At 69.5% G+C, this 111,616-nt stretch carries 102 protein-coding genes and 15 pseudogenes (2 of these 117 only partly in view); 50 read left to right on the top strand and 67 right to left on the bottom strand.

What is annotated here, in order from left to right:
• Positions 1-675, bottom strand: partial view of a PLP-dependent aminotransferase family protein gene (locus ACLLJJ_RS41745; protein ID WP_434600051.1) — the 5' end (the start) only. Its footprint begins 699 nt before the window's first position; the window shows 675 of its 1,374 coding nt (coding positions 1-675); it begins with the start codon at positions 673-675; the stop codon falls past the left edge of the window.
• A gap of 54 nt (positions 676-729) precedes the next feature.
• Here ACLLJJ_RS41745 and ACLLJJ_RS41740 point away from each other — a divergent pair, with 54 nt between their 5' ends.
• Both ACLLJJ_RS41740 and ACLLJJ_RS41735 read left to right on the top strand, forming a co-directional pair.
• The gene (locus ACLLJJ_RS41740) at positions 730-2,229 is read left to right on the top strand and encodes a DUF885 family protein (protein ID WP_434600050.1); all 1,500 of its coding nucleotides are present in this window, start codon (positions 730-732) and stop codon (positions 2,227-2,229) included.
• 1 nt (position 2,230) lies between these two features.
• Complete coding sequence (locus tag ACLLJJ_RS41735) at positions 2,231-2,791, top strand: LysE family translocator (RefSeq protein WP_434600049.1); 561 nt, start codon at positions 2,231-2,233, stop codon at positions 2,789-2,791.
• 371 nt (positions 2,792-3,162) lie between these two features.
• On the opposite strand, the gene ACLLJJ_RS41730 is transcribed toward ACLLJJ_RS41735, so the two are convergent.
• Both ACLLJJ_RS41730 and ACLLJJ_RS41725 read right to left on the bottom strand, forming a co-directional pair.
• On the bottom strand, positions 3,163-3,495 hold the full coding sequence (locus tag ACLLJJ_RS41730; RefSeq protein ID WP_434600048.1) for a hypothetical protein: 333 nt from the start codon (positions 3,493-3,495) through the stop codon (positions 3,163-3,165).
• The gene (locus tag ACLLJJ_RS41725) at positions 3,458-4,051 is read right to left on the bottom strand and encodes a TetR/AcrR family transcriptional regulator (protein WP_434600047.1); all 594 of its coding nucleotides are present in this window, start codon (positions 4,049-4,051) and stop codon (positions 3,458-3,460) included. Before ACLLJJ_RS41725 ends, ACLLJJ_RS41730 begins: the two co-directional genes overlap by 38 nt.
• Before the next feature lie 111 nt (positions 4,052-4,162).
• On the opposite strand from ACLLJJ_RS41725, the gene ACLLJJ_RS41720 reads away from it, so the two are divergent.
• Positions 4,163-5,173 carry an NADP-dependent oxidoreductase gene (locus ACLLJJ_RS41720; protein WP_434600046.1) on the top strand — a complete coding sequence of 337 codons (1,011 nt, stop codon included), beginning with the start codon at positions 4,163-4,165 and terminating at the stop codon, positions 5,171-5,173.
• Between the two features lie 454 nt (positions 5,174-5,627).
• Here the strand turns inward: ACLLJJ_RS41720 and ACLLJJ_RS41715 are convergent, their stop codons facing one another.
• A complete protein-coding gene (locus tag ACLLJJ_RS41715; protein ID WP_434600045.1) occupies positions 5,628-6,668 on the bottom strand; it encodes an NAD(P)-dependent alcohol dehydrogenase in 1,041 nt (346 codons plus the stop codon).
• Positions 6,669-6,761: 93 nt separating this feature from the next.
• Between ACLLJJ_RS41715 and ACLLJJ_RS41710 the strand changes: the two genes are divergently transcribed.
• Entirely contained in the window at positions 6,762-7,370 is a 609-nt protein-coding gene (locus ACLLJJ_RS41710) for a TetR family transcriptional regulator (protein ID WP_434600044.1), read from the top strand.
• Between the two features lie 195 nt (positions 7,371-7,565).
• On the opposite strand, the gene ACLLJJ_RS41705 is transcribed toward ACLLJJ_RS41710, so the two are convergent.
• Positions 7,566-8,315 (bottom strand): SDR family oxidoreductase, encoded by a 750-nt coding sequence (locus ACLLJJ_RS41705; protein ID WP_434600043.1) that lies wholly within the window; start codon positions 8,313-8,315, stop codon positions 7,566-7,568.
• Positions 8,316-8,409: 94 nt separating this feature from the next.
• Here ACLLJJ_RS41705 and ACLLJJ_RS41700 point away from each other — a divergent pair, with 94 nt between their 5' ends.
• The 3 genes and pseudogenes from ACLLJJ_RS41700 to ACLLJJ_RS41690 all read left to right on the top strand — a co-directional run bounded on the left by ACLLJJ_RS41700 (position 8,410) and on the right by ACLLJJ_RS41690 (position 9,862).
• Entirely contained in the window at positions 8,410-9,018 is a 609-nt protein-coding gene (locus tag ACLLJJ_RS41700; protein WP_434600042.1) for a TetR/AcrR family transcriptional regulator, read from the top strand.
• Positions 9,019-9,198: 180 nt separating this feature from the next.
• A pseudogene (locus ACLLJJ_RS41695) lies at positions 9,199-9,306 on the top strand (zinc finger domain-containing protein); the annotation flags it as partial.
• Positions 9,257-9,862, top strand: coding sequence for a recombinase family protein (locus tag ACLLJJ_RS41690; protein ID WP_434600041.1), 606 nt, complete (start codon positions 9,257-9,259; stop codon positions 9,860-9,862). The pseudogene ACLLJJ_RS41695 and the gene ACLLJJ_RS41690, both read left to right, overlap by 50 nt.
• Here the strand turns inward: ACLLJJ_RS41690 and ACLLJJ_RS41685 are convergent.
• From ACLLJJ_RS41685 to ACLLJJ_RS41675, 3 genes are all read right to left on the bottom strand, one after another.
• On the bottom strand, positions 9,801-10,079 hold the full coding sequence (locus ACLLJJ_RS41685; RefSeq protein ID WP_434600040.1) for a hypothetical protein: 279 nt from the start codon (positions 10,077-10,079) through the stop codon (positions 9,801-9,803). The two genes, ACLLJJ_RS41690 and ACLLJJ_RS41685, sit on opposite strands and share 62 nt — an antisense overlap.
• Positions 10,080-10,254: 175 nt before the next feature.
• Positions 10,255-11,187, bottom strand: a complete 933-nt coding sequence (locus tag ACLLJJ_RS41680; protein ID WP_434600038.1) for a M56 family metallopeptidase — start codon at positions 11,185-11,187, stop codon at positions 10,255-10,257.
• Positions 11,184-11,555, bottom strand: a complete 372-nt coding sequence (locus ACLLJJ_RS41675) for a BlaI/MecI/CopY family transcriptional regulator (RefSeq protein ID WP_434600037.1) — start codon at positions 11,553-11,555, stop codon at positions 11,184-11,186. The genes ACLLJJ_RS41680 and ACLLJJ_RS41675 overlap by 4 nt, the downstream gene beginning before the upstream one ends.
• 118 nt (positions 11,556-11,673) lie before the next feature.
• Here ACLLJJ_RS41675 and ACLLJJ_RS41670 point away from each other — a divergent pair, with 118 nt between their 5' ends.
• The 5 genes from ACLLJJ_RS41670 to ACLLJJ_RS41650 are packed head-to-tail and all read left to right on the top strand — an operon-like array spanning position 11,674 to position 15,655.
• On the top strand, positions 11,674-12,342 hold the full coding sequence (locus ACLLJJ_RS41670) for a DedA family protein (RefSeq protein ID WP_434600035.1): 669 nt from the start codon (positions 11,674-11,676) through the stop codon (positions 12,340-12,342).
• Positions 12,339-12,944 (top strand): phosphatase PAP2 family protein, encoded by a 606-nt coding sequence (locus tag ACLLJJ_RS41665; RefSeq protein WP_434600034.1) that lies wholly within the window; start codon positions 12,339-12,341, stop codon positions 12,942-12,944. The genes ACLLJJ_RS41670 and ACLLJJ_RS41665 overlap by 4 nt, the downstream gene beginning before the upstream one ends.
• On the top strand, positions 12,941-13,651 hold the full coding sequence (locus tag ACLLJJ_RS41660; protein WP_434600032.1) for a phosphatase PAP2 family protein: 711 nt from the start codon (positions 12,941-12,943) through the stop codon (positions 13,649-13,651). Before ACLLJJ_RS41665 ends, ACLLJJ_RS41660 begins: the two co-directional genes overlap by 4 nt.
• Positions 13,626-14,288, top strand: coding sequence for a response regulator transcription factor (locus ACLLJJ_RS41655; protein ID WP_434600030.1), 663 nt, complete (start codon positions 13,626-13,628; stop codon positions 14,286-14,288). Before ACLLJJ_RS41660 ends, ACLLJJ_RS41655 begins: the two co-directional genes overlap by 26 nt.
• Positions 14,285-15,655 carry a sensor histidine kinase gene (locus ACLLJJ_RS41650; protein WP_434600029.1) on the top strand — a complete coding sequence of 457 codons (1,371 nt, stop codon included), beginning with the start codon at positions 14,285-14,287 and terminating at the stop codon, positions 15,653-15,655. The genes ACLLJJ_RS41655 and ACLLJJ_RS41650 overlap by 4 nt, the downstream gene beginning before the upstream one ends.
• Here the strand turns inward: ACLLJJ_RS41650 and ACLLJJ_RS41645 are convergent.
• Complete coding sequence (locus ACLLJJ_RS41645) at positions 15,636-16,469, bottom strand: COG4705 family protein (protein WP_434600027.1); 834 nt, start codon at positions 16,467-16,469, stop codon at positions 15,636-15,638. The two genes, ACLLJJ_RS41650 and ACLLJJ_RS41645, sit on opposite strands and share 20 nt — an antisense overlap.
• Before the next feature lie 168 nt (positions 16,470-16,637).
• Between ACLLJJ_RS41645 and ACLLJJ_RS41640 the strand changes: the two are divergent.
• Positions 16,638-17,177: pseudogene (locus ACLLJJ_RS41640) on the top strand (sodium-dependent transporter); the annotation flags it as partial.
• A gap of 55 nt (positions 17,178-17,232) precedes the next feature.
• Positions 17,233-18,723 (top strand): transposase, encoded by a 1,491-nt coding sequence (locus ACLLJJ_RS41635; protein ID WP_434600026.1) that lies wholly within the window; start codon positions 17,233-17,235, stop codon positions 18,721-18,723.
• Between the two features lie 43 nt (positions 18,724-18,766).
• Here ACLLJJ_RS41635 and ACLLJJ_RS41630 read toward each other — a convergent pair whose 3' ends face one another.
• Complete coding sequence (locus ACLLJJ_RS41630; RefSeq protein WP_434600024.1) at positions 18,767-19,492, bottom strand: class I SAM-dependent methyltransferase; 726 nt, start codon at positions 19,490-19,492, stop codon at positions 18,767-18,769.
• A gap of 703 nt (positions 19,493-20,195) precedes the next feature.
• Here ACLLJJ_RS41630 and ACLLJJ_RS41625 point away from each other — a divergent pair.
• The 4 genes from ACLLJJ_RS41625 to ACLLJJ_RS41610 all read left to right on the top strand — a co-directional run bounded on the left by ACLLJJ_RS41625 (position 20,196) and on the right by ACLLJJ_RS41610 (position 21,501).
• Positions 20,196-20,552 (top strand): sigma factor-like helix-turn-helix DNA-binding protein, encoded by a 357-nt coding sequence (locus ACLLJJ_RS41625; RefSeq protein ID WP_434600023.1) that lies wholly within the window; start codon positions 20,196-20,198, stop codon positions 20,550-20,552.
• Positions 20,553-20,732: 180 nt separating this feature from the next.
• Complete coding sequence (locus ACLLJJ_RS41620) at positions 20,733-20,903, top strand: hypothetical protein (protein ID WP_434600021.1); 171 nt, start codon at positions 20,733-20,735, stop codon at positions 20,901-20,903.
• 6 nt (positions 20,904-20,909) lie between these two features.
• A complete protein-coding gene (locus ACLLJJ_RS41615; protein ID WP_434600019.1) occupies positions 20,910-21,230 on the top strand; it encodes a hypothetical protein in 321 nt (106 codons plus the stop codon).
• 94 nt (positions 21,231-21,324) lie between these two features.
• Positions 21,325-21,501, top strand: a complete 177-nt coding sequence (locus ACLLJJ_RS41610; protein WP_434600018.1) for a hypothetical protein — start codon at positions 21,325-21,327, stop codon at positions 21,499-21,501.
• A gap of 401 nt (positions 21,502-21,902) precedes the next feature.
• Here ACLLJJ_RS41610 and ACLLJJ_RS41605 read toward each other — a convergent pair whose 3' ends face one another.
• The 5 genes and pseudogenes from ACLLJJ_RS41605 to ACLLJJ_RS41585 all read right to left on the bottom strand — a co-directional run bounded on the left by ACLLJJ_RS41605 (position 21,903) and on the right by ACLLJJ_RS41585 (position 26,468).
• A complete protein-coding gene (locus ACLLJJ_RS41605) occupies positions 21,903-22,187 on the bottom strand; it encodes a hypothetical protein (protein WP_434600017.1) in 285 nt (94 codons plus the stop codon).
• A gap of 880 nt (positions 22,188-23,067) precedes the next feature.
• Positions 23,068-23,262: pseudogene (locus ACLLJJ_RS41600) on the bottom strand (transposase); the annotation flags it as partial.
• A 26-nt stretch (positions 23,263-23,288) separates the two neighbouring features.
• Positions 23,289-24,488 (bottom strand): ISAs1 family transposase, encoded by a 1,200-nt coding sequence (locus tag ACLLJJ_RS41595; RefSeq protein ID WP_434600015.1) that lies wholly within the window; start codon positions 24,486-24,488, stop codon positions 23,289-23,291.
• 153 nt (positions 24,489-24,641) lie between these two features.
• On the bottom strand, positions 24,642-25,034 hold the full coding sequence (locus ACLLJJ_RS41590; RefSeq protein WP_434600013.1) for a hypothetical protein: 393 nt from the start codon (positions 25,032-25,034) through the stop codon (positions 24,642-24,644).
• 198 nt (positions 25,035-25,232) lie between these two features.
• Positions 25,233-26,468, bottom strand: coding sequence for an IS701 family transposase (locus ACLLJJ_RS41585; protein WP_434600671.1), 1,236 nt, complete (start codon positions 26,466-26,468; stop codon positions 25,233-25,235).
• 166 nt (positions 26,469-26,634) lie between these two features.
• On the opposite strand from ACLLJJ_RS41585, the gene ACLLJJ_RS41580 reads away from it, so the two are divergent.
• Entirely contained in the window at positions 26,635-27,039 is a 405-nt protein-coding gene (locus ACLLJJ_RS41580) for a type II toxin-antitoxin system PemK/MazF family toxin (RefSeq protein WP_434599899.1), read from the top strand.
• A 117-nt stretch (positions 27,040-27,156) separates the two neighbouring features.
• Here the strand turns inward: ACLLJJ_RS41580 and tpg are convergent, their stop codons facing one another.
• Positions 27,157-27,651: a telomere-protecting terminal protein Tpg gene (gene tpg / locus ACLLJJ_RS41575; RefSeq protein ID WP_434600011.1), complete on the bottom strand. Its 495-nt coding sequence runs from the start codon at positions 27,649-27,651 to the stop codon at positions 27,157-27,159.
• A gap of 186 nt (positions 27,652-27,837) precedes the next feature.
• Here tpg and ACLLJJ_RS41570 point away from each other — a divergent pair, with 186 nt between their 5' ends.
• Complete coding sequence (locus ACLLJJ_RS41570) at positions 27,838-28,593, top strand: GNAT family N-acetyltransferase (protein ID WP_434600010.1); 756 nt, start codon at positions 27,838-27,840, stop codon at positions 28,591-28,593.
• Between the two features lie 203 nt (positions 28,594-28,796).
• Here the strand turns inward: ACLLJJ_RS41570 and ACLLJJ_RS41565 are convergent, their stop codons facing one another.
• Positions 28,797-29,150, bottom strand: a complete 354-nt coding sequence (locus ACLLJJ_RS41565; RefSeq protein ID WP_434600009.1) for a hypothetical protein — start codon at positions 29,148-29,150, stop codon at positions 28,797-28,799.
• On the opposite strand from ACLLJJ_RS41565, the gene ACLLJJ_RS41560 reads away from it, so the two are divergent.
• Positions 29,141-29,389, top strand: coding sequence for a hypothetical protein (locus ACLLJJ_RS41560; RefSeq protein WP_434600677.1), 249 nt, complete (start codon positions 29,141-29,143; stop codon positions 29,387-29,389). The genes ACLLJJ_RS41565 and ACLLJJ_RS41560 overlap by 10 nt on opposite strands.
• A gap of 101 nt (positions 29,390-29,490) precedes the next feature.
• Here ACLLJJ_RS41560 and ACLLJJ_RS41555 read toward each other — a convergent pair whose 3' ends face one another.
• Positions 29,491-30,621, bottom strand: coding sequence for a protein-L-isoaspartate O-methyltransferase family protein (locus ACLLJJ_RS41555; protein ID WP_434600007.1), 1,131 nt, complete (start codon positions 30,619-30,621; stop codon positions 29,491-29,493).
• Positions 30,622-31,467: 846 nt separating this feature from the next.
• Here ACLLJJ_RS41555 and ACLLJJ_RS41550 point away from each other — a divergent pair.
• Entirely contained in the window at positions 31,468-32,670 is a 1,203-nt protein-coding gene (locus tag ACLLJJ_RS41550) for a globin domain-containing protein (RefSeq protein WP_434600005.1), read from the top strand.
• Between the two features lie 223 nt (positions 32,671-32,893).
• Here the strand turns inward: ACLLJJ_RS41550 and ACLLJJ_RS41545 are convergent, their stop codons facing one another.
• Genes ACLLJJ_RS41545 through ACLLJJ_RS41520 form a run of 6 tightly spaced genes read right to left on the bottom strand, consistent with a single transcriptional unit; the run spans position 32,894 to position 39,098 of the window.
• Positions 32,894-34,111 carry an MFS transporter gene (locus tag ACLLJJ_RS41545; RefSeq protein WP_434600003.1) on the bottom strand — a complete coding sequence of 406 codons (1,218 nt, stop codon included), beginning with the start codon at positions 34,109-34,111 and terminating at the stop codon, positions 32,894-32,896.
• Between the two features lie 3 nt (positions 34,112-34,114).
• Complete coding sequence (locus tag ACLLJJ_RS41540) at positions 34,115-34,480, bottom strand: hypothetical protein (RefSeq protein ID WP_434600001.1); 366 nt, start codon at positions 34,478-34,480, stop codon at positions 34,115-34,117.
• On the bottom strand, positions 34,477-35,136 hold the full coding sequence (locus tag ACLLJJ_RS41535; protein WP_434599999.1) for a Rieske (2Fe-2S) protein: 660 nt from the start codon (positions 35,134-35,136) through the stop codon (positions 34,477-34,479). Before ACLLJJ_RS41535 ends, ACLLJJ_RS41540 begins: the two co-directional genes overlap by 4 nt.
• Positions 35,133-35,732 (bottom strand): 4Fe-4S dicluster domain-containing protein, encoded by a 600-nt coding sequence (locus ACLLJJ_RS41530; RefSeq protein WP_434599997.1) that lies wholly within the window; start codon positions 35,730-35,732, stop codon positions 35,133-35,135. Before ACLLJJ_RS41530 ends, ACLLJJ_RS41535 begins: the two co-directional genes overlap by 4 nt.
• Before the next feature lie 7 nt (positions 35,733-35,739).
• Entirely contained in the window at positions 35,740-38,025 is a 2,286-nt protein-coding gene (locus ACLLJJ_RS41525; RefSeq protein ID WP_434600676.1) for a molybdopterin oxidoreductase family protein, read from the bottom strand.
• A 2-nt stretch (positions 38,026-38,027) separates the two neighbouring features.
• Positions 38,028-39,098 (bottom strand): MFS transporter, encoded by a 1,071-nt coding sequence (locus ACLLJJ_RS41520; protein ID WP_434599995.1) that lies wholly within the window; start codon positions 39,096-39,098, stop codon positions 38,028-38,030.
• A gap of 339 nt (positions 39,099-39,437) precedes the next feature.
• On the opposite strand from ACLLJJ_RS41520, the pseudogene ACLLJJ_RS41515 reads away from it, so the two are divergent.
• Positions 39,438-39,590: pseudogene (locus ACLLJJ_RS41515) on the top strand (DUF4389 domain-containing protein); the annotation flags it as partial.
• A gap of 123 nt (positions 39,591-39,713) precedes the next feature.
• Here the strand turns inward: ACLLJJ_RS41515 and ACLLJJ_RS41510 are convergent.
• From ACLLJJ_RS41510 to ACLLJJ_RS41460, 11 genes and pseudogenes are all read right to left on the bottom strand, one after another.
• Positions 39,714-42,305 (bottom strand): cation-translocating P-type ATPase, encoded by a 2,592-nt coding sequence (locus ACLLJJ_RS41510; RefSeq protein WP_434599993.1) that lies wholly within the window; start codon positions 42,303-42,305, stop codon positions 39,714-39,716.
• A gap of 1,201 nt (positions 42,306-43,506) precedes the next feature.
• A pseudogene (locus ACLLJJ_RS41505) lies at positions 43,507-43,689 on the bottom strand (flavodoxin domain-containing protein); the annotation flags it as partial.
• Positions 43,690-43,720: 31 nt separating this feature from the next.
• Positions 43,721-44,626, bottom strand: a complete 906-nt coding sequence (locus tag ACLLJJ_RS41500; RefSeq protein ID WP_434599991.1) for a universal stress protein — start codon at positions 44,624-44,626, stop codon at positions 43,721-43,723.
• A gap of 620 nt (positions 44,627-45,246) precedes the next feature.
• On the bottom strand, positions 45,247-46,083 hold the full coding sequence (locus ACLLJJ_RS41495; protein ID WP_434599989.1) for a universal stress protein: 837 nt from the start codon (positions 46,081-46,083) through the stop codon (positions 45,247-45,249).
• Positions 46,053-46,466: pseudogene (locus ACLLJJ_RS41490) on the bottom strand (putative PEP-binding protein); the annotation flags it as partial. The gene ACLLJJ_RS41495 and the pseudogene ACLLJJ_RS41490, both read right to left, overlap by 31 nt.
• 270 nt (positions 46,467-46,736) lie before the next feature.
• Positions 46,737-47,492 carry a universal stress protein gene (locus ACLLJJ_RS41485; RefSeq protein WP_434600675.1) on the bottom strand — a complete coding sequence of 252 codons (756 nt, stop codon included), beginning with the start codon at positions 47,490-47,492 and terminating at the stop codon, positions 46,737-46,739.
• Positions 47,389-47,631: a universal stress protein gene (locus ACLLJJ_RS41480; RefSeq protein WP_434599988.1), complete on the bottom strand. Its 243-nt coding sequence runs from the start codon at positions 47,629-47,631 to the stop codon at positions 47,389-47,391. The genes ACLLJJ_RS41485 and ACLLJJ_RS41480 overlap by 104 nt, the downstream gene beginning before the upstream one ends.
• Before the next feature lie 260 nt (positions 47,632-47,891).
• Positions 47,892-48,908, bottom strand: coding sequence for a type I glyceraldehyde-3-phosphate dehydrogenase (gene gap / locus ACLLJJ_RS41475; protein WP_434599986.1), 1,017 nt, complete (start codon positions 48,906-48,908; stop codon positions 47,892-47,894).
• Between the two features lie 70 nt (positions 48,909-48,978).
• Positions 48,979-49,587 (bottom strand): hypothetical protein, encoded by a 609-nt coding sequence (locus ACLLJJ_RS41470; RefSeq protein ID WP_434599984.1) that lies wholly within the window; start codon positions 49,585-49,587, stop codon positions 48,979-48,981.
• A 149-nt stretch (positions 49,588-49,736) separates the two neighbouring features.
• Positions 49,737-52,121, bottom strand: a complete 2,385-nt coding sequence (locus ACLLJJ_RS41465; protein WP_434599983.1) for a phosphoketolase family protein — start codon at positions 52,119-52,121, stop codon at positions 49,737-49,739.
• A gap of 75 nt (positions 52,122-52,196) precedes the next feature.
• A complete protein-coding gene (locus tag ACLLJJ_RS41460) occupies positions 52,197-53,069 on the bottom strand; it encodes a universal stress protein (protein WP_434600674.1) in 873 nt (290 codons plus the stop codon).
• Between the two features lie 190 nt (positions 53,070-53,259).
• On the opposite strand from ACLLJJ_RS41460, the gene ACLLJJ_RS41455 reads away from it, so the two are divergent.
• From ACLLJJ_RS41455 to ACLLJJ_RS41425, 7 genes are all read left to right on the top strand, one after another.
• On the top strand, positions 53,260-53,427 hold the full coding sequence (locus tag ACLLJJ_RS41455; protein WP_434599981.1) for a hypothetical protein: 168 nt from the start codon (positions 53,260-53,262) through the stop codon (positions 53,425-53,427).
• Between the two features lie 29 nt (positions 53,428-53,456).
• Positions 53,457-54,200 carry a CBS domain-containing protein gene (locus ACLLJJ_RS41450; protein ID WP_434599979.1) on the top strand — a complete coding sequence of 248 codons (744 nt, stop codon included), beginning with the start codon at positions 53,457-53,459 and terminating at the stop codon, positions 54,198-54,200.
• Positions 54,197-54,757, top strand: a complete 561-nt coding sequence (locus ACLLJJ_RS41445; protein ID WP_434599977.1) for a flavodoxin domain-containing protein — start codon at positions 54,197-54,199, stop codon at positions 54,755-54,757. The genes ACLLJJ_RS41450 and ACLLJJ_RS41445 overlap by 4 nt, the downstream gene beginning before the upstream one ends.
• Positions 54,733-55,350, top strand: coding sequence for a CBS domain-containing protein (locus ACLLJJ_RS41440; protein ID WP_434599975.1), 618 nt, complete (start codon positions 54,733-54,735; stop codon positions 55,348-55,350). The genes ACLLJJ_RS41445 and ACLLJJ_RS41440 overlap by 25 nt, the downstream gene beginning before the upstream one ends.
• 277 nt (positions 55,351-55,627) lie before the next feature.
• Positions 55,628-56,494, top strand: a complete 867-nt coding sequence (locus tag ACLLJJ_RS41435) for a universal stress protein (protein ID WP_434599974.1) — start codon at positions 55,628-55,630, stop codon at positions 56,492-56,494.
• 184 nt (positions 56,495-56,678) lie between these two features.
• A complete protein-coding gene (locus tag ACLLJJ_RS41430; RefSeq protein ID WP_434599972.1) occupies positions 56,679-57,209 on the top strand; it encodes a hypothetical protein in 531 nt (176 codons plus the stop codon).
• A gap of 142 nt (positions 57,210-57,351) precedes the next feature.
• Positions 57,352-57,534 (top strand): hypothetical protein, encoded by a 183-nt coding sequence (locus ACLLJJ_RS41425; RefSeq protein ID WP_434599970.1) that lies wholly within the window; start codon positions 57,352-57,354, stop codon positions 57,532-57,534.
• A gap of 357 nt (positions 57,535-57,891) precedes the next feature.
• On the opposite strand, the pseudogene ACLLJJ_RS41420 reads toward ACLLJJ_RS41425, so the two are convergent.
• Positions 57,892-58,039: pseudogene (locus ACLLJJ_RS41420) on the bottom strand (transposase); the annotation flags it as partial.
• Positions 58,040-58,041: 2 nt separating this feature from the next.
• Entirely contained in the window at positions 58,042-58,773 is a 732-nt protein-coding gene (locus ACLLJJ_RS41415) for a response regulator (RefSeq protein WP_434599969.1), read from the bottom strand.
• 329 nt (positions 58,774-59,102) lie between these two features.
• Here ACLLJJ_RS41415 and ACLLJJ_RS41410 point away from each other — a divergent pair, with 329 nt between their 5' ends.
• Together ACLLJJ_RS41410 and ACLLJJ_RS41405 are read left to right on the top strand one after the other, a co-directional pair.
• Positions 59,103-59,423: an STAS domain-containing protein gene (locus tag ACLLJJ_RS41410; protein ID WP_434599967.1), complete on the top strand. Its 321-nt coding sequence runs from the start codon at positions 59,103-59,105 to the stop codon at positions 59,421-59,423.
• A 340-nt stretch (positions 59,424-59,763) separates the two neighbouring features.
• The gene (locus ACLLJJ_RS41405; protein WP_434599965.1) at positions 59,764-60,261 is read left to right on the top strand and encodes a pyridoxamine 5'-phosphate oxidase family protein; all 498 of its coding nucleotides are present in this window, start codon (positions 59,764-59,766) and stop codon (positions 60,259-60,261) included.
• A gap of 84 nt (positions 60,262-60,345) precedes the next feature.
• Here ACLLJJ_RS41405 and ACLLJJ_RS41400 read toward each other — a convergent pair whose 3' ends face one another.
• The 4 genes and pseudogenes from ACLLJJ_RS41400 to ACLLJJ_RS41385 all read right to left on the bottom strand — a co-directional run bounded on the left by ACLLJJ_RS41400 (position 60,346) and on the right by ACLLJJ_RS41385 (position 65,931).
• Complete coding sequence (locus tag ACLLJJ_RS41400) at positions 60,346-62,019, bottom strand: GAF domain-containing protein (RefSeq protein WP_434600673.1); 1,674 nt, start codon at positions 62,017-62,019, stop codon at positions 60,346-60,348.
• Positions 62,020-62,207: 188 nt separating this feature from the next.
• Positions 62,208-62,672 (bottom strand): cyclic nucleotide-binding domain-containing protein, encoded by a 465-nt coding sequence (locus ACLLJJ_RS41395; RefSeq protein WP_434599964.1) that lies wholly within the window; start codon positions 62,670-62,672, stop codon positions 62,208-62,210.
• A 172-nt stretch (positions 62,673-62,844) separates the two neighbouring features.
• Positions 62,845-65,238 carry a glycoside hydrolase family 65 protein gene (locus ACLLJJ_RS41390; protein ID WP_434599962.1) on the bottom strand — a complete coding sequence of 798 codons (2,394 nt, stop codon included), beginning with the start codon at positions 65,236-65,238 and terminating at the stop codon, positions 62,845-62,847.
• Positions 65,239-65,240: 2 nt separating this feature from the next.
• A pseudogene (locus ACLLJJ_RS41385) lies at positions 65,241-65,931 on the bottom strand (HAD family hydrolase).
• Positions 65,932-66,306: 375 nt separating this feature from the next.
• On the opposite strand from ACLLJJ_RS41385, the gene ACLLJJ_RS41380 reads away from it, so the two are divergent.
• The 5 genes and pseudogenes from ACLLJJ_RS41380 to ACLLJJ_RS41360 form a co-directional block, all read left to right on the top strand.
• The gene (locus tag ACLLJJ_RS41380) at positions 66,307-67,026 is read left to right on the top strand and encodes a helix-turn-helix domain-containing protein (protein ID WP_434599960.1); all 720 of its coding nucleotides are present in this window, start codon (positions 66,307-66,309) and stop codon (positions 67,024-67,026) included.
• 73 nt (positions 67,027-67,099) lie between these two features.
• Positions 67,100-67,285, top strand: a complete 186-nt coding sequence (locus ACLLJJ_RS41375; RefSeq protein ID WP_434599958.1) for a hypothetical protein — start codon at positions 67,100-67,102, stop codon at positions 67,283-67,285.
• 30 nt (positions 67,286-67,315) lie between these two features.
• Entirely contained in the window at positions 67,316-67,648 is a 333-nt protein-coding gene (locus ACLLJJ_RS41370) for a cupin domain-containing protein (RefSeq protein ID WP_434599956.1), read from the top strand.
• Between the two features lie 348 nt (positions 67,649-67,996).
• Positions 67,997-68,191 carry a hypothetical protein gene (locus tag ACLLJJ_RS41365; protein WP_434600712.1) on the top strand — a complete coding sequence of 65 codons (195 nt, stop codon included), beginning with the start codon at positions 67,997-67,999 and terminating at the stop codon, positions 68,189-68,191.
• A gap of 6 nt (positions 68,192-68,197) precedes the next feature.
• Positions 68,198-68,392, top strand: a pseudogene (locus tag ACLLJJ_RS41360) (NF041680 family putative transposase); the annotation flags it as partial.
• Positions 68,393-68,675: 283 nt separating this feature from the next.
• Here the strand turns inward: ACLLJJ_RS41360 and ACLLJJ_RS41355 are convergent.
• Positions 68,676-69,032 (bottom strand): hypothetical protein, encoded by a 357-nt coding sequence (locus ACLLJJ_RS41355; protein ID WP_434599954.1) that lies wholly within the window; start codon positions 69,030-69,032, stop codon positions 68,676-68,678.
• Positions 69,033-69,128: 96 nt separating this feature from the next.
• On the opposite strand from ACLLJJ_RS41355, the gene ACLLJJ_RS41350 reads away from it, so the two are divergent.
• Positions 69,129-70,303 (top strand): IS3 family transposase gene (locus tag ACLLJJ_RS41350; protein ID WP_434599953.1). Its coding sequence is split into 2 segments (ribosomal slippage): positions 69,129-69,396 and positions 69,396-70,303, totalling 1,176 coding nucleotides; the frame shifts between segments, so codons are not numbered across the junction.
• Here the strand turns inward: ACLLJJ_RS41350 and ACLLJJ_RS41345 are convergent.
• Positions 70,264-71,883 (bottom strand): recombinase family protein, encoded by a 1,620-nt coding sequence (locus tag ACLLJJ_RS41345; RefSeq protein ID WP_434599951.1) that lies wholly within the window; start codon positions 71,881-71,883, stop codon positions 70,264-70,266. The genes ACLLJJ_RS41350 and ACLLJJ_RS41345 overlap by 40 nt on opposite strands.
• A gap of 172 nt (positions 71,884-72,055) precedes the next feature.
• On the opposite strand from ACLLJJ_RS41345, the pseudogene ACLLJJ_RS41340 reads away from it, so the two are divergent.
• A pseudogene (locus ACLLJJ_RS41340) lies at positions 72,056-72,178 on the top strand (IS5/IS1182 family transposase); the annotation flags it as partial.
• Between the two features lie 14 nt (positions 72,179-72,192).
• Here the strand turns inward: ACLLJJ_RS41340 and ACLLJJ_RS41335 are convergent.
• The 3 genes and pseudogenes from ACLLJJ_RS41335 to ACLLJJ_RS41325 all read right to left on the bottom strand — a co-directional run bounded on the left by ACLLJJ_RS41335 (position 72,193) and on the right by ACLLJJ_RS41325 (position 73,429).
• Positions 72,193-72,456 (bottom strand): hypothetical protein, encoded by a 264-nt coding sequence (locus ACLLJJ_RS41335; RefSeq protein ID WP_434599950.1) that lies wholly within the window; start codon positions 72,454-72,456, stop codon positions 72,193-72,195.
• A gap of 210 nt (positions 72,457-72,666) precedes the next feature.
• A pseudogene (locus tag ACLLJJ_RS41330) lies at positions 72,667-72,924 on the bottom strand (IS701 family transposase); the annotation flags it as partial.
• A gap of 37 nt (positions 72,925-72,961) precedes the next feature.
• A complete protein-coding gene (locus tag ACLLJJ_RS41325) occupies positions 72,962-73,429 on the bottom strand; it encodes a hypothetical protein (RefSeq protein WP_434599949.1) in 468 nt (155 codons plus the stop codon).
• Positions 73,430-73,487: 58 nt separating this feature from the next.
• Here ACLLJJ_RS41325 and ACLLJJ_RS41320 point away from each other — a divergent pair, with 58 nt between their 5' ends.
• The gene (locus ACLLJJ_RS41320; RefSeq protein WP_434599948.1) at positions 73,488-73,928 is read left to right on the top strand and encodes a MarR family winged helix-turn-helix transcriptional regulator; all 441 of its coding nucleotides are present in this window, start codon (positions 73,488-73,490) and stop codon (positions 73,926-73,928) included.
• Positions 73,929-74,167: 239 nt separating this feature from the next.
• Here the strand turns inward: ACLLJJ_RS41320 and ACLLJJ_RS41315 are convergent.
• A pseudogene (locus ACLLJJ_RS41315) lies at positions 74,168-75,143 on the bottom strand (IS701 family transposase); the annotation flags it as partial.
• Positions 75,144-75,384: 241 nt separating this feature from the next.
• A complete protein-coding gene (locus ACLLJJ_RS41310) occupies positions 75,385-78,186 on the bottom strand; it encodes a WD40 repeat domain-containing protein (protein WP_434599946.1) in 2,802 nt (933 codons plus the stop codon).
• Positions 78,187-78,478: 292 nt separating this feature from the next.
• On the opposite strand from ACLLJJ_RS41310, the pseudogene ACLLJJ_RS41305 reads away from it, so the two are divergent.
• Together ACLLJJ_RS41305 and ACLLJJ_RS41300 are read left to right on the top strand one after the other, a co-directional pair.
• Positions 78,479-79,780, top strand: a pseudogene (locus tag ACLLJJ_RS41305) (ISL3 family transposase); the annotation flags it as partial.
• A gap of 304 nt (positions 79,781-80,084) precedes the next feature.
• Entirely contained in the window at positions 80,085-81,527 is a 1,443-nt protein-coding gene (locus tag ACLLJJ_RS41300; protein ID WP_434599945.1) for a hypothetical protein, read from the top strand.
• Here ACLLJJ_RS41300 and ACLLJJ_RS41295 read toward each other — a convergent pair.
• The 8 genes from ACLLJJ_RS41295 to ACLLJJ_RS41260 all read right to left on the bottom strand — a co-directional run bounded on the left by ACLLJJ_RS41295 (position 81,462) and on the right by ACLLJJ_RS41260 (position 89,267).
• The gene (locus tag ACLLJJ_RS41295; RefSeq protein ID WP_434599944.1) at positions 81,462-83,426 is read right to left on the bottom strand and encodes an ABC transporter ATP-binding protein; all 1,965 of its coding nucleotides are present in this window, start codon (positions 83,424-83,426) and stop codon (positions 81,462-81,464) included. The genes ACLLJJ_RS41300 and ACLLJJ_RS41295 overlap by 66 nt on opposite strands.
• A 3-nt stretch (positions 83,427-83,429) precedes the next feature.
• Positions 83,430-85,523, bottom strand: coding sequence for an alpha/beta hydrolase family protein (locus ACLLJJ_RS41290; RefSeq protein ID WP_434599943.1), 2,094 nt, complete (start codon positions 85,521-85,523; stop codon positions 83,430-83,432).
• A gap of 82 nt (positions 85,524-85,605) precedes the next feature.
• Positions 85,606-86,409 carry a hypothetical protein gene (locus tag ACLLJJ_RS41285; protein WP_434599942.1) on the bottom strand — a complete coding sequence of 268 codons (804 nt, stop codon included), beginning with the start codon at positions 86,407-86,409 and terminating at the stop codon, positions 85,606-85,608.
• A gap of 4 nt (positions 86,410-86,413) precedes the next feature.
• Positions 86,414-86,809, bottom strand: a complete 396-nt coding sequence (gene adfB / locus ACLLJJ_RS41280; protein ID WP_434599941.1) for an actinodefensin-associated protein B — start codon at positions 86,807-86,809, stop codon at positions 86,414-86,416.
• A 2-nt stretch (positions 86,810-86,811) separates the two neighbouring features.
• Positions 86,812-88,281: a hypothetical protein gene (locus tag ACLLJJ_RS41275; protein WP_434599940.1), complete on the bottom strand. Its 1,470-nt coding sequence runs from the start codon at positions 88,279-88,281 to the stop codon at positions 86,812-86,814.
• Complete coding sequence (locus tag ACLLJJ_RS41270; RefSeq protein WP_434599939.1) at positions 88,274-88,690, bottom strand: hypothetical protein; 417 nt, start codon at positions 88,688-88,690, stop codon at positions 88,274-88,276. The genes ACLLJJ_RS41275 and ACLLJJ_RS41270 overlap by 8 nt, the downstream gene beginning before the upstream one ends.
• Before the next feature lie 197 nt (positions 88,691-88,887).
• On the bottom strand, positions 88,888-89,061 hold the full coding sequence (locus ACLLJJ_RS41265; RefSeq protein WP_434599938.1) for a hypothetical protein: 174 nt from the start codon (positions 89,059-89,061) through the stop codon (positions 88,888-88,890).
• A 35-nt stretch (positions 89,062-89,096) separates the two neighbouring features.
• The gene (locus tag ACLLJJ_RS41260; protein WP_434599937.1) at positions 89,097-89,267 is read right to left on the bottom strand and encodes a hypothetical protein; all 171 of its coding nucleotides are present in this window, start codon (positions 89,265-89,267) and stop codon (positions 89,097-89,099) included.
• A gap of 239 nt (positions 89,268-89,506) precedes the next feature.
• Here ACLLJJ_RS41260 and ACLLJJ_RS41255 point away from each other — a divergent pair, with 239 nt between their 5' ends.
• Entirely contained in the window at positions 89,507-90,865 is a 1,359-nt protein-coding gene (locus tag ACLLJJ_RS41255) for a phosphotransferase (RefSeq protein WP_434599935.1), read from the top strand.
• A 24-nt stretch (positions 90,866-90,889) separates the two neighbouring features.
• Positions 90,890-92,545, top strand: coding sequence for an alpha/beta hydrolase (locus tag ACLLJJ_RS41250; protein WP_434599934.1), 1,656 nt, complete (start codon positions 90,890-90,892; stop codon positions 92,543-92,545).
• 446 nt (positions 92,546-92,991) lie between these two features.
• Here the strand turns inward: ACLLJJ_RS41250 and ACLLJJ_RS41245 are convergent.
• Positions 92,992-93,670: pseudogene (locus tag ACLLJJ_RS41245) on the bottom strand (IS6 family transposase).
• Between the two features lie 109 nt (positions 93,671-93,779).
• Between ACLLJJ_RS41245 and ACLLJJ_RS41240 the strand changes: the two are divergent.
• On the top strand, positions 93,780-93,953 hold the full coding sequence (locus ACLLJJ_RS41240; RefSeq protein WP_434599933.1) for a hypothetical protein: 174 nt from the start codon (positions 93,780-93,782) through the stop codon (positions 93,951-93,953).
• Between the two features lie 630 nt (positions 93,954-94,583).
• Here ACLLJJ_RS41240 and ACLLJJ_RS41235 read toward each other — a convergent pair.
• Positions 94,584-96,968: a hypothetical protein gene (locus tag ACLLJJ_RS41235; RefSeq protein ID WP_434599932.1), complete on the bottom strand. Its 2,385-nt coding sequence runs from the start codon at positions 96,966-96,968 to the stop codon at positions 94,584-94,586.
• Positions 96,969-97,222: 254 nt separating this feature from the next.
• On the opposite strand from ACLLJJ_RS41235, the gene ACLLJJ_RS41230 reads away from it, so the two are divergent.
• The 5 genes from ACLLJJ_RS41230 (at position 97,223) to ACLLJJ_RS41210 (ending at position 101,162) form a co-directional block, all read left to right on the top strand.
• Entirely contained in the window at positions 97,223-97,474 is a 252-nt protein-coding gene (locus ACLLJJ_RS41230; RefSeq protein WP_434599931.1) for a hypothetical protein, read from the top strand.
• A 357-nt stretch (positions 97,475-97,831) separates the two neighbouring features.
• Entirely contained in the window at positions 97,832-98,569 is a 738-nt protein-coding gene (locus ACLLJJ_RS41225; protein ID WP_434599930.1) for a hypothetical protein, read from the top strand.
• A 91-nt stretch (positions 98,570-98,660) separates the two neighbouring features.
• On the top strand, positions 98,661-99,041 hold the full coding sequence (locus tag ACLLJJ_RS41220; protein ID WP_434600711.1) for a hypothetical protein: 381 nt from the start codon (positions 98,661-98,663) through the stop codon (positions 99,039-99,041).
• An 81-nt stretch (positions 99,042-99,122) separates the two neighbouring features.
• Positions 99,123-100,124, top strand: a complete 1,002-nt coding sequence (locus ACLLJJ_RS41215) for an ArsR/SmtB family transcription factor (RefSeq protein ID WP_434599929.1) — start codon at positions 99,123-99,125, stop codon at positions 100,122-100,124.
• A gap of 561 nt (positions 100,125-100,685) precedes the next feature.
• The gene (locus ACLLJJ_RS41210; RefSeq protein WP_434599928.1) at positions 100,686-101,162 is read left to right on the top strand and encodes an RICIN domain-containing protein; all 477 of its coding nucleotides are present in this window, start codon (positions 100,686-100,688) and stop codon (positions 101,160-101,162) included.
• A 182-nt stretch (positions 101,163-101,344) separates the two neighbouring features.
• On the opposite strand, the gene ACLLJJ_RS41205 is transcribed toward ACLLJJ_RS41210, so the two are convergent.
• The 9 genes and pseudogenes from ACLLJJ_RS41205 to ACLLJJ_RS41165 form a co-directional block, all read right to left on the bottom strand.
• The gene (locus ACLLJJ_RS41205) at positions 101,345-103,018 is read right to left on the bottom strand and encodes an IS1182 family transposase (RefSeq protein ID WP_434599927.1); all 1,674 of its coding nucleotides are present in this window, start codon (positions 103,016-103,018) and stop codon (positions 101,345-101,347) included.
• Positions 103,019-103,123: 105 nt separating this feature from the next.
• Positions 103,124-103,978: pseudogene (locus ACLLJJ_RS41200) on the bottom strand (IS3 family transposase); the annotation flags it as partial.
• A 362-nt stretch (positions 103,979-104,340) separates the two neighbouring features.
• Positions 104,341-105,321 (bottom strand): NAD-dependent epimerase/dehydratase family protein, encoded by a 981-nt coding sequence (locus ACLLJJ_RS41195; RefSeq protein ID WP_434599926.1) that lies wholly within the window; start codon positions 105,319-105,321, stop codon positions 104,341-104,343.
• Positions 105,318-105,914, bottom strand: coding sequence for a dTDP-4-dehydrorhamnose 3,5-epimerase family protein (locus ACLLJJ_RS41190; RefSeq protein WP_434599925.1), 597 nt, complete (start codon positions 105,912-105,914; stop codon positions 105,318-105,320). Before ACLLJJ_RS41190 ends, ACLLJJ_RS41195 begins: the two co-directional genes overlap by 4 nt.
• Before the next feature lie 6 nt (positions 105,915-105,920).
• Complete coding sequence (rfbB, locus tag ACLLJJ_RS41185) at positions 105,921-106,958, bottom strand: dTDP-glucose 4,6-dehydratase (protein WP_434599924.1); 1,038 nt, start codon at positions 106,956-106,958, stop codon at positions 105,921-105,923.
• A 136-nt stretch (positions 106,959-107,094) separates the two neighbouring features.
• Complete coding sequence (gene rfbA, locus ACLLJJ_RS41180; RefSeq protein ID WP_434599923.1) at positions 107,095-107,964, bottom strand: glucose-1-phosphate thymidylyltransferase RfbA; 870 nt, start codon at positions 107,962-107,964, stop codon at positions 107,095-107,097.
• Positions 107,965-107,995: 31 nt separating this feature from the next.
• Positions 107,996-108,991 carry a Gfo/Idh/MocA family protein gene (locus ACLLJJ_RS41175; RefSeq protein WP_434599922.1) on the bottom strand — a complete coding sequence of 332 codons (996 nt, stop codon included), beginning with the start codon at positions 108,989-108,991 and terminating at the stop codon, positions 107,996-107,998.
• On the bottom strand, positions 108,988-110,412 hold the full coding sequence (locus tag ACLLJJ_RS41170; protein ID WP_434599921.1) for an NDP-hexose 2,3-dehydratase family protein: 1,425 nt from the start codon (positions 110,410-110,412) through the stop codon (positions 108,988-108,990). Before ACLLJJ_RS41170 ends, ACLLJJ_RS41175 begins: the two co-directional genes overlap by 4 nt.
• On the bottom strand, positions 110,412-111,616 hold the 3' portion of the coding sequence (locus ACLLJJ_RS41165; protein WP_434600672.1) for a glycosyltransferase. 103 nt of this gene lie beyond the right edge of the window; 1,205 of the gene's 1,308 nt are visible here — the last part of the coding sequence; the start codon falls outside the window, past its right edge — the gene reads right to left on this strand; the stop codon is at positions 110,412-110,414. The genes ACLLJJ_RS41170 and ACLLJJ_RS41165 overlap by 1 nt, the downstream gene beginning before the upstream one ends.

The following is a 111,616-nucleotide window of genomic DNA, read 5'->3' as shown; positions in this document are numbered from 1 at the left end:
GGCGAGCCGGGCGCCCGCCGCGTGGAAGGCGTCGAGGCAGCCGGGCCAGCCCGGGGACTCGACGACGACCGTGGCGCGGCGGCGGACGAAGCAGGTGATCGCGAGGCTGATCGCCTGGGTGGCCCCGGTGGTGACGACGATCTGGTCGGCGGTGGTGGGCAGGCCGTCGGCCGTGTACTGGTCGGCAATGGTCTCGCGGAGCACCGGCAGACCGCGCGGGTGGTGGCCGGCGTCGGCGAGCAGCGCGGGCAGGTCCTCGGCCGCGAGGGCGGCGAGCTCGGCGGCCAGGTTGGCGGGCGGCTCGCCGGCGGCGCGGGCCAGGGAGATTAGCGGGCCGGGCCCGGCGGCGAGCCGGCGGACCACCGCCGTGCCGGACTCGGCCCCGGAGCCGCCACGCTCGCCCGGGCCGCCGCGCACCCGGCTGCCGCTGCCCCGTCGACTGTCCAGCATGCCGGCGTCCCGAAGCAGGTCATAGGCCGCGACGATGGTGGCCCGGCTCAGCCTGAGCGCCCCGGCCAGCTCCCGCTCGGCCGGCAGCCGCTCACCGGCCCCGAGGTCGCCGGCCTCCACGGCGACGGTGAGGGCGGCGGCGAGCCGCCGGTACAACGGCCCCGGCGCGGTCGCCCAGTCGCCCAGGATCTCGGTCAGCTCGGCCGCGGTCCAGTTCCGGTCCACATGTTCCCCCATTGGCCCGGGTGACGGGCGGCCGCGCCGACAAGACTCGGCTCCATGATCACACCGAAGGACGCCCGGCTGCGGGCGGTAACCGATCTCATGGTGCCGGCCACCCGCACGGACGCGGGGCGGCACGAGTACGACGGGCTACTCCAGGACCTCTCCCCCGAGGGGGTACGCCGAGGCCTGGCCGCGCTCGGCGGCCCCCCGGTCGCCGACCCGCACGACGAACGGCAGCTCGCCGCCGCCGAGCGCGCGCTGCGGGTCCGCTACCGCGAACTGGAGCTGCACCGGTTCGACCCGACCCCGCACCTGGAGAACCTCGACGTCACCTGCTACGACCGCGAATACGCTCCGGCCGCCGAGCGTGCCGCCGCCCGCCGGACGCACCTCGCGGGCTGGCCGGACGCCGTGGACGCCGCGATCGCCGCCCTCGACCGGGTGCCGGCGCCGCTGGCCGAGACGGCCCTCAACACGGCCCGGGGCCTGGCCGACCTGGTCGCCGACGAGCCGCCCGCCCGGGCCGCCCTCGACCGGCTCACCACGCACCTGCGGCACGCGGCCCGCACCGGCGATCCGGACCCGGCGCTCGGCGAGTCGGCGCTGGCCCGGCTGGCCGGGGCGACCGAGGCGGTCGAGGTGGACCTGACCGCGCTGGCCGCCCGGCTCGACGTCGAGCGCGACGCGTGGCGGGACCGGTTGATCGAGGCGTGCGGCCGGATCGACCCAGCCGCCCCGGCGGAGGTGACCATGGCAGGGATCCTCGCCGACCACCCGTCGCCGTCGGGGGTGCTGGAGCTGGCCGCCGAGCTGGTCACCGAGGTCGAGGCGTGGACGGCGGAGCGGGGGCTCGTGCCGTACCTGGACGGCGAGTGCCGGGTCGGAGTCACCCCGCCGACCGACGCGCACCAGGTGGCGACGCTGACCATGGCCGCCCCGTACGAGCCGGACGGGCCGAGCTGGTTCCGGATCACCCCGCCGGCCCCGGGCTGGCCGGCGGACCGGAGCGCGCAGTGGCTGTCGCTGTACAACCGATCGGGGCTGGCCAACATCGCCCTGCACGAGGCGGCCCCTGGCCATCACGCGCACGGCCGGGCGCTGCGCCGCGCCGCCGGCGACGTCCGGCGCACCCTGCACTCCGCCGCCTTCGTCGAGGGCTGGGCGCACTACTGCGAGCAGCTCGCCGTCGAGGAGGGCTTCCGGGACGGCGATCCGCGGTTCGTGGCGAGCGTCGCCCGGGACGCGCTGCTGCGGATCAGCCGGCTGGCCTGCACCATCGGCTTCCAGACCAGGACGATGTCGGTGGCGGAGGCGCGCCACCGGTACACCGTGGACGCCCTGCTCGCCGGGCCGGCCGCCGACGCCGCCGTGCACCGGGTGCTCCGGGATCCGCTGACCCTGTCGTACACGTGGGGCAAGCTGGCGATCCTCGACCTGCGGGACCGGGCCCGGGCCGAGTGGGGATCCGGGTTCAGCCTCGGCCGGTTCCACGCGGCGCTGCTCGGCCTCGGCGCGCCGCCGCTGGGCCTGCTCGACCGGGCGCTGGGAGACTGAGATGTGGGCGTTCGTACTGGCCTCGGCGGTGCTGATCGCGGTGCCGGGACCCAACATGGTGTACATCGTGACCCGCGCCGCCGCGCACGGCCGCCGGGCCGGGCTGCTGTCCGCGCTCGGTGTGGAGACCGGCACCCTGGTCCATGTCGGCCTCGCGGTGGCCGGGGTGGCGGCGCTGCTGGCCGGCGCGCCCGCCGCGTCCGGCGCGATCCGGTGTGCCGGGGTGGGTTATCTGCTCTGGCTGGGACTGCGCGCCCTGCGGCACCGGCCGGCACCCGCCGCGCCGATCGTCCCGGAGTCGGCGGCCCGGATGTTCCGGGACGGCGCGCTGGTCAACCTGCTCAATCCGAAGGTCGCGTTGTTCTTCCTGGCGTTCCTGCCGCAGTTCGCGACGACGCCGGCCGGGCTGCTCGTCCATGGCACGGTTTTCTTCGCGCTGGCGCTGGCCGCCGACCTCGGCTACGCGCTGGCCGGGGCGGCGGTGGGCGGCCGACTGCGGGTCGGCGGGCGGTGGCCAGGGATGATCTACCTGGCACTCGCCGGCTACGCGGCACTCGCGTGACGACCCATCGACCGACCCGCAGCGCCGCGCTGACCGGGGCCGCCTCAGTCCCAGTCGTCGCGCCGCCCCCGCTTGACCGCCGACCGGGCCTCGCGGCCACCACGCGACCGGGCAGGCAGCCGATGCGCGCTGACAACTCCGCCCACTTGGCCGAGGCCGCGCAACAACGCCGTCTGGACTGCGTTGCCCGCGTCCAAGCCGCCCTCGACAGCCTGGAGCGCGACGGCGGGTCCGTCACCGTTGCCGGGGTCGCCTCCCGAGCGGGAGTATCCCGGACCTTCCTCTACGACGACGCCCAGTCAGCCCTGCGGGGGTCCAGATACGCGCCAAAGAGGCAACGGGATGATCTTGAAGCCCTGATGTGCTCGGACTCACCTGCGACGGCGGGCGGCGGGGTCGCGTTCGGCGACGTGCCGGGCGACCGCGTCGACGCTGGGGCGTGCGTACCGCTCCAGGGAGCGGGCGGAGGCGTGGCGGGAGCGGGCCAGCAGCATCGGGGTGGAGGTGCCCTCGGCGTCGCGTGTCAGGGTGCTGCGGCGGATCCGGTGCAGTGTCCAGCCGTCGCGCGGCTCGATGCCGGTGCCCTTGACCGCCTTGGCGAACTCGGCGTCGAACCGCTCCTGCCGAGCGCGTGGCCGAGTTCGCTGGTCCGGGTGCGCGACGATTTCAGCTACGGGCCCGAGGGCGGCGTTCCCCCTCGGCATCGCTGCTCCCTGCGCTCGTCAGAATCGCGCTCGCGACAACATCGAAGAGGTGGTCGGCGCGTGGGGCGAGCGAGGGTTGATCGCCGAGCCAAGCGAGCATGGCTATCAGCGCAAACAGATCGTCGCCATCGATGTCGCTCCGCGCTGTGCCTGCGGCCTGGGCGCGGGTGAGGAGCCGCGCACCGGCTGCGCGCAGGGTGACGCACGAAGCGTGGAGTGCGGACTCGGTGTCCTCGATGGCAGCTGCCATCAGCACGGTCACGCCCCGATACTCGGTCGTCCACGCGACGCAGTCGCGTAGCCACGAAACAAGAGCGTCTTCGGGCGAGCTCAACGTTTCGAGTTCGGCTGCCTGTGCCGCCATCTCGTCGAAGCTCGTGCGGAGCAGGGCATCGAGCAGCGCCTCGCGTGTCGGGAAGTGCCGCAGCAGCGTCGCGAGCCCGACGTCGGCCCTGCGCGCGATGTCGCGCAGTGATACGTCGACGCCTTGCTCGGTGATGGCGGTGCCCGCTACTGCGAGCAGGTGGTCGCGGTTCTTCCTGGCGTCGGCCCGCATCTGTCCCCCTTGACTATCCGGATCAGTGGTCCATATATTCGCACCAGTGGTCCATTTACGTGGAGCGCTGATCCGAATAAACCTATCCCGCAGCGCGGGCAGGAGAAAACGATGCCGACACACACGATGAGGGCGATCCGGCTCCATGAGCACGGCGGCCCTGAAGTTCTGCGTTACGACGAGGCGCCGATTCCCGAGCCGGGGCCGGGCGAAGTGCTCGTTCGCGTTCACGCGGTGGGCATCAATCCGCCCGACTGGTACCTGCGCGGCGGGTACACCACGATGCCCGGGGAGACGGAATCGACAGTCAGCCTGCCGGTGACTCCGGGGACGGACGTGTCGGGCGTCGTCGAGGCCGTCGCCGCGGACGTGGACGGCCTCGCCGTCGGTGATGAAGTCTTCGGTCTTCTGCGTTTTCCCAGCTTCCACGGCAGCGCATACGCCGAGTACGTGGCCGCGCCCGCGTCGGACCTCGCACGCAAGCCGGCCGGCATCGACCACGTGCACGCCGCCGGGGCGCCCATGGCCGGGCTCACCGCGTGGCAGTTCCTGATCGAGGTCGGACACGATCACCCCTCGCCCTTCCAGAAGACACGGCATCGCCCGACGGCACTCGACGCCGACACGACGGTGCTCATCAACGGCGCCGCGGGCGGCGTGGGGCACTTCGCACTGCAGCTGGCGAAGTGGAAGGGTGCGCGAGTCATCGCGGTGGCATCGGGCGCGCATGAATCGTTCCTGAGCGAACTCGGCGCCGACCAGTTCATCGACTACACCAAGAGTCGTCCCGAGGAACTCGTGCACGACGTCGACCTCGTTCTCGACACCGTCGGCGGCCCCGACAGCAAACGCTTCCTGCGCACGCTCAAGCGCGGCGGCGCCCAGTTCCCCGTACTTCCCGGGGACTTCGACGAAGAAGAGACCGCAAAGCTGGGCGTCACGGTCTCGAGCGCCCAAGTCCGTTCGAACGGCGCGCAGCTTGCCGAACTGGGGCGCCTGCTCGACGCGGGCACGGTCCGCGTCGCGATCGACAGCACGTTTGCGCTCGCGGATGCCCGAGCCGCGCACGAACGCGCCGCCCGAGGGCACATCCAGGGCAAGATCGTGCTCGCGGTCGCTTAGGAACGAGCCGTTTCACCGACGCGTCCGGCGCCCGTCCGCGGGGCACCGGTGGCCATCAAGAATGATGCGGAGAGCCAGGGGCGCGTCTGGCGACCAGGCGGTCGCGATTCGCTCCCACACGGACAGGAGGCCTCGCCAGGGTCCGCGTCCTCCCAGAACTCCTCGCTATCCGCGATGAACGCGCGGCCGCCGCAACCAGCGCAGACGGAGGGAACAACCTTCACCGGACGGCCGTCGGCAGCGTTCCGGAGAAACGCCGCGAGGTCCGCAGAAACACCCTCGCCAACCTGATCATCAGCGTGCACAGGCACATCGTTCCCGACGCCCGAACCAGCACCCATCCACCTTGATCAAAGAGATAGGGGCACCCCCCCCCGTTTGTGAGAGGGCGGAGTGCCGGGCCATGCGCGCGTCGTTGTCCGGCCCGCACGTCATGGCCCGGCCAACTGTCTCCTCAGTCCAGGTCGGACATGTCGAGCACGAAGCGGTAGCGGACGTCGTTTCGCCGGAGGCGGTCGAGTGCCGTGTCCACCTGTGACGACGGGAGTACTTCGATGTCGGCGGCGATGCTGTTGTCGGCGCAGAATTGGAGCATCTCGGCCGTCGCCAGGCGGCCTCCACTGCCCGCGGAACTGAGCTTCTTGCGGCCGATGAGCAGGTCCGTGGCCTCGACGGTGACGGGGCCCAGGTACCCGAGGAGGCTGAGGGTGCCGTCCATCGCCACCAGCTTCAGATACGGGGCGAGGGCGTGAGGGGCGGAGATGGTGTCGATGACGACGTCGAAGGTGTCGCGTGCCGTGGCCATCTGCTGGATGTCGGTGGAGTCGATGAGGTCGTGAGCGCCGAGCTTGCGGGCGTCGTCGCGCTTGTCCTGGGTGCGGCTGATGACGGTCGTGGTGGCGCCGAGTGCCACGGCCATCTTGACCGCGAGGTGGCCCAGGCCGCCGAGGCCGGCCACGGCGACGCGACTGCCGGGGCCCACGCCGAGGGAGCGCAGGGGTTCCCAGACGGTGACGCCGGCGCACATCAGCGGGGCGGCTGCGGCCGGGTCGAGGCCGGAGGGGAGCGGGTAGGCGAAGGTGTCGCGCACGACGTACTCGCGGGAGTAGCCGCCCAGGGTGGTCGACCCGTCCTGCCGGTCGGTGCCGCCGTAGGTCAGAGTCGGGAAGGAGTGGCAGAAATTCTCTTGTCCGGCTTCGCACATGGCGCACACGCCGCAGGAGTCGACGATGTTGCCCACCGCGACGCGGTCGCCGACCGAGAAGGTGGTTACCTCCGATCCGATCCCGGCCACCACGCCGGTGAATTCGTGACCGGGCACCAGGGGCGCTTTCGTGTGCTGGTCGTGGGCGCGCAGGGCGTGCAGGTCGGTGTGGCACACGCCGCAGTAATCGACCTGCACCGCGATGTCATCCGGGCGCAGGTCACGGCGCTCCAGCGAAGTGCGCCGCAGCGCCGTCGGGCCGGCCGCCTGCCATCCGGTGGTCGTTCGCATACTCACTCCCTAAACAGACTGTTCGGTCTGTTGCAGTTTAAATGCGACCGCGCATCAAGGCAAACCAACTGTTCTGTTTGATAGACTGCGGGCATGCCGGAACAGCCCCAGACCTCGCGAGGCGCCGCGACCTACCAGCGCATCCTCGACGCCGCCACCGAAGAGTTCGCCCAGCACGGCATCGCCGGGGCGCGCATCGAACGCATCGTGACGGCAGCGCGCACCAACAAGGCGCAGCTCTACGCCTACTTCGGCGACAAAGAGCGGCTCTTCGACGCGATCTTCCTCAGCTCGCTGGAGCGCATCACCAACGTCGTGCCCATTGACGCCGACGATCTCGCGGAGTGGGCCGTTCGTCTCTACGACGAATACCTGCGGCGCCCCGACCTCATCCGGCTGGCGACCTGGACACGACTGGAGCGCCGGCCTGCCGGGCACCTCGTCGAGACCCACCAGCACTACGACGACCGCAAGCTCACGGCCATCGCCGAGGCCCAGGCCGCCGGGCGGGTCCGCGCAGGTGACCCTTTCGACATCATGGCCATGGTCATCGCCATGTCCATGGCCTGGTCACCGGTCAGCAACGTATATGCGGCCAGCAGCCAAGAACCCTATGACGTACATGACCAGCGCCGCGTCCTGCTCCGCGACTGCGTCCAAAGTGCCACCGCGGCCGGCGGAGGCGGCCCATCCCTCTCATGACTGCCACCAACACCCCTGGTGACGCTCACGCACGTTGCCTGGGCTCCGGTCAGGCCCGGAGCCCGTGACCCCCGGGCTCCGGGCCTGACCTCTGTCCGCCCGGCCATCTTGCGATCGAGGCTGCCGGGCTCGCCCGCCTGAGCGAGCCCGGCCGGCCAGGCGCCGCCATCCTCGCCGGATGTGCGGCCATGGAACTCAGATCTGGTTCAGGCCGCCGTCGACGTACAGGCTCGAACCGGTGATGAAGCTGCTCTGCTCGGAGGCGAGGAAGGTCACGGCGGCGGCGATCTCCTCCGGGCGCCCGAGCCGGCCCAGCGGCACATGCGTAGCCAGTTGCTGTTTGAGGCCGGCGGCCTGCTCCGGGTCGGGAGCGAGCCCCGACAGACCAGGGGTATCGGTCGGGCCGGGTGTGATGGTGTTGACCCGGATGCCGCGTCCCTTGAGTTCGTTGGCCCAGGTCCGCGAGAACGATCGGGTGGCGGCCTTGGTCGCCGCGTACACGCCGAACGCCTCCGCGCCGACGTCCACGTTGGTGGAGCCGTTCAAGATCACCGAGGCACCGTCGTTGAGCAGTGGCAGCGCCTTCTGCACGGTGAACAGCGTGCCTCGGACGTTGATACCGAAGAGGGTGTCGAAGTGCTCCTCGGTGACCTGCTCAAGCGTCACGAACGCGGCGACGGAGGCATTCGCGAACAGTACGTCCAGGCCCCGTCCCCGGCTGCGGATCGTCTCGTAGAGCCGGTCCAGGTCGGCCAGGTTCGATATGTCGCCGATCACCGCGGTAGCCGCTGAACCGATCACTTCGACGGCCGCGTCGAGTTCGGTCTTGCGCCGGCCGGTGATGAAAACGTGTGCGCCCTCGGCCGCCAGTCGTACGGCACTGGCCAGGCCTATTCCGGTGCCGCCCCCGGTGACGAGAGCGGTCTTCCCCTCAAGCAGTCCCATGTGAATAACCTCCTTCGAATTCCGCATCGATCGATGCTGAAGTCGAACGGTAGCACTTCAGCATCGATCGATGCGGAAGAGGTAGACTGTGGGGGTGGAGACGAAACAGAGCGGCCCGATCGGCCGACCGCGAGGATTCGACGCCGACGAAGCTCTCGAGCGCGCCGTGCTGGTCTTCTGGGAGCACGGCTACGAGGGGGCCAGCCTGGCCACCCTGACCGACGCGATGGGCATCTCCACCACCAGCATGTACGCAGCCTTCGGCAACAAGGAGGAGCTGTTCCGCAAGGCCCTGGAGCGCTACACCGAAGGCCCGGGCGCATACCTGGCCCGGGCTCTGGAGGAGCCGACCGCCCTCGGCGTCGCCACCGCCATCCTGGCCGGCACCGTTCGAACCACCACCCGCCCGGCCCATCCCCACGGGTGCCTGGGCGTCCAGGGCGCCCTGGCCGCCGGCGACTCCGGGCGTGGAGTCCGTGACCTTCTCGTCGCCTGGCGCAACAACGGCTGCTCCTGCGTCCGGGAGCGGTTTCAGCGAGCCGTAGACGACGGCGACCTGCCTCCGGAGGCCGATCCGGGGCTACTGGCCCGCTACGTCACCACCTTGGCATTCGGCATCGCCGTGCAAGCCGCGAGCGGTGTCGGCCGCGATGAACTCCAGGGGATGGCCGACGCCGCCCTACGCAACTGGCCCCTCTCCTGAGAACCGCCCGGCGTTCACCCTCGCGAGCGACTGCTCGCCGTAAGGGCCGGTTCCCACAAATGACCGGTTGCGCGAGTTCTGCGAGAGCCCCGGTAGCGATCACGTTTCCGCAGGTCGCCGTTCGCGCAAGTCCTCTCAAAACCAAGGTGTTGTGAGAGACAGTTCTGACAGACTGCCTGGGTGGATCTGACACCCGACCAAGCCGCAGCCGCGGTAGAACGTTCCGACTGTCCGAAGTGTGAGGCCCCGGCGGGGAGTCCCTGCCGCACCCGCGGCGGGAAGATCGCCACCAAGTATCACACTGCCCGCTTCATCCTCGTGCCCGCGCTCCGCGAGGAGCTGGAAGTCCTCGCGGAGCGCGGGCCGTGGACCCGGGCGGCTGTGGAAGCCGGGCCCGCCCGCCGAGCAGATCCCGGCTGCGCCGGCCGCCAAGTCGATCCGAATCGGGTACGCCCGCTGCTCGACCGCACTGCAGGAACTCCAGAGCCAGCTCGACGCACTCGCCCGGGCCGACTGCAAGAGGGTCTTCTCCGAGAAGATCAGCACCCGCATCAAGACGCGGCCGGAGCTGGAGAAGGCCAAAGGGTTGAACGCACTGCTCGGGATAGTCTCCACACCACTGGCGGCACCGGTCATCGCCGCCACGAGGCCCCGCAAGGGGCCCACGAATTCCGGGCGCGGGGCGGCCTCGTTCGCCGCCGAGGCGATACACACCGCGAAGGAGTGCGGGGCGAGCGGGCTGATCGTGCTGCGGGCCGACTCCGCGTTCTACGCCGCCGAGATCATCGCGGCCTGCCGGGCGGCGCCCGCTTCTCCATCACGGCCCGGCAGAACGCCTCGGTGAAGAAGGCATGCGCGAGCATCAGCGAAGATGCCTGGAGGCCGATCAAGTACCCGAGGGCGGTCTGGGACGAGGAGGGGCAGTGCTGGATCTCGAACGCCGAGATCCAGCACTGCCCCTCCTCGTCGCCGGTCAGGCACATCACCTTCCACCAAGCGTGCGACTCGGCATGTCGCTCCCCTGCCGCCGGCCCGACCGGCTGCACCTGATGCCGCAGCATCCACTGTGCCACCGGCCGCCCGGCTCGGATCGCAGAGCCGGACTGGCCACAACTTCGGGCACGAGCAGTTCGTTCGCGTCTGTCATATCCCCCACATTGCCCTGCCACTTCTCGGCGAAGCTCACCGGCCCGACACCCGCGCAACCGCACGACGACGGATGCGTTCTGGGACGTGTCAGGGGCTCTCCTCGCCCTGGGCCACTTCGACTTCGTGGTGGAAGGCGACTACGCCGGTAGCGGCCGCGCCGACGGGAAGAACCGCGCATGCGGCGAGGAACAGGGCGATGGTCCATCGCGCGGTGTTCGAGGGGTTGCCGCGGGAGGCGAGGAGGGCGGTGACCCGCTGGGGGACGGGGCCGGTGGTCGCGCCTGGGGTGAACGCCGAGCGGGGGGTGGTTGCGGCGTCCGTGGCGAGGGCGGCGCGGGCGATGGCCCGGGCCAGCAGACGGCGGTCGCCGATAACGGTCGCGGCGCTCTCGTCGGCGGCGCGTTCCGCCGCGAGGCGGATGGTGTCGCGTGTCGTGCGCAGTGCGGGGTGGCAGTGGGCGGCGAGTTCGGCGGCTGCCAGGAAGTAGTGGTGGCCACCCGCGTTGTGGGCCCGCTCGTGGGCGAAAAGGGCTTCTCGTTCACCGGGGTTCAGGCTGCGGAGCATCGCGGTGGTGACGACGATCCGGTGGGGGCGGCCGGGCAGTGCGTAGGCGTCCGGGTGCGGCGAATCGACAACGCAGAGGTCACCGGCGGCGGGGCGGCTGTCGGCGTCCGCGCGGGCGGTGCGCAGGGCTGTGACCTGGTTGAGGGCTGAGCGTGCGAGGGTCCAGGCGCCCAGGGTGAGGGCGCCGGTGGCGAGGGCCGCGGCGGGAAGGACGAGGGGGTCCGAGGGGGTGCGCAGGGGCCGGATGAGGTCGCCGAGGGCCGCGAAGAGGGGAAACGTGAGCAGCCCGGTCAGCAGGAGTGCGCCGAGGGCGGCCACGCATGCGCCCGCGCACACCAGGGCGCAGGCGGTCAGTGCCCACAGGGCGGTGGCCGGGTTGAGGCGGGCGAGGGTCCGTCGGGCCAGGGCGGGCATGGCGAAGGGCAGCAGGAGCGGAAGCAGCAGGAGGACGGTCACTGCTCGTCACCTTCCAGGAGCTGGCGCAGCATCTTCTCGTCGTCCGGGGTGAGCTGGGCGACGAAGCGGGCGAGGACGGTCTCGCGGTCGGTGTCCCGGCCGAGTTCGTTGTGCATGCGGCGGGCGGTCAGTCCGGGGGCGTCCTGCACGGGGGCGTAGGCGTAGCCGCGCCCGTGTCGCTCGCGATTGACGACGCCCTTGTCGTGGAGGCGGGACAGGATCGTGGTGACGGTGGTGCGGGCCAGGCCGGAGGCGAGTTCGGTCTGTACCTGTGCGGGGGTGAGCGGTGTGCCGACTGCCCACAGTGCGGCCATGACGGCTGCTTCGAGCTCGCCGGCCGGGCGGCGTTCGTCCTTCGGGTCGGTCATGGGAACGTTCCTCACCCCGTTGTCGTCTACAGTTCAGTAGACCGTCTACAGAATTGTAGTCACTGGTCGGGTGCTGCTCCGGCACGCCCGCTTCCGTCAGACCGAAGGGGTCGCGACGATGCCCACACCCGTCCACCTATCGTCGCAGCTGGCTGTCAACGTGCTCGATGCCCACTCCCTGCTGGCCGCCTTCGGGGTGCTGGGGGTCGCGGTGGTGCTGTTCGCCGAGACGGGCCTGTTGGTCGGGTTCTTCCTGCCGGGCGACTCCCTGCTGTTCACAGCGGGCCTGCTGTGCGCGGGCCCGGCCGACAGCGCGGTGAAGCTGTCGCTCGGCCCGCTGCTGGTGGCCGCCGCCGTCGGCGCGCTCGCCGGCGCGCAGTGCGGATATCTGCTGGGCCGAAGAGCGGGCGGCGCACTGCTCGCCCGCAGTTCCTCGCCCCGGCTCCAGCAGGGGGCCCGCCGGGCCGAGGAACTGCTGGAGAAGTACGGGTACGCGAAGGCGATCGTGCTGGCGCGGTTCGTGCCGGTGGTGCGGACGGTGCTCAACCCCATGGCCGGTGCGCTCGGGGTGCCGGCGCGCACCTTCACCCTCTGGCAGGTGGCCGGCGGCCTGCTCTGGAGTCTGGGCCTGACACTCGGCGGTTACGCCCTGGGCTCCTCGGTCCCGAACGTGGACCGGTATCTGCTGCCCATCGTGGCGGTGATCGCCGTCGTGTCACTGATCCCGGTGGCGGCCGAGGTCCACCGTTCCCGCCGGGCGGCCAAGGCCAAGGAGGCCCGCGGATGATGCCCGCTTTCGATGGATCTTCGATCGACGGCTCCGCCTACACACAGGTGGTCGATCTGGCCCACGGTTCCCCCGGCTGGCTGGACGGCCTGGTGTCAACCTGGTCGGCGTACGGGCTCGCGGTGTTCGCCCTGCTGATGGTCATCGGCTGGTGGCAGGCCCGGAGTCTCGGCGCGGCGGTGGCGGTGCGGGCGCTAGCCGCACCGGTAATCGTGGTCCTGGCCTACGGCGTGAACGACGCGCTGAAGGCGGTGGTGCGCGAGGACCGGCCCTGCCGGAGCCTGCACGTCATCACCCTGGAGGCATGCCCGGCACCGGGCGACTGGTCCTTTCCCAGCAACCACGCGGCGATCGCCGCTGCATGCGCGGTGACGCTGCTGTTCGTCTCCCGCCGGCTCGGCGTCGTCGCGGTGGTGGCCGCGTGCGCGATGGCCGCCTCCCGGGTCTGGGTCGGCGCCCACTACCCACACGACGTGGCGGGTGGGGCCGCTGCCGGAGCACTGGTCGCTCTGCTCGCCATGGCGGCGCTGCACCGCGCCCCGGACACGGCGCTCCAGCGGATCACCGCCACCCGCCTGCGCCCTCTGCTCCTCGCGCCATGAACCGCAAGAAGGCCGCCGGTCTGGCGGGCAGTTGCGGTCTCGGAGCGCTGGTGGCCTTCGGCGCGCTGAGCGTGTTCCTGGTCGGCAACGGAGCCCCGTTGGCCGCTGACAGCGGTCTGCTGGCCTGGTCCGTCGACCACCGCCCGCATACGGCTGTGGCGTTCGCCCGGGCGATCACCGCCACCGGCACCGGCGTCATCCCCTACCTGCTCGCTGTGCTGGCAGGAATCGTGGCAGGTCGCACCACAGGCCACCGGATGCATGCCGCCGGGCTCGCCGTCTTCTGTCTGGTCTCGGGGCAGGCCGTGCGCTACGGCCTGATGACGCTCCTCGCACGGCCCCGCCCACCGCGGACGAACTGGCAGACACACGCCTCGGGCTGGGCCTTCCCCTCCGGCCACACCACCACGGCCGCCCTGGCCGCCGGTCTCCTTGTCCTGGCGATCTGCCTGCGCGCCCCGCACGGCACAACACCGCTCGTTGTCACCGCCGGCTGCTGGGGAGCCCTGGTCGGCCTGACCCGCGCCTACCTCGGAGTGCACTGGTTCACCGATGTGATCGGCGGCTGGCTCCTGAGCATCGGCTGGCTGAGCCTGTTCCTGTACGCCGCGGCCCGGCGGCTGCCCGACCGGTTCCTCGCAGGCACGACACTCACAGCCCACGGGCCGACGGAGGACCCTCATGCGCCACAGGATCCTGGTCGTTGAGGACGATCACGCCCTGCGTGACGTGCTACTGCGCGGGCTGCGCGAGGAGGACTTCGACCCGTTGCCCGCTGCGGACGGCGCCACCGCGCTGCGGCTGGCCACCGACGACATCGGTGCGGCCGTGCTCGACGTCGGGCTGCCGGACGCGGATGGACGGGACGTGTGCCAGGCGATGCGCGCGAACGGCTTCCTCGCCCCCATTATCTTCCTGACTGCCCGCCACCACCTCACCGACCGGTTGTCCGGATTCTCCGCGGGCGGCGACGACTACCTGCCCAAACCGTTCCACCTCGCCGAACTCGCCGCCCGGCTGCGCGCGACCCTCAGACGCACCGCGCCCGGCCTCACGGCCACGGCCGGTGACCTGGCCCTGGACCCCGTCCGGCACACCCTCACCGTGCACGACACACGGGTCGATCTGACTCCGACGGAGTTCCGGCTGCTGGCGGCTCTCATGGGGGCGTCCGGAGGCATCGTGAGCCGACGCAAACTGGTTAGGGCTGGCTGGCCCGAAGGAGCCCAGGTCAGGGAGAACACTCTCGACCAGTACCTGACCCGGCTACGCCGCAAACTCCGCGACAACGGCAGCGTCCTGAGCATCGGCACCGCCCGCGGCATCGGACACCGCCTAACATGATCACCTTTACATCGCCCGCAGCGCGGCTGGTACCGCCCACCCTGCGAGGCAGGCTCTCCCTCGTGGCACTGACCACTGCCACACTCCTGATGGTCATCCTCACCGTCGCCTTCAATACAGTGATCCGCCGCCACCTCCAACACCAGGCGGACGGTGAACTGCACGCTCGCGCGGCCGCCGTCGCCACGACCGTCGATACCAACGGCCCGACCGTCCGCGTCCTGGAGACCTCCAACGACCAGCTACTGGACGCGAACGTATGGATCTACGCCGGTACCCGGCTGCTCGAACAACCTCCCACTCCCACTGCCCCGTTGGCCCGCATCGCGGCTGGGCTCGCCGAGCGTGGTGGGCGGCACTGCGTCACCGCCGCCGGGCCGGGCCCCATCCGGCTCTGCTCCCAGCCGGTATCCGAATCTGACGACGGAGGCGCGGCCATCGTCGTGACGGCCCTGGACCTTTTCCCCTACCGGAGCTCGGCCGACGCCCTCCTGTACGGGTCGTTCACCCTCGACGCAGTAATGCTCGCCTGCACCTACGCCCTGACGCGACTGGCGGTCGGCCGCGCCCTGCGCCCCGTACGCACCATGACCGACCACGCCACCCGGTGGAGCACCGTCGCGTCCGGCGTACGTTTCGCCGGGTCCTGCCATCCGACCGAACTCGCGCGCCTGGGTTCGTCGTTGGACGCCCTGCTGGACCGCACTCGTGCGGTGCTGCGCCACGAGAGGCAGCTGACCGGGGAGCTGTCGCACGAACTGCGCACCCCGCTGAGCCGGATCATCGCCGAACTCGACTGGTGGCAGTCCCGCACGCGCACGGCCAAGGAGACCCGAGCCGCCCATCAGGTCATTTCGGAGGCCGCCGAGTCCATGCACACCATCTGCGACACCCTTCTCGCCGACGCCCGCGACGGCGCGGCCGTCGTCCCCGGCACGGCTGAGGTCGTGCCCGCACTGCACCGGCTCACTACCGCTCTGGACAGACCGCACCATGTGACGGTCACCGTCGTCGGTGAGGGCACTGGCCTGACAGTCGGCGTCACGCCCGCCCTCCTCCTGCGCACCGTCAGCCCGCTGTTCGCCAATGCCCTGCGCTACGCCCGCAGCGGCGTCGTCGTCCGTGCTGAGCGGAAGACGGGGCAGGTGCACATCACGGTCACCGACGACGGGCACGGAGTGCCGGAGCCCTTCACCGAGCAGCTCTTCCAGCCGGGCCGACGGGCCGACCCGGACGACGGCCATAACGGAGCGGGACTCGGGCTGCCGCTCGCGCGGCGCCTGGCCCGCTCCGCAGGCGGCGAGGTGACCCACGAACCGGAGCACACGCCCGGGGCGCGTTTCGTGGTCAGGCTGCCTGCTGCCTGACGCTGCCCGCGCCTCCGGTGACGTCCTTCCGCGTCAGCACCAGGTACACGACCAGTCCGAGGATGACGGCGAGGAACAGGGCGCTGGTGAGTACGGTGCCCCAGCCCAGGCCGCCGTCGCCGGCCGGCTGGGAGAGGTAGTCGCCCATCGAGGCGCCCAGCGGCCGGGTGAGGACGTAGGCGATCCAGAAGCTCCACACGGCGTGCAGGTTCAGGGCGAAGTGCGCCACTGCGACGGCGGCGATCGCCAGGGCGAACAGCAGTGCCGAGACCCGGTAGCCCAGGTTCATGCGCTCGGCGACCAGGTCACCAGCCGCGGTGCCCAGGGCGAAGGTGAATAGGACCGCGAGCCAGTAGAAGGATTCCCGGGCGAGGGTGTCGATGCTGTGGATGGACAGGGTCCGCTCACGGCCGTACCAGGCGGCGAAGACCACCGCGAGGAGAATCGCGAACACCGTGGTGCTCGTCGTCAGCGGTACGCCCAGGTTGTCGGTGAGGTTGTCGCTGATCAGGGTCCCGATGACGCTGATCAGCGCGACCGCGAGCCAGTACACGCCGGGTCGGTAGGTAGCCGTACGGAACTGCACCACCAGCACCAGGGCCAGTAACGCACTCATGAGCAGCGATACACCGCTCAGGCCCAAACCCATTTTCTCGTTGAGCATGTCGGCCGCGGTCTCACCGACCGTGGTGCACAGCACTTTGATCACCCAGAAGTAGACGGTCACCTCGGGAACCTTGTTCCAGTGCACGCGATGACCGGACGCGTTTCCGGCGCTGTCGGCCGGGGAGGTCTCGGACGTCTCAGATGCCATGACCGCGACCCTGCCACCGGCAACCTGAACACATCCTGACTGCCGAGCGGCATCACCTGCCCCGCCGGACCCAGGCGTGTTCCATGTGTGCCATGCCGACCCGTGCCTTCCACCCCGTTATAGCCGCGCTCCGCCCCCGCTCCACCCCCACGACGGAAGAGCGCCGCCATGAACGCCCCGCCCGCCCCCCAATCCCTCAATGACCGCGCGGCCCACTGGCTGCAGTGCCGGCTGGGCAGGGCCGTCGCCGTCTCTTACCTCCTCGCCCTGGCGCTTCCGGGCCCGGGCTTGTGGCTGCGCCACGCGCACACCCTGCCCCTCGGCAATCGCCAGGAACTCCCTCTGCACACAGCCCCATTACTGCTCGGCCTGGTGCTGTTCTCCGCCGGACTCCAAGTTCCCGCACAGACGCTGGGACACCTCCTGCACCGGCCCAAGGCGCTGCTCGCCGGGCTCACCCTGCACATGGCGGCACCACTGCTGGTCATCCCGCTCGTCGCGTTCCTGCTGCGTGGGTCCCCCGACGCCGACGGAGGCAGCGGTCTCATCACCGCGATGATCCTCGTCGTCGCGATGCCGGTCGCCGCCGGGGCCACCGTATGGACCGGCAAGGGCCAGGGCGATCAGCCGACCATGGTGGGACTGGTCCTCACCTCCACCCTGCTCTGCCCCCTGATGTTCCCCTTCACCGTCCAAGCACTGGCTCCGCGAGTGGTACCCCAGGGACGGCAAGCCCGGCCTGTCACCTGCCCAGTTGGCAATCGTGTCGGTCTTGCAGTTTCTGCTGGAGCTGTCCGACCGGCAGGCAGCCGAGTCGGTGCGCAACCGCATCGACTGGAAGTATGCGCTGGGCATGGAGCTGATGGATCCTGGCTTCCACCACAGCGTCCTCACGGACTTCCGCGAGCGTCTGGCCGAGGAGGGCCGGGCTGACAAACTGCTGGACTTGGCGCTGGAGAAGATCCAGGCCGTCGGCCTGGTGCGGGAACGCGGCCGGCAGCGCACCGACTCCACCCACGTCCTGGCCGCGGTCCGCGACCTGACCCGCCTGGAGCTGGTCACCGAGGCCATGCGCGCCGCCCTCGAAGAACTCGCCCGCCGGGCCCCGCACGAGCTGGTCGGCCTCGTGACCGAGGACTGGGGCAAGCGCTACGGCCGCGCGTCCCGCCTCGGCAAGAACCCCTCCAAGCCCAAGACCCGGCTCAAGAACAGCGGCGAGGACGCCCGCCTGCTCCTGCGCTACATCCACCGATACTTGCCCGCCCTCCGCGACGGCGAGCAGGTCCAGGCACTACGCCAGATCTACGTACAGAACTACATCACCGACGCCCAGGACCACCCGAAGTGGCGAGAGCCGGAGGACGCCGGCCTGCCGCCCTCCGCCGTCGCCATCGTCTCGCCCTACGACGTGAGCGCCCGCTACGCACGCCGCGGTGAGACCCGCTGGAAGGGTTTCCTCGCGCACGTCACCGAGACCTGCGACCCGGACACCCCCAGCGTGATCACCGACGTGACCACCACCAAGGCCCCCGTCCACGACACCAAGGCCCTGCCCGGCATCCTGGCCAACCTCGATGATCGGAACCTGCTGTCGAAGGAACACTTCGTCGACGGCGGCTACCTCTCCGTCGCGCTGAAACAGCAGGTCGCCCGCGAGCACGGCGTCGGCCTGGCCGGACCGATCCGGGCCAGGAGCACCCGCCAGTCCCACAAGGGCACCGTCTTCCACCGCGACGCCTTCGCCATCGACTGGGACGCCAAGCAAGTCACCTGCCCGCAGGGCCAGATGAGCCGCCGGTGGTCGACACCGCCGTCCCTCGCGCCCTACGTCACCGTCGAGTTCTCCCCGGACGACTGCCGACAGTGCCCGGTAAAGGCCGCCTGCACCCGCACCGACGCCCGGAAGGTCTCCTTCCTGCCGCGCGAGCTCCACGACATCCAGTCCGAATCGCGGACCGAGCAGCAGACGCAGGAATGGCTCTCGCGCTACTCGCTGCGGGCCGCCATCGAGGGCACGATCAGCGAGTTCGTCAACGGCCACGGCATGCGCCAGTGCCGCTACCGCAGCGAAGACAAGGCCCACGTCCAGCACGTCCTGACCGCCATCGCGGTCAACCTCGAACGCATCGACGTCCACCTGCCGCCACCGCCGACCCGGCAGCCCCGAAGTCCGACAGCCCTCCAGGGCTTCCTCGACTGGCAGCACATCCCGCGATCCCGGTCCTGGCGCGTCGCCACCCACCCCGCAGGATGAACTGATCCTGGGTGAAGGTGCTGATCAGCACCTTCACCCAGGATCACGGACGTCGCGCCAGGAAGATGAACTCCCTTCCCGGGCGGTCAGGCGCATCGCGAACGCCATCCACCACGTATCCGTGCGCGACCAAATCCCGCTCGATTTCGTCACGCTCGCGGAAGTGCAGCGTCGAATCCGACGTCAGCACCTGCCCCTCCGACGCGAACTTGTAGGTCCAGCGGAACGTCACCAGAGGCCGGCTCACCTCTATCAGTTGAACCCAGCTCTCGACGGAGCCGACGCCTGGGATCTCGGTCACGCGGTAGGACTTCTCGCGGGTCCACTCTTCCCAGGCGCGTCCGGCCGGATCGCGTGTCTCGAAGACCAGATGCCCGCCGGGCCGCAGTGCTTCGTGCGCTCCCCGTAGCGTGTTCTGCCATGTCTGCGGATCAGTGATGGCCTGGGCGACGTTCGCTGTCATCGTCGCGAGGTCAACCTGCAGCGGTGGAAGGCCGGTCGCGTCGCCGCAGATCCAGCGCACGCGTTCACTTCCCGGCTTGGTCCGGGCGACGTCGATGGATGCCTGGGCGGGATCCACACCGACGACCTCGATCCCGCGGTCGGCCAGGAGGAGTGCGAACACCCCCGTGCCGCAACCGATGTCCAGTACTCGTTGCGTCTCGAACTCTTCTGCCATCTGCAGATATGGATCGAGGTCGCTGCGGTCGGGGTCGAGCGGATCGTAGATCGCGGCGAGTCGTGGATGCGCGAAACAGTCGTCAGCCATGCGGCCGAACGTATGCAGAGCTGGGCAGGGACAGCTACCGAATTTCGCGACGGTCACAGGCACGCAGCTCGATGATCTCCCCCAGAGATGCCTGGCCCAAGATCCCCGACAGCGTCAGGTACTTAGCTGGGAACCGACCGGTCGCGTCGGACTGTAGAGGACGCCCACGGGGGCCGGTAAGGCGAGGTGACCTCCTGCGGGCCGGCCCATAGGCGAGCGAGGTGAGCCTCAAAGCGCTTTGCTTCAGGTGGACTTGACAGTTCTGTGCTGCAGAGCGTCGGGCTCGAAAGCGTTGGCCCTACATGTGAGCTGCGTCACCTTTGAGGTTCTGACTGTCACTGACATGTCATCAGAACCAGCGAGAAACGGCAGGTCACCTCTAGCGCACAAACACAGCATTGATAACTTTGCGCTGAACTTCGCTCTCTGTACGTGACATTCGAGTGGGCGGGCATGCGTGTTCGGCCTGCAGGGCCGGTTGAGTGATCCTCACGGCCGGTGCGCTCGCACCGGCTCAACCTGTCAGCCCTCACTGAAGAGGACTCATGATCGAAGACGTCCGTGGGCAGGACGGCCGTGGTCCCGCGGCCAAAGCCCCGCTCCCGCTCCCGCTGGAGTTCGAGGCGCACTACCTCACCACCAGGAAGCGTTCCACGAGTACGCGCTCTTCTACCTCGGTACGAACGACGCGGCCGAGAAGGCGGTGCACCGGGTCTTCCTGGAGATCCTGCGCCATTGGGACGCCCTGCTGGCCGAGAGCGATCTGCAGCAGCAGATCTGGGCGATCATGCGGCGGACCGTCATAGCCGAGAGCCTGCTGAGTTTCCGCGAGCAGCTGATGACGATGGACAGCGGCATCGGCCTCTACAAGGCGCTCGGCAACCTCCCTCCGCGCCAGTTCGACGTGATCGCCCTGCGTTACATCGCCAAGTACGACACGAAGCGCATCGGCTGGTGCATGGGCCTCACGGCCAGCACCGTCGACTACCACTGCCGCAAGGCCAGGGAGCGGCTGTCCCCGATCTATCACCGCGCCAAGAAGCAGGAGGACACCAAGTGAGCACATGGGAAAAGCGCTTGTCGGAAGCGATGACCGGTTACACGCGAGCCCCGGCGAACCTTCGACGTCGCCGCCGGCCTGCGCCATCTGGCCAACGAAGCGGGGTACGTCCAGCCCGGCCGCGAAGAGCGCCGTGCCGCCCATGCCCGCCACCAGCTCGAGGTCTTCTCCCGCTGGGCAATGAACCAGGCGGGCGCGGCCGTGCACATCAAGGAGCTCACCGCGACGCTCGGCGAGGGGGTGCCCGACGCCGACTTCGAGGGGTGGACCGAGGACGTCGACATCGACGGCGTCCAGGTGTTCGCGTGCATGCTCTTCCTGGGCCACCACCCGGAGAGCGCCCGGTTCTGATGGCAGTTGGCCGCGGGCGCCGGTCACAGCGGAGCCGCATACTGCCTGCACCTGCACCACCTGAGCTTCGGCGAGGTCCGCGAGGCGTACTTCTGGAAGCGGCAGATGCAAAAACTCTTCGGCGACGGCCACTACGAGGAATTCCTCAAGGGGCTGGAGTCCTTCGCCGGCTACACCGTCCGGCACCGGCCCCTGGCGACGGTGCCCACCGAGGGCCTGGAAGCCGAGTTCGAGCGGCTCGCCGAAGACGATGACGACGGCGGTCTCGTCTGCCGCCCCGACAGCCAGCTCGCCGACCGGATCCACGGCCTTGCTGTGCGGCCCTGACCACCAGAAGAACCCAGCGGGGACCGAAGGTTCCTAGGCCACCAGGCCCCCGCCGGGCCCGTACGACACCCACCCGTTAAGAGGGAGCATCTCCTTGAAGAGTAATCGCCGTTCCAGCGCGACGAAGAAGAGCCGGCGTCTCCACCGCACATGGGCCTGGATGCGCCGACGCCGCCGCGTGATGGCGGCTCACGCCCTGCGCGGCGCCTCTTACAGCGCCGGGACGGGCATCGTCGGCCTGCTGTTCTGGTGGTTCGAGCAACGCCTGTAGGGCCACTGTCGCGAGGCCCAGCAGGGGGCGCAGAACATCTCATTCGCGTGCCTGCGCGTAGAAAGACCTGAACGAGGGGCAGTCGCCGTCCTGGTTGGCGGCTGCCCCCGGCAGACGTCAGGTGCCGCGCGTGCGACCTCGAACAGCGGGCAGGGGGTACGCGAGGATGAGGCCCTGGAGGCTTTCGCCCGGGCGACCAGGAGGGTTCAGAGCTGCTGGACGTTGAGGCCGAACTGATGGAGCAACCCGCAGGTCAGTTCGTGGGCGCAGGCCCTCGAACAGCTCTGGGGCACCGCCGCCGTCAGCACCTGGAACGCGCGGCGCGGCGCCGTGGGCGGTTGGCTCGCTTGGTGTCAAGAGATGGACCTGCAGCCGCCGGCGCCGGCCTGAGCCGCCGTTCGTCACCCGGCCTGGCGTCCCCTGCCCTGGTCCATCGCGGTGCGGAGCATCGTCACCGTGGTGACGATCGCCGCCTTCATCGTCTCGTCCTCGCTGCTGCGCCCCGCTTCTTCCAGGAGCACCATCGCGGCCTGGAGGACGCCGACATGGACCGGCACGGTCTGGATCGCCGCGAGTGCGGCGGCTGCTTGTTCCGCCGGCGACGTCGTCGCGCTCTGGGGGATGAGGGTGGAGACGCCGCGGCCGAGGGCGCGGTCACGAGACGGCTGGGCCGGTGCTGTGGTCACTGGATCAGTCTCCCCCGGCAGGACTCTGCGCGACGACGGGCCCTGTTAGATCTGTTGGGTCCAACAGGGCCGACCATCGCTGAGCTGGCAGTCCTTCAGGAGCTGATCGGGAAGCTGGCGCATCCGGAGGTCGGGGCGGAAGGATCGGCCGGGCCTCTCGTGCGGGGCCAGGCCGAGTCTCCTCATCTTCTGCCTTGTCGGTGGCGCGCTGCCTGGCGTACGGCGACCGGATCGCGGCGAACCGGGGTGCCGCGGTAGTCCTGGTCTTCGACGGGGGTGACGAGGGTGGCCGGGCGAGGAAGACCGTGTCGGTGGGGGTGTGGGTGGTGCGGCCGTCGCGGTCGATGAGCCGGCTCCACAGCGGCAGGGATACCTCGAACCACCAGGACCCGTCGGCGTTTTGGACCTTGGACAGGAGCAGCGCGCGGACGTCCTGTCCGTCAGGCAGCTGGACCTTAACCGGCGGGCCGGTCTCTGCCGGGGCGTCGGGTATCTCCCCGTCCCAGGATGTCGGCTGCTTGTCCTGCGCAGCCCTGCCCTACGCCGCTTCGTCGTATTCGCAGGCCGGTCCGTGGAAGTGCTTGAGCGCCATCCGCGGCGGCCACCGCAACCTCGCCATCGGAGCCCTGCGACTGGCCGACTCAACCAACATCGCCCTCCGCCACAACGCCCGTGACGCGAACCGGCCCTCACCCTCCTCGGGCTCGCATGATCACGAAACGGACGTCACGCGACTTCGCCGAAGCCCACACTGATCGAAAAACAGCAGCCGCTTGGTCACCTCACGACAGCAGACCTGCCCGCAACTATCCCTATGAGCCGGCACCCAGCACCCCGTCCCGCTGACACCCACCCAATGCCACCAAAGCACCCACTCACACCGCTTCTTGAGAATCTGCGGCTCGAACGAGCCCGCCCGGCCCCTGAGAACCTCGATCTCGACGCGCCAGACCTCGGTGACCACGGTCTTCGAGCGGGTCCCGTTACGGGTGTTGCTGCTCGCGGCCTTCACGTGCTTCTCGTGCCTGAGGTGGTCGGTCATCTCGCCTTCGAGGGCAGACTCGAGGATCTCTCTGATGGCTGTTCAGGAGCAGGGCGGCTTCAAGTTCCCGGTAGGAGCGGGCTGTCGGTGATGCCCCAGATCCAGACGGCGTGTTCGGGTGCGTCCCGGATCGCTCGGGTGGTCTTGGCGATGTTGTCCGCTCCCAGCAGTCGCAGCCTGCCGATGGCCAGGTTCCGCAGAGCGGCCATCGCCCGCGGCGCGCTGCCGGTGTGGACGGTGGAGGCGTCCTCGGCGAACACCACATCTCTGACATGGTGGCTGGAATTTTCGATTCCCCAGTGCCCGCGTACGTATCCGCCCAGGTCAGCGGGGCTGGCCTGGTGGGTATCGAGGCTGGTGACGGCGTAGACCGTCTCCCGGGTCTGCCGCTTGCCGCTCTCCTGGCGGCGCCGGTGGATGCGCAAGGCCAGCCGCGCTTCCGGGAAGGCGATCCCGCCCAGGTTCTCAGCGATGGCCATGGCCTTGACCGAGCGGGACTCCCGCCGCCCGTGCCCGGTCCCGGAGACCGTGTGCGCCACGGGCACCTGCTCCCACGGCAGAGCTTTGACCTGGGCCGACGCGGTCGGCTGGTTTCCCTTGATCACCGCGATGTAGTGGGCCTTCTTCTCCTGCACCAGCCAGCGCACCTGATCCTTGACGCTGTGCAGGGCGTCGAAGGTGACCACGGCGCCGGCCAGATCGAGTGGTTCCAGCAGCGGGCGGAAGGCGGCCGTCTCGTTGGTCTTGGCCCCCACCTCCCGCTGGGCCAGGGTGACGGTGGGGGCGTGGGTGACGGCGGACAGCAGGTGCCGGTGGCGCTGCTGCCGGTGCGCGGATCCGGACAGCGCCTTGCCGTCCACCGCGATCGCCGGCCGCGGCGACGAGACGGTGCGGCCGACATCGGTGTGGTCGCGTTCGGTCAGGTAGGCACCGATCGCAGTGTCCAGGGCATCGCCGTCGAGGGCGGCCAGGAGCCGGGTGAGGGTGGCATGGGACGGGGCTCGCCGACGTCCGGGCAGGTGGCGGCGGATGCCGAACTGTTCCAGCACCGTGGTGGTGGCGCGCTGTCCCCACTCGGTGATCTCGGTGATCGTCCGGGCGCCGGAGACGACTGCGCAGGCGCAGATCAGCAGCAAGCCGACCAGGGGATACCACCGACCGCGACGCGAACGCGGATCGGGTACGCGCCCGAAGTGGGCGCACAGGCGACCGGTGTCGTGCTCGTGGAGGGGACCCAGTTTCGCCAGAACAGCAGGCATCGGGAAGGATGGAGCGGCAGGCACGGGACCTCAAAGTGATCAGCTGGCGTAGACACCCTGATGATCACCGGTCTCGTGCCTGTGCTGTTGCCGCGTCAACTCCCGCTGGGCGCGGACGATCTACGCGATCCCGGAACTTGCAACCGCCCTGGTTCAGGAGCCGAGAGAAGTCGTTCCACCGGCGATGAAGATTGCGGTGAGCAGAGAGGAGACTCCCGGCACGTATTTCGACACGCTATGCACACCTTGTTCGTCCTTGAGGCAATACATGATCAAGGATCGACTGGTCATTCCGAATATGAGTGGAACTATGAGCGTCTTGAGTTCATCGAGATCCGCATGGGGGTACCGTCCTGTCATCAACTCACCTATGAGAACTCCGAGGATGGAGCCGAAAGCGACAGTTACCGGAAGTTCGAACCTCAAAATCTTCCGCTTTCGGGCATCGCGGCGTGCTCGAATCTTAAGGAAACAATAGGCGGCCAGAGTAAGGGTCGCGATGGCGAGCGATACGATGGCGGCGAATTCCCAGACGCCAGTAAACATGAGGTTCCTTCATTGTGGTAGCGGTCACCGCCCCGGAGACTCGAACTGAGTCTCCGGGGCGGCAGTGGTCATGCTAAAGGACTGCTCCACAGTCTTCTTGGACTGAAGAAATTCCCATGAAAGTGGAGATGGCCCCACCTATGAGGCCAGCCACTCTCTTCCAGTTGCGCCTAGTACTCCAGCCGTAGATCGTGATCTTCATGCCTGAGTGGCTTGTCGTCGGTAGTGGCTGGCCTGGGATCGGGCCTGGTGGCGGCGTCGCCAGTCGGACCAGCCGAGCCGGTGGACGGCGTCGTGGACGGGTTGGACGACGAGCGTGACGAACAGTCGTTGGATCTCGTTGCAGGTGAGCGGTATGAGGGCTTCGGGTGCGGGGTGGCGGGCGTGTTCGTCCGCGCGGACGACGGCCAGGAAGGCGTGGGCGAGCATGACCAGGGTGACCCAGCGGGACCAGGACGGGTAGCGGCGGACCTGGTGCTCGTCCAGGGCGGCCAGGCCCTTGCCGGACTGGAAGAACTCCTCCACCCGCCACCTTGATCCAGCAACTCGCACCAGGGTGGTCAGCGGCACCGGTGCGGGCGAGTAGCAGCGGTAGTACGCGAGTTCGCCGGTGCTGCGGTTGCGGCGGATGAGCAACTGGCGATTCCCGGGCCGGGAGTCGACGAGGTCGATGACGACCCAGTCGTAGAAGCGGTGGCCCTTGGCTCCGGCCCCTGCGGACAGCTTCTGCCAGGCCCGCTTGGGCACCTTCTTGGCCAGGGCGTCCGCGCGGAACTTCCCGGCGCCTGTGGTGACTTCGTGCGAGCAGGCCACCGCGAGGACGTAGCCGGTGCCGCGTTCCTCCAGCGTGGTTCGCAGCGTCGGGTTGCCGCCGTAGACCTCGTCCCCCGCAACCCAGGCGGCCCGGTGGCCGGCGTCCAGGAACCGGGCGACCATGCGAGCGGCCAACTCCGGCTTGGTCGCGAACCCTGTCTCCTCGCCGAGCCCGGCGGCCCGGCAGCGGTCGGAGTCGGAGGTCCAGGAGCGAGGAACGTATAGTTCCCGGTCCACCGCGGCGTGTCCGCGTCGTCCCGCGTTCACCAGGTAGACAGCAACCTGGGCGTTCTCGATCCTGCCCGCGGTGCCGGTGTACTGCCGCTGCACGCCGACCGTGCCGTTGCCCTTCTTCACGTCGCCGGTCTCGTCGACTACCAGAACCGCCTGGCCGTCGTGCAGGTGCTCCACCACGTAGCCACGCACGTCGTCGCGGACCTGGTCGGCGTCCCACTTGGCCCGCCCGAGCAGGTGCTGCATGCCGTCCGGGGTCCTCTCTCCGGCCCACTCGGCGATGGTCCAGCAGTTCTTGCGCGGCAGGTCCGACAGCAGGCCGAGTACCAATTGCCGGACCCGACGCCGGGGTTCGACCCGCGTGAACCGGCCTGCGATCCGGCTCATCAGGCCCTCGAAAGCCTCCTGCCAGCGGGCAGGGTCTACGCTGTGACCTGCGGCCACCACATGATCGTTTGTCTTCACACACCGATGATCAACGGTGGCCGCACCCGTCTCCACAGCGTGTCAGGGTCGCGCAGCGTTTGCCTGCCGTCCTGTGTCAGGAGGACATGTGCAACGTGGCGAAGTCTGGTGGGTCGAGTTCGACGAGCGGCGGCTGGTCGTACTGCTGTCGGTAGACGACGCGTCCGGGATCCGGGCGATGCAGGTCGTCGCTCCGGCGGGCGTCGACATCAGCGGTCTGGGCGTCGAAGTGCGAGTTGGCGCCATGGAAGGACTGCCTTTCGAAGGCGTGCTGCGGTTCGCCCTCGCGCGTCCAGGCTTAACCCCTTGCACGTGGCTAACCACCGTGTCCCGGGACGACCTGATCGAGCGGGCAGGCGTCCTGTCCTCCCCGAAACTCAGCGAGATTGAGGATGCCCTCCGTCTCAGCGGACAGGCGAAGGAGCGGACCCCGGCGACAACCGCGAAGCTCAGCGAGATAAGGGACGCCCTCCGTCTCGGCGGCCTCGGGTAGGCGGGGAAGGAACCGACACCTCCCGATGGCGTGGCCGATCTCGTCCAGACGATCAACGCTGGCCACCTGTCTCCTCGGCACCCTTCACCATCGAGATCACGAACTACGGCTGGAGTACTAGGCGACAATCGGATGCAGATCTTCCTCCGTCGCGCCCGCGTCCTGGAGTGCCAGGATCTGCTTCACGTAGAAGGGCGAGATGTCCGTGGTGATCTGGCGTTCGCGGCCGTCGTCCGAGCTGCCCGTGCAGGTGAATCCGAAGTAGGCCGTCACCTCCACCGACATGCCGCTGGAGGTGGATGCCCGCTCTCGTGCCTGTGCCCTGACCTGGGGTTGCCACTCGGATTCGGTCTCCTCCACCAGGGCGGCCTGGAGTCGCTTCTGTGGGGTCTTCAGCTTCCCGGCGCGGTAGCGCTCCACCGTGCGGCGGGAGGTGCCCAGACGCTCCGCCAGATCCTTCGCCGACTCCTTCGTCCGCGTGAGGAGGAATTTCACCTGTGCCTTTGCTGATTTCGGCGCGGGCCGGGTGAAGACCTTCCGCTCCGCCCGCGCGAGGGCTTCCAGGACCTTGCCGTGGAGCGGGGCCGGCTGCTGCTGCTCGTGATCGTTCATGCCAACCATCAGGCCACCGGGCCCCTGTGGACAGAGGCTAGGCTCCGGCGGCCAAGTCGGTTGTCGGAGCGGGGTGTTAAGCAGGGCAGGGGGGAGGTTGCCGGTGACAAGGGGAGGGACGCCGTGGGGAAGCGGAAGGGGGCGCGTAAGGGTGCCCGTCGGTCGGGGAATCCGGCACGTCGGGAGGTGGAGCGCCTGTACTCGGGGAACGTGATGGGCGAGCGCATGTACGCCGCCCCAGCCCCCGGGGCTGGGGCGGCGGTACAGCCGGGTGAAGTCATCCCGGTGCGCGTCCCGCCCTTGCCGGAGGGCGTGGTGATCCGGGACGCGACGCCATCCGATGCGGCCGCGTTGGAGCCCGTGATGCGGCTGGCTGACCCGGACAACCCCGATGGCTCCTGGCGGCAGCTCCCTACCGCGATCCGGCAGAGCCTCGAGGCCGACAAGTACTCCCGCGTCCGAGCGGTGCAGGAGAGCGAATCCGGCGCGCTGGTCGGTGGCACGATGGCGCTGCCGGCGGCGTGGGCGTTCACCCACCCCATGCTCTTGGGATCGCCCAACGCGCACATCATCGCCGGACTGGTCGCCACCCTGGACTCCCTCGCGGTGGTCGAAGCGTGGCGCGGCAAGGGCATCGCCCGCGCCCTGGTCGCCGATGTAGAGCGCGCGGCCGGCTCCCATGAGAAGGGGAAGTTCGGTGCGGCCGTCCTGTACGTCATGCAGGAGCCGGAGCTGACGGACTTTTACGCCGGGCTCGGCTTCACCGTCTCTCCCGACGGCATCGGCATCCCCACACCGCTGGGGTTCATCTGCCACGGCCCGATCAATGGCTTCCGCTTCTCTGTGAAGCCGTTGCGCACCGGCGTCCAGATGGAGTCTCTGCCGACCCCTTACGGGCGGCACCTGGTCATCCTCGGTGTCCTGCCCGGCCCCGCACGCTGAGCGGGTAACCCGCCCTTGGCTGTTGTTAGGCATAGCGCCGCGTGCATGAACATCCGATTCCCGCGGATACGCGAGTGAGGCCCGGACCATTCCGGTTCGGGCCTCACACTGTCCGGGGACCCACAGGTCAACTCCAGGTGCTGGACATCGCGCATAGGGACCTCGTCGAGGCCCCTGGACCGCTCAGCTGTTGTCCTGGCTGTTCAGAGGAGACCGTTGAGTCGTTTGAACAGGGCCTGGAAGCGGGTCCGAGTGTCGTCGTCGATCTGACCCAGCAGGGAGCCGGGCGAACGCATGAGGTGGTTGGCCGGCTGGTAGTGATCGAAGCGACCGCCGCGCACGGCTTCCACCTGCCTGATGATCCGCCCGCCGCCGTCGAGCTGCGATTTGGTGAACTTGCCGATCTTGGAAGCAGCGAGCAGTTTGAGATACCAGCTGACGGTGAAGAGGTCCTCGATGTCGGCCTCGCTGGTCCCGGTGATCTCGGTCAGGTAGACCAGACGGCCCTTGTCGAGCGGGCCGCGCGAGGCGAGCTGGGCGATGCGCGCTGGACTCAACCCTCATCGAGCAGGCTTCCGACCTGGACAGGGGCAACTACCCCGGCGACCTGGGCACCATGGAGATGAACCTCAACGCGCTTGAGCACATCACCCGCACCTGTGTGGAGCAGGGCATTCATACCGACCGGCCGCAGCTCATGAAGGAGATCGCCGAGCAGGCGATCGCCGAGGGCCACAGCGGTATGAACTACCTGGCCGTGTACGAAGACTTCAAGAGGGCGGCACATGCAGCGTGACCTCCACCCGGTTCCGCTTCCCACTGACAAAAAAAGTGGGTACCTGACAAAAAGTAGGCTCTTGAGGGAATTTCTGCGCAGGCCCAGCATTCCGAGCAAGGTCAAACAGGGCCGGACGAAGACCATGGTTCTTGCGGGGACTTGCACCAGACGTACTGGCGGCCGGATGCAACTGTCATGCCGAAGTCCCACAGGGACGGAGCCCCGCGGTCCTGCCAGTGCTGTTGTCCCTGGCTGATCTCTGCCATCAGAGGGCGGGGGCCGCCCTGTTCGACACAGGCGTAACCGTCGGCCCGGGTGGTGGCGGTGGCCCAGGAGGATTGTCCGTCGTGGGCCTGGGCGGTGACCTGCCCGTCGGCGGTGGCGGTGGTGGTGGTGGCGATGCGGATGTTGGGATGGGTGACGCGCAGGCTGAAGATCAGGCTCGCGTCCCGCAACGCGTGCACACCAGCCGCAGGGACGGTGCGCGTGCTGGTGGCGGCAATGGCCGTGCACAGGTCGTGGAAGTCGCGCCCCTGGTCCGTGCCACGGCGGGGCATGAAGGTGGCGAGCCCCTGGATCCAGCCCGTCGCGGAGCGGGAGTCGTCGGCGACGGTCAGCGCGACATGTCCGAGCCGGCCCCAGGGGGTCACGATGCGGGCGCCGGGGGCGCACTGCGCAATCCACGCCCAGGGCACCTCCTCGACGGCGTAGGTGGCAATGACCCGGTCGAACGGTTCATGGCCGGGGGCGCCGAGACCGCCGTCTCCGGTCAGCACCGTGGCCCCCAAGCCGTACCTGGTGAGCCGGCGGCGGGCGGCGGCGGCCAGGTCGGGGTCCGTCTCCACGCTCACCACTCGTCCGGGGCCCGCCCGGTGCGCGAGCAGGGCAGCGTTCCAGCCGTAGCCGGTGCCCAGTTCCAGGACGTGGTGTCCGGGTTCGGGCATGAGGGAGTCGAGCATGTCGATGACGATCGAGGGGGCCGACAGGCTGGAGGACGGCAGCCCGTCGGCAATCTGCGTCAGCGCCGGCTCGTCCGGGCCGGCGTAGACCAGGGACGCCCACCGGCCGGGGGCATGGGTCCGGTCGACGGGAACATGGTGGTGACCGTCCCACTCCCACAGCCGGTCCGGGGCGAAGTGATGGCGAGGAACACGCTGGAGGACGGCCTCGCGCAGCCACGGGGAGTCGGCGGGCCAGCCCTGGGCATCGAGCGCCTGTGCCAGGGCGCGGCGCCGGTCTTCGAGGGGCATGGGGTGGGGTGCCTACTTCCTGCGGGTGCCCGACGGCGGCGGTGGGTCAGGGGCTTTCCCGTCGGAGTTCCCCGGCGGCGGTTTGCCCTGCCCTGGGTCCGGGTCCGGTTTACGGTGCTCGCTCATGACGCCCTCCGCCTCTCAGGCGTACGTGCCCTTCCCCCCGATGATGCGCGTCCCCTGGGCAGCTGCACCAGTACGCCTCGCGGACCTGCCCGATCCGGCCCGGACGACTGCGGCGGGTGCTCCCCCGCGCTCCGGAGAACGGCCTGCCGCCCGCCCCGCTGACCGATGAACGCCACGGAACGGGCCCGTCTCTGCTCTACGTCCCCTTCCTGGCGGGCCTCTTGGCGCCTTGCCGCCGCCCTGGCCGGTATCGCGCTCGCCGCAGTTGCCGGCCTGACAAGCCTTGGCGCAGCGCGCGCCGAGAGCTGGTGGGTCGGGACTGCCGAGCAGATGACTGCCGCACCGCGAGCCGGACCTACGCGGCGGTAAACCGCTCCTCCGCCGCGACGTGCTGAGGGCGGCCACCATGTGCATACGCCGTGTGAACGCTCCCGTCGATCACGTCGCCGGGGGCCGGTGCGGTGGCGGCGGGCAGTCCGAGGATTCGGGCTTGCGGCCAGGGCCGGCCGAGCCACGGCGGGTGGTCCGACCGGTCCTGCCGGCGGGGTGGCACCGGGACCTTGGTCCCGGACTTGTGGTCCCTTGGTCCTCTCCTGCCTCACAGGGCCGTCATGGCTCCGAAAATGCGTTCGCCGATTGCTATACCGGTTGAGGCTGCCCCGACGGAGCTCCAATCCCGCTTCCTTCTTCCTTGTTCGCGAGCGTCCTGAGAGGACCCTCATGCTCTCTGCCGAGTCCGCTGTCCTGATACGCGCCACCCTGCCCACCGTCGGTGGTGCGTTGGACGAGATCACCACCCTCTTCTACGACACCATGCTCGCCGAGCGGCCCGAACTCCTGGACGGGATGTTCAATCGCGGCAACCAGGCCAGCGGTGCCCAGCGCCAGGCTCTGGCCGGGTCCATCGCCGGCTTCGCGGGCGCCCTGCTGGCCAACCCCGACGCCCGGCCGGACGACCTGCTGGACCGCATCGCGCACAAGCACGCCTCGATCGGCGTGACGGAGGACCAGTACGCGATCGTGCACAAATACCTGTTCGGCGCGATGGCCGAGGTACTGGGCGAGGCGGTCACCCCGCAGGTGGCCGAGGCATGGGACGAGGTGTACTGGCTGATGGCCGGCGCCCTCATCACCCGCGAAACACGCCTGTACGGAAGCGCGCAGGTGGAGCCCGGGGGCTCCTGGCGGCCCTGGCTGGTGGTCGAGCGGCGCGAGGAGACCCCGGACACCGTGTCCTTCCTGCTGCGCCCCGCCGACGGCGCCCCGGCGCCCCTGGCGAGGCCGGGGCAGTACGTCAGCGTGCGCGTGACCATGCCCGACGGCGTGCGCCAGCTGCGCCAGTACAGCTTGTCCGGTACCACTGACAGCGAGTTGCGGCGCATCACCGTGAAGCGGGCACAGCGGAAAGGCCTCCCGGACGGAGAGGTGTCCACCCTCCTGCACGCCCAGGCACGGCCCGGTGACGAACTCACCTGCTCGGCGCCCTTCGGAGACGTGGTGCTGGACGCGGCCGACACCCCGCTCGTCCTGGTCTCTGCGGGCATCGGCACCACACCCATGGTCGGCATGCTCGAACACCTCGCAGCCACGGGCTCGTCCCGCCCCGTCCTGGTGCTCCACGCCGACCGCTCGCCCTCCAGCCACGCCCTGCGGGCCGATCTCCACCGGTGCGTCGACGCGCTGGCCTCGGCCCGGGCCCTGCTGTGGTACGAGCACCCCGGGGTGGAGGAGCCTGGCGCCGGCACCGGACTGATGGACCTTGCGGCCGTGGATCTGCCCACCGACGCGAGCGTCTACCTGTGCGGTCCGCTGCCGTTCATGCGCGCGGTCCGCGGCCAGTTCCTGCGCCAGGGTGTGCCGGCCCGGAACATCCGCTACGAGGTCTTCGGCCCCGACCTGTGGCTGCCTGACACCACCTCATGATCAAGATGTCCGACCACCTCGTCCGGACGGTGGCGGGGTGGGGCATCACTCTGCCCGCGAGCGGGCACTCGCCCGGATGAACGAGGGCTGATGCCCGTCGCCGTGCCCGTGCCCGTGCCCGTGGTCGCCGGATCGCTGGACCGCATCCCGGTGGGCGCGCCCACCGACAAGCTGGGCGCCCGGGTCGTGCTGCCGGCGCCCAGCTTCCTGACGGTGCTTCCGGTCAGCCCGCCGCCCGGTCACGGCCGAGCAGCTTCACCGCCGTGTAGACCAGCGCGGCGAACGCCACATCGGACAGCAGCATCAGCCCGATCGCGTACGACCCCGTGCCGCTGTAGACGGCGCCCATGACCAACGGCGGTACGAAGCCGCCCAAACCACCGGCGGCACCCACCAGGCCGGTGACCGTACCCACCTTCTCCTTGGGTGTGACAATCGCCACCAGGGCGAAGACCGCTCCACTGCCCGCACCCACCATGCCGGCCATCACCAGGAAGGTCACCGTCGCCCAGGGCGTCAGCGCGGGGGTGAACGCCTGCCAGACCGCCATTAGCCCGAGCAGCGTGTAGGTCACTGTGAGGACCTTCGCGGGTCCCACTCGGTCGGACAGGTAGCCGCCGATCACCCGGCAGAGCACCGCTACGATCGTAAAGCCGGCCGCCCGGGTGGAGGCGCTGTCCTGTGAGAGGTCGTAGACCTCCTTGAGATACGTGGGCAGATAGACGCCGAAGGCCACGAAGCCGCCGAACGACACCGAGTAGAGCAGGGCCAGCGGCAGGGTGACACGCTGCTTGAGAGCCTCGCGGAAGCGGCTGCCGAACAGTTCGTCAGGAACCTTCCGGCCCGGGGCGTCCCTGACCAGCAGTGCGGCGATCACACCGAAGGCTGCGAGTACCCCGGCCACCAGGTAGAACTGGAAATCGCGGTCGCCCGTCCAGTCGATGAGCCGCGAGGTGTAGAACGCGCCGATCGCGGTGCCGCCGGTGCCGAGTCCGAAGATGCCGATCGCCGTACCCCGCCGCTCGGGCGGGAACCAGGCATTGACGTACGGCACCCCGGAGGCGAAGAAGGTGCCGCCGATGCCGAGGAAGAAGCCGGCCAGAAGCAGCATCCCGTAGCTGTCGAAAATGCTCAGCGCGAGGACCGGAAGCACCGTCAGGAAGCTGAGCACGGGCAGCATGACTCGGGCGCCCAGCTTGTCGGTGAGCGCGCCCACCGGAATCCGCCCCAGTGCGCCGACCAGGACCGGCACCGCCACGAGGAACGACTGCTGGAAGGAACTCAGGCCCAGTTCGTCCTTGTAGGTAGGACCGAGAGGGCTGATCAGACCCCACGCCCAGAAGCTGACCAGCATCCCGACAGTGGCGATACCGAGGTTGAGATACGCCGCCCTACGGGGCGGGGGCACCACAGCGACGGTGGCGGTTGCGGTGGCCGTCATGCGTTATCTGTCCTTCGGGTCGGAGTACCACAGGCCGAGGACCACCAGGAACGACAGTCCGAGAAATCCGGCGCACCACCAGGCCGTGTCGGTGTGTCCCCGCATCCATTCATTGACGCCGACGGTCAGCGCCCAGAGCTGTCCGATGACGACGGTCATCGCGATGACCAGCCGGGCGCTGAGCCGGGCGGACCGCTCGGGGTCCTGCTCGGTGCCCGCGCCCGGGCCGGGTCCGGTGCGGTCGACGCGGGGGTCTCCGTAGCCGCTGGTGGCGCGAATCTGTGGATAGCGTTCGCGCACCGGGCGGTTGAGGCTCGGCTGCTCGCTGCCCGGGTGGTACGGCGGCGGGTTCGGAGGGACGGCGGTCATGTCCGCTCACCCCGCTCCGCTTCTGCCGGGCCCGGAGACGCGGCCCCGGGACACCCGGGCCGGCCGGCCGGTCCACTGTCCCTCCCGCTCCGCTGTCGGCACAGGCCCTCCTCGGCGCTCTCACCCGAGCGGGCGGTGCCGATCGCCCATACGCTGCCGTCGGCCCGCTCGACGAGCACCACTTTGGGCAGGCCGCGGGGCGGCGGCCCGGCGGTGACCTCACCGGTGCGGGCGTCGAAGACCCCCTCGTGGCAGGGGCAGTGCAACTCCCCCTCGGCGCCCCGGCCGGAGCGCCAGAGCACCGCGCAGGCCAGATGGGTGCAGATCGCGGAGTAGCCGACGAGTGTTCCGTCGGCCATCCGGATCGCGACGGCGCGGTCCTCCTCGCCGGGGTAGCGGAAGGCGACGGACTGCCCCGCCGGGATCCGTCCGGCGATCCGCTTCGGCTCGGCCACTCCGTCTCCGTGCCGGTGCAGCGCCCCGGCGGCGACCGCCACTCCTCCGACTGCGAGGCCACCGGACACGGTAGCCACGATCCGCAGATAGTCGCGCCGTGTGGTGAGTGAGTCCGAGCTGATCCGGTCGTGCATCGCTTCCTGCGCCCGCAGCGTCTCCTGGTCCGGTTCGGCCGGCTGATGCTGGTCAGTGGCGCTCATCGGACGTCCACCCCATTGATCTCGACCACCGGGAGTCCGCCCGGCACCGGCCACTGGACCTTGTCGGCCGGGACGACCATCGCCACGCCGGTGGACACCACCACGTCGCCGAAGGTGAAGGAGTCGGCGACCTGGACCCCCGGCCGTTCGGCCTGCAGCTCCTCCAGCGTTCCGTAGAACAACGCCCCGGTCGGGCACACGGTGGCGCACATCGGGGCCAGGCCGTAGGACGTGCGGTCGTAGCACAGGTCGCACTTGAGCTGTAGTTTCGCCTGCAGGTCGATTTTCGGTACGCCGAAGGGGCAGGCGTTGACGCAGTTCGAGCAGCCGATGCAGCGGGTCGGGTCGGCCGCGTGCACCACCCCGTCCGGGGAGATGAGGATCGCGTCCGACGGGCAGACTTCGGCGCACGGGGCGACGGGGTCCGAGCAGTGCATGCACACGGTGGGCAACGAGGCGACCGTCTGTCCCTCTTGCGGATAATCCAGGTGGATCATCGACTTGCCCCGGTGCGAGTCGCACTCGCGGCAGGCCGAGACGCAGGCCTGGCAGCCGATGCACCTGCCGGGGTCAATGAAAATCGTCCGTCCCATCACGACGGCATCAGCTCCTCTCCGAAGTTCCGCGACCCTGTGGGGCGGTCGGCGGCAGGGGGTCGGCCAGGGAAACCTGGGCGTCGGCGTATGCCTGACGGCCGGGTGGCATCGGTGGCGCGGGCACCTCGTCGATCGCCGCCGCCCGCTCGATACGGCAGGCGCAGACCTTGTACTCGGGGATCTTCGAGCGGGGGTCGAGCGCGTCGTTGGTCAGTGCGTTCGCCGCCACCGGGTAGGGCCAGTGGTACGGGACGAAAACCGTGTCCGGCCGGATGATCTCGGTGACCAGTGCGGGCAGCACCGCCTCCCCACGACGGGTGACCACCCGCACCGGATCTCCGTTGCGGTAGCCGTGGCTGGGGTGGATCTCCACCCAGGGCCGCGGTGTCTGTTCAACCAGCCCGCCGAGCCGCCGGGTCTGGTTGCCGGACAGGAAGTGCGCCACCGTACGGCCGGTGGTGAGTGACATGGGGAATTCGTCGTCGTACGGATCGGCCGGCGGACGCCACTCGACGACTTGGAGGTGGATCTTCCCGTCCGGGTGGTACGACCGGCCGCCCTCCAAGATCCGTGGCGTACCGGGGTGGTCGGTGGTCGGGCAGGGCCAGGAGATCCCGCCGGTCTCCTCCAGCCGTTCGTACGTGATGCCGTAGTAGTCGATCACTGTGCCGGCCGAGGCTACCCGCAGTTCTTCGAAGACCTCGCGGGACCCGGGGAAGTTGAACTTGTCCCCTTCGCCGAGTCGGCGGGCCAGTTCGCACATCACCCAGGTGTCGGTGCGTACGCCGTCCGGCGGCTCCTGCGCCTTGTTGTGCTTGACGACCCTGGCCTCGGCATTGGCCATCACCCCTTCGTCCTCGGCCCAGGTGGTGATGGGGAAGACCACGTGCGCGTTGTTCGCGGTCTCGGAGAGGAAGAAGTCGAACTGGGCGTGGAACTCCAGCGCGTTGTAACCGGATTGGACGGTGTGCAGGTTCGGCAGGGACACCAAGGGGTTGTTGCAGATGCCGATCAGGCCGCGGATCTCGCCGCGCTGCATCTGCCAGACCATTTCCATCATCGAGGTGCCGGCCCCGGGCAGTTCCGACTCCTCGATACCCCAGATCGCGGCGACCTCCCGGCGGTGGTCGGGGTTGGATATGGACCGTCCGCCGGGCAGCATGTCGGACTTCTGGCCGTGTTCGCGGCCGCCCTGTCCGTTGCCCTGCCCGGTGAGGGTCCCGTAACCGGCGCCGGGCCGGCCGATGTTGCCCGTCGCGGTGCACAGGTTGATGACGGACAGACAGTTCTCGACACCCTGGGTGTGGTGTTCGATACCCCGGGCGTGCCAGGCCATGGCGTTCTTGGCCCGGGCGAAGACCTGCGCCACCTGCTCGACCTGGGCAGCGGGGATACCGCAGATCTCGGCGGCCCGCTCCGGCGGATACGCCGCCACGGTCTCCTTCACCTCGTCCCAGCCGGTGGTGTTCGCGGCCAGGAAGGACTCATCGGCGAGGCCGTCCCGTACGACAACGTGCAGAACCGCGTTGAAAAAGGCGGAGTCCGTGCCGGGCTTCAGCGCGACATGGATGTCGGCGGTGCGGGCGACCGGCGTTTCCCGCGGATCAATGACGATGAGGCTCGCCCCCCGGTCCCTGGCCCCCCAGAGGTACTGGGTCAGGACGGGGAAACACTCTCCCACGTTCGACCCGGCGATCAACAGACAGTCGCTGAGCAGGATGTCGGCGAAGGGGTTGCCGGCCCGGTCGATATTGAAGGCCAGTTTGTTCGCGCCTGCCGCGCTCACCATGCACAACCGGCCGTTGTAGTCCAGGTGCTTGGTCTTGACCGCGACCCGGGCGAACTTGCCCACCAGGTAGGCCTTCTCGGTGAAGAGGCTGGCCCCACCGAGGACCCCGAAGGCGTCCCGTCCGGACGCCTGCTGGATGCGGCGGATCTCGTCGACGGTGAAGTCCAGCGCCTCGTCCCAGCTCACCTCCTGGAATTCCTCGTCGCGACTGCGCCGCATGAGCGGCGCGGTGAGCCGGTCCGGGTGGTTGATCTGTTGGTAGGCATTGAGGCCCTTGGGGCACAGACGCATGCGGTTGATGTCGTGATTGCGCGGCTCGACGCCGAAGACTTTGCCGCCCTTGTCCCGCCGCAGGTACATGCCGCACTGCACCCCGCAGAAGCAGCAGTGCGTGGGGATGAGCGTCTCGCCGTTCTGGTCCGCCGCCCACCGGTCGGCGGGGATGCCGCCGGCGTCCCGGAAGTTTCGGGTACCGGGCGGGGCGATGGACGGATCGATCGGAATGCTCACTTGAAGCCCCGCTTCACATGGTCGAGATAGGCGCCACCGCGCAGCACCCGTTTACAGCGTGGGCAGTATTCGGCCCATTCGTCGAAGTCGAGCCGTAGGTCCCGCATGGTGCCGCGGAGGTTCTCCACGAATGGGGTGGTGTCGATCGGTTCCTCGCAGCGCCGGCAGACGAGGATCTCCTCGTCCTTCCTGGCGGTGTACTTGAACAGCTGCATACCGACCGCGGCCGGGCGCTGCACGATGTGGAAGAACTTCCCGAACGGGATGTAGATGAGGGTGAAGACCACCGACACCATGTGGAGCAGGGCCAGGAATTCGTAGCCGCCGCCGTGCAGCATGATGCTGGAGAACGTCAGCAGCAGTCCGGTGACCGCGATGACGAGCAGGGAGATCAGCGGCACGAAGTCGTAGGCGAAACGCTGTCCGGTCATCGCCCGGCGGTCCCGCATCCGCCGCCACAGGAAGTAGCCGGCGCCGGGAATGACGAGGACGGCGGCGATGTCCAGGCCGTGGAACATCAGCCAGCCGATGATCGATGACGAGTCGTAGCCCAGCACTTTCAAGCCGAAGACGCGCATCTCGTAACCGGGGCCGGCGCCGGTGGAGGAAGTGAAGGTGAACCAGCCCCAGACGAGCGGGAAGGTGATTGCGACGGCCAGCAGGCAGCCCCAGAACATCAGTTGGTGAGCGGCCCAGCGGGCGTGCGAGCGGGCGCCCAGAAACTTCTGCATGCCCAGGTAGGTCAGGATCATCCTCGGCAGGGCGGTGGGCGCCTTGCGGAAGTTCGCAACGGAGAAGAAGCTGCCCCAGCCGCGCTTGAACAGCCGTCGGGAGGCGGGGGCGGAGATCCAGACGACGTAGCGATACGTCACTCCGAAGGCGAGAAAGATTGTCGCGACGGTGTACGGGATCAGCGCCGAGTCGAAGGTGGCCAGGCCCCGGCTGCCTGCGTAGATGGCGGCGCAAAGGGCGAGCGAGACGCCAACCGCCACGAGGGAGGCGCGCTTGGTCACCGGACTTGACGGGCTTCGATTCACACAGGAAACACTAGGTCTCGCGCCCGACATCGCACGTGGCCATACGGTCCGTGATTCGAACGAATGATCAGGACCTCATGCCCTTCAAGCCGTTACCCACTGGCCCTTGCCCTTGAGGCCGATCAGTGCATCGTGGAGCGCTCGATGAGTAACTCCGCCGGAGATCATCCACATCGCCACGGTGCCCAGCCGATTGCTCGCCGCCGGTGTCACGCTCCGAACGGCATCCGGCGGACAGTCCCACTCACCGCCCCCGTCGGGTGAACGAAGCTGCATGTTGGGCCCGACATGGCCCGTGACCATACCGACACGACCGGAGCGGCTCTCCCGTGACGGAGTTCGGGTGGAGGGTGGCTCCTCGCCCTTCCTCTGATCCTCAGCGTTCTCCCGGGTGTCGCACAGCATCCGCAGCTATGGAAATCGATCAGGTTCATCCAGCTCCTGGTCCTCTTCGCGGGGATCGCTCTGCTGTTCACCGGCCGCGGTCCCACAGCCCTGTTCGACCTGGCCATCGGCCTCAACCGCTGGGTCGTACGCGTCATCGCGTACGCAGGACTGTTGACTGATACGTATCCGCCCTTCCGGTTGGGCGGTCGCGAACCCGGCCGCAGCAACCGGCGATCCGTAGCCCTGACGTCGTCGGCATCACCGCACAGACGCGCGACGGCCCTTGCTGCGGCTGCGCCCCCACAGGGCCTCGGCTCGCGCGGCTGCGAACCCGACGAGGCCGGCGGCTGCCGCCAGCGCCAGATGGGCCCCGGCGGGCCGTGAGGTCTCCAGGAGGTTGGCCAGGAACGGCACGTAGAGCGCTGCCGCACCCAGCCCCGCCGCTATTGCGACCGCTCCCGGCAGGTACAGGTTGCGACGGGTGAACAGCCGCTCCCTGAGACCGAGGGAAACGCCGAGCTGAGCGGCCAGCAGAGCAAGGAAGAGAACGGTCTGCCAGGGACCGCCGGTGTGCCGCACCCACAGGCTCGCGGCAAGGCTGGCCGCGGTCACCAGCAGCGCCAGGCGCAGCACTCGCTGCCAGAGCCCGTCGCCGAGTATGTGCTGCTGAGGTGGCCTCGGCGGCTGCCGCATGGCACCCGGTGAGACAGGTTCGGCGCCCATGGCAACTCCGGTCAGACCATGCGTGAGCAGGTTGATCCACAGGATCTGCCCCGCGCGCAGCGGGAGCGCCAGGCCGAACAGCGGTCCGGCGAGCATGACCAGGATTTCCGCTGCCCCGCCGGCCAGGGCGTAGAGCAGAAAGCGCCGGATGTTGGCATAGACACGGCGTCCTTCTTCCACCGCTGAGATCACGGAGGGCAGTTCGTCGTCGGTCAGGACGAGATCGGCGGCCTGGCGGGCCACCTCTGTCCCGCGTTGGCCCATCGCCACTCCGATGTCCGACTGCCGCAGGGCCGGCCCGTCGTTGACGCCGTCGCCGGTCATCGCGGTGACTTCACCCCGGTCCTGCCACGCCTGGATGATCTCCAGTTTCTGCTGCGGGGTCGTGCGGGCGAACACCTTGACCTCAGTGAGGTCGGCGACTGTTCCGGCGACCAGTTCGGCTCCGGTGGCGACGCGGCGGGGCTCGTCGGTTTCTTCTTTGGTGAGGATGCCGACCTGAATTGCGATCGCACGGGCGGTGGCCGGGTGGTCCCCCGTGATGAGCACGGGGGTGATGCCCGCACGGCGGCAGGCTTCCACGGTGGTGACGGCGGCCGGTTTGGGCGGGTCGCTGATGGCGGCCAGTCCCAGAAGCCGCAGTCCTGCCTCCGCGTTCTCAAGGGGCTCGGGAGCCGTATCGAAAGCGCCGGAGGCCACGGCCAGCACCCGATACCCCTGCGCGGACAGCTCAGCGGCTTCCTGGCGCGCCCGCTCCAGCAGCGCCGGGCTGTCGACGAGCAGGGTGCTGTCGAGCACCGTTTCCGGTGCTCCCTTCAGGAAGGCCCTGACGGCCCCTGACGGGGTGCTGTGCACGGTCAGCATGCGCTTGCGAAGGCTGTCGAAGGGGACTTCGCCGACACGTGGGAGCGTGCGGGCGAGATCATCGTGGGCACAGCCGGATTTCGCGGCGGCCGCCAGGAGGGCGGCTTCGGTGGGGTCGCCGAGCGCGGACCACTGCGCGTTGTCCGCCGTCGGCGCGATCAGGGAGGCGTCGTTGCACAGCGTCGCCGCGACGAGCAGCTCCCGCGCGGCCGCGACGCTCTCACAGGCACCGGCGTCCTTTTGGTCCAGGGCCTGGAAGGTGCCGACCGGTTCGTATCCGCTGCCCCCGACGGTGACGGTGCCTTGCGGGGTCCATACGCGCTCCAGGACCATGCGCCCCTCGGTGAGGGTGCCGGTCTTGTCGGTGGCCAGGACGGTCACCGATCCGAGTGTCTCCACGGCGGACAGGCGGCGCACCACGGCGTTGCGCGCGGCCATGCGCCGGGCGCCGAGTGCCAGCCCGAGGGTGACGACGGCCGGCAGCGATTCGGGCACTGCGGCGACGACGAGACTGATGGCGGTGACCGCCATGGTTTCCAGTGACTGACCGCGTAGCAGCCCAAGGACCAGGACGAGCAGGCACAGTCCTACCGTGACCAGGGCCAGGACGCGTCCGAGTCCGGCCAGTCGCTTTTGCAGCGGGGTGAGGTGCTGTCGGGGGTGCAGCGAGGCGGCGATCCGTCCCAGCGCGCTGAGTGCCCCGGTGGCGGTGACGGTGGCGACCGCCCTGCCTCGCAGCACGACCGTGCCGGCCTGCAACTGGCCGGCCTGCGGGTCGGTGGTGTGGGTGTCCTTGTCCACGGGCACCGATTCTCCGGTGAGTGCGGACTCGTCCACCAGCAGGGCGGCGGAGTAGGTGAGGGTGGCGTCGGCGGGGATGATGTCTCCTTCGCCGAGGAGGAGCACGTCGCCCGGGACCACGGTGGACGACGGGATCTGCTGCTCCGTGCCGTCACGTGTCACACGTGTGGTGGGGGCGGTCATGGCGGAGAGCGCGGCGACCGCGTTGTCCGCCCTCACTTCTTGTGCCACACCGACCGTAGTGTTGAAGAGGATGACCACGCAGATGACCACGGCATCGGCGTAGTCCCCGGTGGCTATGGTCAGGGTCACGGCGACCAGCAGGACAAGGATCAAAGGGTCCCGCAGCTGGGCGAAGATCCGGGATCGGAGTGCCGTCTTGTGCTGCTCCTCCAGCTCGTTGGGTCCGTGACGTTCCAGAAGACGCTCGGCCTCCTGCTGAGTCAGGCCGGCGTGTTGCACATGTTCTGGGGCCGGGGCGGCAAACGGTTGCGGCGGATTCACTGCAAACTCCTCAAGTGATCAATTACGGCGGTGCCGAAGCCCGCGCTCCCCCAGGAGCAGCGTTGGGATGGGCGACGGTCCGTGCCGCCGGGGCTAACTGGCCGTCGTGGAATCTCCGGGGAACGCCGTCTGTGCGGTGCGGCCGTCGTCACGCCGGTCCTCGGCAGGCGAGGATCCCGGGCGTCTCCCTGCGGCAGGGGACGCACGCCGCGTGCGGCGGATCAGTACGCGGTCGGCCCGCCCGCCAGGGGAACCGCTCTCAGGGGCAGATGGCCTGACGCAGGAGAACCCGGCTCACTGAGCCGACCAGCACGCCTTGAAAGCCGCCGGGCAAGTGGGCGCTCCAGGTGTGCTGGGGATGTGCCACATGAGGATGAGGTTCCGCTCCGGGGGCCGCTCAGGGGCATGCGCCAGGCGCAATGGCACATTGCGCAGCACTGCTTCCTCCGCGGCTCAGGCAACACCGATTCTGCCGGCCTCGGATCGGCTCACGCCAACGACGACAGGCTTGAGGACATGGGGATGGGTACCGGTTGCGGGAACGGTCGTCATCGTGGGACTCGCCTTCCGTGGGCAGCGCTGCATACGGGCTCACCCAGCGTCCCGGCACCGCACTTCCAAGCCGAGGGCTAACGGGTCCATGCCATGGGGCCAAAGGTCCCTCGCTACGGCCGCACCGTCATCGACGAGGTGGGCCGGGAGCGGCAGACACCGGTCTTGCTGGTCGACCGCGGTGATCTGCTGAGTGTGCTGCGGGTTCCGGCGGCCTTGTCCGTACTGCTGAAGGCCAGGCAGGAAGAATTGATCACTCACGGGCGCGTCCTTCTCGGCAGCATCCGGGGGAAGCCAGCTCCTGCCGGTCCCACCGCAACGTGTTCTGCCGAGCGGTGACCTGCAGCTGCGAATCCCACGGGGAGAGGCGTCCTCTTGTCTCCCCTCCCGGGCGGATTCACTTCCGCGGTCTTCGGCACTGCCGTGGCGGACGTGGACTGGTCTTTTGGCAACGGCCGTGGCGCGAACACCGGACATGCCCGTCGACCCGGGGCAGATCGCAAGGGAGCGCGCCGTCGCGGGCGGGGCGAGCGGCGGAGCTGTGGTGAACCGCCGAGCAGAACCTGAACCGCGGTGACGGCGCCTGCCAGGTCGCTCAGTCGGCCCACGGTACGGGCGCGATGTCGCGCTCCGCGGCGGAGCGGTCGAGCGGGCCGCTGCTGAACAGCCACAACGGGCGCTCGGCCAGTTCACGTTGGCGGCAGCGGGCGAAGCGGCGGGTGTCCTTGTGCCAGCGTCCGGTATACAGGCTGCCCCCGAGGACGACGGCGTCGTACGACGCCGGGCGGGCTGCGGGCCGGTCTGTTTGCCCTGGGTGTGGGTCAGTTGTGCGCGACGACCGTGACGGGGGCGGTGGCGTGGTGGAGTACGGCGTGGGTGACGGGGCCGATGTGCGCGCCGACCGCACTGCGGCGGACCCGTCGGCCCACGACGACGAGGCAGGCATCGCGGGAGGCGTCGATCAGGTGGGCGGAGGCGTTGCCGGTGCGGCAGTCCGTCACGACCTCGACGGTGGGGAACTTTCGCTGCCATGGGCTCAGAAGATCGGTCAGGGCGGTGGCCTGTTGCCGGGTGAGCTCGTCGTGCAGCGCGAAGTCGATGCCGAGGCTGTAGACGTAGGAGGGCGGCAGGGCCCAGCTGTGCACGGCCCGCAGGGTCGTGTCGCGACGGGCAGCGGCGTCGAACGCGAACTCGATCACCGAGTCGTCCGGGTTGGCGGTGTCCAGGCCGAGGACGACGGGGCGAAAGGGCGTCGCTGCAGACGGTATGCCTGCCGGATCCTGGGTGTGTGCGTTGGCGGCCTGCCCATCGGCGCGGACCAGGGTCACGGGCTGCTTGGCCTGTGCGACGACCGCCAGGCCCACCGATCCCGTCATGAACCCCCTGATGCCGCTCAGGCCGCGAGAGCCCAAGACGAGCATGGCAGCGTCGCTCGCCACGTCCAGCAGCACTTCGCTGGACTGTCCGGCGAGGTGACGGGTACTCACCTCGATGCCGGGGTGGCGCAGCGAAAGCCCCTGGGCGGCTTCGCGGGGTATCCGCTCGCTCCAGTGCTTCAGCGTCGCAGCGTCGAGGGACGGAGCTTGCGCGTTCGGGGCCGCAGTGGGCTCCCCGACGTGGATGAGTTGCAGCGGCAGCGCGCGCAGCGCCGCCTCACGGGCTGCCCATTCGGCAGCGGCCAGACTTTCGGGTGAGCCGTCGAGACCGACAGTGATGGCAGGAGACATGATCTCTACTTCCTCAATCGCGGGCGTCTGGTTCCAGCGTCATACGCGCCGGGGCCCCGGCGCAGAGGCCGCAAGGCCCGTCGGCAGGGCCGATCGGCCCTGCCGACGGGTGTGCCGACGGCTCTGCCGGTGGAACAGGTGTGCCGCGCCCTCAACGTGGCTTCCCGATATTCGGGAAGTGCGGGTTGCGCGGGAACGCATCGTCCGGCACGCGGCCCGAACGGGGGTGTGTCTTCATCCGGGACCGCAGCGCCCCAATAAGTGAGCAGCCCCACTCCCGCGCCGCGCGAAAGGCGCAGGGGCGGGGCTGCGGCCCCTCACCGCTGTGACCGACACGGCGGCACTGCGACGAACGTGGGTGGACCGGGGCAAGAACCTGACGGCGTCTCTCGGATGAGGCACGCCCAGCCCCGCGTTCCGGGTGGTCCGCTCCGGGGGCCTCCCCATCGGGCCGTGACCCGGTAGGGAGCCATGCAGTCGTCATCGACGGTGTGGGCAGCGGCACGGCGGGGACGTCAACGCAGCGGCCAGCAGTGGCTCGATCCGCGCCCCGCTGCGCGTCGGCCGGGCAGCGTCATCGTTCTGCAGTCATCGGCCTGAGGGCGGAGCGCCGGTGGCTCTCAGTCGTGTGGGATGACGACGACCGGGCAGGCGACGTGGTGGATGACGGCGTGCAAAGTACGGCCGAGAGACTCAGCGGGGTGGGTACGGCGGCCGACCACGAGCAGGCTCGCGCCGGTACTGGCCTGGTGCAGAATGTGTCCGGCCCTGCCGTGGGCGAGCCGTTCGGTGACTGGCGTGTGCGGGTACTTGCTCCGCCACGGGCCGACGAGGGCCGTCAGTTGGCGCTGCCGGGTGGTTTCCGGCTCGGGTATCCCGCTGGACGTGTCGGGCAGCAGGGGCAGGCTCCAGGCGCTGACGACGATCAGTGGGGCCTCTCGCTGAGCTGCCGCCGCAAACGCCTGGGCAAGGACGGCGTCACAGTCATGGTCCAGGTCCACGCCGGCGACAACGGGCGCGATCGCGGCAGGACGGGTGCGGCGGGACACAGGTCGCTGCGGCCGTGGGGCCCGAATGAGGGCGACCGGGCACAGGGCCTGGGCGGTTACGGCCAGCGCCACGGAGCCGACGAGAAAACCGGCGAGAGCGCTGTGTCCCTGAGATCCGACCACCAGGGCGGACGAGCCCTGGGCGGCGTTCACCAGGGCCGGTGCGGGCGGCCCGGTCAGCGTGCCGGAGATGATGTCCAGCCCCGGGTTGCGGTGGCTGAGGGACCGCACGGCGCGATCGAGTCCGCCGCGGTCCCCCCGGGCGGGGGCGTCGGGGCCCGACAGGCCGGTGGGCTGGGCGGGGGCGTCGTCGACGTGGACAAGGCGGAGTGTCAGCTTGCGGCGCCTGGCCTCGCGGGCCGCCCAGTTGGCGGCGTTCAGGCTCTCGGCGGATCCGTCGATCCCCATGGTAATGGTGTGATCATGCATGGTGTGCCTCCCGTGCGCGGGCCGGTGTCAGGTGTGGTCGGGTTCGGGGCGCACTCCCCCAGTGCGGCGCGTCCTGCTTCCAGTCGGGCGACGGGAATACGGAAGGGCGAGCAGGACACGTAGTCCAGTGCGGCTTGGTGGAAGAAGTGCACCGAGGCGGGGTCGCCGCCCTGCTCTCCGCAGACGCCGATCTTCAGGCCCGGGTGGGCGGCCCGGGGCAGTTCGATCATCGTGCCGACGGGGCATGCGACGCGGATACCGCTTCCCTCGCTCACCTCGGCCAGGACACGGTCCACCTCCCGGTGCACCAGGCGCAGTTCCTCCACGGCGTCGACCAGCGGGGAGTGTGGCGGGGCACGGGGAGTGTGGCGGGGCACGGGGAGTGTGGCGGGGCACGGGGAGTGTGGCGGACGCTGAGACCGGCCAGGGGTTTCTGCGTGTGAGGACCTGGTCGGATCCCGGCTGCGGGCCGGGGCGACTGTCGATCACCAGCGGCCGGCGGATACCCGGTCTGCCGTTGTCTGCTGATCGTGCTGGGTTTCTTCGCTTCTCCCGGCGTCAGGCCGGGCTGCGGAAAGCCGGAAGGCCCCACCGGGCCCCTGGCCGAGGATGTTTGACCCCCGGCCAGGGGGTCAGTCGTGCGGGACAACAGCGACCGGGCAGGGCGCGTGGTGCATGATCGCGTGCGCGATCGGCCCGTTGTGCAGGCCGGTGGGGCTGTGCCTGCGGCGCCGGCCGAGAACCAGCAAGCTGGCCCCGGTGGCCGCCTGCAGCAGCTGCGGTGCGGCCCGGCCCTCGGTGAAAGACCGTGTGGTGGTGACGTCGGGGAACTTGTCCTGCCACTGCCGTGCGACTGCTGCCAGCACCTGCTTGCGCGCTGCGGCCACTTCGGGCCCGCTGGCCGCACCGACGCCCACGGCATGGATGGGCGGCGGGGTGTAGGCGTGGACGAACTGGATCCCGGTACCCCGCAGGCGGGCGGCTTCGTAGGCGAACGCGATGGTCTCGTCGCTCGGGTGGTCGAGATCGATTCCGATGACCACGTCCCCGTACGGGGTTGTGCCCGCACCGTGGTTCGCGGCGTCCGTGCTGTGTTCTTCCTGGCCTTCGGTCCTGACGCGTACCAGGACGACGGGGCACTCGGCTTGGGCGACCACGTGAAGTGCCACGGAGCCCACCAGGAAACCGGTGAAGCCGCTGACGCCGCGCGATCCAAGCACCAGCAGCTGAGAGGTTTTCGAGGCGGCGTGCAGTGCGGGCGCCGGATAGTCGGCAGCCTGCTGCTCATCGATACTCAGGTCGGGATACAGCGCGTGGATATGGGCCGCGGCCTCTCGCAGGAGGCGCTCGGCCCACTGGCGCTGGCCCGTGTCGGCAGGTACGGCAATGGGGGGGGTGCGGGGACCACTTCCAGGCGTGGAGGATCCGCAGCGGGGCGTTGCGCAGCTGGGCCTCGTGGGCCGCCCAGCATGCCGCGGCGAGACTCTGGGGGGATCCGTCGATTCCTGCGGTGACCGGTCGGAGCATGATGCGCACCTCCTTTGTGTCGGGCCGAAATGCGGCCTCGTACAGGCTCGTTCGGTAAAGGCATCGTCTCGCCTCCAGCGCCCGGGTCCCAGGGCCTGGCGGCCCTGGGACCCGGGCCCGAACGGCCCCTGTGCACGGCGCCCGAGACCGGGCGCCGTGAGTGCGGGGGCGGGGGCGTTGGCACGTAGCGGATGTGCTGTCAGGCACAGCGATAGCGGCCAGTGGGCGAGAGCAGTGCCGGGATGGCACCGGGTCCGGGGCTACAGGCTCTCGGCCACCAGGGCGGTGAGGTCGAGCAGTCGGTTGGTGTAGCCCCATTCGTTGTCGTACCAGCCGAACACCTTGATCAGGTCGCCGTGTGCCTGGGTGAGGGCGGGGTCGAAGACGCAGGAGGCGGGGTCGCCGATCACGTCGCGGGAGACGATGGGGGCGGTGGATATGCGCAGCACACCGCGCAGGGGGCCCTCGGCCGCCTCGGTGAACGCCTGGTTGACCTCATGGGCCGTTGCCGGGCGGGCCAGGACCAGGGCCAGGTCGGTGAGCGAGCCGTCCTCGACAGGGACGCGGACCGCGATGCCGTCCAGCACCCCGTCGAGTTCGGGCAGGACCAGGCCGACCGCGCGGGCGGCGCCCGTGCTGGTGGGGATGATGCTCAGTGCGGCCGAGCGGCCGCGGCGCAAGTCCTTGTGCGGGCCGTCGAGCAGCGCCTGGTCGTTGGTGTAGCCGTGGATGGTCGTCATCATGCCTTTGGTGATGCCGAAGGCTTCGTGTACGACCTTGACCATCGGCACCACGCAGTTGGTGGTGCACGACGCGGCGGAGACGACGTGGTGATGCTCCGGGTCGTAGGTGGCGTCGTTGACGCCGATGACGATCGTGGCGTCCGCGTTCTTGCCGGGTGCGGACAGGAGTACTTTGCGTGCGCCGCTCTTGAGGTGCAGGGCGGCGGTGTCGCGGTCGCGGAAGCGGCCGGTGGCTTCGATGACGACGTCGGTTCGCGAGCGGCTCCAGTCCAGGGCTGCCGGGTCGCGTTCGGCGCTGACGGCGATGCGGTGCCCGTCGACGGTGATCGAGGCATCGTCGTGGGAGACGGAGCGGCGCAGTCGGCCGTAGGTGGAGTCGTACTCGAGCAGGTGCGCCAGGGTGGCGGGCGGTGCGATGTCGTTGACGGCGACGACTTCCAGAGCCGACGCCGTGGTCTCGGCGCGCTCGAGGGCGCCGCGCAGGTAATTGCGGCCGATGCGGCCGAATCCGTTGATGCCGACACGGACGCTCATGACGGTCCCTTCCTGGCAGGCGAGTTGAGGCCGGGGCGCGGGGTTCGCGTCCCGGCCGGCGGGGATTGGGTCACAGGAGCCAGCGGTTGCGGCGGACGAACGGCAGGCGCTCCCACACCTTGCCGAGGCCCCAGGTGCGGCCGGCGCAGACGACGGCGAGAGCGATCAGTACCGCGGCGTACACCAGGTGGTAGTCGAGCAGGGGGTTGGACGACATGCTGGGGGCGCCGTCGGACAGGTGCCTGGCCGGCGGCCATTCGGCCACCCACATCAGCGCCATCATCACGGTGCCCGCCGCGGCGGCGAAGCGCAGGGCGATACCTGCGGTGAGGGTCGCGCCGATGGCCAGGAGCCCGAGCATGAACAGCCAGTTGGCCCAGGGGGCGCCGGCCCAGGCGTGGAAGGTCGACTCCATCGGCCCGGCGGCGACGCCGCTCAAGAAGCCCTTGGTCGGCGAACCGCCGTCGATCCAACCCTTCGCGGCGGGGGTCGCGTAGCCCCAGCCGAAGGCTTTGTCGAAAAACGCCCACAGAAAGACGCCCCCGACGATCAGGCGCAGGGCCGCGAAGGTCTTCGCCGCGCCGGTGGTCGCCCCCGCCTGCGGAGCGTAGGTGGGTGTGGCTTGCTGCTTGCTGTGCGGGCGGGAGTTCTGCAGCGGCGGGTGCGGGTGAACGGCCATGGTGCTCATCCCTTCAACGGATGATCGTGAGGCAGGGGCTGCGGTGGTCGGTTCACTCTCTCGCCACCGCAGCCGGCCCCGCAGGTGGCATCCAGTCCCCACCGGCGGGCCGAACGGCCCTTTCTGAGCGGCCTGTTGGGCTTTTGCGCTCAGCCGGTCCAGGTCCAGTCGACAACCTCGGGCAGGTCCGTGCCGTGCTCGCGGATCCAGGCCTGATGCCGGGTGCGCACATCGGCCATCGCCTGACGTACCGGCGCGGCGCGCACGGCGAGGCCCGGGACGCGGTCGATGACGTCCATGACCAGCCGGTACCGGTCGAGGTCGTTGCGTACGACCATGTCGAAGGGTGTGGTCGTGGAGCCCATCTCCTTGTAGCCGCGCACATGCAGGTTGGCGTGCCCGGTGCGGCGGTAGGCCAGGCGGTGCACCAGCCAGGGGTAGCCGTGGTACGCGAAGACGACCGGCCTGTCCGCGGTGAACAGGGCGTCGTACTCCGTGTCGGGCATGCCGTGCGGGTGCTCCTCCTTCGGCATCAGCCGGGTCATGTCGACGACATTGACCACCCGGACACTCAGCTCCGGCAGATGCTCGCGGAGCAGCTGCGCCGCGGCCAGGGTCTCCTGGGTGGGTACGTCGCCCGCGCAGGCCAGCACCACGTCCGGCTCGCGCTCGGTGCTCTCGGTGCCCGCCCAGGACCAGATACCGGCGCCCCGTGCGCAGTGGGCGCGGGCCTCCTCCAGGGTGAGCCAGTCGAAGCAGGGCTGCTTGCCCGCGACGATCACATTGACATAGTCGCGGGAGCGCAGGACATGGTCGGCGACGGCCAGCAGCGTGTTGGCGTCCGGCGGCAGATACACCCGCACGACCTCGGGGCTCTTGTTGAGCACGTGGTCGACAAAACCGGGGTCCTGGTGGGAGAAACCATTGTGGTCCTGGCGCCAGACATGGCTGGTGAGCAGGTAGTTGAGCGAGGGGATGGGACGGCGCCAGGGCAGCGCGCGGGTCGTCTTCAGCCACTTGATGTGCTGGCTGACCATTGAGTCGATGATGTGGACGAAGGCCTCGTAGCAGGAGAACAGTCCGTGCCTGCCGGTGAGGTTGTAGCCCTCCAGCCAGCCCTGACAGGTGTGTTCGGAGAGGATCTCCATCACCCGGCCGTGCCGGTTGAGGTGTTCGTCGGTGGGCTCGACTCGCGCCTGCCATGCCTTGCCGGTGGCGCCGAAGACGGCCTGCAGCCGGTTGGAGGCCGTCTCGTCGGGACCGACGAGACGGAAGTCGCGGCGGCTGGAGGTGTTCTCCATCAGCTCCTCAAGGAAGTCGCCCAGCACGCCGGTCGGCTCGTGCATGCTGGCGCCGGGCTTGTCGACGGGCACGGCGTACTTCTCCAGGGCCGGCATCGGCAGATCCCGCACCAGCAGCCCGCCGTTGGCGTGCGGGGTGGCGCCCAGCCGGTGTGTGCCCGACGGGATGCAGGCCAGCACATCGGCCGAGGGGTGCCCGTCGGCGTCGAAAAGCTCCTCCGGGCGGTACGAGCGCAGCCAGGCCTCCAACTGCGCCAGATGCTCCGGGTTTTCCCGCACCCCTGACAGCGGCACCTGGTGCGCGCGCCAGGTGCCCTCCACGGGCAGGCCGTCGACTTCGGCGGGTCCGGTCCAGCCCTTGGGGGTACGCAGCACGATCATGGGCCAGCGGGGGCGTTCGGTGACGCCGTCCTGGCGGGCGGTGCGCTGCATCAGGCTGATGGTGTCCAGGGCGTGATCGAGTGCCGCGGCCATGTCGTGGTGGACTTCGAGGGGATCGTGGCCGCTGACGTGGATGGGCTCGTGGCCGTAGCCCCGCAGCAGTTCATCGAGCTCCGGCTCCGGGAGGCGGGCGAGGACCGTCGGGTTGGCGATCTTGTATCCGTTGAGGTGCAAAATCGGCAGGACCGCCCCGTCGTGCACCGGGTCGAGGAATTTGTTGGAGTGCCAGGACGCGGCGAGCGCGCCGGTCTCGGCCTCTCCGTCACCGATCACACACGCGACCAGGAGATCCGGGTTGTCGAAGGCGGCGCCGTAGGCGTGCGAGAGCGAGTAACCGAGCTCACCGCCCTCGTGGATCGACCCCGGCGTCTCCGGCGCGACATGGCTGGGCACCCCGCCGGGCCACGAGAACTGCCCGAACAGCCGCTCCATCCCTGCCCGGTCCCGGCTCACGTCCGGGTAGGTCTCGGAGTACGAACCCTCCAGCCAGGAGTTGGCCAGCACCGCCGGGCCGCCGTGACCGGGCCCCCAAATGCACAGGGCGTCCAGGGAGCGCATCTTGATCACACGGTTGAGATGGGTGTGGACCAGGTTCAGCCCCGGAGAGGTGCCCCAGTGGCCCAGCAGCCGGGGCTTGATGTGCTCCGGCTGCAACGGTTGCGCCAGCAGTGCGTTGGACTTCAGGTAGATCTGGCCGACGGTGAGGTAGTTCGCCGCACGCCAGTGGGCGTCCAGGGCGTGCAGTTCAGCAGATTCGAGCGCCTGCGGGGCCGGGCGCTGCGGGGTATCCATGGCTGTCTCCGTAATGTGGTGGGAAGAAGTGCGCAGGAGCCGGGGGCAGGTCCAGGGGCCCAACCCCAGCTGGGGTCAGGACGGTTGCGGAACGATGGCGACCGGGCACGGCGCACGGTGCAGCAGGGTGTGGGCCACCCGGCCCAGTTGCAGCCCCAGATGGCCGGGGTGGCGGCGGGCGCCGACGATGACCAGATCGGCTGCCGCCGCACGCTGCAGCAGCACGTTGCGGGCCGGCCCTTCCACCGTGGCCCGCCGCACGGGCACCTGCGGGTACTCGCGGGTGAGGCCGGTCAGTGCCTGGTCCAGCACATCTGAGGCCTGCGCCTCATGGGCGTGCCCGGACTCACTGACGAGCAGAGGGTGATCGGCGCCTTCGTACGCCGGGCGGCGCCAGGCCCGGACGGCATCGATCGTGCAGTGGCGGGCCTGGGCCTCGCGGAAGGCAAAACGCACTGCCTCGACGTCGGCGTCATCGCCGACCCCCAGCAAGATCCGCTCGTGGCGGCCCGCAACCGCGGTCTCCCCGCCGCGGACGACGATCACCGGGCAGTGGGCGCGGGCGGCGACCGCAAGGCTCACCGAGCCCAGCAGCAGGCCGGCCACGGCGCCGCGTCCGTGCGAGCCGGTGACCAGAGCAGAGGCGGTTTCCGCCTCGTGCAGCAGAGCGGTCACCGGGTCCTCGGACACGGCTTTCGCCGACACGGTGACTTCGGGGTTGCGGTGCCGTGCGCGCTCGGCGGCGGAAATCACGATGCGCTGCGCCGTGGCCTGCTCGGAGGGGCGGCCGAGACTGTCGGCGAGGGCGCTGCCCTCGTAGTTCTCCCAGCGGAAGGCGTACACCAGGCGCAGCGCCAGGTTGTGCCGGGCGGCCTGGTCCACGGCCCAGTCGGTGGCCCGAAGGCTGGATTGGGATCCGTCGACACCTACGACCAGAGGCAGCTGCACTGTCCCCACCGCCTTTCACCTGCTGTTGAGTTCCTTGCCTGCACCGTGGCACCGGTGCACTGGTGTGGGGCAGGGGGCGGACAGGCCCCTGCCCGGGACCTTCGGCCCTCCTCCTGTGCCCCGGGCAGCCCCTGGGACGTCCCGCCGGGCGGCCGGAGGCTTGCTGCAGGCCCCGGCGGAAGGAACGCAGATGTCCCCGTGCAAGCGACTGGTGCCCGCGCTGCTCCTGGATGGCATCACCGCGCGGCTGCTGCGGGCGCCCCCGGGGCGACGGGCCTGCCCCCACTCACCGACACCGGTGGTCAACCGCCTGGGTGGCACGGCCACACCGAAACTCTCCTGCCGGTCGCCGGGCTGACGTCGTGCACGCAGAAGGAAGGAACTGCCATGAAGCGCACCCAGATCGGCACCGTCGTGGTGAGCGATGTGATCACCGCGCGGGCGGACACCGGGTTCAAGGAAGTGGCCCGTCTACTCGGTGACAACCGCATCAGTGGCCTGCCGGTCATCGACGACGACGACAAGGTCATCGGTGTCATCTCCGAGACCGACCTGATACGGCGCCAGGCCGCCGAGCCGCTCCATGCGCGCGCATCCCGGCGCCGCTCACGGTTCACCCGCCCCGCGCCGCCGGCCGGTGCACTGCGGGAGCACGCCGAGACCGCGCAGGCAGTGATGTCAACGTCGGCCGTCACCGTCCACGCCGAGGAGACCCTCGCCGAAGCCGCCCGCACCATGACCCAGCAGCACATCGAACGGCTCCCCGTCGTCGACGAGGAAGACCGTCTGGTCGGCATCGTCACCCGCCGCGAGGTGCTGCGCGTCTTCCTGCGCCCGGACCAGGACCTGCGCCGGGAGGTCGTCCACGACGTCCTCGTGGGCACCTTGTCCCTGGCCCCCCGGAGCATCGACGTCAGCGTCAGCGAAGGGGTGGTCACCCTGCAAGGAGAGGTCGAGCGGCGCAGCGAGAAACCGATCGCCCTGCACCTGACGCGCCGTATCGACGGTGTGGTCGCCGTGGTCGACCAGCTCACCTATCGCATCGACGACTCTCATGTGCAGTCGGCCGAACAGGCCTTGCACGGCATCGGCAGCCAGTGGCTGCCCACCCGGAAGGACAGCAGATCATGACTCTGAATGTGCTGGTCACTCATGCCGGCAAGAACGGCTCCACCGCGGAGATCGCCCATTGGATCGCCGAGACCCTCACGGCCAACGGACTGTGCGCACACACCAGGCCCGCCGCCCTGGAAGGCGCCCCCGAGCGCTACGACGCCGTCGTGCTGGGCAGTGCACTATATGCGGGACGCTGGCACCGCCAGGCCCGGCGCTTCGCGCACCGCCACGCCAGGGCGCTGGCCGTTCAGCCGCTGTGGCTGTTCAGCAGCGGCCCGTTGGACACCTCCGCTGCCGACCGGGACCTGCCGCCGGTGCGCGCAGTCGCCCGCCTGTCCGCGCACCTGCACGCACGCGGACACGCCACCTTCGGCGGCCGGCTCGCACCAGACGCCGAGGGACCGATCGCCCGGATGCTGCTGAGGCACGGACGGGGCGGGGACTTCCGCGACAAGCAGCAGATCCGGGCCTGGGCACGCGTCATCGCCGGGGAACTGATCACCGCTCATCGTGCCGAGACCATCCAGCCGTCCGCGGAGAGGACATCATGGCTATCAGCCCGCACATCGTGAGTGACATCATGACTCACAGCGTCGTCACCGTCGGCCGCCGGGCCGCGTTCAAGGACATCGTTGAACTGCTCGGGCACTGGAGGGTCAGCGCGATCCCCGTCACCGAGGCCGAAGGCCGGATCGTCGGGGTGGTCTCGGATGCCGATCTGCTGCCCAAGGAAGAATTCCACGACAGCAACCCGGACTGCCGCACCCAGCTGCGGCGGCCGTCGGACATCGCCAAGGCGGGCGCGGTCACCGCCGAGGAACTGATGACGGCCCCCGCGGTCACCATCCATGGCGGCGCGACCCTCGTCGAAGCCTGCCGGGTGATGGCCCACCAGTACGTCAAACGGCTGCCCGTGGTGGACCCAGAGGGCCGGATCGAAGGCATCGTCAGCCGCGGCGACCTCCTCAAGGTCTTCCTGCGGCCGGACGAGGACATCGCCGAGGAAGTCCGGCGGACCATCGTCGCCCATCTCTTCGCCGCCCCGGCCGGGCCGGTCGCTGTGACCGTCACCGGCGGCGTCGTCACCCTCGCCGGACCGATTGGCGACACCTCCCTGATACCTCGGTCGCGGGCCGCCTGGTGCGGGCCGTCGACGGCGTGGTGAGTTTCGAATGCGAGCTCCACGGCGGCGCCCACCGGCAGGTGTGAACGCGCCCCGCTGCAACGGGTGCAGCTCCCGGCCGCCAGGGACTCTCATCGGCCTCAGCCGGGGGGATTTTCGGGCCTGGCGCGCAGCCCGGCCCCGCTGGCCAGTGCGGGGGCCGAACGGCACGCAGGCAGGGCCGAACGGCTCCCTGCCCTACGAGGACGCTGCTGCGATGGTGGGTGAACAACCACACGAGGGCGCAGTGTGCGCATCGTGAAAAAAATGGGGGCTTCACATGACTCACGCAATCGTTGTCGGGGTGGATGGATCCGACCAGAGCCAGGCGGCGGCCCGTTGGGCGGCGCAGGAAGCGGAGCGCCGCCAACTGCCGCTGCTTCTGCTCCACGCGTGGCTCTGGCAGCCCATGGATGTGCCGGCGGTCCAGGACCGAGAGGCGCAGGCCCTGGCGGCGAAGGCCATGATGCAGCGCACCGAGACTGATCTCGCCGAGAGGTATCCGGCCGTGCGGGTGTCAGCCGAAGTCGTCACTGACAGTGCCATATCGGCGCTCCTGGACGCCGCCGAGCGGGCCGAGATGCTCGTGGTGGGATCGCGGGGGCACGGCGCCCTACTGGGCTATCTGCTCGGTTCCTGCGGACTGCAGGTGATCGGCGCATCCACCCGGCCCGTGGTCGCGGTCCGCACCGGGGCCGGGGACCCACCGGAGCGCGAGGAGGTCGTCGTGGGCCAGCAGGGCGGGGCCGAAGACAGCTACGCGGCGCTGAAGTTCGCGTTCGAGGCCGCAGCCGCGCGAGGGGCATCGCTGCGGGCAGTCCGGGCGTGGAGTCTGCCGCCGGTCTTCGCCTACAGTCCGGCATCGATGATGCTCGCCGACGCCGCTGGAGGACTGCAGCCGTTCGAAGAGGCCGCGCTGGAAGAAGCACTGGCCCCGTGGCGCGCCCGCTTCCCCGGCGTACTGGTCACCACACATGTGGAGATCGGATCAGCCGGGCAGGTACTGCTGTCGGCCTGCGCCGGCTCCGCACTCCTGGTCGTCGGCCGCCACCGGCGCCACTCCCCCCTCGGCACTCGCATCGGGTCGGTCGCCCACGCCGCCCTGCACCACGCCCCGTGCCCGGTCGCCGTCATCCCGCACGGCTGACACCGACCGGCACAGCCGGCACCAAACCGCTGCGCGCGAAGGGGCACGACCCGCTCCGGGCTCCGGCACCGCTCGACGACGCCCACGCTCCCCTGGCCCCGGTCACCTGCCCACCCACCGCGCCGTCGCAGAGCACCGGCCTCAAATCTGCGCCGGTGCGACGGCCCGCGGCCATACTCGGGGCATGACAACGGAACATCCGTCCGGCTTCGACGACGGCTTGTCCCTGACTGGCCGCCCTCGTCTCGGCATTCCCGCGTTGGCGTCGACATCGCTGTATGTACAACCGCTCACGCCGACGGGAACAATGGAGAATCAGCGCACCGCCACCGCCTTCGTGGTGATGAACCGCGCAGGAGACCCGTCCCTGGTCACCAACCGCCATGTGGTGACCGGCCGCAACAGCAAGAACGGCAACGCCTCCAGCGGTGATGCAGTGACGGCTCTGCGCGTGATGACGCATGCGACGATGACGGGCATCCGGGATGGCTCGAACACCCCGAGCACGGCTGGGGCGTGGACATCTTCGCCATCGCTCGAGTCGGACTTCGAAGAACACGAGCCCATCGACCTCATCTGCTACAAACTGGACGGCCCCCCCTGCGCCCGACTGGAGCTGACCACCGCGCTGTTCGTGATCGGCTACCACCAGGGCTTCGATCCGTTCAAGACACGGGCCGCCCTGGGGGTCTCGACGCGCGGGATAGCGCCCTGACCGCCCTGGCTGGACTGGGAGGGCCTGCCTAGCCCTTTGATCGACTGCCGGGCGCCCCGTCCAGTCCGGCTCCCCCATCGTCTTCTGCGCCGATTCCAACAGCAGGTACCTCGCATCGGACGGAACCATCAAGACCGGACCGGTGTACGACCTCGTGGGTATCTCCAGGGGGCGGACGCACAAGGACAGCGACATCGGCATCATGTGGAAACGCGCGGCGATCGTCGAGCGAGGCGTCGTGCCCGAGGACCCCTGGATGAGCCCTTTCGAGGCGTTAGTCGACGTCGATGCCCTCCCGCAGACCTCCTCCTACCTCGATCGGTGAAGCCGGGCGGCGGCGTCCGGCGGGGGTCGACGCCGCTCAGGCTTCAAACCCCGCCGTACCCCTGCACCGCAGGTATAGCCTTGTCATGGCCTCCGCCCAAACGGAGCACGTCGGCTGATACGCCCCTCGGGCAGCGAGCGCTGACGTCATGCGATCAGCATCACTGCTCGAACGGCACCAGAGCCAAGGCCTGTTCCATAGCGCCGCCAACAACGGATTGGCTATACGAGGACAGGCACGCATCTACCTCTGATCGTGGCCAGCGCTCCGCTTTTCAGGGCGGGGTGAAGGCCGCCCTTGGCTCGGAGGCGCGGAGCGCCGGAGTGCTCTGCGTCTGCGGGGTGTGGGGCAGAGGAGGCGCTGCTGGTTTTCGATGTACTGCTTGACAGGCAGCCAAGGGTGCACCGCCACACGACCCTGCGCAGCAGGAGCCTGACCAGGAGGGTCTGCCCCACAGGTACCGGTGGACGTGGCTTTCGTACTCCTGGCGGAGCCTCCGGAAGCTGTTCAGCGCCGCGGCTGGCCGTCGTACCGGGACGGCTGCGCGGGGTGGTGTTCCTGCTGGGCGGCGAGCGCCTGGGTGGCGATCACCGCGGCCTGCACGCGGCGCTCCACGCCGAGCTTGGCCAGCAGGCGCGAGATGTGGTTCTTCACCGTCTTCTCGGCCAGGAAGAGCTGTTTGCCGATTTCCCGGTTGGTCATCCCCTCGCCGACCAGGACCAGGATTTCGCGTTCGCGGTCGGTCAGGCCGGGCAGTGTCTGTGCTTTTTCTTCCGGTTCGGCTCCGCCGCGCAGCCGGGCCATCAGCCGGGTGGCTGCGCCGGGGTCGAGCATGGACTGTCCCGAGGCGACGGTGCGTACGGCGGTGACCAGGTCGGTGCCGGTGATCTGTTTGAGGACGTAGCCCGATGCTCCGGCCATGATGGCGTCGAGGAGCGCTTCTTCGTCATCGAAGGAGGTGAGCATCAGGCAGGCCAGGTCCGGCATGCGCGAGCGCAGTTCCCGGCACACGCTCACCCCGTCTCCGTCCGGCAGCCGCACATCAAGGACGGCCACCTGCGGGCGCAGGGCGGGGATACGGATCAGGGCCTGCTCGGCGGTTGCGGCCTCACCCACGACCGTCAGGTCCGGCTCGGCGTCCAGCAGGTCGTGCACGCCGCGGCGGACCACCTCGTGGTCGTCAAGGAGAAAGACGGTGACCTGGGCTCGCGCGCCCGGTTCGCCATGGCTGTCGGTCATCGTCTGCTCCCGTGCAGTGCCTTAAGTCCGCCCGCGACCTGCCGGCATGTTTCATCGTGCATGTCCGCAGGGCCGAAAGACCAGGGCCGGATGGCCCTCCTGCACGCACAGAGTTCCCAGCTCAAGCCCCCGGGCCTCCAGGACGCGCCCGCAGGAGCGCGCCTCGGCGCCCACTCCTGTGCCCAAGTGTCTGGCGCCGGAAGGGGACCTTCGGCCCTGTAGCGGGGGCCTGCGGACCTCCCGGAGCCAAGGCGCTTGCTGATGGTGTTGCCAAACCGCCTCACCACCACGCGGTACCGCGGCCGTATGCCGCCCGGCGAGAGGCCCCTATGAGCACCCCGATCCCCGTGACGATCCACCCCCGAAGCGAGATGGCGGGCGTGGCCCTCAGCGGCGAACTCGATCTGGCGACCGTCGGGCAGATCGAGCCCGCTCTCCTGGCACTGGCCCGGGACAGCAGCCGCGACCTCGTGCTGGATCTGGCCGGTCTCACCTTCTGCGACAGCACCGGCGCGGCTCTCTTGCTGCGCCTGCACCAGCGCTGCGCGGACAGTGGCACCCGGCTGGAGCTGCGTCAGGTGCCGCAGCTCCCCGCCCGCGTGCTGCGCATGCTCCGCGTAGATCGCGTGGTGGCCTGCACGTTCTCCTGAGCTTGTCCTCAAGAACGTGGCCACCTGGTGCTCTGCGGCGACTCGACCCCTCATGTCGACAGACGACTTGATCGCATCGTGGGGCAACAGTCCGGTGCCCCACGTCGTGGCGGGTGAGTGCCGGGCACTTTCCGGGGTCGGTGGGGTGAGGACTTGGCCGCTGCCGGTTTCTCCCGCGGCTGTGCGTGGCGGAGAGCTGCGGAGGCTTTTTCGGTGCACCCGGGGGCCAGTTGTCCCCGGCCAGGGCCCGTTCGACCCTGTCGCGGGTGCGGTCTGGATGGAGAGGCTGATACCGGGCAGTGTGCCCGGCCCGGCCGTTGCAGGAGTGAGGATGTGCACCATGGGTGAGAACGACAGAGGGCCGCTGGACGGCCCCGGCGAGAGTGACCGGCCAAGGCGGCGCATTCAACCGCTGGGGCGTGAAGAAGCCTTGCGGCTGCTGGGCTCGGTCGCCTTGGGGCGTCTGGTCTTCACCCAGCAGGCGCTGCCAGCCATACGTCCGGTCAACCATGTCCTGGACGGTGAGGACATCATCGTCCGGCTCAGCGACGGGGCCGCTGTGGCCTCTTTGGCTTCGCCCACCGACGGCCCGCAGACCGTCGTCGCCTACGAGGCCGACGTCATCGACCCGGATCAGCACCTGGGCTGGAGCGTGGTGGCCACCGGCTACGCGCAGCTCGTCGAGGATCCGGCCGATATCGCGCGCTATGAGCGCCTAGTGCGCCCCTGGGTGGCACGGTCCATGACCGCGGTCCTGCGGATCCGTCCTGAGCTGGTCACCGGCTTCCGTCTCACCTGCGTCCCGGCGGACGTCTCCTCGGCCCTCTGTCCTGACTGACCTCCGGCGGCCTGCTGAACCCGCGCGGCAGCCGGTCCCCGGGGCCCGGCCGGTCACGCCGGCCGGCAGGCCCGCCTTTCGGACTCAGCGGGTCAGCGGGGCGCGCCAGACCAGGAGGCTTCCGCCGTCGGCGTGTGTGTCGATGGTGAAGGATCCGTTCACGCTTCTGGCTCGTTCGTCCAGATTCTTCAGGCCGCTGCGCCGACCATCGGCGGGGATGCCGCGCCCGTTGTCGCTGACGGTGAGGACGACTTCGTCGGGGGTGGCCTGAAGCTTGATTTCCGCCCGGGTGGCATGGGCGTGCCGCGCAATGTTACTGAGCAACTCCCCCAGCGTCGCCAGGACATGGTCGGCCAACGGGAGGGGCACGTCGGTGTCCAGGAGGCCTTCCATGCTCAACCGGGGCGGGTAGCCGAGGGCGGTTGCAGCCTCGCCTGTCGCGCGGGCGGCGCGGGCGCGCAGGCTGGTTCCTGTCTCCTCGTCGCGAGTTCTCAGGCCGAAGATCGTGCTTCGGATGATCTTGATGGTTTCGTCCAGGTCGCTGACCGCACGGGTGACCCGCTCGGCGGCCCCGGCATGGTCCACCAGACGGGCGGCGCTCTGCAGGGTCATGCCGGTGGCGAACAGTCGTTGGATGGCCAGGTCGTGCAGGTCGCGGGCGATGCGGTCGCGCTCTTCGAGCAAGGTCAACTGCTCGGCGTCACGGCGCCGTTCGGCGAGCTCCAGCGCCACGGCCGCCTGCCCGGCGAAGGCGAGCAGCGGCTCGATCTCGGTGTCGGTGAAGACCGGTTCCCCCACGGCCCTCACCAGCAGAAGCACGCCTCTGCCGACCTCGGCGGCACCCAGGGGCACCGCGACGGCCGGCCCCAGACCCTCGAAGTTGCGGGGTCCTGAGGTGTAGCGGTCGTCGTCGGTGAGACCGGTGGTGGTGACAGGCGTGCCGGTGCGCTGGGCGGCGCCGGACAGGGTGCCGTCCATGGGGATGACCAGGCCTCGGCGTTTGCCCTCCTGCTCGCCGATGGCGAGGTCGACGACCAGAGTGTCTCTGCCGGGGACGGGGACGGACACGTCGGCGAGCACGGCTCCGGTGATGTCGCGCGCCCGGCGGGCGATGAGGTCCAGGACATCGAGTCGCGGGCTGCCGGAGAGCAGGCTGTTGGTGATCTCCGCGTTGGCCTGCAGCCACTGCTGCTGGCGCTGGGCTCCTTCGTACAGACGCGCGTTGTCGATGGCCACCCCGGCCGCCACCGAGAGAGTCGAGATGACGCTCTCGTCGTCCGCGTCGAAGTCCTGCCCGCCGCGTTTGTCGGTCAGATACAGGTTGCCGAACACTTCGTCACGGATACGGATGGGCACGCCGAGGAAAGTGTGCATCGGGGGGTGATGGGGCGGGAAACCGTAGGAGGCCGCATGCGCGCCCAGGTCGGTGAGGCGCAGCGGTTCGGGGTTGCGGATCAGCTCGCCGAGCAGTCCGTGTCCCTCCGGCAGATGTCCGATTTTCGCCAGTTCCTCGTCGGGGAGGCCGACGGTCAGGAACTGCGACAGGGTCCGCCCGTCCGGGCCGATCACTCCCAGGGCCGCGTACCGCGCCTCCACCAGCAGGGCGGCGGCCTCCACGATCCGGCGCAGCACCTGAGCGAGGTCCAGTTCCCTCCCCACGGAGACCACGGCCTCCAGCAGGCTGTGGACCCGATCGCGGGTGCCGCGGGCCGCGTTGATACGGCCCTCCAGCTCTTCCAGCAGTTCGTCCAGCCGCATCTTCGGGAACTGCGACGGCGGCTCGTGCTCACCCACCGGGCACCTCATCCATGACGACGCTGATCCATCCATCAGCCTATCGGCCGGGGCAAATGGCTCTCGCGGGCGCGTGCGGGCGCGGGGAACGGGGTGCAGGGCAGTGTCACCGGCCAGGGCGCAGCCCAGGCGGCCGGCTGCGCCAGGTGCGGTCAGCGGGTCGAGTGGGTGGGCTCCGTCGGGGAGGCCCTGCGGTCGAGGAGTCGGGGGCGGGCCGACTGGAGCCGGTGTGCGATCGCTTCGGCGACGCAGCGGGTGAGGGCCTGCCCGAACACCGGGTCCCGCTCGCACAGGGCCCGTACCTGCTCGGCGTCGAATTCCAGGGCGTGCACCGGGGTGGCCGCCCGCGCGCCGAGGTGCCAGGTGTGTGGCGCGAAGAGCCAGGACCAGCCGAGCAGGTCGCCGGGGCCCAGCGTCTCCACGACGGCTGCGTGGCGTCCGGGGACATGGAGGTCGAGGTCGACTGTGCCGGTTTGGATGATCCAGAACTTCTTCGCCCTTTGGTCCTCCTCGAAGATGCGCACTCCGGTGGCGAAGGCGCTCTGCCGCTTGAGGGTCATGAGGCGCTCGCGGCCCTCGGGTGGCAGGGCCTTCAGCAGGGGGCTCATCGTGCTCATGGCCGTCTCCGTCCCTTCGCGGCCCCGGACACGGTCCGGGCGGGTGTTCTGATGGGTTCAGCCTGCCAGCGCCGCACGGGGCGCGGCAGGGGCCTGCCGGCTCGGGCCGAGGGCCGGAGGGCCCTGTTTTTTGCGCTGCGGGCGGTACGGCGGGTACGGCCGCCCGGGGGGCTCAGTGGTCCGGCAGAGGCAGACGGCAGGATTTCCCGGGATCGATGGTCACGGTCCGGCCGGCCATCTCCACGCGGATCGGCGAGCGGTCGGATTCCGGCACGCTGATCTCCACCTCTGCGCGGCGTATGCGCAGGCGCACCCCCCAGTGCCCGCGGTAGCGCAGGGTGAAGCCGTAGGCGGCGAGTTCCGGCAGAGGGGCCGGGTCCAGGCGCAGGGTCCCGTCGCGGGTTTCCAGGCCGGTCAGTCCGCGCTGGACGAGGTCGAGGGTGCCGGCCATGGCGCCGAGGTGGATGCCCTCGCCGGTGGTGCCGCCCTGCAGGTCGGCGATGTCGCCCTCGAGGACCTCGCGGCAGAACGCCCAGGCATCGTCGCGCCTCACCCGGGCAAGGACCCAGCCGTGCGCCAGACTGCTCAGGGTGGAGCCGTGGCTGGTGCGCTTGAGGTAGTAGTCGACGGTGCGGTGCCAAGTGGCGTCGTCCAGGGGGTGCCCGAGGCGGGCGAAGACCTCGCGCAGTTCGGCGGGTGAGAACAGGTAGCCGAGCATCAGGACGTCGGCCTGTTTGGAGGCCTGGTAGCGGTTGACGGTGTCGCCCTCGGCCTCCAGGATCCGATCCAGGCGGCGGATGTCACCGTAGCGGGCGCGGTAGCTGTCCCAGTCGAGTTCTTGCAGGTCGCCGTAGCCGTCGAACTGGCTGATGACGCCGTCGTGGAAGGGGATGTGCAGGGTGCGGGAGATGGTGTCCCACTGCCGGAGTTCGCCGGGGTCCACTCCGGTGCGCTCCAGGAGTTCGTGCCGGCGCGGTGCGGGCAGGGCGTGCAGGACCTCAAGAGTGCGGGCCAGGACCCAGGCGGCGGTGACATTGGTGTAGGCGTTGTCGTCGAGGCCGGCTGTGGCGGCGTCGGGGTAGGCGTCGTGGTATTCGTCGGGGCCGACGACGCCGCGGATGCGGTAGCGGCCCAGCTGCTCGTCCCAGGTGGCGCACGAGGCCCAGAAGCCGGCGATCTGGAGCAGCATCTCGGCGCCTTTGGTGTGCAGGAAGTCGGTGTCCCCGCTGGTCTCGCAGTACTGCAGCACGTTGTAGGCGACGGCGGATCCGACGTGGTGCTGGAGCCGGGAGTGATCGGGCAGCCAGCGTCCGGACTTCGGGTTGAGGTGCAGCTGCTGGGTTTCCTCCCGGCCGTCGCTGCCGCTCTGCCAGGGGTACTGGGCGCCGGCTCTTCCTGTGGCGCGGGCGGCGGTGCGGGCCTGCTCCAGGCGCCGGTGGCGGTATTCCAGCAGGGCGCGGGACACCTCGGGGAAGTGGAGGTTCAAGAAGGGCAGGACGAACAGTTCGTCCCAGAACACATGGCCGCGGTAGGCCTCGCCGTGTAGGTCGCGGGCCGGGACGCCGACGTCGAGTCCGGCGGTGTGCGGGGACAGCGTCTGCAGCACATGGAACAGGTGCAGGCGCAGGATGTGCCCGGCTTCGCCGGGGACATCGAGTTCGGCGCGGTCCCACAGGTGCTGCCAGGCGGCGCGGTGCGAGGCGAGGAGCTCCTCGAAGCCGGCCGCCCGGCCGGTCTCCTCGATCGCGGCCCGCAGCGGGTTGCTGATGGCCGGGTCGCGGGAGGTGTACACGCTCACCACCTTGTCGACGGTGGCCGGGGTGTCCTGGGTCAGTGCCAGGCGCAGGACCTGGGTGGCGCGCTGGGGGTCGTGGCGTACGCGGGGGTCGGTGAGAGGCCCGTCGGCCACGGTGCGCGCCGCCATCGCGATGCGGATGTCCGAGGCGCTGGTGCGGCAGCGCAGCCACACGGTGTGCGCGGCGGCGGTCCCGGTGTGGACGTGGGTGAGGTGATGGCTGTTGAGCTGCCGGTAGCGGCCCACCCCGGCGTTGGTGACCGATCCGTCGAGTGCGGCTTCCACCTCCAGGTCGCCGGAGAAGTTCTCGGCCGTGAACTCGGTGCGCAGGGCGGCCAGATGGGGGTGGGCCATGTGCACCAGGCGCAGCTGGCGCACGCGCAGCCGGCGTCCGGCGGCGTCCTGGTAGACCAGGTTGCGCTCCAGGGTGCCCGCGCGCAGGTCCAGTGACAGACGGTGGCCGAGGAGGGTGGTGTTGTCCGGGGTGAACCACGGTGCGGTGGGGTCGCCGGTGACGGTGCGGAACCGCAGGGACAACCAGTTGGGCATGTTGACCATGTCCTCGTTCTCGACCTGCCGTCCGGCGACGTTCGAGGTGAGGCGGTTGTAGCAGCCCGCCACGCAGGTGCCGGGATAGTGCACCGGGTCTGCCGCGCATTCAGGGGCCGCGCCGCGGGTGGCGAAGTAGCCGTTGCCCAGGGTGCACAGCGCTTCGCGCAGCGGCACCGACGCCGCGTCGTATCCCTCGTAGTCCCAGGTCCAGTCCCCCACGGTCAGTCCTTCGCGTCATCGAGGAGGTCGGCGACGACGACATCGGCGCCGTGCCGCAGCAGTTGGGTGGCGAATTCCGGGGGCCCGGTGCGGTTCACGCCGATCACCAGGCCGAATCCGCCGCGCCGCCCGGCCTCTACACCTGCCAGCGCGTCCTCGGCCACCGCGGTGCGAACCGGCGGGACGCCGAGGCGTCTGGCCGCCTCGAGGAACAGTGCCGGGTCGGGTTTGCCCGCCAGCCCCAGCCGGGCTGCCTCACCGCCGTCGACAAGGTCGGCGAAGAAGTCCCGCACCCCGGCGCCCGCCAGCAGCTCACCGGCGTGCCGGGAGGCCGAGGCCGCCGCCATCGGCAACCCGGCCCGGTGCAGCGCGCGCAGCAGACGGACCGTTCCCGGATAGGCGTCGATGCCGCCGTCTCGCAGCCGCTCGATCCTTGACTGCGGCGACTTCCTGGACGGTGGCCCGCGTCGGGTTGAAGCCGCGCGAGAGCAGGAAACTGCGGGCCCCGTCCAAACGGGATTTGCCGTCCACATACGTGAGGTAGTCGCCTCGGGCGTCGAAGGGGCGCCGGTCGTGGGCGGCGACCGGCGGATGATCCACCAGGTGGGCGTCGAAGGCCCGCTTCCAGGCTGCGGCATGCAGCCGCGCCGAATCAGTGATCACTCCGTCGGTGTCGAAGACCATCGCCGCCATGTCCCGCACGGCCTTCACCGTGTGCCGCCCGCATGGGGCCGGCGGACTGCGCCGATGGGCCGGCGCTGGGAGTCATACATCCGGTGCACCACCTGATCTCTCGGGAATGGAGCGGCTGCCTGCCACTGTCACACCAGGGCCGTCCGCTGGGCAGGGGCGGTTCGCCCCAGTCCCGGGCCGTTCGGCCCTGGCACCTGCGGGCCGCAGCAGCCACCGCGATGGGGGCCGGTCGGCCCAAGCGCGGGGCCGCACCAGTGAGGCAGGCTGGACATGCGGGCCTCGGATGCATTCCGCCCCCGCCCCGTTTCCAGCGCCCGAGAACCCCGGACGCGACCACCGTGCAGCCGCCCCCGTTGATCAAAGGATGTGTTGAGCATGCAGGGTAGGACCTCTTTCCCCTCCGCTGCCCGGTCTGCCCACAGCGACCTGGGCAGGCGGGTGGCGCAGCGCCGTCAGGAACTGGGATTGACCAGGGCGCAGGTGGCCGAGCGGACCGGTTCGGCCTCCGAATACATCAGGTATATCGAACAGCGCCCGGCCGTGCCGGGCACGGGCTTCCTCCTGCGGCTGGCCAATGCCCTGGAAACCACCCTCAAGGAGCTCACCGGCGGCCTGGCCGATCTTCCGCCCGGCTACGGCCAGGCCAACCGGCATCCGCGGTTCACCGAGCTGAGCTTGCAGGAGTGCCGCGCGCTGCTGTCGGGGTACGGCGTGGGGCGCCTGGCCGTGACCACTGCGGACGGACCGGTCATCGCGCCGCTCAACTACTGCATCGACGAGGAGAACGTCGCCTTCCGGACCGCGCCCGACAGCGTCCTCGCAGCGGCCGACGGGCACCAGGTCGCCTTCGAAGTGGATCACATCGACGAGGCGACCAGTACCGGCTGGAGCGTTCTGCTCGTCGGCACCGCGCACGCGGTGACCGCGCCGCACGCCGTGCGCCATCTGAATGAAATCGCCCACTCCGCCCCCTGGGCCGGCGGTGGCAACCGCACCCTGTGGATGGCCCTCACCCCTCGGCGTATCACCGGCCGCCGCATCCTCGCGGAAACCCCCGGCACCAGTACTACAGCCGGAGATCTTGAAGGTCGGTGATCGGCGGGATCGGTCGGTGGTGCGCCCAGGGCCAAGTACCCGTGGCGTGGACGTGGGCGGGTCCGGCGTCCGCATGATCAGGTTCAGCATCGTCGTCCTGCTCACCGAGGCGGACAGAGGCGACGATCAGCACCTCCGCACCTTGCTGCAGGACTTGGCGCGCGTAACCGACATGCTGCTCCGTCGCCGCCTGTACGACGGACTGGGGGACTCCTCGCGGGTGGGGCTCGCACAACGCCGGTGTCGCGCCGGGCATTGACGATCACTGAATGAGTGACAGACTCGGCCCATGCAGAAGTTCTCTCTGGATGCCAAGGTCCGCGAGCACCTGCAGCGTGCCGCAGCAGCAGCCTCCGGACGTAGCGCGGAGACCGTCTACGGCGGCCACGAGCACGTACTGCGCCAGACTCTCGTCGCCCTGGAGGCGGGGCAGTCACTCACCGAACACGAAAACCCCGGCGAAGCCACACTGCTCGTTCTGCGCGGACGGGTGCGCTTGCGCAGCACCGATGCATCGTGGGACGGGATGACCGGTGACATGCTCGTAGTACCGCCAGTTCGGCACAGCCTTGAGGCACTGGAAAGATCCGCGGTTCTGCTCACCGTTGCAAAGCATCAATGAATGGCCTTGGCGCCGGTCCCGAGAGTGGCTGAACGCGTCGCCTGGCGCGGCTGTCCCCACCTCGAGCGCTGAGCCACACGCTTCGCGCATATCGCCCGGCAGGCTCCCCCGTGCGGTCAGGCAGGCCAACCGACACACATCGGGGTGCAGTGCGTGACCGGTTGGTGGCATTCCGGAGTCGATAAAGGGTGCAGTGGCACCTCCGCCAGCCATCGGCTATCCCTGGGAGAGGTCGGCCCGGCGCGTGTTCGGCCGTTGTTGTGCGCGGTCACCGCGGCCCTCGCATCGGCCGATGCCTCGGTCGTTGTCCCCTCTCCTCTCTCCTACCGCACAAGGACAGGAAGCCCCATGGGCAAGGACATCGGGATGGACGGGCCCCTGGCCGACGCCCTGGTAGGCAGTCGGCGGTTCTTCACCCGGGGTACGGTCTCCGCCGATCTGAGGACGCTGTCGCAGACCGGAGGGCGGGACGCCGACGACTTCTACCGGGACCGGTGGAGCCACGACAAGGTCGTCCGCTCCACCCATGGCGTCAACTGCTGAGGCGCCTCACACCGCTCAGCATGGCTCGACCACGAGGGCGAACTTCCTTTGGTGGAAGGCACGTTGCTCCGGCTGAAGGTCGAGCACCTGTCGAAGGACCGCGAAGCTCCACCGGTGTGGTTGTGGTCCTCGAAGACCGGCGCTACCCCCAACGATGTGAACCGTTGCTGGCAGGTGTATCTGCGTCGCTTCGATCTGGAGATGAGCAAGCCACAGTGCAGTCATACGTGTGGCTGTCCGTCATCGCGTCGGGTTCCTTCCTCGTTCGGAATTATCGTCGTCTGCTGGTGGTCGAGCCAGGCTTGTCGTGCGGGGCGACCGCGGGGCTGCCGGTGGAGTCGGCGGAGGCGGTCGACTTCGGCGGGATCGGCGCGCACGACCCAAGACCGGCGTGGACCGGGTTGCTGTTGGGCGGTGACCCAGCCGCGCTTGATCCACCCGAAGAGGGTGACGCGCGGCATGCCGATCTCGCGGGCGAGCTCGGTCAGCCACCATTCGTCACGGCCGAGCGGAGCCGCGGACCGGCGGATGGCCTGTTCATAGGGGCTGACGCAGCCCAGATCCCGCAGCAGCCCGCGTACTCCCTCGGTTCCGAAATGGTCGGGCGCTTGGGCGGGCGGAAGCCCTCCTCGTTGAGGATCTGGGCGATCTCGCGGGCGGAGCGTCCGGCGGCGGCCAGTTCGCGGGCTCGCGCGGCCAGCTGGGGGTAGTAGCTCAGCTGGTCCAGGCGGCCGACCGGCCGGATGATTTCACCGTCGGTGCGGTGCCCGCCGGCCCAGACGACCTGGACCGTGACGCGCTCACTGTCACCGATCACGGTGACGCGGACCGTTTCGATCAAGTGCCGGGTCAGCTGTTTGCGGTCGGTGGGTGTTACCCCTTGATCGTGGACACCCTGATCATTGGATCGTGAAGATCCGAAGGACAGGAGTTCCCGTTGGGGACGTCGAAGTACTCGTCTGAGTTCCGGGCCGATGCCGTCGCGTTGTACCGCTCCAGCCCGGGGCGGACGTACGCGTCGGTGGCCAAGGATCTCGGGGTGAACCACGAGACGCTCCGCACCTGGGTGCGGGATGCTGAGCAGGCCGCCGTGCCCGGCGCGGTGGAGGCCAGCGCGTTGGAGAAGGAGAACAAGCGGCTGCGGGCCCAGGTGAAGGAGCTCGAGCTGGAACGCGAGATCCTGCGGAGGGCCGCGAAGTATTTTGCGGGCGAGACCAGCTGGTGAGCCGTTTCCAGTTCGTTGCCGACCACAATGACGCCTTCGGCGTGAAGCGGCTGTGCCGGATCCTGGGGCTCTCCCGTTCCGGGTTTTACCGGCACCTGGCCGGTTCGGATGCGCGGGCCGGGCGGGCACGTGCGGACGCCGAGCTTGCCGAGCGGATCACGTCGGTCCACACCGAGTCCGACGGCACCTACGGGGCTCCGCGCGTCACCGCCGAGCTCCAGGGCGCCGGGCTGCGGGTCAATCACAAGCGGGTGGAACGCGTCATGCGGAAGTTCGACATCGTCGGGCTGCACCTGCGCAAGAAGGTCCGCACCACAGTCCCCGCGGCCGACGCCGTCCCGGTGCCGGACCTGATCCAGCGGAACTTCACCGCCTCCGCGCCAAACAAGAAGTACGTCGGCGACATAACCTATCTCCCGGTCGGCGACGGCCAATTCCTTTATCTGGCAACGGTGTTGGACCTGTACTCCAAGCGTCTGGTGGGCTGGTCGATCGCCGACCACATGCGGACCGAACTGGTCACCGACGCCCTCAAGGCCGCAGCCGGCGCGCGGGGAGGGAACCTGCGCGGAGCGATCTTCCACAGCGACAACGGAGCCCAATACGCCTCCAAGGAGTTCGCCCAGGTCTGCAAGGACCTCGGCGTGATCCGATCACGCGGGGCCGTCGGCACCAGCGCGGACAACGCCGCCGCGGAGTCGTTCAACGCCAGCATGAAAAGGGAGACCCTCAAGGGCGCGAAACGCTGGCCCGGAGCCCGCGCCGCCCGCCTCGCGGTCTTCCGCTGGGTCACCCGCTACAACACCTGGCGACGGCACTCAGCCCTCGGCCAGCAGAGCCCGATCAACTACGAACAGCGATCAACTACGCTGGCCTCCGCCGCATAACAACCGGTGTCCACGATCAAGGGTGAAGGCCCGGTGTCGGTGGTGGTGGGCGCCTGCCAGATGGCGGGCAGGTCGGCGGCCAAGGTCCTGATCTGCTCGCGTTCGGCGGCGGTGAGCAGGCGGGGCCGGGCGGCGAGGAAGCGGTCGTACTCCTCGCCCAGCTGCTGCCGCTCGGCCAGCGCACCCTCCCAGTCCTTCTCCAGCTGCCGTACCACCAGGCGGTTCTCGGGCTCGGCCAGTTGGTACTGACGTCGGGCGCGGTCGGCTACGTAGTCGGCGCGTTCCAGACGCTGACGCCAGATCCGGTCGACTTCCGCCCGGCGGAGCTGGGCCTGTTCGGCAGCGGCCAACGACACCTCCAGTGCCGCCGGCGCGATGGCCGCCATCAGCAGCCCGGTGACATAGCGGTCGACGCAGGGTCCGGACAGCTGCTGGCACAGCTCGCCGCCGTAGTCGCTCTTCGCGCGGCTGCACTCGTATATCGGCCACGGTTTCCCGCCTGCGCCGTGCTGATAGCGCACGACCATGCGGGTGTCGCACCGGCCGCAGAGGACCAGCCCGGGCAGCAGAGCCGGGCCGTTGCGCAGCGCGCCCAGGCTCTGCGCGCGGGCCCGGTTCGCCTCGATCCGCTCCAGATTACGTTCGTGACGCTCCATGCCGATATAGGCGGGCAGCACCCCGGGCAGATAGACCAGCCAGTCCTCCCGGGCCCGCCGGACCCGGCCGGTGAACGGGCGTCCCGCCCGTCGCCGCCTGGGGTCCAGGCGGCTGCGGCCGTAGACATAAATCCCCGCATAGGCCGGGTGACGGAGCATGTTCTGCACCCCCACCCGGCTCGGGCGGCGCCAGACCAGCTCGCCCCGCTCGGGCCCCTCGCGCGCCCGGATCCCCATCTGAATGCCGTGGTCGACCAAGAAGCGCAACACGGCGTTGATCGTGGCCAGTTCGTCGAACAGGTCGAAGACCAGGCGGACGACGGACTGCACCTGCTCGTTCGGGTCTAGGACGACTTGGCCGTCCGGGCGCCGGCGATATCCCACGGGCAGCGGCACGGCTAGCTCGCCGCGGCGGGCCTTGCCGATGCGCCCGTTCCACATCCGCTGCTTGATCAGGTGCAGTTCCGCCTCGCTGATCGCGCCCTTCAGCCCCAGCAGCATCCGATCGTTGTGCTCGGCCGGGTCGTAGACCCCGTCGGGATCCGCCAGGAGAGCCCCCGACAGCGCACACAGTTCCAGCAGCTGGTGCCATTCGCGTCCGCTGCGGGCCAGCCGGGACATCTCGATGCCCAGCACCAGCCCGACATGGTTCAGGCCGACCTCCGAGACCAGGCGCTGGAAGCCGGGGCGGTCCTCGACGCCGGATGCCGAGTGCCCCAGGTCCTCGTCGATCACCAGCACCCGAGACAGCGCCCAGCCCAGGTCAACGGCCCGTTGGGTGAGTCCGTACTGCAGCCGGGTGGACTCGGCGTGATCGATGACCTGCTGGGGCGTCGACTGACGGACATAGACGAGTCGGTCCCGGTGCCACGGTTGGACCTTGCCGTCAATCCGGTCCCACGGAGCGGGAGTCGTCGTGCTCACGGGGCTCACCCCCGTCCCGTCCGGCCGGGGCACTCGCGATCACCATCCGCGCGGCCAGCGTGCCCAGCAGCCGCACCACCATCTGACGATTCAGCTCCGGAACCGTTTCCCATTGCGACGACCGGGAGATTCCCCGCGCCAGGCTCGTTTATGTGCGCATTGCGGCTTACTCCTTGAACGGGCGATCAATCGCTTGAAGCAGTTCCGCGCGGTGGCCACTCGCTACGACAAGCGCGGCTACGTCTTCCTCGGCACCGCCAGCGCCGCAGCCGTAGTCATCTGGCTCCGGACCTGACGGTCGGACACAGCTCAGCCACGGCCCTCGGCGAGCCGCTGATGCCCGCACGGCACCAAGCCGCCGTTCTTGTCGAAGACCTCGGCGTCATGACCGGCGTTCACCCACACGGTGATGCCCTGGTCATGGACGACTACGTTGAACGGCGACTGCTCCGAATCCGCCTCGGTCACCACCGTGAACACCTCGCCCGGACGCATCCAGTGATCAGTTCCCCACGGTTCGACCCAGAGGCAGACCATGCTGCTGGTCTCGTTGCTCACGCTCGTCTTGGACACGCTCGCACCCTAACCAGCAACATGATCGACCGGACAATACTCCAGCCGGACTTCTTCATTAGCCCTGGTCAACGGCTTGGGAGTGGGGAGTGTAGCGGGCTGTGGTAAGGGTGGGACGGTCTTTGCCGGGCGCCACGAACGTGTGGCCGCGCCGCTTGTAATGGCAACGGCGGGCGCGTGCTTGGTGGCGACGGCGCCAGCGGGACCACGTCATCGTGTGGTCGCGGTCCGCAGGACGGTGGCGGGGTCCAGTTGCCAGCAGACGTCGGATCTCGGCCGGTGTGAGGTCCACGAGGTCGGGTGTGTCGGCCTCGGTGCCCCCTTTTCCCGTTGCTGGCTGGCCAGGACGGCGAGGAAAGCGTGCGCGAGCATGGCGAGTGTGATGTGCCGGTACCAACCCACGTAGCGGCGGACTTCGTACTGGTCCAGGCCGCATTCGTTCTTCGCGCTCTGGAAGCATTCCTCGATGTTGGCGTACGCCTGAACATGCACCAGTCGGTACGACTCAACGTGCACCGCTCTCCCGGGCCTTCGGGCTGGGGACGCCCGGGTCACCTGGTTTCCCAGGATGCGAGCCATGACCGTTCTTGGCGAGCAGGCCAGTGCGAGCGCGGGCCCAAGTTTCGATCGGGTCGAAGGCGTCCGAGCGCCAGGTGGTGGAGGTCAGAACGCCTCTGCCTCGATACGCGCGCATGATCTTGACGTGCGGCGGCCAAGCGATGAACCGGTGCAGGGCGGCCTCGTCCTGCCAGACCGCCACGGCACCACAGCGGCGGGCGGCGGGTCGTACCCACAGCCACATCCCGTGTGCTCCGTCCAGCTCGGGCCAGCCGGTCGCGAGCCGCCGGGCTGCGCGGTGAACCCCCGGCAGGTCCAGCACCGTGTTGAGCCGGAAGTCGGTGACGCTGACCAGGACGGGGCCATCCCGGCCGTGGTCCGGTCCGGGCGTCCAGGACGACTTCATAAGATTCATAAGCATATGCTTACGATCGGCTTGCGCACACGATTTGTCAACGGGTACGTTCTTCGGCATGACCGCAGCCCGGCCGAACACCCCCCGCCCGGACCTCGCCGCGATGGTCGTCCCCCTGGGCCGTGCACTGATGGCCGCGGAGCGGCCGGTCCTCGACGCCCACGGCCTGACCATGTGGGCCTATGCGGTGCTGTCCCACCTCGACGAGGCGCCACTGCGCACCCAGACCGCCCTGGCTGAAGCCATCCACGCCGACAAGACCAGGATCATCGCCGTACTGGACGACCTGGAATCCCGCGGGCTGCTGACCCGCCGACCCGACCCCAAGGACCGCCGGGCGCGCCTGCTTTCGCTCACTCCCGAGGGCCGCCAACTCCGGGACACCGCCCAGGCAGCCGTCCAGGACGGCGAGGAACGCCTGCTCCGACAGATTCCGGCCGCCGACCGTGAGACGTTCCTCCGGAGCCTGCTCACCCTGCACGCCATGAGCCACGGGTAGTGCACATCCGGTGCTCGGCACCACCGTGCCCTGCCGCCCATACAGACCGAGAGCACAGCCACCCGGGTGGGCCAGGCGCACCTACAGGGCGGGGAGGCGATCACATCTGAGCCGGGAAATGATCTCTGCACTCCATGAGCCCGCCGGCTGAGCGGACTCGTGAACGGCCCGGCCCTGTGGCGTACTTGCTGTGCATGTTCCCGTGTACCGCGTGGTGCACTTTGGAGCGAACGCCGACACTCGACCTTCCAGCGGCAGCCGGCGATGCGTACGAGGTCGGCGACGGTGGCTTCCAGGGGTGCACTGGCGAGGTAGTAGGCGAATTCGTCGGGCTTGGCGATGCTGCGGCGGGCCAGCATCCAGCGTTGCCGGGTGGGCTCCTCGCCGTCGAACTCGGATACGGCGGGCAGGCGGGCTGCGGCCCAGTCGTAGAAACGCTCGCCTTTGGCGCCGCTTCCTGCGGACAGCCGCTGCCAGGCTTCGGGTGGGGCCTGGCTGATGAGGTGGTCGATGCGCGGGCCGTGGACCTGCTGGGACTTGGGCACGGCGACGACGTAGGAGAGCTGATGGTCTTCGAGGAAGCGGCGGAAGTGGGAGTCCTGACCGTAGGCGGAGTCTGCGGTGACCCAGCCGATGGGCAGGGGTGAGGCGAGGGCTCGCAGGATGATTGCTTTCGCCGGTTCGCCCTTGGTGGCGAAGACGCGGTCGTCGGGGACGCGGGCGGCCCGGCAGCGTTCGCGGTCCTCGGTCCAGGACTTGGGCAGGTAGAGCTCCCGGTCAACCAGGGTGTGGCCGCGGGTGGTGGCGTAGGCGGCGAAGACGCCGATCTGGCAGTTCTCGGTGCGGCCCTGCAATGCCGGAGTATTGGCGCTGGACACCGGCGGAGGTGGTGCCCTTCTTTACGAAGCCGGTGTCGTCGATGATCAGCACGCCGTTGTCCGCGCCGAGGTGCTCGGCGACGTAGGCGTGCACCTCGTCGCGGACATCGTCGGCCTCCCAGCGGCTCCGGGAGAGCAGGTGCTGCAGTGCGTCGGGGGTGGCATGACCGGCGTATTCGGCAAGCTGCCAGCCGTTCTTGCGGCCCACCGGGCCCAGGAGCCCACGGACGTAGTCCCGCATCCGACGCCGGGGCTCTACCCGGGCGAAACGTCCCCCGACCCGCATGAGAAGTTCGCCAAGTTTCTCTTCCCACAGGCTTGTTGGTGCATCGTTCATGCGGGCGGACTGCCCGGAACGTTGCCACTACAAGCAGCGCGGCCACACGTTCGTGCGACGGCCCGGCAAAGACCGTCCCACCCTCACCCCAGCCCGCTACACTCCCCACACCCAAGCCGTTGACCAGGGCTAATGAAGAAGTCCGGCTGGAGTAAGTCGGCCGTCATCAGCGCCCGGTATCGCCGGACGAGTTTGTCATGTCAGGACCCGACACAGCTTCTCAACGCGGTCACCACACGAATCAGTGTCGGCAGGGCGGTCGATAGGCCAGGCCTGGAAAGTAACGGCTCCATTCGGTACGGGTGATGACCGGGTGGGCGATCTCGCAGGCGCGCGTCACCACGCGACGCGGGTCGGTTTCCCAGAGCTGCGCGGTGTGGTCGGCGCCGGCGGTGGCGATCGTCCGCCCGCCGGGATGGAACACCACGGCCTGGACCGCACCGACGTGCCCGGTGAGGACGGCCCGCGGGACGGGGTGCCGTAGGTCGGCCACGTTCCACAGGCGGGTGCTGCGGTCGTCGCTGGAGGAGGCCAGCAGCCGGCCGTCCGTGCTGAACGCCACGGAGGAGACGACATCGGCATGGCCTGTGAGGACAGCCAGTCGGGCCGGACGACGGGGGCGGGTGACGTCCCACAGCCGTATGGTGCGGTCGTCGCTGGAGGAGGCGAGAGTCCTTCCGTCGGGGCTGAAGACCACCGCGTCGACGAAGTCCTTGTGGCCGGTGAGGACGGCCCGCGGGGCGGGATGCCGTGGATCGCTCACGTCCCACAGCCGTACGGTGCGGTCGTCGCTGCCGGAGGCCAGCAGTCGGCCGTCGGGGCTGAACGCCACGGGTTTGACGTTGAGGGTGTGGCCGGTCAGCTTGGCCAGCGCGGTCGGAGCGGCCCGGTCCGCGACGTTCCACAGTCTGATCGTGTGGTCGTAGCTGCCGGTGGCCAGCGTACGGCCGTCGGGGCTGAAGACCACGAAGAAAACGGTGTCGGTATGGCCGGTCAGGATGCCTGCTCGGACCGGGGCGCGGGGATCGGACACGTCCCACAGCCACACCGTCCGGTCACGCCCCGCGCTGGCCAGTGTCCGGCCGTCCGGGCTGAACGCCACCGTGGCGACGGTGTCTGTGTGGCCGACCAGGGTGGCCGCCGCGACCGGACGGCGAAGGTCCGTGGTGTCCCACAGCCGTACGGTGCGGTCGAAACTGCCGGTGGCCAGCGTCCGCCCGTCCGGGCTGAATGCAACCGAACTGACCACCTGGGTATGGCCGTTCAGCGTGGTGGTCATGGTGCTGAGCAGTCCGTCTCGGGTGTCCGGGGTGGGGGCAAGCCGGTCGGCGGCCAGGCTGAGCTGGGCCGCCAGCGCGGGTCTGGAGCTCCGCAGCGCGATCGCCGCGACGGCAACCCGCTGCGCCAGGGCGGTATTGCGCTGCCGGGCCATCTCCGACTCGGCACTGACGGCATAGCAGGCCGCGGTCACCGCCGCGATCAGCAGGACCGCCAGCAGCCCGGTGAACTGCCGCATACGCAGCGAGCGACGGCGTGCCCGGTCGGCTTCGGCCCGCTCGACGGCCAGGCTCGCGTCGATGAAGTCCCGCTCCCTCGGGGCGAGTACGGCGGCCTGGGCTCTTTCGGCGACGTTCCCGACTGCCGCCAGCCAGGCGCAGGCCACCTCCAGGCGGGTGCCCCGGTAGAGCGCCCCGGGTTCCCTGCCGAGGGACTCCCACGCCTCCGCGGACACCGCGAGCCGATGGTGGATGCCCAGCCCCTCCCGGTCGTCGATGAGCCAGCCGTAGAGCCGGGGCCACCGGCGGATGAGTGCCTCGTGCGTGATCTCGATACCGGCCCGGTCGACGGTGAGCAGTCGAGCCGTCGTCAGCCGGTCGAGGACGATGCCTACGTCCGGGTCGCTCTCATCCAACTCGCTTCGGGTGATGCGGCGTTTGGTGTCCGCGGTGCCTTCGCCCAGCGCGGTAAGCCGGCAGAGCAGATTCTTCGTCAGGCTCTGCTGATGCGGTGTGAAGGTGTCGTACAGCGCCTCCGCGGTGTGGGCCAGTGCGCCGTCGATACCACCGGCCGCCTGGAACCCGGCCAGCGTCAGCGTATGGCCGCGGCGGCGGCGCCAGGTCTCCAACAGCGCGTGGGACAACATGGGCATGACGCCCACTCGGTTGTATGCGGCCGCTATCAGCTCGGCCAGCAGGGCGCTCTCCAGAACGCACCCGGCGTTCGTGGCGGGCTGGGTGATCGCCCGGCGCAGTTCATCGGTGCCCATCGGCCCTACCGCGACCTGGGCGTCGGCCATCACCCGGGCCAGTTCCGCATGGTTCGTACAGTGCTCGTAGAAGTCCGCACGCACGCCCAACACCACCCGGCACCGGCTGCCCTCGGTCTGCGCCGCGGTGACCAGCGAGGCGATGAAGCGGGCCCGTTCCTCCTGTTCCGCGCAGAGGGTGAAGGTCTCCTCGAACTGGTCGACGACCAGCAGCAGTTCGGCCTTGTCGGCGCGGCGGATCATGACCTGACGCACGGACCGGTGCAGATTGCGCGGGTCGGCCACCAGGTCGGCGTGCAGCCGTCCAGGAGCTTCGCCGGCGATCCCTGCGAGCTGGATCGCGCACTCCTCCAGGGGGTGCGCGCCGGGAGTGATCACGAGGGCCACCCCCTGCCAGCGGGGCACCAGTCCGGCCCGTAGCAGCGATGACTTTCCGGCCCCCGACGCCCCGAACACGGTCACCAACGACCGGTCCGCCAAACGGTTCAGCAGATCGTCGACCATTTCCTCCCGCCCGAAGAACCGGTCGCCGTCTTCGGCCTGGAACGCGGCCAACCCCGCGTAGGGCGCCCTGCCGGCACCCAGCGCGGCGGCATCCGTCCCACCGCTCGACGCCGCCTCCGCGTCCCGCGCGACCCGTGCAGCGGTCTCGGCAGCGGCGGCATGCCAGCGCCCGCTCCACTCCGCCTCGGCACCTCCACACGCGCGCACATACGCCAGCGTCACCGCGAGGCTCGGCAGCTTCCTCCCGTTCGCCGCGCTCGACAAGGTCGACACTGAATAGTGCGTAAGCTCGCAAAGTGTTCGATAGGTTGGATTTCCGGCCTTTCTTCGCAGGTCCCGCAGATCCCCCGCAAGTCGTAAGAGCGCGCTGTCCCCTGCCCCAAGCGGCCGCTCGCCACGTGGCACTCCGCCACCCCCGGTGTCACGGCTGATTGTTCCCGATCCGTTTGTTCGCCACCCCTCCAACGACGCCGAACAATTTTTCGCCCTAAATCGAGTGTGTCATGAATCGGGCTCTGTTCCGTAGTCGGTGGTGACGGCAGGTGACGGGCGTCGTTGATGTTGTATGCGAGATGTCAACTCCCTTGTTGCACTGGTGTTTTCGGGGCTTTCAGCGCTGGTCATCGAGGATGTGGCGGATGACGGCGGGGTGATCCGGGTCATCGCCCGGACCCGGGATGTTTCTGTGCCGTGCCCGGTGTGCGGGGTGGCGACGGCGAAGGTGCACGGGTATCACGTCCGGACGGTGGCGGATGTGCCGGTGGACGGTCGGCAGGTGGTGACCCGGGTCGGGGTGCGGCGCCTGGTCTGCCCGGTCCGGGGCTGCCGACGGCAGACCTTCCGCGAGCAGGTCCCAGGGCTGATCGAACGCCTTCAACGTCGCACTACGCGTCTGACCAGCCAGGTCTCCGGGGTGGTCGAGGAGTTATGTGGCCGGGCGGCCTCCCGTCCCACCCGGTTCCTGGCGACGCCCGTCTCATACGCCACTGCCCTGCGTCTGCTGCGGCGCGTCCCCCCGCCGGCGGTGTCGATGCCGCGGGTGATCGGGGTCGACGACTTCGCCCTGCGGCGCCGTCACCGTTACGCCACGATCATCATCAATGCCGAGACCGGGGCACGCGTCGACGTGCTGCCCGACCGCGAGGCCGCCACATTGGAGGCATGGCTGCGCGGGAAGAAGGAGATCGAAGTCGTGTGCCGGGACGGCTCGGCCACCTACGCGGAGGTCATCCGGCGGGCCCTGCCTGACGCGGTGCAGGTCAGCGATCGCTGGCATCTGTGGCGCAACCTGTGCGACAAGACCCTGGCCACGGTCCGCTCCCACGCCCCGTGCTGGGCCACCATCAATCCGCCCCGCCCCGGCGGGGTGCGCGAGCAGACCACCCGCGAGCGCTGGCACAAAGTCCACGCTCTGCTTGATACGGGCGTCGGCCTGCTGGACTGCGCTCGCCGCCTGGACCTGGCCCTGAACACGGTCAAGCGCTACGCGCGCAACCCCGAGCCGCCCAGCGAGAGGATGGCCCCGCGCTATCGGCCCACCCTGGTCGACCCCTACCGCGAACACCTGCGCACGCGTCGCGCAGCCGAGCCCGTAGTGCCCGTCACGCACCTCCTGCATGAGATCAGGAAACTGGGCTACACCGGCAGCGCCAACCTGCTGGTCCGCTACCTCAACCAGGGCCGCGCCGAGGGTGACCGCCCCGTGACAACCCCCCGCCGCCTTGCCCGACTCCTTCTCACCCACCCCGACCACTTGCGGACCAAGGACACCGATCTGCCCTGCCTCCTCACCGCGGCCTGCCCTGAGATGACCCAGCTCAGCGCCCTCATCAGCGACTTCGCCGCCCCACCGGCCCGTCAGAACGACGAAAGTCGAGAAAATCTTGTATGAGCCGAGAAACGCACCCAACAGGAACCCGCCCATGATGATCATCATGGCACTGGACACGTGGGGGACGGCACGGGCCGCCGATTCCCGGGGTGTCCCTGCAGGTCACGGGCCGTAGTTCACGGTCGCCCCGAGGGGTGCGGCCACGTCTCGTTGTTCGGCGTTCGTTTGTTCTGCTCCGGTGCTCCGACGTCGAACAACGCGAATCGTCGAATCTGGTGGTGTCGAGGCACGTGTGCCGCCCACTGCGAGTGGCGGTCCGGCTCATAACGGGGAGAAATGCGTGACGGAGGGAAATGGGGCCCCAAGCCCTGAAGGCGCCCGCACACCGGAGGAACTCATCCGGCTGCTCCAGCGCCTACGGGCATGGTCCGAACTGACCTACAGGGAAATGGAGATCCGTGCCGCGCGGCACGGGCTGCACCTTGCGCGGAGTACGGCCGCCGCGGTCCTGGGCAGAGGCGCGCTGCCTCGTACCGGGTTCATCCGCGCCTATGTCACCGCCTGCGGTCTGGCGCCCGAACCGTGGGTCGGCGCCAGACAGCGCATCGCCGCGTCCGGCGGCGGACCTACCGCACCGACTCCGGTCACGGCCGCGGTACCTACCCAGCTGCCCGGCACCGTCGCCGACTTCGGAGGACGGGACATCCAGTTGGCGGCGATCGCGTCGGGCCTGGCACCGCAGGGCGACACGGCTCCGGGTGTCGTGCCCCTGGTGGCGGTCCACGGCACGGCGGGCATCGGCAAGACGTCACTGGCACTGCACGCCGCCCACGCGCTGACCGACCGCTTCGCCGACGGTCAGCTCTTCATCGACCTGCACGGAACAGGTCCGGCGCCGGCCGATCCCCTGCAGATACTCGTCCGCCTCCTGCGCTCGGTGGGAACATACGGCCCCGACCTGCCGGAGTCACTGGAGGAGTTGTCGGCCCTCTTCCGTACGTCCACCGCGGGTCGCAAGCTTCTGGTGGTGCTGGACGACGCGGCCTCGGAGCGTCAGATACAGCCGCTGCTGCCCGGAGCGGGCGGCCCCGCCGTGCTGACCACCAGCCGCTGCCGACTGCCGCCGACCAGTCCTCTCAGGTCACTGACGCTGGGACCGCTGGCATCGGAGGCCGGGGTCGTGATGCTGGACGGCATCCTCGGCGGGAAGCGGGTCGCCGCCGAGCCGGACGCGGCGGATGAGATCGTCGCCCTGTGCGGCCGATGTCCGCTGGCCATACGGATCGCCGGTGCCCGGCTGGTACGCAGGCCCGAGCGGCCCTTGTCCCTCATGGCGCGCCTCCTTCGGGACGAGAGGCACCGACTGGACAAACTGGCCTTCGGTGACCTTTCCGTACGCGACAGCATCGAGCCGAGTTACGAGGCCCTGGCACAGCCCGTCAGGCGGTCCTTTCGGCTGCTCGGTCTGCTGCAGGCGCGGACGTTCCCCGCGTGGGCCGCCGCGGCCCTGCTGGACTGTCCGGTCGAGATCGCCGAGGCGCATGTCGACGCGTTGGTCGACATCGGCCTGCTCACCGCGGTCGGGGCCGACGGCACGGGGCGGCCGAGGTACCGGATGCACGACCTGGTGCGGCTCTATGCCAGGGAGCGGGCCACTGCTGAGGAACCGGCGGGGCTGCGGGAGGCCGCACTGGGCCGGGCATCCCGGTGCGAGGGGTCATCTGACACCTCGCGGGACGATTCCCAGCGGTGGTTCAGTCGCTGGTCGAGGCTGTCGTCGTAGGCCATCGGCGGAGGCGCGTCGGGTGTCCGGTGAGGCATCCGTGTACGGGTTGGCCTGCAGCAGGTACAGCCGGGCGTAGGTTCCGCCGCGGGCCATCAGCTCCCCGTGTCGTCCGTGCTCCACGATCCGTCCGCCGTCCATCACATAGATGCGGTCGGCGCCGCGGACCGCCGAGAAGCGGTGGGAGATCAGCAACACCGTGCGGTCGGCGAACAGTTCACGCACGTGCGCGTTGAGGTTAGCCTCTGCCTGCGGGTCCAGCGACGCGGTCGGTTCGTCGAGGATGAGGAGCGGCGAGTCACGGTAGAAGGCCCGTGCCAGAGCGAGCCGCTGCCACTGCCCCAAGGACAGGTCGGCGCCGTTGGTGAACTCCTTACTCAGGACCGTGTCGTACCCGTGGGGCAGCCGCTCCAGGAATGTGCGCGCGCCCGCCTGCCCGGCGGCGGTCATGACCCCCGCCATGTCAGGTGGGGCGTCCGCGCGGCCGAAGGCGATGGCATCACCGGCGGTGAACTTGTAGCGCTGGAAGTCCTGGAAGACCGGGGCACAGGTCTCGCGGAGCTGGGCGGGGTGGGGCGCCGGGGAGCCGTCGAGTGTCAGGTGCCCGCTGTCGGGTCGGTAGAGGCCGGCGAGGATCTTGGCCAGCGTCGTCTTGCCGGAGCCGTTCTCGCCGACCAGCGCGATGAATTCGCCGCGCGCCACAGCGATGGTCACATCGTGCAGTGCGGGTTGCGGCGAGCCCGGATAGGTGAAGTCGATCGCTTCGGCGGCAAGACCGGTGAATCCGTCATGCTCCCCTGCGCCATGGGCGCCGGCCGCTCGGCGGGGATTGTCGGGGGACGGCTGCCCGTCGGGCTCGTCCGGGGAACGGCTCTCTGTCTCCGTACTGAACGTGCGCAGGTCCATGAGGTAGAAGAGGGACTCGCCGATGCCATTGAAGAGCGCGCCCAGTGTCTGCACCCGGCTGGTCATGAGGAACAGGCCGGTCACAGCGGCGGCCGCCGTGGGCAGGCTGATCAGATCGGACCCGATGGCCCACCAGACGGCGGCGATGACGGCCAGTGTCAGCGCGTCCGCGCCGAGCCGGGCGGCGATACGGGTACGGAGGTAGGTCCGTTGCCACGTCACCGTGGAGTCGATCTCGCGCCGGTACTCGGCGTCCCAGCGTGTCCGCAGGACGGGCCCGAGGTCCAGGGCCCGTACCTCCTTGGCGGCATCCCTGCTGGTGAGCAGCTGCTCCACGTACTGCCGCACCCGGCGGTCCTCGGCAAGGCTGCGGTGCAGGCCGTATCCGGCGTTCCGTTCGGCGCGGGCGGCGCGCAGCACGGGCAGCGCGCTGAGGAACGCGAACGGCAACAGCCACCAGGCCATGATGAGAAAGGCGGCGCCCACGGCGAGCACCGTGAGGACTGCCTGCGACGCCGCGACCAGCATGGTGACGACCATGGCGGGCTGCGAGCGAGAGGCGAACACCGCTCGCTGCAGCCTGTCGTGGAATTCAGGGTCCTCGAAGTGCGACAACTCGGTCCCGGTCGCCGACGCGAGCACGGTCCGGATGACGTGTCGGTCGGTCTTGCAGGCCAGGATCCGGTTGCGCGAGGAACTGAACAGCCGCAGTACCCCGCCCAGAGACCCGATCGCGACGATGACGACGATGGAGGTGATCGCCCCCTGGCCGCCGCCGGAACCGGACGCGGATCCGGCGGTGAGCATGGTGCCGAACACGTTCTTGACGACCAGGACGAGCGCCATGATGCCCAGGGCGGAGGCTAGTTGGGCCACGAGGACCTGGATCAGACAGCGCCGGTCCGCACGCCAGACCAGCCGGACGGCGAAGGCCAGACAGGCGGCCTGCTCACGGGTGTCGAGCTTCTCGGGGTGGGCGGTGGCGGCGGTCACGGCTCACACCCTTTCCGGTACGCGCGTGCAGCGTGCGAGCCACTGCCCGTGTTCCTCGGCGAGGGTGCGCCGGCTTTCGGCGTACTGGAAGTTGTGTCCCTCACCGGACAGCAGGACCAGACGGCAGTGGCCGCCCGCGGCGACGATGCCTCGGTAGAGGCCGAGGGCTTGTTCCGGTGTCGTGGCCGGGTTGGTGTCGTGTGTGCCGTGTACGAGGAGGACGGGTTTGTGCAGCCTGTGCGCGAACAGTAGGGCGCTGAAGGCCTGGTAGACCTCGGGCGCCTCCCAGTAGGAGCGGCGCTCGTACTGGAAGCCGGCGGGCGTGAGGGTGCGGTTGTAGCAGCCGCTGTGCACAATGGCGCCTTCGAACCGGGGCACATGGGCCAGCGCGTGAAGCGCGAGAGTCGCACCGAAGCTGTGTCCGCCGACGACGACCCCGTGGTCGAGAACATCGGGCAGGCGTTCCGCGAGCGTATCCAGTGCCCGGTGCACGGCGCCGGTGATCCACGTGTGCAGGCTGTCCGAAGTGGCGTCGGCGGGCCAGTCGGGGGCCATGTCCAGATACGCGCAGCGGGACGCTCCCGGTGACTGCGGTGACACGATGTCTCGTCCGCCATCGGGCTCGTGCGCCCTCAGCCACAGCAGCAGGGGTCCGGGACGGGCGGGTTCCGCGTCGACCAGCGTCAGTCGCAGGAACGAGACGCCGCTGTCCCCCGGGATCGGGAGCAGGTCGGTCATGGGCGCTGGGGAGGCCGCGCGCGGTGCGGACCAGGCGACCACGGTCTCGGAGTGCAGCACACCGTCCCCCAAGTGCAGGAGGTGCAGCGACGTTGGGTACTCCACCGCCAGGCCCCTGGCGGCGAGGGGGCCGAAACCACGGACCCTCCGGGCGCCGGACGCGGTGGGCGCGTCGAGTGCGGCCCAGGTGACGGCAAGGGCCGATGCGGCAGGATCGAGCGTCGCGATCCCGAGCCGACCGTCGCGGTCCTGGCAGTCCAGCAGCAAGGCGCCGGAGGTGTCGCCGCAAGGGCTGAGGCGTCCGACACGGACACCGTCGGCGCCGGTCAGGGGGACGGTGCCGTGGGGGGCCGCGAGGCAGGGAACGCCGTCGCGGGTGCCCAGTGCCCAGGGCGTTCCGTCGTGCCAGAGCGGTTGCCAGTCCGTACCGGGATCGGGCAGAGCGGCCATGTCCGGGCCCGGGTCGCTCAGGGGGAGCATGCGCAGCGACGGCTCCCGGTCCGAGGCATCGCGCCACGCCAGCACGGCGGGGGCGCCCGCGGCCCAGACCGCCCCGGTCGGTGCCGGTCTGGCGCGGGTGTCCGGCCGCGTGACATCAACGACCATGGAGGCCCAGCGCAGTTGCTGGGAGTGGGTGTGGCGCTCGTCGAGATGCCCGATCAGCGCATGGCCACCGCCGGGGGCGGCATCCAGGGTGCGCACCAGCAGCGGTTCGGTGAGGACCCGGATGTCACCGGTACCGGGGTCCAGGGCCGCGACGCGGACGGCGGCAAGGGTGGCCAGCTCCGCCACACCCTGCGGAAAGGCCAGCCAGCCCGGGCCCTTCGCCTCGAAGGCGACTGCCGTGCGGTCCTCTTCGGGTACGGCAGGCGCAGGCGACGGCGTGAGCACGATGAGGGAGTCGCCGCACCAGACCAGCGGCGGCTGCCGGCTTCCCCCCAGACCGGTGAGCGAAGTGGCCAGACGGACGCGGTTGTGCAACCTGACCGTCCGCGCACGGTAGTCCGCGATCCACGGATGAGCGTGACGGCCCCTCACCGTCAGTCCGGCGACCAGGGGAAGGCCTGGATGCCATGCCGACGCGCAGGGTACGAGGTTGTCGACGGGCAGAGGCCATGGGCGGTCGTCGCCGAGGCGGCCGATGTCGACCCGCGTGGGACGTGCCCGGCCGGTGTCGAGCCCGGACAGCCCGGGATCGACCCTCATCTCGCCCCACACCGCCGTCGAGGGGTGTGCTTCGGCACGGCTGGGATGCACCGGCGCGGTGATCAACGCCCAGGCCTTCAGATCCGGGGCGGAGTCCACCCGCTGCCAGGTTGCCTGCTGCTCGGTGCTGTCCGCAGCTGTCGCATCGGACATCTTGTCGGACGTCTTGCCGGACGTCTTGTCGGACCTCGCGGCAGACTCCGTATCGGACCTCGTGTCCAACCTCGTGCCGGTTTCAGCTTGCACGGCGGACCGCCGGTGCGACGAGGGTGACACTGTCGATCAGTGCCTTGACCCCGCCGATGCCGGAAGCGGGCGCGCAGACCGGTTCGCCGTGGACGTCCAGCCCGAGTGCGCAAGGCACCCCCAGGTCGGCCAGTTCCTGCGGGAGTTGGGCCTCGGCGTTCACCACGGTGGTACTGACCGTGTCGCGCCTGGCTGGCTCCATGAACGTCAGAAGGTGCTTGAGCGAGCGGCAGGCCGGACAGTCGTCCGAGACGAAGAGCCTGACCGAACTCACCTGCTTGTCGCAGGACTGGGGCGACTTGGCGTCCTGGCGGCGGTCGATGGTGCGGACGACGCCGTAGGTGACGGCGGAGGAGAGCAGCATGACACCCGCACGCAGCAGCGGCCTGCGGCCCGGGGCGGCGGCCGACGCCGCGGCCCCGGCGGCTGCGGCGACCGCGTTCATCCGGAGGTGTGTCCGTCCGATCGCGGCGAGGTGGGCGGCGCCGAAGCAGGCGCATGGGGCGCCCTTCATCCGGTGTGCGGCGACGGCCAGGGCTGTGTACGCGGTCATCGGGACGAGCCCCGCGAGGCGCCCGGGTACGAGGACCGTGGCGGCCGTTGCGGCGAGTTCGGCGGCTGCGACCAGTTTGGGGCCGTGCGGAGTGGTGAGCGGGCCCGCCTGGACGGGCCAGTCGAGCTGGTCGGCGGGCGTGACCGTCTTGGCGATCCCCGAGACCATCAGGGGACCGGCGAGCGCGGCCACCGTGACGTCCGGCAGCAGGTGCAGCGCACGCTGAAGGGTGACTGGCAAGGACCTACCTCCGATGAGTGTCCGGCGTGACGGAGTCCGCCGCAGTGGTGTCGACCGGGGCCGGTTCGCCCCGGGCATCGTCGTGCGGCGCACCGCCGCCGGGGGCGTGACGGCCGTCATGGGCGTCGTCGCCGTCATGGGCGTCCGCAGGCCGGAGCCAGCCGCCGGCGGCAAGCGCGGCGCCCATCCGCCGTACCGCCTCACCGCCGGGCTCGGCATCGCGTGCCGGTGGTCCGTCGGTGAGAAGCCGTGCGAGAAGCGCCGCCTCCTGCTCACCACATTCGACGATGCTCAGCGTCGAGGCCCGGACGAGGACGGCTCCGCCGAACGGCAGCGGTGTGAGGGTGACGTGGGGAGCGAGTCGTGGAGCGCGTCGAGACGAATCGGTGGGATCAGACATGTTCAACCTCGCAGCCATCGGTCGAGCCACACCATCCTCAGCAGGACGAGGGCGTGGGCACTGAGATCACGGCCGTCGCGCAGGAGGGTGATCAGAGCGGCCGGATCGACCAGCCCCATGTCCGCTAGGGCGAAGCCGTGTTCCAGTTCGGTGATGACCTTGCGGCGTTCCCGGTGCAGGTACTCGGCCGCCGCGAGCCGCAGCCAGTAGCGCGGCGCGCTCTTGCGCACACCCCTGACCCGGTGGGCGGCCGCCGCGGTCCGCATGGGCACGTGCGACTGGAAGGAGCCGCCTCGGATCCGGCCGAGACGGGACGCCGACAGGGCACCGATCGCGTCCAACACCCCGGGGTCCAGGGCCGGCAGGCGGCCACCGCCGTCCCCGTACTCGGTCAGTGCCGCGTCGGCCCGGCCGATGACGGTCGGCAGCAGTTCCAGGTGGTCCCGCCACAGGGCAAGCGATCCGCGCCGCGAGGCGTCGAAGGCGTCCCTGCCCTTGTCGGTGAGTCCGGGAACCCGGTCGGCGCCCGTGGGTGAGGGCGGCTGTGGAGCCCCCACGCGTTGGCTGTCGGGCAGGGACTGCTCGCGGTCGGGATCATGGACCACGCCCTTGTCGAACATCGCTCGGGCCTGCTCCAGCGAGGCGAGGGTTCCGGAGACGTGGAAGGGTTCGCAGCCGAGCAGCCGCCAACTGCGTACGCCCGGGTTCGCGTCGGGCAGCCGTGCCGACATCAGTGAGTCGAGCAGCCCCCCGCTCACGACGGGAAGTCCGCTGTGCGCGGTGAGCCGTTCGGCCAGCAGCCGGGGCACCTCGGTGTCCGGCAGCGGCGGGAAGGCCGCTTCCCCGCCGGTCCGGTGGTCCAGGAGCTCAAGGAGATCCACGGGCACCCTTTCGCACTCAAGTCCCGGTACGCGGGGCAGCGCCGGGGAACCGAAGCCCGGTCCGAAGTCGGCGTGCACCAGCGGCGGACGGTGACCGGCGCGCAGGGCACAGACTGCGAGGAAGACCGACGACAGTCCTCCGCTGAAGGCGATGGCGTACGGTTCCTGCGCCGCGCCGAGAGCCCGGCCGAGAGCCCGTTTCGGTGACTGCGCGGTCCGGGCGGTCGGAGGTCGGTGCCGGCTCATCCGTACGCCGTCGCGGTCGACCTGTACGGTCACGCCGACGGCCAGCCGGTGCACTCCCGGCAGGGGTGTGCTGTCGGGCGCGGGGGCCGAACCCAGGACCATGGCCAGCAGGGCTCCGGGGTCGGGCGGTGGCAGTGGCTGCCCGTCGTGGAAGTCCGATAGATCGCCGCTCCACTCCAGCCTGCCGTGGCCCACCCGGTAGTACAGGGGCACGCGGCCCGGGGTGTCCCGACGCAGTTCGAAGGCCGCGTCCGACTGACGGATGCGCGCTCCCAGCGGTTCCGCCGTCAGCTCGGGGCGTGTTCGGCTCACCCGGCAGTCGGCGCTCGTGACGACATCACGCACTTGTCTCCCCCTCCAGTGCGTTCGTGTAGACCTCGACGTACTCCTCCTTCACTGGGAGGGAGGTGCTGAGAACGTGGCGGCCGCACTGCACCCAGGCGTAGAAGCCGGCCGGCGGCGCGGCGGGAACCGTCTCCCGGCCGAGATGGAACGACGCCGGGTAGCCCATCTCACGCAGGCCCACCGTCAGATAGAGCGCGTCCTCCACCGGGTCGAGGAACCCGACGGTCAGCCGCTGCACGGCCCGCAGGCGGGACACGGCCGAGTGGGCCCGAGGCGTCCGCTGCCCGTGCGGGCCGGCGCCCTGGGGCCAGGAACCGAAGTCGAACATCCCGCCGTCCCGACGAGACGACTCGAGAAATTCCTTGCCCGCGCGTGCCGATTTCAGCAGCGCGGTCCAGTCCGTCATCATTTCCCGCACACCTTTTCTGCCATGAGGAATTCAGTCGGGAAGGATTCCGGGTTCCGGGTTCCGGGTTCCGGGTTCCGGGTTCCGGGTTCCGGGTTCCGGGTTCCGGGTTCCGACGGTGATGGTGCTGCAGGCCGCCCGCAGCACCATCGCCTTTTCGGTCACTGCTTCTCAACAGTGGCCGTCATGTGCCCAGAAGCTCAGGGAGTTTCGCACTCCCACCATTCACAGACGAGCCCGGAGCAGCAGTCGGAGTCCCAGATACATGTCGCCCCGTTGGGGCTGCATGCCTCGGCCACCGCGGTGGGCTGCGAGAACATGTGCTCCTGGAGCCCGCCGGCCGCGAGACGCTCGGCCACGGATACACCCGTCATGGCCTTTCCCTTCCCTTGGGGTGGGTGCCGGCCGGTCAGGCGCGGCAGGTCCACCATTCGCAGAAGCGCGGGTTGCAGCAGTCCGAGTCGAACCAGCAGCTCTGCCCGGGGTACTTGCACTCCTCGGCGACGGCGGTCGGCTCGGCGAACATGTGCTGCTGAAGGCCGCCGGCCGCGAGGCGCTCAGCGACAGAAACACCCGTCATAGCGTGTCGTTCCCTTCGATTACGAGCGGCGAACCGCTCTCGTTTCCGCTGTCCTTCCGAACATTACGAGCGTGTTTCCGGGCCGAGCAATGCTTTCCACGTGTCCCGGACTGTCCCGGACTGTCCAGGCCCGGAACGGCTGGTGAAATTCCTTGACGCGCAGGCAGCGGCCCGGGTTTTCTTCTCGCACGTGCTATTTCCCTCGGAATGCGTCACGCCATAAGCATGAGGGGTGCTCAGTGAATTTCAGCGTAATTTCCCGGGAGATCGGCGGCGAGGCCTGCCTGTTGCTCGTGGACGACGGAACGCACTGGCGCCTGCCCGCCCACGATCATCCCGGGCCCGTGGGGGCCAACGCCGCGATGGCCGGGCGTTACGGGCTGGCCACGACCACCCTGGACATCCTGCGCGTCGCCCGCTCCGGCGCGGCGGAGCGGCTGTTCATCCACGAACTGCACAACGCCTCGGCCTCGTTGCCCAACGGAGCCCGGTGGGTCACGGCCGCGGACCTCTCGGAGCGCGGGCCGGTGAAGGAGGACCAGCGGCGGATGGTGGAACAGTGGGCGCGGTGGCGCGCCGAACAGGCCAGGCCTTCCTCCCATGCCGGTGGCTCTGAAGGATGGCTGCCGTGGCGCACCCCGGGATGGTTCGTGGAAACCGTCGCGTGGGCTGTCGCCCGGGCCGGGGAACTCGACGTCGAGTTGGTCGGGCCTCCTGAACAGGCCGACTTCCGCGCCTGGTCGTACCACCTGCGGATGCCGACGCGGCAGGGCGTGGTCCATCTCAAGGCGAGCGCGCCTCCGCACGGCCACGAGCCCGCACTGACCCGGCTCCTGGCTCAGTGGTTCCCGGGACAGGTGCCGACGGTCCTCGCCTGCGACACCCACCGACGGCTGATGCTGACAGCGGACTTCGGTCCGGTGATCCAGCCGCAAGGCGAGGCCCGGATCACCGCCGCCTTCCGCGCGGTGGCCGGCGACATCGCACGGATACAGCGCTCGGCGTCGGCGGGCACACCCCGGATCGCGGCGACCGGCTGCCCGCACCACCGGCTCGAGCAACTGCCGGAGTTCTTCACCCGTCTCGTCGAGGAAGCCGCCGCCGAGGGAGAGCTGACCCGCGACGACCAGGCCGCGCTGAGGCGACTGCGTCCCGGGCTGGCCCGCGACTGCGCACGGCTGGCGTCCTTCGGGATACCGCAGAGCGTCGTCCACCACGATCTGTGGCGGGGAAACTTCCGGGCGGACGGCGACAAGGTCCTCGTCTTCGACTGGGCAGACAGCGTTCTCACCCACCCGTTTCTCCAACTGGGCGTCCTGCTGGCGGATCTGGACGGTGCCCTGGGGTCCGGCGCGGACCCCGGGGCGGTGATCAGCAGCTACACGGCCGCCTGGCACGGATACGGCTCCCCCGCTGAACTGCGCGAGGCGGCCTCTCTGGCGATCGCACTCAGCCCGGTCAGCCGTGCGCTACTGATGCGCGAGCGGCTGACCGGCGCTCCCCCGCACATGCGGAACACCTACCGCGGTTCGGTCACCGCGCCCCTGCGTTCCTGTCTCACCCCGGCCCCCTCCTCCGCCGGCCGGTCCTGTTCCTGACTTGAGAGCCCCGCGAGGAGCCGTATGCGCAGCCATGCCCTGCCGAACCTCCGGCGTGTGACCGCGGCCGCGGCCGTCGGCACCGTCCTTCTCGGCCTGTCGGCGCACAGCGCACCGTCCGCCCACCCCCAGGCCTCACCCACATCGCTGGCACCGGCGGTGGCGTTCGTGCGATGGCTGCCGTGCGACCAAGTACTCGGCAACGCGCCACCGGTGGATCCCAAGGTCGCCGACTGTGCCGTGCGGAGCGTGCCGCGAGACCACTCCCGCCCCGCCGACGGAACGGTCGAGGTGGTGATGCTCCGGCACAAGGCCAGGAACCCGGGGCACCGCAGGGAATCCCTGTTCGTCAACCCCGGTGGCCCCGGCCAGTCGGGACTGCATTTCGCCTACCGGGCGGAAAAGTACCTGACCGGCGAAGTCCTGGCGCGATACGACGTCATCGGCTTCGATCCACGCGGAGTCGGGCAGAGTGCGGCTGTGAAGTGCTTCACCAGTCAGGAGGAGGCGGATGCGGCACGCGGGGAACGGATCAGGGCACCGCGGACCCCCGCCGAAACGGCGACGACGATCCGGGCGGACCGCGCCTACACCGACGCCTGCGCCCGCGATGCCGGCCCCCTCCTGCCGCACGTCACCACGGCGGACGTCGCCCGCGACCTCGATCTGCTGCGGCAGGGTGTCAAGGCGCCGAGGCTCAACTTCGCCGGTTTCTCCTACGGTTCGATGATCGGCGCCACCTACACCAACCTGTTCCCCCGGCACACCGGGGCGCTGATCCTCGACGGCAACATCGACCCGCTACTGCGCATGACGGACGGTCCGGCGTACGACCGGCGGCGGGCCGACGGCGCCGAAGACGTGCTGCGCGCCTTCCTGCGGGACTGCGTCCGGGCCGACGAACGGTGCGCGTTCGGCGACGGCTCCCCAGCCACGGCGCTCAACGCGATCCACGACCGCCTGCGCCAGGGCCCGCTCACTCTGCCGGGCGGCGGCACCGTCGACTCCGGCAGTTTCAGCGACCAAGTGCTGGGCGCGCTGTCCGACGGCGATCTGACGGGGCTCGCGACCTCGCTCAAGGCCCTGCAGGCAGTCATGGACGGCAGCAACAGCCCGGGGGACACGACACCGGCGCGGCTCTTCCGTGTCAGGTCGGATCACGAGGACCAGAACCACGAGAGTCGGAACCACGAGATTCAGAAGCACGAAGCAGCCAAACCCCGCAGCGCCTACCGCGGTGACGACTCCGGTGACGCCGTGAACTGCTCCGAGAAGCCCTACCCTCGGCGCGTCGGCACCTGGTCCGAACGGGCTGCCTCATGGGAGCGCACCAGTCCCACCTTCGGGCGGGCGCAGGCTTTCGATTCCCTGCCCTGCGCCACTTGGCCCGTCCGTCCGCAGGACACGGCCGCCTACACCGGGCCCTGGGACCGCCCCGTCGCCCGGACGGCGCTGGTCGTCGGCAACCGGCTCGACCCCGTCACACCCCACCTCTTCGCCGAACGCATGGCCGACCGGCTCGCGAACGCCCGCCTCCTCACGGCCGACATGTACGGGCACACGGCCATGGGACTCAACACCTGCGTGGACGAGCTGGCCACGCGCTATCTGATCGACGGCGACCTGCCCCGGCCGGGCACGGTCTGCCCGGCGAACGAGCCGCCCTTCGGATCCCCGTAGAGGTCCGCCACGCCGGAGAATGAGAGACACGTTCGCTCTCGACCGCGCCAGGAGTCACCCATGTCCATCCGCCGAGTCATGCCCGACATCCGATCAGAGGCCATGGCAGGCGACCGCGCGCGATCCGGGCACGGCGACTGGCACCCCTCGCGTCCAGAGGCAGCCGGGAGGCTTTGCTGGTACGAAGCCTGGCTTCGCCGGTCGCCGTCCGATCTCGAGGAAGCGTTTACGGACCAGGAGCAGAGTGTGTGGGCCGATGCCCTGGCCGAGGAGGTACGGACCACCTATCCGGGCGTGCGCCTCGTTCTCGGAATCGATCGCGGCCCGTATCTCGTGCTGTTCTGGATTCTCCGCCCGGTGAGCGAGCGAGGCGTTGTCACGTTGTCGGGGGTGCGATCCGGTAGCGGCGGGTCGGTGTGTGTTGGGGCCCTGGTGGTGGCGGTGGGTCAGGCCGTGGCGGGCAGGGCGGTGGTGCCGGTGATCTGGTCCCAGATCGCGAAGCGGATGGTCATTTCGAGGCGGTGTTCGGCGGCGGTGAGCAGGTGGCGGCGGGGTCGGAAGTGGGGTGAGATGCCGCTGTACGGGGCCAGGAACCTTTGCGCGGCTCCGACGGAGCGGAAGCCCTTCATCGCGCGTTCGCGCTGCCTGGTGGGCTGGTGGGAGTTCTCGGCGCGGTTGTTCAAGCCTTTGTGCGAGCGGTGCTCCACCGAGGGCATGACCTGCCGGTGGACGGCACCGTAGGACCGGAGCTTGTCGGTGACGATCACCCGGGGGCACCGACCCGGTGCCCTTCAGCAGTTTCTTGAAGAAACGCCTGGCCGCGGCCGCGTCACGACGCCTCTGCACGAGGATGTCCAGGACGTTGCCGTCGGCGTCGACCGCCCGCCACAGGTACTTCTGCTCGCCGTTGATCTTTACGAAGACCTCGTCCAGATGCCACTTGTCGCCCGGCCGCGGGCGCCGGCGGCGCAGCTCGTTGGCGTAGGACTGCCCGAACTTCAGACACCACCGGCGCACCGTCTCAAAGGAGACCACGACACCGCGCTGCAGCATCAGCTCCTCGACCTCCCGGAACGACAGCGGGAACCGGAAGTACAGCCACACACAGTACGAGATCACCTCCACCGGATACCGGTGATTTGCTGTACGACGGCGACGCGGACAACACGAAACGACCCCTCCCGGAACGAGCAATTACAAGATCACCCCACGGGGCGCCACCAACAACGTGACAATGCCCGTCGACTGGCAGCGCCACTACGTAGGGCTGCGTGCCCTGCTGGAGGCCGGCGGAACGCTGGAGGAACTCCTGCCCGGAGTGACCTGGCGCGGAGACGACATGGACGCTGGCCGGCAAGGCAACAGCCGGACTGGGACCGGCTCAACGACGAACAGCAGCGCCGCCTGAGCGTGCTGGGGGTGAAACCAGCTGCACGGCCACAGAAAGCCCCCGCGCGAACCAGTGCGACGCTGGGGGACGGCGAAAGGCCCCGACGCCTTCACACGCGGCCTCACAGCCCTCAAGCAGTACATCGCACGGGAGACTACGACCGCTGTGCCGCGCGGGCATCGAGCACCTGGAAGACGGCACCCCCGTACGACTCGGTATCCGGCTCTCGAATCTCAAAAATCGGCGCGACCGGTTGAGTGAGCGGCAGTTGGCGGCGCCGGCCGAGCGCGGGCTCGACTGAGCAGCGGGATGACGACGCGGATAGCCCGGACCGTCGTGCTCAAGACTCGCGTCGATCAAGGGCGGGGCATCCCGCCTGACAGCCTTGCAGGTCGGGGCTGACGGAGTGAGTCCACCAGAAAGGGCATGTCGTCGGGGGCTTGAGGGGTGTGGTGGTGTCGAGCACCGCCACACCCCTCGCCGTCAACGCCGGACGTCCACCGTCACTTGCACGCCACCACGGCCGGCAACGGCTGCACCTGCGGCGCCCACCGCCACGGCCGCCTCAAGGGGTCGACACCGTACGGATGCTGGCCTCGCCGGCAAAGGCGGGCACAACATTCGGGCCAGGAGCCGGTGTCTCTCAGCTCAGCGGCCGGACCCGAGCTGTGACCGTCGGCGTCCCACGCGCCGGCGGAGCAGCACGACGGCATACAGCAGCCCCGCGCCGATCACCGCGCCCGCCAGGCGCCTGGTGAGGCTGCCCGACGGATCCCCGGTCGCGTGGTCGGGGCTCTGGGCGCCGGCCTTTCCGTCCTGGCCGCTGCCCGGGCCCGAGCTCTGGCCGCGGGTTTTGCCGGCGGCGCTCGAGTGGTCGCCGCCCATCCAGATCCGGGAGCCGTCGGCGGAGGGGCTGGCCGCCCGGGTGGACCGGTCGGTGTCCTTCCTCATGTCCGCCCAGCGTTCGCGGAACGCCTCGGCCGTGGCGACCTTGCGCAGGTCGAGCCGGGAGAGGTCGACGCCGCCGTAGATGTACGTCTTCGTGTAGATGTAGTTGCCCTTGCGGGTCTTTTCGGTGTACTTGAACTCGCCCTCCTTGAAGGAACGTACGTAGGCATCGAAGGTGTCGCGGGGCTTCCAGGTGGTGTGTGTCTGCCATCGGCTCACGTCGCCCCGGTCGATGAGGTTGCCGTAGGTGGTGGGGTGGTCGGTGTCGCGCTGGCGGTACCACTCGGCGGCGACGCGGGAGAGGTAGACGCGGCGCAGGTCCGCGTACTGCGGGGCCTGGTTCACGGCGCGCTCGATGCCGGGCAGGATCAGGTCCCTGAACGTCGTCTCGTTCCGTGCCGCGGCCGCGGGGTCGGTGCTGCCCTTGCAGGAGGCGGCGCCCGTACCGCCCGGTCCGGACAGGTGCTGGGACTGCATCTTCACCTTCAGGGGCGCGTCGAGGATGTAGAGCTGGCCGTCGTCCTCGTTGACGCGGGCTTCACCGGGGACGATCCAGGTGCGGAAGGACAGGCACTCCTTGCCGATCCGGTTCCAGAACTTCTTGCCCAGCGGCGTTTTCGGATGGATCAGGGCCGCGGTGGTCTTCTTCAGCTGGAGGTCGGCCTGGAGCAGGACGCGGCCGACGTCGGTGCGGCCCAGGGAGGGATCGACGATGCGGTCCGGCTCGGTCGGGTTGAGGTTCACCCAGAACGTGGAAGGCGGCATGGAGAGCCAGACGAAGAAGGCGTCCGAGGTCACCTTCGCGGCTTCGACGCCGGCCTGCGAGTTCTTCTGGGGTTTACCGGGACCCGCGCTGAAGGCGTAGCGCAGCCCCTTGCCCGAGTCGGAGAGGTAGCGCAGTTCCAGGGTGGTGAAGTCGATGCCGCCCGGTGCGGAGGCCGGGTCAGCCAGGGCCTTGGCCAAGCCGCTCGCTTCCCGCGCCGGCGCGTTCTTGTCGCAGGGCCCGGATCGCACCAGGCCGGCACGGGTGAACACAGCGGGCACCGCAGCCGTGGCGGGCGGCCTCCCCTTCCAGGCGGCGCCGTCGGCGGTGGTGGCGGGGCACGGGACCCCGGACGCGTTCAGGACGTCGCTGGTCTCGTTCTCGTAGCTTTTCTCCACTCGCAGCTCGTGCGCGTACTCCTTCTTCGCCCGCGCTATGCCGCTCCCCAGTTCCAGGCGGGCCTGCTGGTTGCGGTCTGTCGAGATCTCTTTGTACTTGGCGTGGACCGCAGCGACCGCCTTATTCCGCTCGCCGGCCGAGGTGTGCGTCTTATTCGCGATAGCGATCTTCTGGTTGCGCTGGGCGATCTGTGCTTCGGTCAGGCCGTAGTCGTACGAGTGGAAACGGCGTGCGTCGCCGTCGACAGCCTCCTCGCACTCCGGGCAGTAGTCCCTTTCCGAGGCCCAGGCGAGCTCCTTGAAGCCGGCGCCCGCGTAGGCCGGGTCGGTGGCAAGACGCGCCAGCGCCCGCAGGACGAGGGTCTCGGAGTGACGGCCGGAGGCCTCGCCGGCGTCATGGGCTTTCTCGCTCCCGGGGAAACTCATCCCCCCGACCATCAGCACGTGGTCGAGGCCCGCCTCGCGTATGCCTTGGTAGGCCCCTGCGGGCAGGTAGTCGCGGAAGACGAAGAGGTCGACCTTCCGGTAGACGACCAGGGGCCCGAAATCCTGGGGCGGTTTGCTGACGATGGCGTCCAACTGCTCTTCGCTCAGGCCGGTCGGATCGGCGAGCGTGAACGCGACGTTGGCCAGTTCGCTGAACGCCCTGACTGGCTGCTCCTTCTCCATGGCGTACCGGATCATCAGGAGCTCTTTCATGAGCTTGTCCTCGTAGTACGGCAGCTTCCCGCTGTGCGGGAGCGCCGCCGGTGACGACGGCGCCCACCGCGGTGCGGTGATGCTCTCCGGTCGTGTCTGGGCGGGACGGGTTCCCGCCCAGGGCGACGCTTGGGCAGCAATACCGGTGAGCGAAAGGGCCAGGGCGAGAACGGTGGTGATGGAGCGCAGGATTGTCGCGCGGCGGTGGCGAGCACGGGAGATCACAGAGACGCGTCCTTTACAGGCGTAGTGGGTCGCGACGGCACGAACGGACCACGGCGGAGCCGATACTCTGGCCCGGCCGCCTCGCATCCTGGTGCCTCACGCCCAGCAGACACCCGGCCATGAGACCGGCCATTGGTGACCGGTCAGGTGTAGAGGGGACTCCGGTCCAGGGAAGTGGAGACGGCTCAGCGCCAGGCCTTTGCAAATGACAGGGTCCATGGACGGCTGCGGTGACGGTTCCCTACGCTCCGATCATGAACTGGACGAATGCGCTGGCGATCTTCGGTGCCGTCACCGGGGCCAGCGGCCTGAGCTGGCAGATGTGGAGCCACCACCTGACAGGCGGCCGGGTGGAGGTCCTTTCCACCCGGCGCAAGCACGAAGGCCACTGGTGGGTGCGCACCGATGTCTCGAACGAGCGGCGCCGATTTCAACGAGCTTGCGTGACCTGCGAAAACGTTAACTACCCGGCCTTGGGCTTTACCCCGCTATGTAGACATCCGTGAACTTGGCAGCCGGCGCGGGCGGCCCGGACGCCGTCCGGCGGGACACGTTGGGCGACGCCGAGGGCGTACCTGATCACGCGCTCCAACGGACACCTCGTGCCCCGCGCCTGGCAACGCTGCCGGGAAGTCCTGCAGAACCTCATGCGGCCCGCGCCCCTCGATATGGCGGACCAGTCTCCGGAGAAGGCAGGCCCAGACGCTTGCACGCAAGCCGCGTAGGGGAGGGGCGGAAGGGGCTTCTGAGCTGCATGGTGCAGCTCAGGAGTTGATCAGAGTCCCTGCGGAAGAGCTACACCCAAGTCGGACCAACGCGCCGCCAGCGCCACACCGTCGGGGCTCCCCGCAGGCATCACCGCGTTGGGAAGCACCTCCCCCGTCGCCCAACAGGGCTGGAACCTGACACTTCAGCCGTTCCAGAAGGCCACCGCAGGGACATCGGCCGGCGACGTGCCGGCCGGCTGGACCGCGCTGCGGACCCAGGCGCGCTTCACCAACACCAGCGGGCAGATCGCTCGACTGCCCGACACCGTGCTCACGGTCCGATACGGCGCCCTCGGCCGTGCCGCGGTCGCCGTCAAGGACAGCACGCTCACCGAACTGCCCACCCGGGAGGAAGCGGTCAAGGCGGCGCCGCAAGGCACCGTCACCGCCGAGATCGGTGTGGCGGTGCCGCCGCAGACCGCCGGGCAACTGGTCACCGTCACCGCCGAGGCCACGCGGGAAGGGATGGCCCAGGCTGACGACCTCTTCTTCGAGGGCAAGCTCCCGGGCAGCGCCACCACCGATGACAGCTCGGGCGCTCCCGGCGGCACGACGACCTCCACCAGCGCCGTCCAGGCCCGGGGCTCCTGGTCGCAGAACCAGGTGCGGATCTCCCCGATCACGGCCAGCGCGGCCAAGGACGGTAGGCGGTCGGCATCGGCCGAGCTCACCGTCACCAACGGCCAGGACCGACTCCCGCGACGGATGCCCGGGGGTGACCGCCACACCCATGATTGTGTTCGACGCGCAGTCCACGAACCAGGTGATCCACGGCCGACGGGCGGCGCAGCGCCTACCGGCAGCGGGGGCGCGCCCGCGTCACCAGGTCGTTGATGATCGGCGGGGAGATCCTCCGCAACCGGGCTGCGGCCGCGAGCCAGGCCGGTCCCGCTGTCGCCCCCTCGGGCGGAGAGGAGACGGACCGGTGACCGGCGGCCGTGCAGAGGAGCAGCGCGTGCAGGCGGCCGTACGGGGGCACGTCCGTACCCGGGCCGCCGCGGTGGTCACCGCCGCGTTCGACCAGGCCGCCTCCCGAGACCCGGGGCATACGCGCTGCTGGGTGGTGCTGGTGGACGGGGACCGCCACCAGATCGAACTGATCGAGGCCGAGGCGAAACGCCGCCAGGTGACGGTTCATCTGGTCGCCGACCTGATCCACGCACTCGAGTACCTGTGGAAGGCGGCCCGCTGGTCCCGTCGCGGCGCCGACGCGAACACATCCGCCACAAACTCCGTCAAGTCCGCCCGCAGGCCCTCGGCCTGCCGCATGGGCCGTCCCACACCCACATGCTCCCCGACAACATGACCGGGAGGACCTCACGGAGTTCTACTGGGGCATGCTGGTAGTGCACAGACGCGCACTATCGCTGGGGCAGGGGGCCGGTTGGTGTTACGCATTCACTTCACCGCGGAAGACCTCGCGCGGACACGTGTGGCCGCGACGATCGGAGTCGCGGCGGAGACCTACTACAGCCTGGAAGTGCTGAGAGGGAGCCTGGACCATCCTCACTTCCGCTCGTGGCGGTCAGCAGTCGCGGGCCGAATGGGAGCGGATACCCGCCCGCTGACGTCCCTGCTTCCGGTACGCGGCCCGGGGCTCGACCTGCTGGCCCTGATGGGTGAGGTGCCCTCGCTGGAGCACGCCGTGGACAATCTCCTGCATGCACCCAGCTCCCGGCTGCGACGTGAATTCGAAGGTCTCGACTTCCATCCCCGACACCTGCCGTGGGCCAGACGGGTGTCCGAGGGGGACAGAGACGCGCGGCAGGAGCTCGCCGAGGCCGTACGGGCCTGCCATCGGCTGACCGTGGAGCCCTACTGGCACAAGGTGCGGTCCGAACTGGTCGCACTGTCCACCCGCTACGCGAACCTGATGCTTGAGGGAGGCATCGACCTGCTGTTGCGCTCGCTCTGCGCACCACTGGTCCGCTGGCGTCCGCCCGTGCTGGAAGCTCCGTACCCGCGCCGGACCGAGGTGCGTCTCCAGGGCAGGGGACTGATCATCACGCCCACTGTTTTCGCAACGCGCGCCGCGAGCTTTCTTTGGGACCCGCTCGACACAGCCCAGCCGCCCCGGCTGGCCGTGCCGGCCCTGCGCGGGCCGCTGACCGGGGTCGGCCTGGTCGAACCGGATGGGGCCTCCGGCCAGAGCCTGAAGTCACTGCTCGGCCGCACCCGGGCTGCTGCGCTGCGGGTGACAGCGGAGGGCTGCACGACGACCGAGCTGGCACGCCGCCTCAACGTCTCGGCCGCAGCGGCCAGTCAGCACACGACGGTGCTGCGGAACGCGGACCTCATCACCACCAGTCGCCGTGGCGGATCCGTGTTGCACCTCATCACCCCTCTGGGGCTGGCCTTGTTGACGACCGGCACAATGACCGAGCCGTGAGCCGAGGCCGCGCAGGCATCAGCCCGGTGGGCGGACCGGCCCCGCTCTCCGCTGCTACCGGAACCCTCTTCGTGCTTCGTGCGATGCACGAGTGCTGTCCCCCGCGTCTCCCTTTAAGCCCTGGCTTAACAGCTGGGCCGCAGGTGTCCGGCCCGGGCAGGATACGAAGCCGCAACCGGCTCACATCCTGGAGATCGCATGCGCACCCACCTCGCCGCGCCCTCGGTTCCGTCGTGCTGACAGCGGGCACATTGCCCGGCGCTCCCGCCGTCGGTACTGACGCAACCGCTCACCCCGTCACCAAGTTCGACGTCCCCGTCGGGAACGCGTGGACGCAGGGGACTTCGACTTGGCAGAACAGCTTCTCGGTACCGACGGCGCTGTAGGTGCAGTCCCAGGTGTACCAGCAGTATCCCGGGCCGGCCGAGCTCACCGACTTGTGGTTCGTCGGCTCCGGCTGCCCGTTCCGCACAACACTCTTCTCATTACATCCCAGGAAACCCGAACGACCGGGCGGCGCCACAGGCGACCGCCAATCATCTGAACTCAAGGGGATCAACCATGGAACTCAAGGGACGCTTCATCCGACTCGCCGGTGCAGGCGCGGCGATCGCGTTCGGTTCGACACTGCTGGCCGGCGCCCCGGCTTCGGCGCAGGCGGCGGCGCCGGTGTACTACCAGGTGATCAACGCCAACAGCCGCAACTCCTGCCTTCAGGTGGTGGACGTTCCGACAGGCAAGGGAAACCTCGTCCTCGGCAACTGTGACCGTAGCGCGAAGCAGGTGTGGACGATCAGCGGCGGCATTTTCAGGAACCCGGTATCAGGCCACTGCCTCGACGGAAACGGTGCGGATGTCTATACATTCCCGTGCAACGGTGGCGGGTATCAGCAGTGGACGACCACGTCCGGCAGCCCGAAGTCCATCAAGCACAACTGGAGCGGCAAGTACCTGCATGCCAACGGACTCCTCGGGGCCCAAGTAGTCTTCCAGCCCACCATCGGGACGGCGTCCCGATGGGTGATCGACCAGGTGTGAACCGACTGACCCCGTGAGCGCGGCGGGCCGTCACTGAGCTTGTTCCGTTTTGACGGACGCCATTGGTGTGGTGGTCAGGCTGCGAGCGCGGTCTCGTATTCGGCGGGGCTGAGGTAGCCGAGGCTGCTGTGCAGTCGGTGCAAGTTGTACCAGCCTTCGATGACCCTGTTGCCCAATTGGTCTCAGGCTGCAAGTTCAAGGGCAGCCAGCCGGGAGGTCCGGGTCCTGGCAAGAGGAGTCCCGTTCCACCAGGCGTCGAGTCGGATCAGGTTGATGGCTGCTGCGGTCAGGACGTGCGCGAGGTGTGTCTTGCGCAGGCCGGTGTAGCGGGTCCGGCGTGCTCCAGTGGCCGCGACGGCCTGGTGGATGGTGCCTTCCACTCCGGCGCGGGCCGCATAGCGGTCTTTCCACTCGTCCGTGGACTGCTCTGCGCGGACACGTTCGAGGAGCGCGTCCTGTTCTTGTGGGCGCACGGTCAGCTGCCGTCCGTATCGGGTGGAGCGGGTGCACTGGCCGCGGACGGGGCACGGTGCGCAAGTGGAGGTCGCAAAGCGGATACGGATCGCGTCCCGGCCGTTGTTGTCCACGCCGGCCGTCCAGTATCTGCTCGTGGCACCCGTAGGGCAAACTGCCTGCTTGGCTTGCCAGTTGATGGTGAAGGAGGTCTTGCCGAAGCCGTTCTTCTGAGCCGCTTGGCGGGTGTTGTTCGACCGGACTGGGCCGATGACGCTGACGCCGCGGGCGATCGGCGCGGTGAGGAGCAACTCGGCCGATGTGTATCCGGCGTCCAGGAGGTGCTCGGCGGGCAGGAGGTCCCTGCTGGTGAGGCGGTCGTGAACTGCTTCGACGACCATCGCGTCGTTGACAGTGGCGTCGGTTGTCTCGACGTGGGTGATCAAGTGTGGGCGGTGGGTCTCCTCCGGGTCGTCGCAGCTCTCACTGAGGTGGATCTTGTAGCCGACCCAGGCTGACCCGCGCTTCTTCGAGTACCGGGCCTCGGGATCGTAGGGGGAGGCGATCAGAATTCTCCTGGGCGGGAGATCATCCTTCCCCCGCCAGGCCACCTCCCCGGTTCCGTTGGTGACGGTGCGGGTGAACTGCTGCACCCACACCGTGCGCAGGATGGCGAGGGCGGGCACATCCCGCAGCCAGGCCGGCGCCGTCAGCGCGATGACTGCTTCGAGCAGGCGATAGCCGTCAGCCGCGATCTGCTGGGCGAGATCACGCCGCTCTTGCTCGTCCGTCGGCAGCCGGTAGGCGTCAACCCGTGTTCCGTAGCGTTCCTGCCACACCGGGTCCATGGTCGTGCGCATCCAGTCCGGCGCGGCTACGGCGAGGGCCTCCATCGCTGCCCGCAGTGTCTCTCCGACGAACTCGAGGCGGTTGAGGCTGCGGACCGCGGCCAGGACGTGCGTGGCATCCGTCCGCTGCCGCCCACCGGAGGCAGCCAGTCCCATCCCGGCCAGCCGTTTCAGCAGCAGGTCCAGGATCTTCTCCTCCAGGCCGTGCCCCAATAGCCGGTCCCGGAACCCGGTCAGCACAGTGTGGTCGAAGCCGGGGTCGGTCAACTCCAGGCCGAGCAGGTACTTCACGTCGATCCTGGCCCGCACCGCGTGCGCAGCCTGCCGGTCCGTCAGATTCTCGGCAAACTGAAGAATGCTGATCAGCGCCAGCCGGCCGGGCGAGACACCCGGACGGCCTCGCACCCCGAACGACTCCCGGAACTCCTCGTCGCAGAACAATGGGCCGAGGCCATCCCGGATCCGCATCGCCAAGCAGCCCTTGGGAAACGCCGCACGAGCAACACTCCGGGTCACTACGGGTACTTCAACTCCAGAGTCCGACCGCATCGACACCACTCCACCCCCAACTTCACGGCCAGGTAATTTCGTCCCCACTCCCGACCCTGAACAGCAGCATCGACGCTCACCGCCCTGCACACACCGTAATCACCGAAGGTTTCACACTATTGGGCAACAGGGTCCTTCGATGAAGTCGAAGATCGGGGTGCGGGCGGCGGCCCGGCTGGGCCAGGCGCAGGTACCGAGCAGTTCGCGTTTGATGGTCGAGAAGAACGACTCGGCGAGCGCGTTGTCCCAGCACTGACCGGTACGGCCGACCGATAGCCGGACCCCGAACTCGCCTGCCAGGGAAGCGAATTGCTGGCTGGTGTACTGACAGCCGCGATCCGGATGGAAGATCACGGGACGGGTAGGGCGACGCTGCCGGCAGGCGGATGTCAGCGCGTCGGCCACCAGCTCGGTTCGCAGGTGGTCGGCGGTTGCCCGGCCGACCACGCGCCGCGAGGCGATGTCGATGACCGTGGCCAGATAGAGCCAGCCCTCGTCCGTCGGAATGTATGTGATGTCGCCGCACCAGCGAGCATCGAGCCCGGTGCGGTCGGGCTGGAAGTCCCGGACGATGAGGTCGGGACGCAAGGCAGCCCCGGGATCCGGGATCGTGGTCGCCTGCCGTCGTCTGCGGCGCCGGCCCTGCAGTCCGGCGGCCTGCATCAGTCGGGCGACACGACGACGGCCGGCCTGGTCCCGCACGGCGGCCTCGCCGGCGAGGCCGGCGTCGGCGAAGCGCACGGTGCGCTCGGCCGGGCGGTCGGACCGGTTGAGCAGCACGACCGCACGCCTGCCGGAGCCCTGGAGCACCTTGCTGTAGACGTCACCGACGGCGTCGGAGGCGACGCGCACTCCCTGGATGGCGAGGGCGTCCTGGTCGACGGCGAGGATCTCCGGGTTACGCAGGGTGTCGATCATCGACTGCGGCAGCGTCCGCGGGTCGGAACCGATCACCAGCGGGGAGCCCCATCTCAGGCCACTGCTGACCAAATGGTCTGCAACCCCCTTGACCTGGTCCTCCGTTGGAGCGCCGAGGGCATAGCAGGTGTTCCAGCCCATGTACGGGGTCGGGGCGGGCCGGCTGTCGTAGTGCGGCGGACTGTTCGCGGCCCCGGTTTCGGCCTGCGCCGCAGGTACGGCCACCAAAACCAGCGCTGCGGCCCCGAGCGCGGCGACGACCCGGCGGGCACGCGCCCGACCCTGCACGATGCGAAATCACTTGAGTCCCCCGAGAGTTGGGGATGGCAGGCACCACGCCCCGGCTCACGGGGCGGCGCTACGCCGACGACTGTGATGCCGTGCCCGCACCATAATGATTACTAATTAACTTAAACTTGCGAGCGTGTATGAAAGGCGACGGTGTCGCGCAGAGCCTCCTCCAGCGTCGTCTCCGGTCGCCAGCCGGTGGCCGTGCGAAAAGCCGAGGCGTCGACCGTCACACTGCGGAAGTCGCGCACCTCCGCATGGGCGGGTGGCTCCACGGAAAGCACGGGCACCGGTGGCTTCCCCAACTGCTGCGCGACTAGGCTGGCCACCGTGGAAAACACCTCTCCGAGCGGTTCTCCACGCCCCGTGCCCAGCACCCAGTGTTGGTCCACCAGGGCGTCCATATGGCCGATTCCGGCGGTGAAGGCCCGTGCGGCGTCCCGCACATGGAGCAGGTCCCGGCGCACAGTGCCGTCGTGCCACATGGTGATGGGTTCTCCCGCCGCCGCTCGGCGCACCATCGCGGAGACGATGCCCTTGTCCCTGGTGGGCGAGTCCGGGACGTGTCCGAAGACCGTCGGCAGTCTGAGCGAGACGCCGCGCAGCACACCCGCCCGGCTCGCTTCGAGCAGCAGCTGTTCGGCGGCGAGCTTCTGTCGGTCGTACTCGCCCTGCGGCCGGTCGGTCTCCGTGCCGTCGTAGACGTCACCGTGCGCCGACGGCCCCGCAGCCGAGACGGAACCGGTGAATAGCACACTGGTGGGCGAACGTCTGCCGTCGTCCAGCACGGTGATGAGGTCGCGCAACAGTCCGACGTTGATGCGCTCGGCTTCCGTGTCCCCGTCGGCCAGGCGCCAGGTCGTGGAGGCGGCGATGTACGCGATCGAGTGGATCACCACATCGGCGCCGGTGACAGCCGCGGCCATCGCACCCGGCTCCGTCAAGTCGGCGGTGCGCACCTCGATCCGCGTCCGGGCGTGTGGGGGTACTGCGGTCGGTCTACGGGATACGGCCCGTATCCGCAGATCCTGGTCGGCGAGTTCCTGGACGATGGCGGAGCCGATGAAACCGGCAGCGCCGAGTACGACGACGAGTGGCGTCACAGTTGTATCTCCAGTTCGGCGCAGGTCTTGTACGCGGGCAGCAGCCCGGCCGTCCGGACCTCGGCGAGGGAGGGGGCGGCGAGGTCACGGTCCGACTGGATCGGGTCGAGTCCCTGAGGGAAGTCCAGTCCGATGGCCGGGTCGAGCGGGTCGATGGACAGTTCGTGCTCGGGAACGTAACCCTGCGACATGACGTACATGCACAGGGAGTTGTCCGCCAGCGAGATGAAGGCATGCCCCACGCCGACGGGGATGTACAAAGCGTTACAGCGGTCGGCCTCAAGTCGGGTGCTGGTCCACCGACCGAAGGTCGGCGACCCGGTCCGGAGGTCGACCAGGTAGTCCTGAAGGCTGCCGTACGGGCAGTACACATACTTGGCCATGCCCGGTGGGGCCAGGGTGTAGTGGAGGCCGCGGAGCACTCCGCGGGCGGAGATGTTGTGGCTGACCTGCTCGACCCGGAAGAGGGGGCTGCCGCGGTGCTTCTCGAAGGCGTCCCCCTGGTACGGGGCTGCGAAGATGCCCCGCCGGTCGTGGAACACCGGTGGTGTGAATTCGACCGCGCCTTCGATCTCCAGTTCGCGTATCCGCATTGGGTCTCACCCCTGTCTGTGGGTCGGGTTGCTTCGGTCGCGGCTCATGCGATCGGCCTCCGGTTTCTCCGGGGCATCGCCGGTTTCTGCTGTTTTCCACCACCCTGGGTTGTCGCGGTACCACGTCACGGTCCCGGCGAGCCCGTCGGCGAGGGTGACCCGTGGTGTGTGCCCCAGTTCTTCGCGGAGCTTGGTGTCGCACAGGGCGTAGCGCAGGTCGTGTCCCTTGCGGTCCTGGACGCGACGGATCATCGAGGGGTCGGCTCCGCAGAGTTCGAGGAGGCGGTGGGTGAGTTCCAGATTGGACAGTTCCGTGCCGCCACCGATGTTGTAGATCTCTCCGGCACGGCCCTTGAGCAGGACCAGATGGACGGCTCGGCAGTGGTCGTCGACATGCGTCCACTCCCGTACGTTGCGTCCGTCGCCGTACAGGGGCACAGGTCTGCCGTCTAGCAGACGCGTCACGAAGCTCGGGATCAGCTTTTCCGGGTGCTGGTAGGGGCCGTAGTTGTTGGAACAGCGGGTGATCGAGAGGTCGAGCCCGTGGGTGCGCCAGTAGGAGCGTGCGGCGAGGTCCGACGCGGCTTTGGACGCGGCGTACGGGGAGTTGGGCAGCAGTGGGCTGGCCTCGTCCCAGGAGCCCTGGCTGATGCTCCCGTAGACCTCGTCGGTGGAGACGTGGACGAACCGCTCGACGCCGGAGCGCAGTGCGGCGTCCAGCACGGTCTGGGTGCCGAGCACATTGGTGCGCATGAAGTCCGCGGCTCCTGCGATGGAGCGGTCCACATGGGACTCCGCGGCGAAGTGCACCACCGCGTCGTGGCCGGGCAGCAGTTCGTTGAGCAGGGGCGCGTCGCAGATGTCGCCCCGGACAAAGGTGAGCTGGTCGTGCGCCGCGGGCAGGTTGGCGCGGCGGCCGGCGTAGGTCAGCTTGTCCAGCACGGTGATGTCCGTGCCGGCCTGTGGTGCGTATCGCCCGGCCAGCAGTGCGCGGACGTAGTGGGAGCCGATGAATCCGGCGCCGCCCGTGACGAGAATCCTCATGTGCGGACGTCCCGTTCGTGCCCGGTTACACCCGGGGGTGACGGCGGGGGCAGGGCCGGGTTGTGCGTACGCATGGTGGGTACCTCCGGCGTGGGGCAGGACGGGTGGTGGCCCGCCCCGGGATGGCGGGCAGGAGTCACTCGGCCGTTGCGACGTCAAGGACGTACTGGCCGTAGGGGGACGCGGCGAGCCGGCCGCCGAGCTTGAGACAGGCCTCTCGGTCGATGAACCCCATGCGCCAGGCGATCTCCTCGATGCAAGCGATACGAACGCCTTGGCGGTGCTCCAGGATCTGCACGTACTGGCCGGCTTCGGTCAGCGCGTCGTGGGTTCCGGCGTCCAGCCAGACGAAGCCCCGCCCCAGGGAGACGAGTTCGGCTCTGCCGCGCTCCAGGTAGACCTGATTGACGTCGGTGATTTCCAGTTCGCCACGCGCTGAGGGCTTCAGGTTCTTCGCAATGTCGACGATGTCGTTGTCATAGAGGTAGAGCCCGGTGACGGCGAGATTCGACCGTGGCCGCTCGGGTTTCTCGACGAGGGACACCAGCGTCCCCTGGTCGTCGACCTCACCTATGCCGTACCGCTCGGGGTCGCTCACGGGGTAGCCGAACAGCACGCAGCCTTGCACGTCGCGCACCTTGCTCTGGAGCAGCCGCGCGAAGCCGGGGCCGTGGAAAATGTTGTCGCCCAGGACGAGGGCCACGGATTCGTTGCCGATGTGATCCGCGGCGATCAGGAAGGACTCCGCGAGGCCGCGCGGGCGGTCCTGGATCGCGTAGCTGAGGAACATGCCAAGAGCGGATCCGTCGCCCAGCAGCCTTTGGAAACTGCCGAGATCGTCCGGTGTCGAGATGATCTGGACCTCACGGATCCCCGCGAGCATCAGCACGGACAGCGGGTAGTAGATCAACGGTTTGTCATAGACGGGCAGTAACTGCTTGGAGGTACCCAGCGTGATCGGGTACAGGCGGGAGCCGTGCCCGCCCGCCAGGAGGATGCCTTTCAATGACCTGCTCCGTTCTTCCGTGTGCGGCCGCTCAGGCCGGGCGGTCCCGGCCCGCCTCGCGGACGTTGTCGAGCAACTGCGCCTGGCGGAGCAGGGTTTCGTGCTGGTGTCCCGGCCCTTCCATGGAGTGGGCCGATGCGATGAAGGCCGCGAGGGTGTTGCGGGTCTGGTCGTCGGGGGCGAGCCGGATCTCCTCGGTGCCCGAGGCGCGGGTCATCCGGATGACGGGTTTGTGGTCGGCCGGCGGGGTGAAGGCGCGCTCCACGGTGATCCGGCCTTCGCTGCCCCAGAGTTCGTAGAACGACCGGTAGCCGTGGTCCAGCCCGAAGACGATCTGTGCCGTGACCCCTGAGGGGGTGCTCAGCAGGGCGGCCCCCGCGGTGTCGACCTGCTGGTACGCGCCCCGGGTGAGGCGCGCGCCGAGCACTTCGAGGTCATGGCCGAGGAAGTGGAGAGCTGCCCGCAGCGGGTAGATTCCCACGTCCCACAGCGCGCCCCCGTCCAGTTCCTGGGCGTAGCGGATGTCTGTGGTGACCAGCCGCGGGATGCCGAACCCGGCCTGGAGGGAACGCAGTTCGCCGATGCAGCCGTCTTTTACCAGGGTGCGTACGGTCGCGTGCTGATGGTGGTGTACGAACATGATGTTCTCCATCAGCGCCAGACCGGCGCGCCGCGCCAGCTCGACGAGGCTCGCGGCGTGCTCGGGTTGCGTGGTCGCCGGCTTCTCCACCAGGACGTGTTTGCCCGCTCGCAGCGCGGCCTCGGCCCAGTGCGCGTGCAGCGAGGCGGGCAGCGGCACATACACCGCGTCGACGTCGTCGCGCCGCAGCAGCGCCTCGTAGCCCTGGACGGCGGTGGCATCGTACGGGGCGGCCGCGTCCTCGGCCCGGTGGATGTCCCGTGAGGCGATCGCCGTCAACTCGGTACCGGGGAGTTCCGCGAGAGCTGGCAGCATGCGGCGTATCGCGAATCGGGAGGTGCCCAGGACACCGAAGCGCAGGGGCGCGAGGCCGACTTCCGCGCTCACGCCGGACTCACGCCCGCCGCGTGGAGACAGGCGAGCAGGGTGCGGGCCTGGACGTTGAGGTAGTGGCCGTGGCGGGTCAAGGAGGTGAGCTGGGCGGGGGTGGCCCAGATGTAGCCGGTCGGGGGGACGAGCGGGGCGTGTTCCTCCTCGGCCTCGACGAGGAGGTAGTCGCTCTCGGCGTTGCGGAAGCGGCCACCCTCCTCGGAGTGGACCACGCGGTAGCGCACGCGGGCGGGGTCCGCGGTCAGGATGTGGGCAAGGAAGCGGGGCTGTTGATCGGGGGGCAGATGGCTGTGGTTGGCGGGGACGCACTGGACGGTCGGGGCAAGCTCCACGGTGTCCAGGAAGCCACCCTCGGCGCGGGCGTGAAGGAGTACGTGCGGTACCCCGTCGAAGGTCCGCATCAGGAAGGCGACCAGGCCGCGGCCCACCGGTTCGATGAGCGGCTGGGTCCACCCGGGGACCTCACGGTTGCCTGCCACGACGGAGACAGCCACGACGTTGAAGTAGCGCCCCTCCTCGTGTTCGATGGCGTACTCACCGCGTTTCCAGCCGGGCAGCCCTGCCAGCGGGACAGTTTCGGCCCGCACGTGACGGCCGGAGCGCTCACCGGTGAACCAGGAGAGCAGTTGCACATCGGAGAGCAGCGCCCGGGGCGCGGGGTCGCGGTGCGGCAGGCAGGCGAGCACCGTTCGCGCGTCCATGTTGACCACGTTGTCCTGATGGAGCAGTCCGGCGAGGTCGGCGAGGGTGAGCCAGCGGAAGTCGTCGTGGGGCGGTACGTCGCGGTCTGTTTCGATGATCATGTTGCGGTTGGATTTGTGGTAGAACCACGCGCCGTGCTCCGACTGCAGGGAGTCCGCCAAGACGGTGCCCGCGCCGGGGCGGGTGAAGTACTCCAGGTACCGGACACCGCTCCCCCGGTGGGCTCCGGTGTAGTTGCTGCGGGTTGCCTGGACCGTCGGCGACAGTTGGACGAGGTTGGCGTTGCCCGGCTCCATTTTGGCTTGCATGAGGAAATGCAGAACGCCGTGGAATTCCTTGGCCAGGATGCCGAGGATGCCGATCTCTGGCTGTCTGATGACGGGTTGGTGCCACTCGTGGGGCGGCCCGTCACCGTACGGTTCGCCCACTTCGGTCACGTGCAGGCCCTCGACGGTGAAGAAGCGCCCGCTGCGATGGAGCAGATTGCCCGTCTCCGCGAACGACCATCCGTCCAGCGCGGTGAAGGCAATACGGTCGACGCGGAAGGTGTGGGCGAGGCGGCGCTCGTCTAGCCAGTGCTGGACGTCGGCGGCGCCGTGCGGGGACTGTGCGTCGCGCGCGGTCGCCGAGAGAGCGATACGGTCCGCCTGTTCGGGCAGGTAGCGTGCCGAGAGCAGCGTCTGCCCCTTCCGGCGGTGGGCGGTGACGGCTGTCATCAGGTGGCTTTCACCACGGGCTGTTGAAATGACGCGAGCAGCCGGACCGCCGCCTCGGCGCCGCCTTCCGCGCGGACGGATTCGCTGAGCCGGGCGGTCCGCCGCGCCAGCTTCGTGTCCTTCGTCAGACGCGCGAACAGCGCGGCGAGGGTTTCCGGGGTGAGGCTGTCGCGCGCCACCGGGGCGAGTCCGCCGCCGGCCTGCTGCGCTCGGGTGCCCCACATAAACTGTTCTGTCTGCAACGTGCAGTTCACCTGGGGAGTACCGGCGGCGAGCGCGGCATGCACACTGCCGGTACCTCCGGAAAGCACAGCCGCGGCCACCCGGGGAAAGATCCAGTCGTACGGGACCTCACCGGTCACGCATACGTTCTCGGAGGCCTCGTCGACCTGGATGCTGCCCCATCCGGACGCCACCACGACGCGGACTCCCGCGATGACTGCCGCTCGGGTCACAATCCTGCCGGTCTCCGTGGGATCCGCTCCGGCGATGCTTCCGAAGCCGACGAGTACGGGAGGCGCGCCCGATGCGAGGAACGTGGACAGGTGCTCGGGGGGCGACCAGTCGGAGCGGTGGGGCAGATGCCAGAAGCCGGTGGTGTGTACATGTGCGGGCCAGTCGGGGGCCGGAGCGACCAGGTGCTTGCTGAAACCGTGCAGGACCGGGACGCGCCCGCCGTCCGGGCGGCGGAGCCGGTCGTGCCGTCCTTGGCGCAGCGGCAGGCCCAGCCGTTCCTGACGCCACCGGTCGACCTCGGCGCTTTCCGTCTGCCGGCGCCCCAGGAGTAGGTAGCTCAGGCGGTTCAACCACTGCGGCAGTTCGGTGCCCAGTTTGATCGCGGCACTCGGATAGTGCCGCGAGGGCACGAAGTTTGGATAGAAGGTGGCAAGGACCGAGGGGACGCCCAGCTTCTCCGCGACATGGTGTCCCAGTTCGAAGTCGTCATAGGGGTGGACGACCAGGTCCGCCCCGTCCTCCGCGGCGAGCCAGGTGTCCTCAAGAAGCCGGGGGAGATACTCCCTGAATCCCTGTCTGAGTTTTTCGACGGCGTTCAGGCGATCCTTTTTCCGCTCACCGCCGGAGAGTTCCCCTGCAATCAGTTTCCGCACATCCGGGTCTTCCGTGTACAGCCGGAGAAGACCGTCGTCGCGGGCCCGGAACTCTATTCCGTAGTCCGAGGCGAGCGCGCCGAACCTGGCAGGAG

Source organism: Streptomyces sp. A5-4 (assembly GCF_051131715.1).
Classification (GTDB): Bacteria; Actinomycetota; Actinomycetes; order Streptomycetales; family Streptomycetaceae; genus Streptomyces.
Note: the sequence above shows the minus strand (reverse complement) of the source record. Positions and strands in the feature narration are given on the sequence as shown.

Bases quoted from the DNA above. Each gene is read 5' to 3' on its own strand.
- ACLLJJ_RS41395 (WP_434599964.1), bottom strand. From the start codon at position 62,672: ATGAGCACGATGAGCCCCCTGCTGAAGGCCCTGCCACCCGAGGGCCGC.
- ACLLJJ_RS41725 (WP_434600047.1), bottom strand. From the start codon at position 4,051: ATGCGGGCCGACGCCAGGAAGAACCGCGACCACCTGCTCGCAGTAGCG.
- ACLLJJ_RS41590 (WP_434600013.1), bottom strand. From the start codon at position 25,034: ATGTTTACTGGCGTCTGGGAATTCGCCGCCATCGTATCGCTCGCCATC.
- ACLLJJ_RS41190 (WP_434599925.1), bottom strand. From the start codon at position 105,914: ATGCGGATACGCGAACTGGAGATCGAAGGCGCGGTCGAATTCACACCA.
- ACLLJJ_RS41290 (WP_434599943.1), bottom strand. From the start codon at position 85,523: ATGTCCGATGCGACAGCTGCGGACAGCACCGAGCAGCAGGCAACCTGG.
- ACLLJJ_RS41705 (WP_434600043.1), bottom strand. From the start codon at position 8,315: ATGGGACTGCTTGAGGGGAAGACCGCTCTCGTCACCGGGGGCGGCACC.
- ACLLJJ_RS41655 (WP_434600030.1), top strand. From the start codon at position 13,626: ATGCGCCACAGGATCCTGGTCGTTGAGGACGATCACGCCCTGCGTGAC.
- ACLLJJ_RS41555 (WP_434600007.1), bottom strand. From the start codon at position 30,621: ATGCCCCTCGAAGACCGGCGCCGCGCCCTGGCACAGGCGCTCGATGCC.
- ACLLJJ_RS41480 (WP_434599988.1), bottom strand. From the start codon at position 47,631: ATGCTCCGACCGGTCACCGCAGGAATCGACGGATCCCCCCAGAGTCTC.
- ACLLJJ_RS41540 (WP_434600001.1), bottom strand. From the start codon at position 34,480: ATGACCGCCGTCCCTCCGAACCCGCCGCCGTACCACCCGGGCAGCGAG.
- ACLLJJ_RS41645 (WP_434600027.1), bottom strand. From the start codon at position 16,469: ATGGCATCTGAGACGTCCGAGACCTCCCCGGCCGACAGCGCCGGAAAC.
- ACLLJJ_RS41585 (WP_434600671.1), bottom strand. From the start codon at position 26,468: ATGAGCCGGATCGCAGGCCGGTTCACGCGGGTCGAACCCCGGCGTCGG.
- ACLLJJ_RS41270 (WP_434599939.1), bottom strand. From the start codon at position 88,690: ATGATGACGGACTGGACCGCGCTGCTGAAATCGGCACGCGCGGGCAAG.
- ACLLJJ_RS41435 (WP_434599974.1), top strand. From the start codon at position 55,628: ATGACTCACGCAATCGTTGTCGGGGTGGATGGATCCGACCAGAGCCAG.
- ACLLJJ_RS41370 (WP_434599956.1), top strand. From the start codon at position 67,316: ATGCAGAAGTTCTCTCTGGATGCCAAGGTCCGCGAGCACCTGCAGCGT.
- ACLLJJ_RS41380 (WP_434599960.1), top strand. From the start codon at position 66,307: ATGCAGGGTAGGACCTCTTTCCCCTCCGCTGCCCGGTCTGCCCACAGC.
- ACLLJJ_RS41545 (WP_434600003.1), bottom strand. From the start codon at position 34,111: ATGACGGCCACCGCAACCGCCACCGTCGCTGTGGTGCCCCCGCCCCGT.
- ACLLJJ_RS41240 (WP_434599933.1), top strand. From the start codon at position 93,780: ATGCCCGTCGACTGGCAGCGCCACTACGTAGGGCTGCGTGCCCTGCTG.
- ACLLJJ_RS41650 (WP_434600029.1), top strand. From the start codon at position 14,285: ATGATCACCTTTACATCGCCCGCAGCGCGGCTGGTACCGCCCACCCTG.
- ACLLJJ_RS41500 (WP_434599991.1), bottom strand. From the start codon at position 44,626: ATGTCTCCTGCCATCACTGTCGGTCTCGACGGCTCACCCGAAAGTCTG.
- ACLLJJ_RS41445 (WP_434599977.1), top strand. From the start codon at position 54,197: ATGACTCTGAATGTGCTGGTCACTCATGCCGGCAAGAACGGCTCCACC.
- ACLLJJ_RS41715 (WP_434600045.1), bottom strand. From the start codon at position 6,668: ATGCGAACGACCACCGGATGGCAGGCGGCCGGCCCGACGGCGCTGCGG.
- ACLLJJ_RS41720 (WP_434600046.1), top strand. From the start codon at position 4,163: ATGCCGACACACACGATGAGGGCGATCCGGCTCCATGAGCACGGCGGC.
- ACLLJJ_RS41710 (WP_434600044.1), top strand. From the start codon at position 6,762: ATGCCGGAACAGCCCCAGACCTCGCGAGGCGCCGCGACCTACCAGCGC.
- ACLLJJ_RS41730 (WP_434600048.1), bottom strand. From the start codon at position 3,495: ATGCCGAGGGGGAACGCCGCCCTCGGGCCCGTAGCTGAAATCGTCGCG.
- ACLLJJ_RS41675 (WP_434600037.1), bottom strand. From the start codon at position 11,555: ATGACCGACCCGAAGGACGAACGCCGCCCGGCCGGCGAGCTCGAAGCA.
- ACLLJJ_RS41670 (WP_434600035.1), top strand. From the start codon at position 11,674: ATGCCCACACCCGTCCACCTATCGTCGCAGCTGGCTGTCAACGTGCTC.
- ACLLJJ_RS41535 (WP_434599999.1), bottom strand. From the start codon at position 35,136: ATGAGCGCCACTGACCAGCATCAGCCGGCCGAACCGGACCAGGAGACG.
- ACLLJJ_RS41595 (WP_434600015.1), bottom strand. From the start codon at position 24,488: ATGCCTGCTGTTCTGGCGAAACTGGGTCCCCTCCACGAGCACGACACC.
- ACLLJJ_RS41495 (WP_434599989.1), bottom strand. From the start codon at position 46,083: ATGGGGATCGACGGATCCGCCGAGAGCCTGAACGCCGCCAACTGGGCG.
- ACLLJJ_RS41405 (WP_434599965.1), top strand. From the start codon at position 59,764: ATGGGTGAGAACGACAGAGGGCCGCTGGACGGCCCCGGCGAGAGTGAC.
- ACLLJJ_RS41660 (WP_434600032.1), top strand. From the start codon at position 12,941: ATGAACCGCAAGAAGGCCGCCGGTCTGGCGGGCAGTTGCGGTCTCGGA.
- tpg (WP_434600011.1), bottom strand. From the start codon at position 27,651: ATGAACGATCACGAGCAGCAGCAGCCGGCCCCGCTCCACGGCAAGGTC.
- ACLLJJ_RS41630 (WP_434600024.1), bottom strand. From the start codon at position 19,492: ATGGCTGACGACTGTTTCGCGCATCCACGACTCGCCGCGATCTACGAT.
- ACLLJJ_RS41450 (WP_434599979.1), top strand. From the start codon at position 53,457: ATGAAGCGCACCCAGATCGGCACCGTCGTGGTGAGCGATGTGATCACC.
- ACLLJJ_RS41415 (WP_434599969.1), bottom strand. From the start codon at position 58,773: ATGACCGACAGCCATGGCGAACCGGGCGCGCGAGCCCAGGTCACCGTC.
- ACLLJJ_RS41665 (WP_434600034.1), top strand. From the start codon at position 12,339: ATGATGCCCGCTTTCGATGGATCTTCGATCGACGGCTCCGCCTACACA.
- ACLLJJ_RS41260 (WP_434599937.1), bottom strand. From the start codon at position 89,267: ATGACGGGTGTTTCTGTCGCTGAGCGCCTCGCGGCCGGCGGCCTTCAG.
- ACLLJJ_RS41365 (WP_434600712.1), top strand. From the start codon at position 67,997: ATGGGCAAGGACATCGGGATGGACGGGCCCCTGGCCGACGCCCTGGTA.
- ACLLJJ_RS41250 (WP_434599934.1), top strand. From the start codon at position 90,890: ATGCGCAGCCATGCCCTGCCGAACCTCCGGCGTGTGACCGCGGCCGCG.
- ACLLJJ_RS41400 (WP_434600673.1), bottom strand. From the start codon at position 62,019: ATGCGGCTGGACGAACTGCTGGAAGAGCTGGAGGGCCGTATCAACGCG.
- ACLLJJ_RS41455 (WP_434599981.1), top strand. From the start codon at position 53,260: ATGTCCCCGTGCAAGCGACTGGTGCCCGCGCTGCTCCTGGATGGCATC.
- ACLLJJ_RS41685 (WP_434600040.1), bottom strand. From the start codon at position 10,079: ATGCTGCGGCATCAGGTGCAGCCGGTCGGGCCGGCGGCAGGGGAGCGA.
- ACLLJJ_RS41465 (WP_434599983.1), bottom strand. From the start codon at position 52,121: ATGGATACCCCGCAGCGCCCGGCCCCGCAGGCGCTCGAATCTGCTGAA.
- ACLLJJ_RS41170 (WP_434599921.1), bottom strand. From the start codon at position 110,412: ATGACAGCCGTCACCGCCCACCGCCGGAAGGGGCAGACGCTGCTCTCG.
- ACLLJJ_RS41550 (WP_434600005.1), top strand. From the start codon at position 31,468: ATGCTCTCTGCCGAGTCCGCTGTCCTGATACGCGCCACCCTGCCCACC.
- ACLLJJ_RS41230 (WP_434599931.1), top strand. From the start codon at position 97,223: ATGAACTGGACGAATGCGCTGGCGATCTTCGGTGCCGTCACCGGGGCC.
- ACLLJJ_RS41325 (WP_434599949.1), bottom strand. From the start codon at position 73,429: ATGAATCTTATGAAGTCGTCCTGGACGCCCGGACCGGACCACGGCCGG.
- ACLLJJ_RS41430 (WP_434599972.1), top strand. From the start codon at position 56,679: ATGACAACGGAACATCCGTCCGGCTTCGACGACGGCTTGTCCCTGACT.
- ACLLJJ_RS41265 (WP_434599938.1), bottom strand. From the start codon at position 89,061: ATGACGGGTGTATCCGTGGCCGAGCGTCTCGCGGCCGGCGGGCTCCAG.
- ACLLJJ_RS41620 (WP_434600021.1), top strand. From the start codon at position 20,733: ATGAACCAGGCGGGCGCGGCCGTGCACATCAAGGAGCTCACCGCGACG.
- ACLLJJ_RS41735 (WP_434600049.1), top strand. From the start codon at position 2,231: ATGTGGGCGTTCGTACTGGCCTCGGCGGTGCTGATCGCGGTGCCGGGA.
- rfbB (WP_434599924.1), bottom strand. From the start codon at position 106,958: ATGAGGATTCTCGTCACGGGCGGCGCCGGATTCATCGGCTCCCACTAC.
- gap (WP_434599986.1), bottom strand. From the start codon at position 48,908: ATGAGCGTCCGTGTCGGCATCAACGGATTCGGCCGCATCGGCCGCAAT.
- ACLLJJ_RS41320 (WP_434599948.1), top strand. From the start codon at position 73,488: ATGACCGCAGCCCGGCCGAACACCCCCCGCCCGGACCTCGCCGCGATG.
- ACLLJJ_RS41375 (WP_434599958.1), top strand. From the start codon at position 67,100: ATGATCAGGTTCAGCATCGTCGTCCTGCTCACCGAGGCGGACAGAGGC.
- ACLLJJ_RS41520 (WP_434599995.1), bottom strand. From the start codon at position 39,098: ATGTCGGGCGCGAGACCTAGTGTTTCCTGTGTGAATCGAAGCCCGTCA.
- adfB (WP_434599941.1), bottom strand. From the start codon at position 86,809: ATGTCTGATCCCACCGATTCGTCTCGACGCGCTCCACGACTCGCTCCC.
- ACLLJJ_RS41470 (WP_434599984.1), bottom strand. From the start codon at position 49,587: ATGGCCGTTCACCCGCACCCGCCGCTGCAGAACTCCCGCCCGCACAGC.
- ACLLJJ_RS41740 (WP_434600050.1), top strand. From the start codon at position 730: ATGATCACACCGAAGGACGCCCGGCTGCGGGCGGTAACCGATCTCATG.
- ACLLJJ_RS41440 (WP_434599975.1), top strand. From the start codon at position 54,733: ATGGCTATCAGCCCGCACATCGTGAGTGACATCATGACTCACAGCGTC.
- ACLLJJ_RS41410 (WP_434599967.1), top strand. From the start codon at position 59,103: ATGAGCACCCCGATCCCCGTGACGATCCACCCCCGAAGCGAGATGGCG.
- ACLLJJ_RS41210 (WP_434599928.1), top strand. From the start codon at position 100,686: ATGGAACTCAAGGGACGCTTCATCCGACTCGCCGGTGCAGGCGCGGCG.